Origin of the sequence: Paenibacillus sp. FSL W7-1287 (genome assembly GCF_038004245.1) — a bacterium.
Classification (GTDB): domain Bacteria; phylum Bacillota; class Bacilli; order Paenibacillales; family Paenibacillaceae; genus Pristimantibacillus; species Pristimantibacillus camelliae.
This window is the reverse complement of record NZ_JBBORD010000001.1, coordinates 1-115,343: the sequence shown is the minus strand read 5'-3', so window position 1 is coordinate 115,343 and position 115,343 is coordinate 1. Positions and strand designations below refer to the sequence as shown.

Genomic DNA, 115,343 nt, shown 5'->3' with positions numbered 1-115,343 from the left:
TTTTGCGAGGAGATAGTGCGGTGCAAAAGCTGTCACATCTTCGAGCAGATAAATTCAATACGCAGTATGGCTATCCGATTATCTCCTATAATCCAAAGGCGTATATCAAATCAGTGAAAAAGCTGCGAATGATGTCTCGTGGAGACTCGATGTGTTATTCCGCCTCGATGCTGGCGATGGAGGATGCTGGGCTGCCTAAAGGCTTCGTATCGGGCCAGCGCTTTGGTTTGTACGTTGGTGGAAGTAAAGAAGTGGATACACCGCCAGAGGATATGGTTGAAGCGATTATGGAGCCGAGTGTTGAGACGATTAGTGATTTCGTTATGAAGGTTAGAGATCATGTACATCCGCTGTTTTTCGTTAAAGGCTTGCCTGCCTCCTCGATGTTTTATATATCGGAGGAGCTTGATTTAAGAGGGCCTAATTGCTATTACATGGGAACCGCGAATGCCAGTGCCGTTGCGATCGGCAACGCAGCGCGGGCTGTAGCTATGGGCGAGGCAGATGCTGCGCTCGCAGGAGGCTTTTCCGATCCATTAACGTGGTGGAATTACTTGAAGGTTGATGGAATGGGCGTGCTGAACAGGGAAGAGGGAGAAGATCGGCGTTATTATCGTCCGTTCGATAGACAGCGCAAAGGTGCCTTGCTAGGAGAAGGCTCAACGATGCTCGTTGTTGAGGAGCTTGAGCATGCATTAGCGCGCGGCGCGAAGGTGTATGGGGAGATCGTTGGCTATGGCAACGGAATGGATTGCGACAATATCGTTAAGCCATCGGATGAAGGAATTGGACTGCAGACAGCGATGAAAAAGGCACTGCGTCATAGCAATCTTTCACCAGCTGAGATCAAGTATGTATGTGCGCACGGCAGCGGCACAAAAAGTGGAGATGAATCAGAAGCACGAGCAATCGCCTCGATATTTGCTGCCCAGACAACCGCGGTCAGCTCGATCAAGCCGACGGTTGGTCATCAATTTTCCAATGCAGGGGCATTCAATGCCTATGCCTCGTTAATGGCCATTCAATCAGGCGTGCTGCCTCATACGCTTCATCTATCGCAAGCTGATCCATCGTGGAAGGTTGATTTTATCGCTGAGCAGCCTAGGGAAGTCTCGGTAACTGCAGTTATGTCGCTCGCACGGGGATTGAATGGAGAAAATACGGCGCTTATATTTAAGGCGCTCGCATAATTGGGAGGAGTAGCAGTGAGTAATCAAAAGCAAAAGGTTGTTGTGACAGGGATCGGAGCAATTACAGCGCTAGGCACCAATGCAGAAGAGCTATGGCATGCTGTCCTTCAAGGTACTCATGGCATACATAAGGTGGAATCTATTGCGATGGATGGCTATATGGCTAATATCGCAGGCGAGGTGAAGCAGCCGCTTGAAGAGCTTGAGGCTGCACAGAATCTTCATGCCACGGATCGCGCGGTATCCTTTGCATTACGAGCAGCAGAAGAGGCGCTTCAATCTGCAAAGCTTCAGCAGCTTCCAGAGGATGCGGGCTGCGTCATTGGAACATGCCTTGGAGGAGCAAAGAGCTGGGAGCGTTGGATCAAGCAAAGGCAAGCAGGCGAACAGGCGGAAGCCGAATTATGGCAGCAGGTTCGCTTTAACGGAATTGCGGAAACGGTCAGCTCCCATGCTGGAATCCATGGACCTGTCGTTACGATATCGACCGCTTGTGCAGCAGGTGGTAATGCGATCGGTCATGCAGCTGACCTTATTCGAAGCGGGAAAGCGTCCGTTGTACTAGCCGGTGGAGCAGATGCGCTCTCGATCCTTGCGGTATCTGGCTTCCATTCTCTGCAATCCCTGTCCACTGAGCCCTGCAAGCCATACTCTGGAGACCGTGATGGGCTATCACTAGGAGAAGGAGCGGGAATATTGGTGCTAGAAAGTGAGCAGCATGCCGCAGCACGGCAGGCGCGTATCTACGCCGAAGTGCTTGAATTCGGTCTTTCTGCAGATGGCTACCATCCAACTGCTCCGCATCCTGAAGGCGAAGGTGCTGCACGCGCGATTTCCATGGCTCTTGAGAAAAGCGGTGTCCACCCTGAAGACGTAGACTATATTAATGGACATGGAACAGGAACTCCTAAAAACGATAGTGCAGAAACGATGGCTATTAAGCGAGCGCTCGGCGAAGTGGCAGCGAGTCGTGCAAGGGTTAGCAGCACGAAGTCGATGATTGGACATTTACTAGGCGCAGCTGGAGCCGTTGAAGGCATTGTCACTGTGCTAGCCTTACACCATCACCATATCCCTCCAACAGCAAACTACACCAAGCCAGATCCCGAGTGTGATTTGGATTATACCCCTAATGAAGCGATTCAGCAGAAGCTCATCTACGCCATATCCAACAATTTTGCTTTTGGAGGCAACAATTGCTCCGTCGTATTTCGCGCCTATGAGCCATCAGCTGATTATAAGCAGGCAAAGGAAGCTAACTCCGCTGATGCAACAGCATCGTTCGAGCGTGAACGTGAGCGTGTTGTCATTACAGGCATTGCTCAAATTAGCGCCGCTGGCACGAAGCCATCCTCCTTATGGGATGCGATAACGAGTGCGGAAACGGATGCAGCACAGAGTCTATGGACAGAGATGCTCGATGCTGATCAAAACCGCACGTATGTGAGCAAGCTAACCGATTATAATTCCACAGATTATATTTCTCGAAAAGACGCAAGAAGAATGGATACGCTCGGAAAGCTAACGGTTTCCGTTGCAATGGATGCACTGAAGGATAGTGAGCTAGAGCTGACGGATTATAATTCCAATCAGGTTGGCGTCGTATTCGGTACGGCTAACGGAACGATGGAAAGCTTAGAGCAATTTTATTTTCCAGTGCTGAACGAAGGAGCGCCAGCTGCCAATCCAGCACATTTTCCGAATACTGTCTTCAATCAAGCTGCCGGTCAAGTAGCGATGCACACTCAGGCTAGAGGTGTTTCCTCTACTGTAGTGGATGGTCATGCGTCCTTCTCCTCAGCGCTTTGTATGGCTTATGAGCATATTCAAAGCAGAGATGCTGAGGCGATCGTCGCAATTGCTGCCGATGTGCTTACCCCATACGTCATTAGTGGCTACAAGGACGCAGGGTTGATAAGCTCGCATCCCGCTGAAGCAGCGGACTTTAACTCAGCCGATCAGTCAGGCTTTGTGCTCGGAGAAGGGGCAGTAGCCGTTGTAGTCGAGTCACTTACCCATGCACTAGCTCGTCATGCGACGATTTATGCTGAGGTTTCAGGATATGGGAGAACGTTCGAGCCTTCTCAAGTGAATCACAAGGGGGCAGTCACTCAAGCTATGTCGGCGAATCGTACGGAGACTGTTGCTCAGGCTGTATCGCTAGGTGACACGGAGCGTGGAGCACAACTTAGTTCAACAGGGCGCGGAGAAGCTGTATCGCTCGCAGAGCCTACGTATGATACAGCTGTTGCCGAGCTGGCTCGTCGCGGCGGTTTAGAGCGAGCAATGCAGAAAGCGTTGCAAAGTGTGCACGGTGAATCGATTGTGCCGGATGCAATTTTTATGGCACAGCCAGCTATGGATGCTGCTGCTTCAGCAGAGCGCCAGGCGATTGCTCGCTTATACTCGGATGCGCCGCTGCTTGCTTCCTGCAAGCATGTCATCGGTGAGGTACAAGGAGCGGCTAATGGCTTTCAACTGATTGTTGCCCTGTTATCGATGCAGCAAGGCTGCTTGCCACAAGTACGCGAGCATGCTACGACGCTAGCCAAGGATGTTTCATTGGAACATATTCTTGTCAATGGTGCTTCCTTAACAGGATCGTATACAAGCATTTTACTTAGCAAATATGAATAAAGGTGGGAATGGTGAATGAGTTTCGTCAATATTTTAAGTATTGCTTCCTATATGCCAGGTGAATCTATATCCAATGATAGATTAGCAAGTTTAATTGGGGAGCTGGATGAAGAATTAATGGCTCAGGTTGATGTGCAGGATCGCTATTGGACCATTAATGCAGAGACAGGTGAGCCTTCTGAGTCGAACAGTGATATTTCAGCAAAGTCAGCAAGGCTTGCCTTAGAGAAGGCAGGCGTATCGGCAGAGGATGTTGATCTTATCGTTATGTCGACCTGCAGCCCAGATTATCCGTTGCCAGCTACAGTAACCCAGGTGCAGGATAACTTAGGACTTAGACGTGCAGCGACAATCGAGGTTCGTTCTGGCTGCTGCGGTGCTGTTCAAGCGCTGGATATCGCGAAGCTGTATCTTAGCACAGGGCAATACCGCACGGCACTCGTCATCGGTACAGAGGTGATCTCACCGCTGCTCTACCAGATGTACGGACATAAGGATAAGGATGATCTGCGTTTACGGGATAAGCTGTGCATTTATTCGTTCGGTGACGGCTCCGCGGCAATGGTGCTGCAGGCGAGTGAGCAGGCGAACGGACATTTGATCGGCAAAAGTGCGTTTGCGTGTGCAGGCGGTGGGAAGAAGCCGGGCATGATCGTGCCGATTGGCGGAACAGCCATTCCGATTACCCATGAAGCGTTAGATAAAGGACTTTTTTCATTAAAGGTGGACTTTACAGGCTCTGCCAAATATACAGCAGATATTTTACATGAGGGCTTCCATGAAACATTGAGCAAAGCGGGCGTATCAGCCAAGGACATTCAAGGCTGTATTATTCCTGAAGGCAACACAGGTTACCTGCGCGACGACCTGCAGCGCTCAGGAAAGCTAAGCGAGGAATGGCTAGAGATCGAGAATCGTGTATATGACAATCTAAAATACGTTGGCAATACCGGCTCTCCCGCTGTTCTGCTTGCATTCGAGCATGCTGTGCGTACAGGCAAGGTTAATCAAGGAGACAACGTCATGTTCTTAGCTATCGAAACGAGTAAGTGGCTTTTCGCAGGCACGGTGTTTCAATGGAAGGGAGTTTAGTATGACGTCCTATGATGCGATCGTCGTTGGTTCTGGCTTAGGAGGTTTGACGACAGCGGCAATACTGGCGGAAGCGGGTAAAAGGGTGTTAGTGCTGGAGCAGCATTATATCGTAGGCGGATGTGCTAGCTCCTTTCGCAGAAAGGGCTTCATCTTCGATGCGGCTGTACATTTGATTGGGGGATGCGAGCCAGGGGGTGAGCTGCAGCGCATATTCGAGCGGCTTGGTGTAGAGCAGCATATCTCCTTCATTCCTGTTGATCCAATGTTCACGGTACAAATCGAGGATGCGCGTTATGATATTCCAGCTAATCTAGATGAGATGGCAGAACGTCTAGGCAGCTGGTTCCCTGAGGACAAAGCGGCTGTTGAAGCGGTAATCACCGAGATAAAACAGCTAGGAAGCTATATGCTGAATGACGGCTCCTATGGCAGCAATCAGGCGCTCAATGAGAGACTGCTGGACATTAACCGTCAATCGTTCGCACAGTATCTAGCCGATCGATTCCAAAACCCAAGAACAGCATTTTTGCTAAGCTCATTATGTCCTTATGCAGGGATATCGCCTGCACAGCTATCTACTACCTATATGATGAGCACGATGGTTTCGTATCATGGCGGAGCCTTCTATATTAAAGGCAGCTCACAGAAAATCGCCGATACGTTGAAGTTGGCCATACAATCACGTGGCGGCAAGGTGCAGATTCGGCGCCGAGTAGAGCGCATACTGATGGAGCAGGAACGGGTTCATGGGGTCATTGATCATAAAGGCAATGAATATTACGCCCCATTAATTATATCGAACGCAGATATGAAGCAGACATACACGCATTTGCTGGATGAATCAGACTTGCCAGCAGCCTATCAGCGAAGAATAAATTCACTTAAGCCTTCCTACTCTAGCGTCGTATTGTATGCGGCGATGCATAAGGATCATTGGCTGGAGCAGCTGCCGCATGAGCTGTTTTGGTTCCCGAATGACGGCATGGAAGATTCCTTGCGCTTGTATGATCCAACGAGGAACGACGAGCATCCTTGGCTGTCGATATGCAGTCCGACGCATACCGATGCTCAGCTAGCTCCCGAGGGCTACGGGATTGTTTCAGTGATGGCACTCTGTGAAGCAGAGCATATGGAACAGATTCGTGAGGAATATGGAAAGTCCTATATTGAGGAACAATTTATCGCTCTCATTGATTCGATTATGCCGGGCTTTAAGGAACGAATCCATTTCTTCGAGCTTGCGACACCTCGTACGATTGAACGCTATACGTTGAACCAAGCAGGCTCGATATATGGCTGGAGGAAAGGCCATAGTCAACGATGGGGATCGAATATGGGACCGAGAACGCCGGTTTCTGGCTTGTATCTTGCTGGACATTGGACCCGCAATGTACATGGTGTTTATGGTGTGATGAAGTCTGGCAGGATGACGGCGGATACGATTGTTAAGGTATAGATGAAGTGACTATATAGACTTACTTATCTAAATGGTTAAGGGCAAGAAAAAACGTGCGACTCTCTGCATAGATCTAGGAGGCTGTATGAATAAGTGGCGCAATGGCAAGATTATGACAATTTCATGTTTAGGTTTATTCATGGCTATGCTGGATACGTTGATTGTTGGAGTAGCATTACCACAGATTGAGCTATTGCTGCAGACAGATATGGTGCATTTGGAGTGGGTAATGAATGCCTATACCCTTATGTTTGCCGTTGGGATGATCCCATTTAGTCTGCTTGCAGAAAGGTATGGCAGAAGGAATGGCTTTGTACTCGGTCTCGCTTTATTTACTGCGGGCTCACTTCTTGCAGGTCTTAGTCAATCTATTCTCCTCTTAATTGTAGCAAGAGGCATTCAAGGCATCGGGGCGGCTGCCATTCTGCCGATTAGCTTAACGCTAATTTATACCGCCTTCCCAGAGGAAAAGCGTGCGCTCGCTGTTGGGATTTGGTCTGGAATATCCGGACTCGGGCTGACGATTGGACCGCTAATTGGCGGCATCATTCTCGACTATTTCACGTGGGAGATGATCTTTCTCGTTAATGTTCCTGTCGGCATCATTACCGTGCTGCTATGCTTCTTCTGGATCGAGGAATCGTACGGAATTAAGAAACGTTTCGATATCGTTGGTCTAGTTCTGCTTACTTCTGGCTTGTTCGGCATTGTATATGCACTGATCACAGGCAATCTATTAACGTGGAGTCACCTCTCGATTATGATTGGTTCAATTGGCGGCGCCATCTTGCTCATTGCTTTTCTAATATGGGAGTCTCGCTGCTCGTATTCGTTAATCACATTAAAGCTGTTCCGTTATCCATCGTTTTCGGTTACGAATTTCGTAGGGTTTTGGATGAGTGCAGGCATATTCGGCTCGATATTCGTTCTGACCTTGTTCTTGCAGCAGGTGCAAGGGTACAGTCCGCTGGAAGCGGGTGTGCGTGAAATGCTGTGGACGACGATGACGATGATCGCTGCGCCTTTGGCAGGAGTGTTTATGAACAAATATCGTGTCCGCTCTATATTAATGGTAGGCTTGCTGCTGCAGGTAATTGCGCTATGCAGCTTTGGGCTTGTTATTAACCAACTTGGACCGATCTTTTCATTTGGTTATTTAGCTCCAGGTATGATCGGTGCTGGCATCGGGATGGGGCTATGCTTTACTGGCATTCAACATGGTGTGCTCGAGGGTATTCCCGATGCCTATACAGGCGAAGGCTCCGGTGTGAGTAATGCGATAAGGGAGCTTGGTGGTGTATTTGGCATTGCGATAGCTGGTGTTGTGTTTCATCGCAATGGACTTGTTACGAGTGGGCATGCCTTTGCTGAAGCGCTTGTGCCTACCGTATATGTGTGTGCGGGCATGATCGGGCTGGCAAGTATTTCACTGCTATATCTCTATGTAAAGCCTTTGCCTAAGAAAGCTATTCATCACATAAGTGGGCAGTAGAAAACTACTACATGCTCCACTACTATATTGCGGGTTAGATTAGTAGTGCACTGCGATTTACAGTTTATTGAAATCATACAATAATTAAACATGAAAAGCTGCACCATGAAGCGATGAAAGAATGTAACACTAGCTTCTGCTGTAGCTTTTCTTATGAGGTCATAGCGATTAGATTAGATCATAGGAGGAGAGAAATTGATTGAGTTTATTCTGAGAAATCGTAAGGTTACTCTATTGTTTTTTATTATGGCAACCTTAATCGGAAGCTTAAGCTTCTTTACGATGCCCAAAAGAGAAAATCCAGAGGTATCGTTAACCGTAGCCGTAATTCAAACGATATTCCCCGGTGCATCTCCTGAAAAAGTAGAGCAGTATGTAACAACCCCGCTCGAAAACAGCATTAAAGATATCTCTCAAATTATTCGTGTTGATTCAACCTCTTCATTAAATGTGTCAACGATTATTGTAGAGGTTGAGCCTGGTACGGATGAAGATAACCGCAAGGTATGGGATGTATTGCGGCAGAAAATCCAATTAGCAGAAAATGATTTGCCAGAGGAAGCTTACAAGCCCGTCTTGCTTGATAATCTAAACAATATCGCCCAGCAAATTTATCAGTTTGCGGTGGAGTCTCCTGAACAGCTAGAGGAATTAAGAGCAGTTGCGGAGCAATGGAAGTTTGAATTAAGCCAGCTGTCTGGTGTTAGTAATGTTGAAATTGTAGGGCTGCCTGAGGAAGAGGTAGCGATCTATCTAGATACAGAAAAAATGAATGAGCTCGGTCTACCTTGGGGTGCAGTTGTACAGGCAATCTCAAATGCGTACCAGCGCGTGCCGCTCGGTGGCATTCAGGAGGGAGAGCAATACTCTTATCTGAAGCTTAGCGGTGAATGGGAATCTATTGATGACATTAAACAAGTCGTCGTTTTTCAAAATGAACAAGCAACGATCCGGATTGAGGATATTGCTAATGTTGAAAAAGCTGCTGTAAATGATAATGCCTTCGTACAGTACAACGATCTGTACGCGCTCACGTTAGTTGTCAATTCAGGTAGTGGTGTCGATGTTTATGCGCTGCAGGAGGATATTGATGGCGTAGTTGCTTCATTAGAGAAGGAGCTGCCAGCATATGTGCAGCTAGTATCTGAATTCTCACAGAAGGAAAGCGTCGATCATCTGTTTCTTGACCTAGGACGAGAGCTGCTTATCGGTATGATTATCGTCATTATTATATGCTCCTTCGGCCTTTCCTTCATTACATCGATCATTGTTGCGTTAGCGATACCGGTCTCCGCTGCGATTGGCTTTATACCCATTGAGAGCTTCGGTGTTGATCTTAATCAGATCTCGATTGTAGCGTTAATTATTGTGCTCGGGATACTTGTCGATGACGCAGTCGTAGTGAACGATAGTATTCAGCGCAGACTGTCGCTGGGCGATTCGCCGATGCAGGCATCTATTAAAGGAAGTAAGGATGTAGCGATCTCAATTACGACAGCTACTTTAGCAACGATTGCTTCCTTTGTCCCTTTATATTTTATGACGGGCAACGTCGGTAACTTTATTCATCCATTGCCTGTTGTTATTACGCTGACGATGCTGGCTTCCTTGCTTGTATCGATTACGGTCATCCCAATTTTTCGATTGTGGATTAGTGAAAGAGCCGTTCGTAAAGGTAAGCAGCACCGAATTAATAACGTAACACCTGGCTTATTAGGTAAGCCAATTCACAAATTAAGCCTATTCTATGAAAAGCAAATTGTACGCTTTATTAAGCGACCGGTATTAACTGCTATCGTCGCACTCGTCGTGGGTAGCAGTAGTCTCGCACTATTTCCGTTACTCGGCATGCAGTTTTTCCCGAAAGCAGAGCGAGAGGTGATGCTAATCGACTTCAGATTGCCGATCGGGAGCTCGATTGAGACGACGCGTCAGGTTATGAATGATGCCTCCGCTTGGTTACGCGAGCAAGAGGGAGTTAGCTCGGTTACAGCTTACACCGGTCGAGCAACACCGAAGTTCTACTATTCAGAGACAGGCAGTTACGGTGAAACGGTTGGGCAGTTATTTGTAAAGATTGATATGGAGCAGATTAAAACAAAGGATATGCTGCAGCCTTGGCGTGTCGGCCTACAGGAGAAATTCCCTGGAGTTGATATCGTTGCAAGAGAGCTGGAGCAGGGGCCTCCAGTTGGGGCACCAGTTGCTGTTAGCATTAAAGGTGACGATCTTGACGTATTGAAGGAGCTATCCTCGAAGGTGAAGGGTTATCTAGCGGAGATCGATGGTGCGATTAACATCTCTGATGATATGGGCTCGAATATGCCGATTGTTGAATTCAATATGGATCAACAACGATTACAGCAAGAAGGAATTGCAGAGAAGGATGTGTCGACTACGCTTCGCTTAATAAGTGAAGGGATAAAGGTAGCTGATCTATCCGACAATAACCAGCTGCTAGATGTGAAGGTGAGAGTTCTTCACGATAAAGGCAGCGATATCAGTGATGCCTTCAATCAGCTAGCCGTTCCTGCAAGAGGAGGAGAGCTTGTTAAGTTGGATGAGGTTGTGACGCTAGAGCGTGATGAGCAGGTGCACTCCATCCTTCATAAGGATTCACGAAGAGTTGTAACGATTCAAAGCTATAATGAAGGCAAATTGCCGAGTGAAATTACAGATGAATTGAATGAAAAGCTAAAGCAGCTTGAGCTACCAGATAACTATAGTGTATTAGTTGGCGGGGAGAACGAGCAGCGGGATGATGCATTCAACTCCATTACTAAGCTATGGATTGTCGTCGTATTGCTGATCTATATTTTAATGGTGATGCAGTTTAAATCGTTGCTGCTCCCTGTCATTATACTGATGTCTGTCTATCTTGCTTTCGGTGGAGCATTAATTGGATTATTCTTAACGAATTCACCACTAGGCTTTATGGCGTTTATGGGCGTTGTCAGCTTAACAGGTATCGTTGTCCGCAATGGTATCATTCTTATTGAATTTATTGAGCAGGAACGCCATGCTGGCAAGTCATTGTATGAGGCTGTAGCGAATGCGGGTAAGGTTAGACTGCGTCCAATTCTTATTACAACGTTTACAGCTGTCGGCGCATTAACGCCGATGGCGATTGATGGAAGCTCATTGTTTAAGCCGATGGCAGTAGCGATTATATCCGGCCTGTTATACTCTACATTGCTTACGCTTATCGTTGTGCCTGTCATGTATGTCATTGTGGCAAGAAGGCAGGAGAAGTCTGCAAGCAAGCTTCAGCAGCATACCGCTGAGCATTCATCGCTATAAGGGCTGAAGTATATCTACTTCATAGGAAGAATAGAATAACAACAGAAGCGATGAAATGCTAAAAACGTGGATATGCTTTTGCTTCGAACCTTGGAGTAAAAGCATATTCGCTTTGCTTGTATTCGCTCTAACAAGTCATTTATAAGAAATCATAAATTTTTTTGAAAAAATACTTGCAATCTGTTTTCGTTAGTGATATATTATTACTTGTCGCCGCGACAAAATGTTGCGAATGACGAACGTAATTAAGTTTTGCGGAAGTGGCTCAGCGGTAGAGCATCGCCTTGCCAAGGCGAGGGTCGCGGGTTCGATTCCCGTCTTCCGCTCCATATTTGCGGCCTTAGCTCAGCTGGATAGAGCGTTTGACTACGAATCAAAAGGTCAGGAGTTCGAATCTCTTAGGCCGCGCCACTTAATTACACTTCGGGATGTAGCTCAGCTTGGTAGAGCACCTGGTTTGGGACCAGGGGGTCGCATGTTCAAATCGTGTCATCCCGACCATTATATATGCGGGCGTAGTTCAATGGTAGAACTTTAGCCTTCCAAGCTAATAGCGTGGGTTCGATTCCCATCGCCCGCTCCATAACTAAGACATCGTAAAGCCTTGATCTTGATCAAGGCTTTTTTTGTTGTTCACGCAGCGCTCCAAGCCTCGTGCATGCTCCGACTCCCCTATATATAATTGAAGTGATTGATCCGCCTTCGTCTATGTGATGTAAGTCTATAGGTGCAGCTAGAGCTATGCTGTGTATATTAGGCTTCATAGCAGGCAATTCAGCGCATATATTCCTCGCTTTTATTTGTACTTTTCTTCTTTACCCATATATTACCCGAATATTCACTACGGCTTATAAATATGCCCCGCTATTTACATTATTCTGTCAGAGCTTCCGTCCCCTTGTTATACCCTTATATTGTAAAAACCTAGACCGCATTTAAATAAAGTTTATAGTATTACGATAATATTATTAGAGAGGGCACGCTATACATCAACGTTAATTAATTGGCAATACTAAGATTGTTCTCAATTATAGAAGAGTTTCCTATGAATCAAACACATTAAAGAATAGATAAAAAAGTTTGTACTTATTTACATGTATCACAATTTCCTGATTAAGCGCTTTCCATCTAAAAAAGAGGTCAAATTCAGCTATTTTTTAGATTAATTATGCTTGTAAGGCTTCTATGATGTTGTATTTTGTTGTATAATAAACGAAGTGATTTTTTTGCGAATAACTGAGAGTAATCTTACGAATATGGTTTATAGCTTGTATATTAAGCATGGTTTGTGAGTTTGCTGTACAGATCTGTGGGAGGAAGAGTATGTCGGATCAAAGCGTAACATCAACAGCGACTAATCGGACGCAATCTAACAATTTACTTAGACGCGATGTCCGTTACCTGGGCAATATACTCGGTGAAGTGCTCGTCCATCAAGGTGGACGTGAGCTTTTAGAATTAGTTGAACAAATCAGAGAGCAAAGCAAAGCGCTGCGCGCTGAATTTAGCCCTGAGTTGTTTGAAGACATGAAAAAAACAATTTCATCGCTTAGCTCAGAAAAGCGTCACCAAGTCATTCGTGCATTCGCGATTTATTTCCAGTTAGTCAACATTGCAGAACAAAACCATCGCATTAGAAGAAAACGTGATTACGAATTTTTAGCTGGTGAAGAGGTTCAGAATGGTTCGATTGAAAGTGCGATTAAAGCACTGAAGGATCGAAACATCTCGACTGAAGATATTGAAGATATGCTAGCGGGCATTTCATTAGAGCTTGTTATGACCGCACATCCAACGGAAGCTACGCGTCGTGCAGTATTGGATATTCATAAGCGCATTGCAGCAGATGTGATGGAGCTAGATAATCCTACACTAACCTATCGTGAGCGTGAGAAGCTGACTGAGAAGCTAATGAATGAAGTATTAATTCTATGGCAAACAGATGAGCTTCGTGATCGTAAGCCTACCGTTATAGATGAAGTTAAAAACGGCTTATATTATTTTGATGAAACATTATTTGATGCAATTCCAAGCGTATATGAAGAGCTTGAGCGTTGCTTAACTAAATATTATCCAGAGAAAAAATGGCATGTTCCTAGCTACTTGAGATTTGGCTCATGGATAGGAGGAGACCGTGACGGAAACCCTTCCGTAACGTCTGATGTCACTTGGCAGACCCTTACGCTGCATCGCCAATTAGCTGTTCAGAAATACGAGGAGCAGCTTCGTGAGATGATGAGTATGCTCAGCTTCAGCACCAATCTTGTTTCTGTAACAGATGAGCTGTTAGCTTCGATTGAGCAAGATCGTAGTGTTATCGATAATAAAACAACGGATCTATGGAGAAATCCAACGGAACCATATCGTGTTAAAATCGCTTTTATGATTGAAAAACTTTCAAATACAGTAGACCCAGAATCAGCAGAGGGTGCGCCTTATTATAGCAGCCCGGAAGAGCTAATGGTGGATCTTCGTATTATTGATCGTAGCTTACGCAATCACTATGCGGATTATTTTGCAGACACTTATTTGGCGAAGCTATTGCGTCAAGTGGAGCTATTCGGCTTCCATCTGATGACGCTAGATATTCGTCAGCATAGCCAAGAGCACGAAAATGCAATGACAGAAGTGCTTCACAAGCTAGGTATTGTGGATAACTATAGTGAATTGTCCGAAGATGAGAAAATTAAAGTGCTTGTCAAGCTGCTTGAGGATCAACGTCCACTTACATCTCATCATATTGAGTATTCTGCATCAACGCGTGAATGCTTGGATGTGTACGAGGTAGTAGCTAAAGCACAGAAAGAATTCGGTACAAACTGCATTACAAGCTATCTCATAAGTATGACGGAAGCAGTAAGCGATATGCTTGAGGTCATGGTATTCGCGAAGGAAGTTGGTTTGTTCCGCATAGATGAAGAAGGTAACGTCATCTGTACGATTCAAGCTGTACCTTTATTCGAGACGATCGAAGATCTACACGCTGCCCCAGCTATTATGAAGCAGCTGTTCGAAATTCCAATGTACCGCAAAGCGGTTGCTGCTCGTGGCAATATGCATGAAATTATGCTTGGCTATTCTGACAGCAACAAGGATGGCGGAGCCATTACTGCGAACTGGGAGCTTCGTATTGCTCTGAAGAGCATCACGAAGGCTGCAGGCGAGTATGATGTGAAACTGAAATTCTTCCATGGTCGTGGCGGTTCACTAGGTCGTGGCGGTATGTCGCTTAATCGTAGTATTCTTGCGCAGCCTCCACATACAGTGGGCGCGGGCATTAAAATTACGGAGCAGGGCGAGGTTCTATCTTCTCGTTATTCCTTGCAGGGTATTGCGTCTCGTTCGCTAGAGCAAGCAACGTGGGCACTCATTACGAATGCTTTCCTTGCAAAATATCCTGATCAAGCTCCTCAGGTGGAGAAGGAATGGGAAGAGATTTCTGCTGAGATCTCCGAAACAGCATTGAATAAATATCAGGATCTGATCTTCCGTGATCCAGATTTCCTAACATTCCTTAAGGAATCAACGCCGCTTCAAGAAGTGGGAGAGCTGAATATCGGTTCTCGTCCATCAAAACGTAAAAACAGTGATCGTTTTGAGGATCTACGTGCGATTCCATGGGTATTCTCTTGGACACAAAGCCGTTATCTGCTGCCTGCTTGGTATGCTGCAGGTACTGCGCTTCAGCAGTATGTGGGCGGCGATGAGAAGAAGCTAGCTACACTTCAGACGATGTATGAGAAATTCCCATTCTTCCATAGTCTGATCAACAATCTGCAAATGGCACTTGCGAAAGCAGATATGCAGATCGCGTCTCAGTACGCTACGATGATTAAGGATGACACAGTCCGTGAAAGAATCTTCACGCAGATTGAGAAGGAATTTAAGCTTACGTCTGAGCTTATTCTTAAAATTACGAATCAAAACGAAATTCTTGATAATGTTCCAGTTATTCAAGAGTCGATTAAATTGCGCAACCCGTATGTTGATCCGCTTAGCTACTTGCAGGTTCAACTGCTTCAAGAGCTGCGTGCGATTCGTGAAACGGGCAATGATGATCAAGAGCTGCTTCGTGAAGTGTTGCTTACGATTAATGGTATTGCAGCAGGCCTTCGAAATACGGGCTAATGCATGAATGTCTGATCCTGTATAGCATAATATATTGAATGAAAACCCTGTTCCGTCTGACGGAACAGGGTTTTCTGTTTAAAAGCTTGTAGTCTACTACTTTATTTGCTTCGCTTGAATTAACTCTACTGAACATTTAACTTTGGTTGCTACCTATGTGTTCAAGTTTTATGTTGCTTTATAGTTCCTTTAAGTTTGATTTAAGGTGCAGCCTTCAATATAGAAGTATCCAATAAAGCGCAGCTCTGATTAACAGAGTAGCACATAGATACACAGATGAAGGGAGCTATGCATCATGCAAAACAAACATCTTCATGACCATACAACATTACAAGCTAATCTACCTGCTGGTGAGGAACAGTTCGAAGCTTACTATCGTCAGCTGGAGAAATATTCACCATCGGGAGCAAAAAAACGGAAAAAGTCGAATCGATCTTATATCTCTTATATGTCAGCATTTTTAGCGGGTGCTTTGTTGATCGGAGGGCTAAGCTTTGCAGCGGATCGCTTGAATGTATTCACTGGTGGAACAGAGGCGGTCAGAGAAGCAGTAAGCTATAACTATAGTGGAGCAGGGCTGACAACAGCCTCGAATAAAACAGATGCGAAGACACCATCTGATGTATATGCAGAAGCTTCACCTGCGGTCGTCAAAATCCAAACCTATACCGCACCGCAGCGTTCAAGCATGTTCGATGATCCGCGAATGTGGCAATATTTCGGTATTATGCCGGAGCAGGATTCATCCCAGCATCAGCAGCAGGAGGGGAATGAGGACTCCAATCTGCAGCTAAGCGGCTCAGGGACAGGGTTTATTATAGATGAAGCAGGCTATATCGTTACGAATGCGCATGTAGTGTCAGAAGCTGAGAAGGTAGAGGTATTCGTTACAGGCTACGATGAGCCTATGGTGGCAACGGTTATGAACAGCGATACTGAGCTCGATATTGCACTGCTGAAGATTACGGCACCTGATCATCAATCGTTGCCGGCGCTAACGATCGCCAATTCAGATAATCTTGTCATTGGGGATTGGGTGATGGCAATTGGCAATCCATACGGCTATGATTATACGCTTACGATGGGCGTCATTAGTGCGAAGGAGCGACCGATTACCGTTCAAGATGAGAATGGCCAGCCTCAAACTATTGAGCATATGCTGCAAACGGATGCTGCGATTAACCCCGGGAACTCAGGAGGACCACTTCTTAACGAAACAGGAGAAGTGATTGGTATGAATACGGCGGTTAGCTCAGAGGCTCAAGGGATTGGCTTCGCTATTCCATCTAATATCATTGTCCAATATATAGAGGGGATTGCATCATCCGTAACGACACAATAAAATATTTCTGAAGATTCGAGACATAAGGCTCGAATCTTTTTCTATTATAGGATAAAATATATGAATAATGATCAGACGTACCATGAGACGTTTGGAGGAATAGTGGAGTGAATTTATTAGAGAGTCAGCTCGTAAAGCTGGCATTGAAAGGCGATCAGGCTGCTTTTGCAGAGCTTGTAGATCTGTATCAGGAAAAGCTTTATCACATGGCCTATCGGATGCTTAACAATCGTCAGGAGGCTGAGGATGTTGTACAGGATACGTTCCTGCGTGTCTATAACAACTTAGAGCGATATATCGATACGATGAAGTTTTCTACGTGGATTTATCGCATTGCTACGAATTTATGTATTGATCGGCTTCGAAAACGTAAGCCTATTTATTCTTTGGATGCAGAGTCGTCAGAATATGAAGGTCTGGACGGTTATTCCATGATCCCAAGCGACAATCGCACCCCAGAATCTGAGTTGTTACTATCTGAAACTCAGCGTATTATTCACCAGGCGATTGATTCTTTACCGCCCAAATACAAAACCGTTATGATATTACGTTATATTCATGAGCTATCGCTACAAGAGGTAGGAGATATATTGGACATGCCAGTAACAACGATTAAAACAAGAGTCCACCGCGGGCGTGAATTTTTACGCAAAAAGCTGGAGTATCGCTTATAAGCTGCATTCGAAAAATAATGCAGCATTCTTTTGAAACATATTCGAGAATATTTCGTATTGCTAATAAGGCTAAAAAGCATGACCATAAGACGGAAAGAGGGCTGGCTGCTATGAATTGTAAGGTAGCGGTTGAATTCATTCATCAATACCTAGACGGTGAGCTTGAAGGTAATCAGCATGAACAGTTAAAGTCGCATTTGAATCAATGCGATAGCTGTATGAAAACATACGAGCAATATGAACGGACAGATGCGCTTGCGAAGTATACACTGCAATCATCGATTGGAAGTGAGCGCAGCACTGCAGATGCTACGAAGCTAAGGCAATCGATTCTTGCGCAGTTGCCAACGAAGCATCAAACGAAATCCAAAGCGAGATTTGTTCGCTGGTTATATCGTTACCCTGGTCTAACGGCGGCTGCTGTATTTATTGCAGTCATGATTGTAAGCTTGTTTGCATCGTGGGATCAGGACTCAAAATTGATCATTTCTGCCTCCCAGGACGACCTTCAGCACGTAGTTATTCAAGGAAATACAATAATTGTGCCAGAAGGCATCGAGTTGACTGGCGATTTGGTTGTAGAAAATGGTATAGTTGAGGTGAAGGGTGCGGTTAGCGGTAATGTTACCGTTATCGATGGCAAGATGGTACTAGCCTCAACAGGACATATTGCAGGACAAAGCAAAGTCATCGATCAAGCATTGGATTGGTTCTGGTATAAGGTAACTTCATCTTTTAATGAAGTGATTCCACAGTAATCGACAAAGCTCCCCTTTTCTAGGGGAGTTTTTATTTTTTTTGCTAGATAAAGGATTTTACTTCGACAATATCGAAAGCAATAAGAGGCTTCGTGTTTAGCATTCGTCTTATTGGCAGTTGGGGGTTGAGCGATGAATTATTTTGCGGATTCCACATGGCAGGATTGGGTTAAAGATATCATTGATGTGGGGATCGTCGCTTTTATTATATATAAAATGATGCTGCTTGTACGTGGAACACGAGCAGTACAGCTGCTGAAAGGGATCTTTGTGCTCGTAGCGACGTGGGCAATCAGCACATGGTTTGATCTTTATACATTAAAATGGTTAATGAATCAGATGTTCACCTTCGGTATTGTTACGGTGCTCATCATTTTTCAGCCTGAATTACGAAGGGTATTGGAGCAGCTTGGACGAGGCAATCTGTTTTCGCGAAGCTCTACGCTCGATCGTACTGATCTAAATGAGCAGATTGATGAAATTATTAGAGCAGTTCGCTCTATGTCAAAGCGTAAAATCGGGGCACTCATCGTCTTCGAGCGAAAAACTGGGGTTACAGAAATGATTGAGTCAGGGATTGCCCTCGAATCAAAAATATCCTCAGAGCTGTTATTGAATATTTTCACGCCGAATTCTCCGTTGCATGATGGGGCAGTTATTATTCGAGCTAATCAGATTATGGCTGCTGGCTGTTATCTGCCGTTGTCTGAGAACCCGTTCATCAGCAAGGAGCTCGGAACGCGACATCGTGCCGCGATTGGAGTGAGTGAGGTCAGTGATGCGATCTCATTAATCGTTTCAGAGGAGACAGGACAAGTGTCGCTGTCGATCAACGGAATGATTGTCCGCGATATTAATGAAGAATCTTTAATTTCTAAGCTGTATGAGGAGCTGTCTCCAAGTAAAGAGTCAACCAAGAAGGAATTTAATTGGTTCAGACGCAAAAAGGAGGGTGAGCATGGATAAATTGTTAAATCATCCTACCTCATTGAAAGTCATTGCTGTATTAGTGGCTTTATTGATTTGGGTTGTTGTACATATCGACCCAGAAACTTCTCCGCAGTCCGTAACGTCTAATACAGATACAAAGGTTATTGAAGCAGCAGCTATCGTGCATGAAGGTCTGAATACGGATAAATATATACTTACCGCCATGGAGCCGACCGTAGCACGATTAGTCGTAGAAGGGCGGATCTCAAGCCTGCTGGCGGCTAATAACGATGATTACGTCGTTAAGCTTGATCTAACAGGGGTCGGCCCTGGTATTCAGGAGCTGCCGCTGACGGTCGATCTGCCATCAGGAATACGAGATATTGAAATTTCGCCTCGCGTAGTGATGGTCCAGATCGAGGAGCTCGAAACCCAGACGCATGAAGTGAAGGTGCTAACCGAAGGAACACCTGCAGAAGGCTACTTAATTGGTCAATCCTCGATTATTGGTGACACAGGTAATGTCGTTGAAGTGACGATGCCGAAGGATGATTATGCTCGACTCGGTATGGTTGCTGTGACGGTTGATGTAAGCGGCGCGGATGCTGCTGTAGTGAACAAGAAGGCGAAGGTGGTTGCCTATGACACACAAGGCAATCCGATTAATAATGTGACCATTGTTCCCGACACATTAACTGCAGAGACAAACATTACACTGCCATCTAAGGAAGTGCCTGTCCAGCTGCGTTATACAGGGACCTTGCCGGAGGGCTATAGCTTAGTATCGATCAGCACACCACAGCAATCGGTTACGATTAACGCCATGCAAGCAAAGCTCGACGAGGTGGCGATGTTCGATGGGTTTATCTTGGATCTTTCCAAAGTGAAGGAAACAGGGCAAATCATGGTGAAGGCAGAAAAAACAGATGGGATCGCTGCGGTTACTCCAGAAGAGATTCCTGTCAACATCGTCATTGAGGCGACAGAGCAACGAACGATGTCGAATATTCCAGTTACGCTGATTGGACTAGCTGATGACTTGAAGGCAAGCATAGACAACTCAAGCAATGGGCGCATCCCTGTGAATATAAAAGGGGCGACAACGCTGCTGCAAAGGCTGAGAGCGTCAGATATTAAGCTTTCACTCGATGTTACTGGACTTGCCGTCGGAACGCATGAGCTGACCGTTGATGCACAGCTGCCTGCATATTTGCAGATTGCAGAAACCGATGAATTTTCACTATCTGTCACCGTGAAAATTAGCAGCACAGAAGAGGTAGATGCATTAAATAACGACCCGAATCGAAATGACGGCACGCAGCAGGAGACAGATCAAAAGCAGCCAGACGGGGGTAGCGGCTCAACAGGCGCTACCTCCGGTAATGACGGTGTGAAGAAGCCTCAGGATGAGGAAGATAGCACAGAGAATGAGACTGCAGGTCCTAGTCCTAGCGACAAGCCAGATTCGAAGGACGAGAATGGCAGCACCGATGACGGAGAAGCTGAACCTAGTCCAACACCTTAAATTAGCAAAAACGATTATCGCAGAATAGATTAATAAATCGAAAAAAATAAACTCGTAATAAAAGGGAGAAGAACGATGGGGAAATACTTTGGAACAGATGGTGTACGTGGAGTAGCAAATACGGAGCTTACACCAGAATTGGCATATAAAATTGGTCGCTGTGGAGGTTATGTGCTCACACGTACAGCTGCTAAGCCGAAGGTAGTAATCGGTCGAGATACACGTATCTCTGGTCAAATGCTTGAAGCAGCACTTACATCTGGACTATTGTCCATTGGTGCGGATGTTATTCGCGTTGGCGTTGTATCCACACCAGCTGTAGCTTACTTAACGAAGGAATTAAAGGCGGATGCAGGGGTTATGATCTCAGCTTCGCATAATCCGGTACAGGATAACGGAATTAAGTTTTTCGCAGGCGATGGCTTCAAGCTATCTGATGAAACAGAGCTTGAGATCGAAGCTTTAATTGATGCAGAGGTTGATGAGCTGCCTCGCCCAATTGGCGGAGATGTTGGTTCGCGTATTGATGCACGCGAGCTTGCACAGAAGTATGTGGAGTACTTGAAAACTACAGTAGCAAGCACATTCGATGGATTGAAAATTGTGCTGGACTGCGCACATGGCTCTGCCTATGAGCTAGCTCCGCAAATTTTCAGAGAGCTCGGAGCCGACATCATTACGGTTGGGGCAGAGCCAGACGGCAAAAACATTAACGATGGCGTGGGATCAACACATCCAGAGTATTTGCGTGAGCAGGTATTAGCAAGTGGTGCAGACTTTGGCCTGTCCTTCGATGGTGATGCAGACCGCTTAATCGCAATTGATGAGAAGGGTGAAGAAGTCGATGGCGACTTTATTCTATGCATCATTGGCGATCGTATGAAGCGTGAAGGCAGACTCAAGAATGACACCGTCGTTACAACGGTTATGGCGAATATTGGCTTCTTCAAGGGTGCAGAGAGCATTGGTCTTAAGACAGCTCAAACTGCTGTTGGCGACCGTTATGTGATGGAGGAAATGCGTCGTGGCGGATATAACCTAGGCGGTGAGCAATCCGGACACGTCATATTCCTAGACTATATTACGACGGGTGACGGTATTCTTACGGCACTTCAGCTGGTTGACACGATAAAGCAATCAGGCAAAAAGCTGTCTGAGCTAAAAACACTGATGCGTAAATATCCGCAGCAGCTTGTTAACGTGCGTGTTGCAGACAAGAGCTTGTATCAAGGCAACGAAGCGATTCTAAAAGCAGTAGCCGAGGTTGAGGCTGAGCTTGGCGACAACGGTCGCGTACTCGTTCGTCCATCTGGTACAGAATCGTTAATTCGCGTCATGGCTGAAGGTCCTGACAAGGAGCTTGTCGATGCTTACGTTGATCGTATTGCGAAAGTCGTGAAGGAACAATTAGGTTAAATTTTTTTAACAACGAAAAAGTACAGAGCTGGAGAGCGATGGCGGGTGCTGTCCACTTCAGCTCTTGTCCATTTCATAATAAATTGTTGCATCCAAGCATGAAAATGAATATGATAGATATTATGATTCTAGAAGGAAAGCGAGGATAGAGGTTACAAAGCAACATAAGCGCCAGAGCTTAACGATCGGAGAACAGGACAGTGGGCCTGTAATGTTAAGCTGACGAGGTAAAGGTGTTCGAAACATTCGGCGGGGACCTTTCGGTAATCCAGACAACCGTAAGCTAGACTGCAAAGCGATTGGGCGACTGATCGTACAAACAGCTAGCTGTCTGCAATAGAGGAAGTTCAAAAAGTACAGCTTTGATCACGAAGTATAATTGAAAGTTGATCGACATCGAATCTTGAATTCAATGCTTCCGATGTATGTTTTCTGTGAAAACATTGTAGATGCTCACGTACCAATTATGAGCGGATGCTTCCGAAGTCGTTTTCTACGAAAACGTTCGGCTGCGCTCCTCAGCTCTTAAGCTGCATTCAATTACAGCGTTTTGAAAAAACGCACATCGAAAGCTTATGCTTCGGTGCTGAAAGCTGGTTTACTGTATGAAAATTAAAAACAAATGAATGTGATCGTTCGAATCTAGCTTCTGCTTACTAGGGAGAGTAGGTGGTTGCTGGGTTGGGGAACTGTATTAAGATTGCCCATTTCATAGAGTACCACCTACACAAGACAAGTGTTGGCATAACATCCCTTGAGCATAGAAGCTTAAGGGGCAGCACATCCTATAGCATAAGCAGCTAGATGATGTGAGCGATGCACAATACGGAGGATTACAATTATGTGTGGTATTGTAGGATATATTGGTAACGGTGAAACACAAGAAATTTTGCTATCTGGCTTGAAAAAGCTTGAATATCGTGGTTATGATTCTGCAGGTATTGCAGTGTTTACTGAGCAAGGCCTTGAGATTCAAAAAGCTAAGGGCCGCATTGCTAATTTGGAAGAAAAGCTTGATGGTGCACCATTACACGGTACAGCAGGTATTGGCCATACTCGCTGGGCAACGCACGGCAGACCTTCAGATGTCAACTCTCATCCGCATACAGACAACTCGCATCAATTTTCCGTTGTTCATAATGGTATTATTGAGAATTATCTAGATCTTAAAGAGGAATTGATCGCGAAGGGACATGTATTTGTATCTGAGACGGACACAGAGGTTGTATCTCATCTAATTGCAGATGAGTATGATGGCAATCTTGTTGAAGCAGTGCAACGTGCGACTAAGCGTATGAGAGGTGCATTTGCTCTTGGCGTACTTACGTCTCATGAGCCAGAAAAGCTTGTTGCTGTTCGTTATGCAAGTCCACTTATTATCGGAGTAGGGAAAGGCGAGAACTTTATCGGTTCCGACATTCCAGCTATTCTTGAATATACACGTGACGTTTATATTTTAGATGACGGTGAAATGGCTGTGCTTACAGCTAATGGTGTAGAGCTGCTTAACCTAAGTGGTGAAACAATCGCCAAAGATATTATGCATATCGATTGGGATCTTGTCACTGCGGAAAAAGCAGGCTTTGACCACTTCATGCTAAAAGAAATTTATGAGCAGCCAAAGGCTTATCGTGAAACGATGCTTGGCCGTGTTGCTGAAGATGGTAAGTCCGTTAACCTTAGCAAAGAGCTCGAAATGAACGACGACTATGTGAAGTCGATCAATAAGGTTCATATTGTTGCCTGCGGTACTGCATATCATGCAGGACTTGTCGGTAAAAGTGTTATTGAATCATTAGCGCGTATCCCAGTTGAGACCGATGTTGCATCTGAGTACCGCTATCGCAATCCAATTATTACACCAGATACGCTTGTGATCGTTGTAAGTCAATCTGGTGAAACAGCAGATACACTCGCAGCAATGCGTGAAGCACAACGTAACGGTGCGCGCGTGCTAGCGATTACGAACGTTGTTGGATCATCTGTCGCTCGTGAAGCGGATGATGTACTTGTTACTTGGGCTGGACCTGAGATCGCTGTTGCTTCTACAAAAGCATATTCTTCACAATTGATTGCATTCTACTTGTTTGGTCTTCATCTTGCCCGTGTACGTGGTACACAAACTTCAGAGCAAATGGCACATATCATTGAAGCTCTGACTGCTCTCCCGGAGCAAGTAGAAGAAATCTTGAAGCAATCTGCTGTATTGAAGCAAGTGGCGGAATCGATGTCCCATCATACAAGTTTGTTCTTTATCGGCCGTGGCGTGGACTATGCGGTTGCACAGGAAGGCTCCTTGAAGCTGAAGGAGATCTCCTATATTCACTCCGAAGCATATGCAGCAGGTGAATTAAAGCATGGTACACTAGCGCTTATCGAGGATGATATTCCAGTTATCGCGCTCATCTCACAAGAGGATCTGTACGAGAAGACGCTAAGCAATATTAAGGAAGTAAAAGCACGCGGTGCGCATGTGCTTGCGGTAACGAATCAAGGGTTTGAGGACGAGGTAGCGAAGTCTGTAGACGAAGTATTCTCTATTCCGAAAACATTGCCGGTGCTAACACCAGCGCTAGCTGTCGTGCCGTTGCAGCTGATCAGCTACTACGCATCCCTTGCACTAGGTCATGACGTGGATAAACCACGTAACCTTGCGAAGAGCGTGACTGTGGAGTAGGGTTGAGTGAGGGTTAATAATAAATTGTCCACATCCAACAAACTTTAACGCCCACCATATAAACTCTGCACAAAGCTTATAAAGTTTTACTGCAAGCTGAGTGATTTCAGGCATTTTCCCTGATTTCACTCGGCATTTTCTTTCCTCTCCGATTTCTTTTCCGATTCATTTCCCCGATAAATATCCCGCAGATTCCTTGCCAGTTCTGGCTTTCTCTCGATTTATTCCTTGTCCTGGTCCTTTTCCTTGTCGTGCCCTTGTCTCCCTAACCCCTGTGTTACGCCCTGTCATTCCGTCAAACTTTTACGGTCCGATTTATGATTTCCCCGATGCAATTGCCGATGATTTTCCCCGATTTTCAGTCAAACATGGCGTGCAGGTATTGAAGGAGAGGGGATTGGGTGAAAGGATGAGAAGCCTTGTGGGGAGCGGGATTTGAGGGATTGGAGGAGGAGAGATAGAGCTTCGAACTTTGTAATCTGTTAACATAAATGTTAGCTGTATAACAAAGTTTGATTATAATGGCTCCTAAGGGTATATTTATCCTCAGGAGCCATTGTTTGTTTTTTGGTTTTGGAAATGATGGTTCAAAATCTATTGAGTAAATGTGGTTTACGAATTGGGAACGTTAAATTTAGAAGTTGTTATTAAGTCATAGTCCTCTATCTTATATTTTAATTTTATCTCACACTAATATATATAATTACAAAATTAATTTTCAGAATAGTTCTACAAACTAATAATGATGATAGAGAATCATTAACTGGAGGCTGTATATCTCTGAAAATCAATCAAAAAGCATTAGAATTATATGAGATGAATAAGTATGAAGAAGCTTTACAAGCCTTTCAACTCGCAGTAAAGGAATCTAGAGATGTTCATTCGTTGACTAATCTTGCTTGGATGTACTATCACGAGGAGAGTAATAGTCAGATTGCAGAAGAACTTTTGATAGAAGTATTGCAAATGAATCCTCAATCTTATTTCCCTTATAACCTACTCGGTGAAATCTATGTTGACAGAAACGAATGGAAGAAAGCCGTTGAGACCTTATTAAAGGGTATTGCAATCACCTCGACCATTGAAGCTAATAATAACTTGGCGGTTGCTTATTATCACTTGGGAAATCTGGAATTAGCAGCTGAGTTTTTTATAAAAGGCTCAAAAACGAATTCTGACTATGCTTCAATGAGTCACATTTGGTGCCTAATTAAACTTGAAAAAAATGTGGAAGCAAAAAAAGCATTGGAGAAAGTTGATGAGGAAGATGATGAATTTGTAGGTAGTGTAGAGGTTGCAGAAGCGTATTTCGAATTAAAGGACTTTGCTACTGCTGAATTATGGTATGAGAAGGGTTGGAAAGATTACTATAAGCAACCGATCTGGGTTGATGGATATATCTATACATTGGTTAACAATAACCAATCAGATACTGCAGAACAACAAATACAATTAGCAATGGAAGAAAAACATGCAGAGATTGAAGATTCTGAACAAGATGAGTGTAATGATAGCTGGACTGAGAGTGATAAGGAAAGGAACATTCAAAGACTAACAGCTGAATTAAAACAGTATCAAACTTTATTAGAACGAATTCAATCAGGATATATTCCAAGTACGCAATTTTCAACGTCGCTAATTACAAGATGTTACTTATTTGGATGTACACGTCATCAATATTCCGAATATGGGAAGTAGTAATTGTAAAAATTCAAAAGTTGAAGGGTATATTTGTATGTCTAAGCTTAAAATCTATTCCACGGTTAATAAGTATAATACATAACCAATGTGTTTATATACTCCACACATGTGCAGTGTACAGTGTCACTAAATATGGAAGGTATAGCAATTAAGCCCCTCTTTTAATTGTTAATTTTATACTTAGGTAGTGAGATATTATAGTGAATACATTTTATAGTTTCATCGCTATCATTCTCAATTTTTGATATGCTGTCGTTGTTAATATCAAGCTTTGCGAAGCGGAAAATTTGATTCTTAAACTGTTCAATCTGTTCGTTTGTATCTGTTTTCTGTAGCAATAGTAATCCTAGTTCAGCTTGTCTAGTTTGAAGCAATTGTTGCTCTTCTTCAAGTATTTAGATCTCTACTCTAAATTGCTCAACGGAAATTTCTTCTCTTTTCTGACAGGATTAATTATTACTCACAATAAAGTCTACAACTATGAACTCAAAGTCTGTAACTCAGCACTTAAAGTTTGCACACAAGCCTAGCGATAATCAGGCATTTCCCCTGATTATCGCTAGGCTTTTTGTGCGCTTGGCAGCGCAATCGACTAACGAGTGAAAGTCTCCAGCACACCGCAGGTGGCGGAAGTGCATAGCTGACGCATAGTGCGTAGTTCGCGAGAATGCGTGCGGAGGATGCGAAGGCAAAACCCGGAATAGGCGGTTTAACCATGTTGGCTGACGGAGTCGGATAACTCTGCAAAAGAAGAGGAAGTCCTGTACCACCATAGACTCCGTAAGTTAAGAGGACTGGATTCGGGGGAAAGTCGGTTGACGTGACCCAAGGAGATCTCATCATTTCCATATCAAGTGGTAACCATTGCTCGAGATCGTGAGGATCAAGGCAATGTTAAGAGTGGTGAGAAGTCAGACGTAGGGATAGTAGTTACAAAGTTTGCCGGAAAGACCGCAAAGGCAAATGAATTGGCGCGATGTCGTCAATACAAGCTTCGACTCAAAAGGCGAAGACTTGTGTGAAGCCCGAAACCGTGGAAGAAGAGAGATGGAGAGAAGCCATGTGCCAGACAGAAGCCGGGGAGCTAGGATGTGCGTAGATCCGGGGAATGAACATAAGGAGAAGCCGTCTGGGGCGAGTACTATTTTGGAAATGAAGATTGCCGTAAGGCTACAAATCATGGAACGAAATCGGGAAGGAAAACGAACATGGAAGAACAAGGAACAACCAATCACTCTCGTGAAGGAGTAAATCAAAAGGAACGCAAATGGTACAGCCTCATCGACAAGATATGGGCGAAGCCAAACCTAGAGGAAGCCTTTAAAGAGGTCAAGCGAAACCGAGGTTCAGCAGGGATTGATCGAATGACCATCCAGGCATTCGAATCGCAGTTGGAACACCATCTAGAAGTGGTTCAGCAGACACTAAAGAACAAGACGTATCACCCAAAACCCGTACGTCGTGTCTACATCCCCAAAGCAGACGGAACGTCAAGGCCGCTGGGCATTCCTACCGTGGGAGACCGAGTGGTTCAAGCCGCAACGAGGCGCATATTGGAACCGATTTATGAATCAAAGTTTATGGATTGTAGCTATGGGTTTCGACCGGGAAGAAGTGCACACATGGCATTGAAGAAGATCCGTCAAGATCTAAACGATGGATATCGATATGTGATTGATGCAGACTTGAAGTCTTATTTCGACACCATTCCGCATGAGAAGCTCATCCGCATGGTGAAAGAAACCGTAGTCGATGGAAGTGTGTTAACTTTGTTGGAGAAATTCCTGAAGGCAGGTATCCTAGACGGTGGAAGCTTTCACCTAAATGAGCAGGGCACACCACAAGGGGGAGTCATCAGCCCTCTGCTAGCCAATATCTATCTACATCCGTTAGATCTGGCGATGACGGAACGCGGGCATCGACTGACACGCTATGCAGATGACTTTGTGATTTGTTGTCGTACGCAAAAAGGAGCAGAGCGGATTCTAAAATCGGTAACGAAGCTGCTAGAGAGAGAAATGGGACTTATCATTCATCCAGAAAAGACGAAAATCGTCAATAGCAAGAGGGAATCTTTCGAGTTTCTTGGGCATGAATTCAAACCAGGGAAATGGATGGTACCGTCAGATAAAGCGATGACAAAATTCAAGAAACGTGTGAAGGAAATCACAAGACGAAACCAAACGGTGGATGTGCAGCAATTGGTGAAGAAAAAATTGAATCCCTATCTCCGTGGGTGGGGCAACTATTTTGGAATGGCAGATGTACAGATGAGATTTCGGGATCTGGACAAATGGATAAGAAGAAGGCTTCGTTCTGTCCAGTTGCGAAGCTGGAGAAAGGTGCGGAAACTTCACCGAGAGATGCGTAGAAGAGGATGGAAAAGCCGTGACCTACCTGGGCTACGTATGACAGCATGGCGCAGTTCTCATTCCACTTATGCTCAATATGCGATGCCAAATCAATGGTTTGAAGAAATCGGTCTTTGCAGTCTATCTATGATTTACAAAGAACTTCATCCCCAGAGGGGATAGTCACTGGAGGAGCCGGATGCGATGACCCGCATGTCCGGATCTGTGAGAGGCCTATGCGCATGCGCATAGGCCTACTCGATTCTTGCTCTTTTTTATCAAGCTTCACTCAAGCCAATTCACTAATCCTTGGATTTGGGAAAAGAGTAAAGGAATCGAGATCGATAAAAGTACAAAAAAGTGTATACTTAGAGAAATACATACATTTTTGGGGGGTAAAAATGAACAAAATAAAGTTAATACCTTTTCTAATAGTGATGTTATTGTTAATCTCATGTTCAAGTGAAAGTCAACATACAGAATCGATTATCGTATTTAACTCCACGGATAGACCTGTTATAGATACTTATCAGATTAAAGACCCGGAAATAATAAATAGTATGAACGAAGTGATTAGAGGACTAATGTGGCAGGATAGGCAAATAGAAACTTCAGGTGATTCAGATTATTCATTTTGGTTACAACGCTCTAATGAAGAAATGAGAATTACTAATTATGAGATTTGGTTTAATGACGGTGATTCTTCAGCCGTTATTGTGGACTATATTCAAGCTAAGTTCGCTACTATAGATCGGATTCCATTAGAACAACTTATTCAACTTCTAGGTAACGAGAGAGCTAACTAATTTTACAGTTAGCTTTTTTTATTTATTAATGAAATGAGAAGAGTTGATACGAAACGAATTCTTCTAAAAAATATATGATATATGAACTTGACCTTGGAGTTACTCGAGGGTTTAATATGGTTGTTGTCAGAGGAGCATCCTTGAAGGGAGGGATTTTGTGTATACCATAGGCGAAATATCTAAAATCGTTAAAATATCAATCGATGCACTAAGGTATTACGACGAAATTAGCTTGCTAAAGCCCATACACGTTGAAGAGAGCAACCGTTACAGGTACTACTCAAAAGAGCAAGTTAGTCAATTATTATTAATAATTGAGCTTAAACAATATGGGTTCAGTTTAGATGCCATTCGGGAACTGCTACATACAGGGACGTATTTGGACAAACAAAGGTTAAAAATATCCTTAAGTTCAAGGCTTAAACAACTTGAGATTGATAAGAATAAGATTGAGAAGATAATCGCTTCTGTTCATCGAAGAATAAACGAGATAGAAAGTGATGAAAAGGGAATGAGTATGAAAAAGGTTTTGATAGTTGATGATGTGGCTTTTATGCGACAAATTCTGAGTGAAATCCTGGGGAAACATGGTTATCACGTTGTAGTGGCGGAGAACGGTCTACAGGCTGTAGAGAAGTTTTCAGATGAAAACCCAGATATTATTATCATGGATATTAATATGCCTGTAATGGATGGTATAACTGCAACGAAAAAAATAAAGGAGATCGACAAAGACGCAAAGATACTTGCTTTATCAGCTAAAGGCTTTCTCCCTGTAATCTGGAAGAAGGAGCGAGGGACTTTGTAGTAAAACCATTCCAAGAAGAAGCCATTCTTAATGCCTTAATTAAAATAGACGATGGTAATGTTACTTTTAACCAACAAACACTCAAAGCAATAAGAGAAGAATTCGGAGGAGACAATAAAAATAAAGAAGTAATGTCACAACAAATGATTTCAAAGATGCTTGAACTTTGTACTTGGGAGAATGACGAACGTACTCATGAAGAAATAATAGAGATTATGAGTATCGGTTCTAAAGATCCAGTCTAATACTATATTTTGCATGCACAATAAATGGATGACAACTGAAAGATTTTTTCGATCAATATCTCAGATTCCTCGACAGTTTCTAGCTTTCTCAAGGATTTTTGAAAGCCAAGTTGATTTCAGGACATTTTCCCCTGATTTCACTTGGCTTTTTCTTTTCTCTCTGATTTCATATCCGATGGTTTATCCGATTAATATTCTATCGATCCCTTGCGAGATAACAAAATGTTCTCGATCTGAAGGATTTATCAAACTTTTACGGTTCGTTTTTTGATTTTGGTAGCTCATTTTCTCGTTTGTCTTCCCCGAGTTTCCTTTAAACATGGCGTGCAGTATTGAAGAAGGGGGATGGGGCGTTAAACTATGTTATTCGATATTAAGATTACTTGTGGGACGCGGGATGAGATGGATTTGGGGAGAGATTGAGGCATTGCAAACTTATTGGCATGGGAACAAGATCTTAACTAAAATCGCCTTATCGAATTATCGATCAAGGAAATTAATGATAGCTTATTAAATATAATAATATTTGTTAATGGTTGACAACTAATAATACAAAATACAATTGAAAATGAAAAAAAGTCCAAATTGTTAAACTCTTTTAATACTAATGATATTTCTCCATCTGCTTTTTTTCCTGAGGAAGGTGACTTCCGAATTCATATAGTATATGATCCTTTGGAGGAAACCACCAAATTTGATTCAAGTACAAAAAATTATATGACTGCTTTTACAACAGAAACTTACAGAAGTCCACTACAACTAGCTACTGGCTTCATAGAGTCTCATCCAATTATTTCTTTTTTTACAGGTAACGTACTAGATGCATTAATTGATGGATTTAAAGGAAAAGGCGATGCCACTGGTTATGAAAGATTAGTATTCAAGTATGGTCAAGTTTATTATAAAGGCAAGTGGAAATCTTACTTCGAAACTTATCAAAGAGAAACATATTGGAAACACGAAATATTTAGTTATAATGCTAATGGATCATTAAAAGACGCTGAAACTAACTACTATTTACCTGCAACAAGCGGAACGAGTTATTGGCCTTTTATGTGGATACGTACAGGTAGCTTCTCAAAGGATAGTGAAATTGCAGAGATTGCTTTGTATCAATATGGTGTTGAGCCGCATCTTTCAACTCCGGTTCGTGATTATTATAGATTTGAAGGCGGATTAGAGAACTGGACTACAAAAGGTCAATTCCCATATTAAAAAAAGGAACCTAGGGTCCTTTTTATTTTGGTTCAATTAAGATATTATTGTGTAATATATTACCTTATCAGGAGGACTTATGAATATACGAAAGAAATATACATTATACTACATTATTATTGTTGTTGTGATCATTCTTTTAGGATATATATATCTTATGAAACAAATTAATTGCCCTGAAGCTCTCGTAAAGAAAACTATTGAACAATTTATTAAAGGTAACATTAATGATTTATCAATAAGTGAAAACGATAAAAAAACATTAAGTACTTTTTTAATAAAAGGAATGCGTCTTGATAATATTAATACCTCTATAAGGTTGATTAATAAAACTAATAAAGTAAGCGAATTTTTAGTTAACTTTGAAGAAATTAATTATACTGATAATAATGAACTATCCAATGTGACTTATGGATATCTATTAATTGATGTTGATCATTCATCCCTTTTTAATTGTAATATTGTTAATATAGAAATTATAAAAAAGATGGATGATATCTTACTTAAATAATTGTTGGTTTCACTTATAATGTTTCTTTTGGTTCCTAGAATCAGAAAAAGCTCAGCTCAACCTTGTTAGAATCGCTGTAAGCTAAACTTAAGGAAAACACTGGGTTACCTAATTTATCAACAACCACCAATTAAACCATGGAAAACTATTACTGTAGATATACAGCTATCTGTTCTGGAAACATCAATTCTATTGGCGACTTAATTGTCGAATTGAATAAACTAGCATAAGCTGTAGATTCACTAAAAAAGCAGGTCAATTCCCGCAAATATGCGAAAAATTGACCTGCTTTTTAATCTTCTATTGACTATGTAACAATTTCCGCAGCTCTGGCAGCTCCTCGAAATAACCATGCCGTTCAAGCTCTAAGAGTGCCTTGCGAATGCTGTTTTCGTCCTCGCCAGATTGATCGGAAAGGTCCAGAAGCTCTGCAATGGTAATGCTTGGATTCTCCTTACAGTAGGTAAGCAGCCCCTTAGCAGCCCAGGATAGGCGGTCATCCTGGAACTCCCCAATCATCTTACGGAACAATTTATGTGGAATAAGCTTCTCTTCTATCAGCGCCTGCATGGATTTGACCGCTTGCTTCGCCGACATGCGCCCTTTCTTCGCAATCTCTTCAATCGTCAGCGAAGCAGCATCAGACGTGCTGGAGCTAAGGACGATATAAGTCATTTGGGCATAAATATCAAGGTTCGGCTTGAAGAATATTTCAGTGGATACGGTAAAATTTCGAAGTTCGTTTGGTGATGTTTCTGTTGTCATGTTGTTATTCTCCTCTCCAGTTGTTCTTTATCATCATAAAGGTTCGTTTAAATTGTTTCAAATTAGTCTACATTAAAAATTTATAACTATATTCATTCAGATAGTATTTTCCTCATAGATCAGCGGTTTTTAGCATATTCTCCTGGTTATTGCTCGGTATGTTACGATAACGACCTAAGCTTGTTTACAGCGTAATATTATAGTATAACGAACGATAGATAAACTCATTAGAAGGTAGAGGGCCTCAATATGAAACATATCTATCTGATTGGCGGTACGATGGGCGTTGGTAAAACAACGACCTGCCAAATGCTAAAGAACAAATTGAACAACAGCGTGTTTCTTGACGGGGACTGGTGCTGGGATATGAATCCATTTCAAGTGACCGAAGAAACCAAAGAGATGGTTATGCAAAATATATGCTTTCTTTTGAATAACTTTATCAAGTGCTCGGCTTTTAACCATATTGTGTTTTGCTGGGTTATGCATGAGCAAGCTATTGTTGACGACATTATTTCACGTCTTGATACAGAAGACTGCAAGGTTCATCCCATAGCCTTAGTTTGTAGTAGGGATGCATTAACTAAGAGACTGATGAAGGATGTAGCTGCCGGACAACGTACGGAAGATAAAATATTAAGAAGCCTAATGCGCATTCCTCTATATGAAAAACTGAATACAACGAAAGTGGATGTGTCGAGCATCACAGTAGAGCAAGCAGCGGACGTTATTATTCAGCGATTTTCAACTTGATGTGTTCACGACTAAAACCATACTGAAGCCGAGCAGATGCAGGATGATATCCCGACGTTTGCTTGGCTTTCTGTTTTCAGTTCAAATGTTCCAACACATCTAAAAAAGCACTTGCACTTGACATAACGTCAAGTGATATCGTTCATACTGAAAGGGAGTGAACAGTAAATGACGATGGAGAAAAAATACTCTATTGGGGAATTTGCAAAGCTGACAGGAATCACGGAGCGCACATTACGTCACTATGATCAAATTGGGCTGTTGAAGCCTTCGGAGTACACGGAGCATGGGCATCGGAAGTATGACGATAGCTCCATTGCTGAGCTTCAAAAAATATTAGTTCTAAAATTTTTAGATGTGCCACTGCTGGAAATTTCCGAGCATCTTAAGCTGTCTCAGCAAGATCTATCGAGCACACTGGACATTCAGGCAAAGCTGCTGGAAGAAAAACGAAAACAGATTGACTCGGTGCTAGAAATCATTGCCCGCGTGCAAAGAACTGCAACGGGGCAGGAAGCGATCGACCATGACTCTCTGCTTGTGCTTATTCATGCCTTAAAAAATGAGGATGCACGTAATCGCTGGTTACGTGAGCATGAGGCAGATTCGGCATTGAATAAGATCCATGCAAGCACCGTGCAGCTTGAAGCCGATAAGGAAATGACCATATGGACGAGTACAATGAAGCGTTACATTCAAGAGGGAAAAGCACCGAGTGACCCTAAAGTGCTTGACCATGCCGAAGCGATGGTATCCACGATGAAGCCTATTGTTGAGCCGCTTTTGGAAGACGAAGAGATAAGAAGGCAGCTTGAGTATTATGAGGGCGAATTTGTAGAGCCTAACCCATACTTATTTCCTTCTGCCTTTAATAAGGAAGAAGAGAAATTTATGGAGCAGGTCATTGAGGAGCTAATTCAGCGTAAGATTACCCGTCATCAGCGTGAACAGAGGAATAGCTAAGTATGGCCATTGAGGTTATTGACTAACCTATAAGCTATATAAGTAGGCACAGCTAGCCGAGCCAAAGTTTCAGGTTAATCATTTCCTGAATTCGGCTCGGCTTTCATTGCTTAATGGACAAAATTAATGTTAAATATAGATTTCTTATCACATATACATTAAAAAAGTAAAATATATATTACATTTTTAATGTATATGTGATATTATGAAACGAAGAGGTGAAAGGGACATTGGTCGAGATAACGATTCGTAATCGAGTAAAATTAGTAAGAATTGAGCAAGGCAAATACAATCAGGGGGAATTAGCCAAACTTATTGGCGTAACAAGACAAACGATGAATTTGATAGAAGCACAGAACTATAATCCCTCAATAAAGGTGTGCTTGCTTATCTCTAAGTATCTCGAAGCCCCAGTGGATCATTTGTTTTGGATGGAGGAATAAGTGCATGAAGCTGCTTTATTATATACCTGCAGTTCTACTACTAGTAGTCATTGTATTTGTGAATACAGGCTGGATTAAAGCTACGTTAGGCTGTATTCTGGCATGCTGTGTTCTAATAGCTAAGTTTATGAGATATAAAAACAATGACGAGATCGAAGTAGATGAACGAGTGAAGACGAACATTCATTACTACTCATTTGGCTTCATTGTAGTCATGAATAGTTTATTAGCCTGCTACTTCTTTCTAATCTCCAATGATAATATGGACTCGTTTATGACGCCTGATTATTTACTGATTTACTTAGCAATATCCATTGTTGTGCCTTTATACATTATTCCAAGTATCGCCAAAAGATTATAAGGAGAGGAGGATATGAGATGGAGAATAATCTTTGGATTGTAGGTCTAGTATTTATTGTGCTGGGGCTGATTATAGGAGTAGGGAAGCAAACATGGCTATTAGCTGGCTTTAATGAAAAAAGAGTTAAAAATAAGACGTTACTAGCGAATTTAGTTGGAGGATATATCACAGTTATTGGAATTTTATTTTTTATTTCGAGCTTCTACACGTTCCTATCAGAACAGATACTGGTCGGTGCGCTTGTAATCGGTTTGTTTATTTTAATTATCTTCACAAATATTAAGCTTGTAGATAAGGAATAAAGTATGAACTTGCATGCTAGCATGATTGCTAGCATCTATAGAGGAGAGTGATGAATGTGAGAAACATGAAAAAATTGAGGAAATCTTTAGCGATTACGATGCTTACCAGTGTGCTTGTCGCATCTACTGTTCTAGGGAGTCCTTATTCCGTTCATGCTAAGGAAAAAAACGACTTAGTGCCATTGCGGTCAGTTGCTGAGGCGCTAGGGGCGAAGGTTTCTTGGGATCAAAAGAAGCAAGAGATAACGGTAGAACGAGGTAGTGATGTCATTGTTCTTACAGCTGGACAAGAACAGGCCATTGTTAATGGCATTAATCATAAGCTCGATGAAAAGCCTATTGTTCAATCGAACCGTTCTTATATTTCGCTTCATACGATAAATAAATTGTTATCTAATCAAGTGGAATGGGACGAAGAGACTGAAAGTATTTTATTTTCCAATCAAAATTACGAGATCAATGCCACTCAATTTGTACATAAGTTGTTTTCCGGCAATGCAAGTGGAATTACCAATATAATGAGTCAAGCACTTAAGAACACTATCCCTCAAGATGCCATGTGGTCCTCTATTGGGCAACAATATGCTTTACTTGCAGGAAAACCAGTGATGCTTAAAGACCTTTCTATGGAATATAATGATGTACACATTAATGCGATGATGAGCTATGAAACGACGAATGCTCCTTTGAATATTATCGTTCGTTTTGATCAAGATGGTTATGTTGACGATCTTTCCATAGATATTGCTGCTAGTGTATCTCCTTATACTAAGCCAGACTATGATACTGGTAATTATATAGAAGAAGAAGTGGTTATCGGTGAAGGTACGTTTGCTGTACCTGGTACGTTCACTGTTCCTAAAGGAGAAGGACCATTCCCTGTCGTTATATTAGTGCATGGTTCAGGTCCTCATGATCGTGATTCTACGATATCTGGTACGAAAGTATTTAAGGATTTGGCAGTGGGCTTAGCTTCGAGAAATATTGCGGTTCTTCGTTACGAAAAGGTTACGAAGGAGCACACCTTCAAGGTTTCTGGACAGCCACAATTTACATTGAAAAATGAATCCGTTGATGATGTTTATCATGCAATGGAATGGCTGCAGCAACGTGGGGAAGTAGATAAAGATAAGCTATACGTTGCAGGGCATAGCCAAGGTGGCTTTGTTATGCCAAAGATTATAGAGCAAGACAAGGGGAATGATATTACTGGTGCGATCCTAATATCGGCTCCTAGCAGTACATTTATCGATGCACTAGTTGAGCAGCAGAAAGTCGTTATCGATAAAATGAAAACGTTAGGTTTGCCACAAGAGGTCGTTTCATCTCAAGAGCAGAATGCAGTGATGATGGAGCAGATTAAAGCCATGCTATTAGACCCAGCGTATTCCAAGGATAATATGCCGGGTACGTTCCCAATGTCCCCAGCATATTGGTGGTATGAGCAGCGCGACTATGTGCCCGCGGAAGTAATGAAAGATATGAATAAACCTCTACTCGTGTTACAAGGAGAAAATGATTGGCAAGTTTCTATGGAGCAGTTTGAGGGATGGAAAACAGCGCTAGAGGACCACAGTGACACAACCTTCATCTCCTATCCAGCTATGAATCATTTACTAACAGACTATGAGGGTGTGTCCATCGGATTAGAGTATAGTACACCAGCTAACGTAAGTAAGAAGCTGATTACCGATATTGCTGATTGGATATTGAATAGATAAGGAAAATGATCGGTTGCTACACTAAGAAGTATTCAATATAAATGAAGCCGAGCGAATGTCAGGATATCATCCTCATATTCGCTCGGCTTTTCTATTGTAACTACTATTGCTTCACTAAGCTAAAAGTTGGTACAAGCCGTTTTACTTTGCAAATTTTTGATAGAGCCGCAGCAGCGTGACAATCGTTTGCTCGTGAGAGTATTTCCCTTTCGGATCAAACAAAGTATCGGACACGCCGCCCATAATGGACAGCTTAGCTGCTTGATTAACGGATGATATTGCCCAGCTAGCAACTTTTCCCTGATCTGCAAAAGCAGCTTGAGCAGCGGGCTGTAATTCTCCACCTAGATACTTATACACGTTAAGCAGAAGCGTTGCTGCTTGCTCACGCGTAATGACGTTATCAGGTGAGAATTTTCCTTGACCAGTTCCATTAATAATGCCTTGCTCGTATGCCCATATGATGCCAGAGTCTGTGCTGCGCACATCAGTAAATGGTGATTTTACATCATAATAATCATCAATATTCAGTTGTGGATTCAGCGCCTTAAGCATTCCGACAACATAATGCACAAATTCCTCTCGAGTTACTGGTGTCGTCAGATCTTGATAATAAGGACTATTATTTAGGATTCCGTGCTCATTTGCTTGGATAATACTTGAACTCGCCCATCCGCTAATCTTGCTATAGGTTGAATCATTTACGTTAACGGTAACCATACTATTCGCGGCAGGCAAATAATTATCTACCGTTATAAAGGCATACCCAGGCTTATGGGCTGTCACGATGCCACTGCGATCAACGGAGGCTATGCTTGGATCACTTGAAGTGAATCTCGTTGCATTTCCTTGTATAGGGAGCTTCAGCTGCTGTCCGCTCAGCGCATAGCGCGTAGCATTGTTTTTGAAGGAAGCCTGCAGCGAGAACATTTCTGTTGTATAAGAGAGTGAGGTTTTTTCACCGGATACAGTATATAAATTATGGATGGTAACCTCGAAAGCATCCCCATCTGTATATGCTCCAATATCCTTCGGACGGAAAATAATAGCGAAGTTAATGCCGTATCCGCCAGTATTAACCTGGAAGAAATCCCCCTGCTCGTTTTGATTGCTTGCATTCAGCGTCCATGTTTTGTTATCGCGTGCTCTATGGATGGTGACATATATTTCATCTGTTTTATTTGTACTGTATATGCTCGTATTCAATGAAACGGACCACGGATCAGCAGCAGTCAGCACATCAGTTGGAAACAGACCTGCTGATGGCCAAGCGATATATTGATAATCTACTTCATTCTTATCTCGTTCGCGGTCGAAAGCATACATCGTTGAATAAAATCTGTATCTCGATGAAGGATCATACGCCAAGCCGAACATTGTTTTCTTCATGTCAGGATTCAGTATCCAGCGTCTATGCCCGACAGAATAGAGATTGCTTCCTGAATTATCAGCCATATAGCCGTAAAAGACAGTGTTGTACAATGAGCTGCGTCCTGCTGATAGATTACTAGAAGAGGCGGACGTGCGACCGAGCTCAAAGAAATCATCAGCCATATCAGAAGGCTTAGTCGGATAATGGGTAATCGTGCCAAGCTCAGCCATTAGCACAGCGCCTGCTTGCTGCTGTTCAGCTAAGGAATAATCCAGTGTGACATCATCAGGCAACCCAGCCAGATAACGCGCAAAATTAGTTGCGTTTACTGCATCCTTAAGCACTTGTTGCTTTAATTGTCCGGCGCTGTAAGGAGCGGAGTACTTCGGCTCAACCTCAAATAAATGGTCACTATTGAATGCTTGCGGCAAATATTGTTGCCACTTTTTATAAATATCTTGCTCCGTTCGCGTGTTCACTTGATCATGTACACGATGTGTTGCGGCGAATGTGGTGTAAGAAAGGGATGCTAGTAAGCTAGCAGAAACGATGACTGCAGCTGCTAGCTTTGTTGCTTTCTTAATAGCTATAGGCCAATTCAATGCTATCACTCCAATGATATGTGTAATAAATATAGTTCGATTCTATCATAAATGGTAATATTATGTTGAAGAATGTAAGTATAAATCGTAATAAAAGCATGGTTGTTGCCTACCGCTAGAATGGAGCTTTACTTATGAATAGACAGCTATTAATTGTTGCAACATTCCTACTCTTCTTCTTATTACTTAGCGGCTGCAGTGCTAACGGATCGTTGATGAAAAAGACAACGTATGCTTCGGAAGGGATAGAATTAAGAGAGTATATAAACTCAGGTGAGTATGTTTATACTCCAGCAAACTATGCACTAACGAATACAGTAGAGATAGAAGAGGATGTCGATGCAACACGTATTAATTATGAGATATACCTATATGACCCGGCCGTTGAGATGAAAGACGTCATTATGTCCTTTCACCTTAACGAGAAAATGATGAACTACTTAGCTGCGAGTCATGTTCATACATCCAACGTGCTAAATGAGCATACCTTTGACATCATACCTAATGGAGAGCCTAAAGGGGCCTATCTTAGCAGATCGTTTGTTCTAGCGGAGGACAGCATTGACCGATATCTACTAAGCGTATATCAAGACATCTATATTAAGATCACATACACGCTGAATGGTAAACGAATGGAGGAGTTTTATCGGATGGAGGCTGCACCAACAAAAGAGACGATGCAATATATTGATAAGTTTATGCAATAAGAGAGAATGTCTTCACCTTCAGGCTGATTACGTCAAAACGCGCCCGGTTCACTACCGAGGCGCGTTTTGACATTCGATCTATGAAAGGCTTGCCAGATGTTCTTAATGCCAATCAACCTAATTGTTCATGATCTATCTGTATAAGTTTGGACAAGATAACCATAATACTACTGTAAATTCAATCCAAACGTACAGAGGAGTAGATACATAATGAAAAAAATGGTTGCGCTGCTGTTAGCCGTAGCGATTGTATTTAGCTTAAATCCTGCACTAGCTACAACAGAAGTGAAGGCAGCTGAGAAGCGGGAGGACATCTGTCTAAGTCCTGCATTCGTAAAGCTGAAAGGTGATATGGAGAAGGCATGGATTGATCATACGATATGGACAAGAAGCTATATTGTCAGTGCGATATCGGATCGACCAGATCAGCAATATGTGCTAGAGCGACTATTACGGAATCAACAGGATATAGGGAATATCATTAAGCCGTTTTACGGAGAAGCTGCTGGTAATAAGCTTGCTGAGCTTTTAACCGAACATATTGAGATTGCAGGCCACATCGTAGCTGCTGCCAAAGCAGGCAATCAGGCAGAGGTTAAGAAGCAACAGACCCAGTGGCATCGTAACGCAGATGATATAGCTAAATTTTTGAGCGATGCTAATCCAAACTGGCCGTTCAAGGAGATGCAGGACATGCTGTATACGCATCTTCAATTAATTACCGAAATCGTTCTTGCCTGTCTGAATGGAGACTGGCAGAGGGACATTGAAGCAACAGATCAAAACGAAATCCATATGCTCCATCTGGCGAATATTTTAGCAGAGGGCATCTACAAACAGTTTCCAGAGAAGTTCTAACGCATACTCACGACAATGTCATCGGCGCACTCTTATTTGTTAGCATCAGCTAGCATTAGGAGCTGCCGGTGACATTTTTTATTTTTTGCTTACTCAATAGGGGATAAAAGAAGGAAATACATGACATTCAAGCGAAAAGTAGAAGGCAGAGATTGAAAAAAATGGGGGAGAAACATGAAGGATCAATTGATTCAGATGGAGAAAGAAGAGCAAGAGCTTAGATTCAGCGCATTCACGAATGAAACGGCACTACAGGTTGGACTTGCAATAATCGACGAAGCAAGAAGTCTAGGTAAAAGCATTACTGTAGAAATTTATCGCCAAGGGCAACGGTTGTTTGCTCATGCGATGGCGGGAACTACAGTAGAAAATGAGGATTGGATTCGTCGTAAAAATAATGTGGTTCGGCATTATGGACAGAGCTCGTGGCGTGTTGCTTTACAAGCTCGTCAGGAAGGAACAACAATAGAGGAACGTGATGGATTGCCCCTTTCTGACTATGTCGGAGCGGGTGGCGGATTTCCGCTTCATGTGGAAGGTGAAGGAATGATCGGTACGATTACTGTATCTGGACTGCCTGATCAGGAGGACCATGATCTATTGATTTCCGCTTTAAGACGATATCTGAAGCTGTAATGTAACGAGCAGAATAATAAATTAAGCTGTAACAAGCCAACAAGCCGATGAATTATTCAAGTTTAACCTTGATCATTCATCGGCTTGTTTTATTCGTTGCGCTATAAGCGACGGCGCTCAACGAGGTTAATCCCTACTCCGAAGAAAATAACAGTCATCAACAGCAGCTTGGCAAGCGGCAAGTAGATGTCCGTCCAGCCCTGCTCATATATCGAGACGCCGATTAGAGCATCTAGCGCATGCTGAAGTGGCAAGAACTGGCCAATGAACAGCAGCACGTCGTTCGTAATCGTACCTGGCGGCATATAGGCACCGCTAATGAGCGGCATAATCGGTACGATAGAGGTGAATATTGCACCGAATTGCTCCGGTGTCCTTAATATTCCTGTAAATAGCATGCTCATAGCAACGATGGTCATCGTGTAAAGCACAACGATCATGGCTAGCATCCCGAAGCTATGCCCAAGACTAAAACCAAATAAGTACTTAGCGAGTAAGAAAACCATTGTGATTTGAACGATACCAATCAGCGTACTGTAGGTTAGATGGCCCAGATACATCTCTGTCTTCGTCAATGGAGACAGGATGACACGGTTCCAGATGCCGGATATTTTCTCGGCAGTCATAGCGTTAACTCTGAACCCCACAGTAAGCATAGCAAGGAACAGAGAAAAGCCAAATAGCAGCTGTAATCTCATATCGTAGCTTCGCAGCTCACTGCCTGAAGAGGTGGAAGACTGAAGCTTCAGAGGTGGTTGTTCCATATACGTTTTCATCGCTTCACGGAATTCCAGTTCATCTTCGGCGTGTGATGCTGCGGCCATGATTCGAAATTCCTCATGATAAACGGCTTGCATATGCTGCTGGACGAGCTCGACATTCGTGCTCTCCATTACAGCGATAATACGATAGTCGTCCTTCAATAATCTAACCGCCATATCCGAGCGCCCTTGGCGCACATCAGCCAAAGATTCTTCTTCGGCTCGCAAGCTAAAGATGAAGGCCCCGCTTTCATTAAGGCGATCAATCCAGCGCTCAGCCTCTTCTACAGTCACACCTTCTCCTCGAAAGGTATCAATTTTTAATTTGATATCCATATTGGATCCGAAGAGTAGAGCTGCGGCAATGCTGATGCTAATAAAGATGAGAACCATATAAGGGGAACGTTTCTCCTTCATCCATTGTGCTAGAAAAACTGGAACCATTTAGATTCGCCCCCTTTTTGGAAATGTCCATACGCTCAGTGCGATAATCGCTATAATGAACGCGGACAGACCTAGCATGCCATTGATCGCGGCCTCCCATGATTCCTGCTGAATCCATTGAATCATGGTCGATAACCAAAGGCCGTTTGGTGTCCATTCCCATAGCTGTTGAACCGCGTCGGGTAAAATATAGATAGGGGCAAAGTTCCCGCCGATAACGCCGATAATCAATAATAATGCTTGAATGATTGCATTGGCCGTATTCGCATTCATCCGGAACATCGCGGCAGTGAACAATCCCCCCAGCGCTGCGACAATCAGACACATCATCATCATTAATAGGGAAAAGCCAAGCCAGAACTCAAGTGAATATCCAGGAAACAAGTCGAGCACGAAATGACAGATGAGGATCACCAGTGTCAGCTGCAGCAAGGACATCATCAAGGTTGCAACAATTTTTCCTGCTAGATACGTTAGTGGGTGGCTGCCCGACAGTAATATACGCTGGAACACATGCTCTCTCTTCTCTGTAATCGCTTTGTTTGCTGAGTTAGCAGCTACATACATGGCAAACATAGCGCCAACCGCGAGCGTGAAATATTGGAATGAGGTTAGCACACGTACACCTTCAATCGTCTCCACGCCGCCTATAGAAGGTAGAACGGCCTCCTGATTTAACGTAACTGCAGAATGAGTGCCAGCATGTGCAATGGCCGAACTTGCATTGAATTGCTGCGTGAAGCCTTCAATGATGCCTTGAAGAACACCAACCTCGATGGAAGGATCGTCAGACGTCAGGCTTATTGCCGCACCGTTCCCCTCGTCAAGCAGTGTCTTATTCAAGATGTGCAGCGTGAAGTCTTCAGGTAAGGTTACGATGGCTTGAATCTCTCCGGATTGCAAACGGCGGAGCGCTGCTTCCTCATCCAGCTCAACCCACTCGACCATGCTGATAATCTGGTCACTTTTCAGCATATCGTTCAGCAAGCTGACAGGCGGTGAATGTGCTGCAAGCTCAAATAATACAGCGGCCTCTTCATCTGGTAGACCTCTGCTCTTAAGAGAGCTTTGGAATTGCTCAAGGCCTGCAGCTTCGTTGTCATGAACGACCATGGCCGCTTTTAATTGGAGTGTGCTTGTAGGATTCTCAATCCAGTTCGGTAATAAAAGCCCCAGCACGACAATTAGAATGAGGGGGATGACTAGTGAGAATATATTTTGCTTTCGATCACGCCAGTAAACGAGCACATCCTTTTTCAGAAAAGCTCTCATCGATATCCCACTCCTTTAATCGCGTAAGGTCCGACCGGTAAGATGGAGAAATACATCTTCAAGACTCGGTGTATGCACATGCATGTTGATCAATTGTACACTGTGACGTTCCGCGCTCTGAACGATAGAGCTGAGCACTCGACTCTGCTTAGCTATAATGAGCTTCAGTCCCTGATCCGTCCGCTCAACCTGTCTGACCGGATCTAATGAGCGTATCTCTTCAATAAAGGCATCATCATAAGCATCGAGCTGCAGCAGGATCGTATCTTCACTGGACAAGATGCGTCCGAGTTCTTCTTTCGTGCCGGAGGCAATGACCTTACCATGGTCCATGATATACATGCGCTTGCATAGCTGCTCAACCTCCTCCATGTAGTGGCTCGTGTACAAGACTGTCGTGCCCTTCTCAAGATTTAGATATCTAACTGTATCCAAAATATGATTCCGTGATTGAGGATCAATCCCAACGGTTGGTTCATCCATAATAACGATTTGCGGATTGTGTAGCAGAGCGGCAGCGATATTGATGCGGCGTTTCATGCCACCAGAGAAGGTTTTGATGAGCTCCTTCTGTCGTTCACGTAGGCCGACAATCTCCAGCACCTCCTGAATTTTGCTCTCTAGTGCTGTTTTTTTTAGCTTATAAATTCGTCCGAAAAATTGTAAATTTTCATATGCGCTAAGCTCCTCGTAAAGAGCGATTTCTTGCGGCACGACGCCTAGCACCCTACGTATATGCTGCGGATGCTTAATAACGCTCTTTCCACGCAGCAATACATCTCCATGCGTTGGGGCGAGCAAGGACGAAATCATAGAGATCGTCGTTGATTTACCTGCTCCGTTAGGTCCAAGCAAGCCAACCGATTCGCCTTGATCAAGATACAAGCTTACACCGTCTACCACCGTCTTACCCTTGAAGCTTTTACTCAGCTCGACCGTTTCCAGCATGCTTAATGCCTCCTTGTTGTTGGCGTTCTTCTTATTTCAAATCCTGTTCGATGTTTATGAGTTAAGTGTACAGACAAAAAGACAGTGCTCCCACTGTCCTCCGTCATTACTTTTATGTAGAACCATGACTCTGGTCACGGTCGATCAAACTAGATTGTGCCGGATAGCGTAGATCGCTAGCTGCGTTCGATCTCTGAGCTCCAGCTTTTCCATGACCTGGCTAACGTTATTCTTCACTGTTCCGATCGATAGCCCAAGCTGATCGGCAATTTCCCGGTTACTGCGTCCCTCTCCAATTAGACGAAGGATCGAAAGCTCACGCGGGGTGATGGACTTGTCGACCTCGTGCTCCTGCTCATCCTTGAGCAGCCGTGGAATAATTTTCGCAGCAACATCGTCCTGCAGCGCCATCCCGACCGATAAGCAGCTATGGATAGCGCGAATTAGTGCTGACGGCTCCGCGTCCTTAAGCATGTAGCCGCTCGCTCCGCTCTTGAGTGCCTCAAGCGCATATTCATCATCGTTGAAGGTGGTAAGAATGAGCACTTTGCTGCTCGGCCAGCGGGAGCGAATAATGCGTGTTGCCTCCAGTCCGTCCATCTCAGGCATACGAATATCCATCACGATAATATCGAAGGAATGGGATTCACACAGTGCTACCGCCTCTTTCCCATTGGAGGCTTCACCGGTTACACGCAGACCTTCATCTGTTTCAATCATCATTTTCAAGCCTTGCCTCACCATAGCTTGGTCTTCAACGAGCAATATTTTAATCATAACGTTTCACCACCTTCCTTCAGGATTGGCATAACGCCGCGTATTACGAAGGAATCTGGGTAAGCGACTACTTCTAGTGTTCCTCCGGCTTCCTCGATCCGCTCCCGCATGGAACGCAGACCGAAGCCTTCGCGCACAACCACTTTATTCTTTAGGCGATTCACGACCTCGAATCGAAAGATCCCGCCCCCAGGTGCTTCGAACGTAATAAAAGCTTCCTTTGACTCACTGTGCTTCATCAGATTAGTAAGCGCTTCTTGTACCGCTCGGTAGACAGCGAACGATTGCGAGGCCCTCAGCGGAGCGGAAAGGGCTCCGTGCTGAACAGTAAAGTGAACCCGCATGAACTGTTCGGCTTCCAGCTTGCGAATCATGTTAAGAATAGCGGTAAGACCGCCTGTTTCTGGCTGCTTTAAGGACTTCACGGCGCTCCTTGTTTCCTCAAGACTTTCTCTAGCCAGCTCTTTAAGTTCGGTGACTCGAGGGGCAAGCTGTTCATCCGCTTGCATACGCAGCACCTCAAGCTGCATCAGCAGCGCCGTCAGCTTATGCCCGACCGAATCATGTATATCTCTAGCAATCTGTGTCCGTTCTTCCTGACGTGCCGCTTTTTCATTGGTAACGATACGCCGTTTCATCGCGCGATATTCACTGAGCAGCACATCATTGCGTAGATCGGTCGCTTCCATATTAGTCTTAGCGTGGCTGTATACAGCCAGACCGGTGGCATGTATGGCCGCAAGCAGAATAGCAAACATAGGAGGAAAGGAAGGGTAACCGAACCAGCTAGGAGCAAGAAGATTACTAAGTAATGCAATTCCCACGATGACTGCGTGAATAGGGGGAAGGCGATAGATGGCCTTTCCCGCAAGCAAGGAATAGATTAGTAGTACATATAAAGAATGCTCACCCGTATACTCTAGCTGTAATGCGACCGTAGCCAGGATGGAAGCGCCGATTAATGTGGAGGTCAGCCATACTGGACGATTGCGCAGCAGCGGGGCGATGAAATATAGCATAAAAAATAGTGCGGCAACAACAAGTCGCCAAGGCTTCAACGCTTCCTCGACAGGCAAGCTTAGCCAGGCACATAGCCAGGCTGCTACCATGAACAAGAGCCAAATCCAGTATGAGCGCATGAGCCCGCCTCCTTCCGTACCGTACTTGCTTTAACTAGGTAAATTATAGTGTAACTTCCATTAGTGTGGCAATGCATGGCATTTACCTCAAATGAAAACATAGCAAACGATATCAAAAATCCAAACTACTCCTTTGTTAATGTAATAGTAAGAACACGTATTAAAGGAGTGTATATAGTAACTATGTCAAAATCCAAAAAAGAAGCCTATGGAATCATCGTAGGCGTAATCGTCGTAATCTCGGTCATGGCACTTAAGTTTTTGGCAGGCAACACCATCGTTGGCTTTGTTAAGGGTTTGTTCAACCTAGGATAATGGTTGGATGTTAGATAGATGCTTGGCTTCGATATAAGCCTTAAATAAGACTATGAAGTCATTACGATCGGCTACTGATTAATCTGATTTCTTTCCAGCAGCGTCCATAGCTCTTTAGCCAATTGCTGTGCGGGGACCGGCATGTGGTTAACAATCCACCATTCGATGATGCCTACAATGGCTGATGCCATGAATTGGACGAGAATATCCTTGTTCATCCCTGTATTGATATCACTCATATTGATCTGCTCATGTATGCCCTTCACCATGAGATCAAGCATTCGATCGCGAAAGGAAGGCATGCCTTTGTTGTTCAACATGCAAGAATAGAACATGAAATGCTCCTCAAAATATTGCGTAGTCGTTAGTATGGAATCGAATGTAGGGTAATGTGTCTGATCATGCTCCTTCGCAGCACAAACTCGCATTAACTCGGCGAATTGCTCCTCAACACACTTGTCTAACAGGTCAAACTTATCTAAGTAATGTAGATAGAATGTACCCCGATTGAGGTTAGCCCTTTCCGATATGAGATGAACGGTAATATCCTTGAAGTCTTTTTCAGCCATGAGCTCGAAGAAGGCTTTTTTTATCGCTTCCTGTGACTTTAATACTCGACGATCCACTGTCATCGTTACGGCCTCCCTATTAGATGAACATTTATATAGAATGTGTTGATTAATGAACATTTCGAGCAGTATTAACGATTGCTCTCTTCCAAATTAAGCCATACAATTTCATTGTAATAGACAGTTGTTGATTATTCAACAAATGATCATAAATTAAGGAGGCTATCCAAATGAGAGCGATAACGATACAAGAATACGGAAATCCAGATGTGCTGAGAGGTGAGCAAGTGGCTGTGCCAAGCTATAACGACAATCAGGTGCTTGTTGAACTGTATGCTACGTCCGTCAATCCGGTTGATTGCAATATTCGGGCAGGTGTTGTGCAGGAGGTATTTCCAGTGCATAGCTTTCCTCATATTCTAGGACTAGATCTTGCAGGCGTTGTGAAGGAGGTCGGTACTGCGGTAACGCAATTTAAGCAAGGAGATCGAGTATTCGGCTTAGGGAGTACGGGTACTTATGCGGAATATGCAGTTGCTGAGGAGGATCAATTAGCCAAGCTTTCCTCTACAATAACGTTTCAGGAAGCGGGGGCATTACCCGCTGTCGCGCTGACTGCCTGGCATTCATTATTCCATTATGGTGAGCTAAAGGAAGGTCAGCGTGTGCTGATCCATGGCGGAGCAGGTGGGGTAGGCCATGTTGCAATTCAAATGGCCAAGCGCGCAGGAGCCTATGTGATGACAACAGCAAGGGCAAGTAATCATAAATTTGTTCGCAGCTTAGGTGCGGATGAGGTTATTGATTACACGTCTGTTGATTTTTCAGAAGCAGCTCGTGACGTGGATATCGTTTTTGATTTTATTATGGGAATAGATCAACAGAAAAACAGCAACGTGCTGAAGCAAGGCGGCAGAATCGTATCGATTGTAACGCCATCTATTGAAGATATAGTCAAAGCCTATGGAGTAGAAGGTAAATTTGTCGTTGTGAATCCGAAGCGAGAAGAGCTGGAGCAGATCGAAGGGTGGCTGCAAGAGCAAAGCCTAAAAGCCTATATTAATGAAGCATATCCACTAGCTGAAGAAGCTCTGCGAATGGCTCATACGCGAATTGAAACAAAGCATACGAGAGGGAAGCTAGTGATACAAATTCGAGAATAAAATGGGTAGTAAGTAAGATGCAGAATAGAGGAAGAGACTAAAAAAGAAGAAGACACGTCATGTCTTCTTCTTCTTGGCTGCAAGATAAAGCGCATATTCAATAGGATATATGAAAGCTGCATAATTATAAGAGGGGTATGGATTTGGGAGGGTATTGACTTCAAATACCCAAGGATGACCGTGCTCATCGACACCGATGTCGATGCCCAAATCTCCCATATGATACCCTGCATGATCGAATGCACGGCAAATCATTAGCCCAACCTTTATAATGGATTCTTTCATATATGACTCATCTGCTTCACCTTGATGCTGCGGAAACCTATTATCCAGATAATCAATTTCAAGAGTCATATTAAGCTGATGACTAAGATGACTTTCATTCGTGGCGACGCGTAGCAGAATATCAGACACTACCCATTGTCCAGAACCGTCTCTATTCATATGCAACCGGATATCGGTTGCGTTATCTTCAACTTTCATCGTGGGAATAAACTGTTGAACGATATAGTCATCATCAGATCGTTTATCCAATAAAAACTTCCACAAGCTGTTATAAGAAGTGAAAATTTTCTTGTTCATTCCTTTAGAACTCCAATAATAGGCCTCGATCTGATTATCCTCCTCCAGCCGTACACGAATAATCCCTTTGCCACCGTAGGCGTACACTGCATTAATAGGTTTTAGAATAACATCTCGATAGCGATCTAGTGCTTTTTGCACGCTGGTTAAATCCTTCAATTTTCGTGTGTATGGAAGATAAGCTTGTAGCTCTGTATCGGCGAAGAGAAGCTTCGAGCATTGCCATTTGTCACATATGAAGTTGTTGAAGACCTTTCGGCCTATGGCCTTCTCCAGTTTTTTTAGCATACGTGGATGGACATATGTTTGTACATAAATAGCAGCAGGGAGTGGATAGACTCCCTTCACACGATGAATTTTTTTACCTTTCTTCTTCAAGTATTCTCCTTTTACTCTCTTACGCTTCAAGTCTAGGTCCTTCATTCGAAATGCAATCAGCTCAGCATTCCCCGAATATAATTTGAGCCGTTCTTTGACATAGGCTCTGAACTTTCGTTTCTCATTAGAAACACATACTCCGATTAACAAGGTGTGATCACCTCCAATACAATCACCTCACGTTTATTCTTGATGCTATTAATATATTCATCGTTTGTGAATCGGACAGGTACATATGGTAGTTAGTGGATCATTTTATTGGGAGTTTAATAGAATGGATTGGATTTGACAGGGGTTTTAATTGTAACTATAATTGTTACACATTATAAAAAAAGGTTAGTAACTTGATCAAAGCAGTTTATGTATATAGGGGAGGTATAACGATGGCGGATGAAAAGCAAAATGATGTCATAAAACCATCTAAAGATACTGTTTCTAAAGACAACGGTTCTACTATAAAAGCTAAAGATCTAAACCGTATTCAAGTATTAAAAAATATAGATGGAGCTGCAGGCTTCCTCTGTGATATTAATACTGGAATATGTGGCCCAATCACTCAAGGGAAAGAGGAAAAAGAATGAAAATTACGATATGGTCTGATTTTGTATGTCCATTCTGTTACATTGGAGAAGCACATTTAGCAAAGGCTTTAGAGAGCTTTGAACATGCCGAAAACGTTGAAATCGAATATAGAAGCTTTTTGCTATCACCAGATGCCGAGTACGTTCCAGGTGAGGCGTATTACGAATCATTTTCTAACCTTAAAGGCATTCCTGTTGAACAAACGAAGGCGATGCTACAGCAGGTTACGGATATGGCCAAAGCATCAGGCGTTGACATTAATTACGATATCGCAAAGTTTGCTAGCACGGCTGACGCACATCACGTATTCCAATATGCAAAAGAGCAGGGAAAAGGCAATGAGTTTTTTGATCGTTTATACGCTGCTCATTTTGCAGAGGGTGAGGTTTTAAGTGATCCAGAAGCCATTGTCCGCTTGGCTGAAGAGGTAGGACTTGCTGGAGAGAAAGTTCGCGGCATCATCGCAGGGAAAGAGTATGCTGAGAAGGTGAGTAAGGATATCGCCGAATCACGACAGATTGGTGTGCAAGGTGTGCCTTTCTTTGTGTTTAACGACAAGTATGCTGTTTCTGGCGCACAGCCGGTTCCATATTTTAGCCAGGTTTTGGATACGGTGTGGGAAGAAGAAAAGGCCGAGCAATAAGGCTGGAAACAACCGTAGACTGAAGCAATAAATAAAGTATATACGTATTATAGCCTCAGCGCTGCAGATTTTGAAACCTGCTTGCTGGGGCTTTTTCATATGCACAGCAGCCATGAAAAAGCACTTGGCATGATGACACAATAGGCCGTTGCTTCAACCCCGGTTCTTCATTCAGGCATATAAATACTATAGTCTGAGGCTGGGGGTGATGAAGATGCAAAGAAAAAAATGTAAGAAAAAATACTGCTTTAAATTAACAGGCTTTGTAGACAAAAAATCCCCTCCTCGTTGCAAAAGGAGACATAGACGAAGCAAGAGGAAATCCTCAAAAATTCGGTTTCGTCCCATGATCCAACGATACTTCTTTATTCCTTCCATAGATGTTACGTTATCCGAAGAATGGAGGTTATCTGCAGGCCAATTTACAGACGACAGTGGTAAGACGATTGAACGTTTTCAGAGCGTTGGGAAAAAAGGATATTATAATTTGTTTATTAATGGAGTTATTCAGGCTGGAGGCCTTTTCGACGTAAGTAAGGATGCGCTTTACATCAAACGAACTGGAACAACGATATTGGCAGGAACACCTATCATTATAGAATCGATCAAAATTAAAGCCTATATTGTATAACTTGATAGAATTTGAGGTTAAATCTACCCAAACAACGTAGCTTGTTTTGAATATGATGTAATTAACCTTTCTCAAACTCTATGAAGTGAAGGGAAATCGATAAGGAAGGAGGGCTTAATTATGGCATTACAAATAATGAAGCTACAGGTAGTTGTAAACACCACAACAACGGTAGGGCCTGATTCCGCTAAGTTTTTTTACGTCACCACCGTTGATACTGCGGCAGGCGCAACATTAACGATTAACACAGATGATTTTTTCGATGATACAGGTGCAGTCGCTACAGCACTGCCGGAGCTTGCGGTAGATAACAGTTACACTCAGGTTTTTATAAATGGAGTTCCACAAATGGACGGAATCAGCGTTTATACAGCTGGGGCGGCTGGCACTGGATCGCTGGCGATTACAGTTCCTGTAGATGGTGAAGCGATTCTAGCAGATTCGCCGATTGTCCTTAAAGTCGTTAACTACGTTCCGGTCTCTGAATCTACGGTTGAGACATAAATAGTAGAGTTATTGATCTTATGCCCAATTTTACTGTAAAGAAGTTACAGTTTTTGGGCTTTTTCTACTTAACCTCTTTGGTAAGCTGGTCCATGAAACCGAACAGGTCATACATGCGTACTCCTTTAATGAGGAGAGTGTAACCGATGAGCATAATCGTTACTTTACTGGTCATATATATCATCTCAATACTACTTATTTTTACGTTTATATATAGTAAGAATACACTAGAAGCTGAAGGAGAAAAAATAAGTAATAGGAAGGTTGTTTTTCTTTCGGCAGCATTTTCTCTTATTATCACTGCATTTATCGGACTCGTTGTCTTTGCTATTGTTGGTTCAACGAGTATTGTTAATATCATTTTTTCCTTAGAGATCAGCATGAATCAGCTAGTGATATTAGCCATCTCGTATTTGATTTATATAGTTACCCTTGATCATCTTGTTGAATTTACTTTGAAATATATCGTAGGTAGACAGCTGTATTATGAGATCGTGCTGTGTCTCATGCGAATAATGATTTACTATATCATTGGCTATATAGTTGGCCTCAATGAAACGGAAAGCATCATCATTGCAGTAGGTGTTTCGCTCATTGCAATCATAGTAAAAGTGTTATTCCATATGAGATCGAAAGCTAAACATGAAAAAATTATGGACTAGCAATGCTTCTTCCGCTGACAGACTTTCATCGAAGGAGTTTGAGGCAGTAGAATATAGCATAATAAAAACGCCCTTTTCAATACATGAAAAGAGCGTTTTTTACGACTATTTTATTCTGAATCGATAAGCTTTAATGTTATGCTTTATCGAATAGTTTTGAGTGCAGTTGACCATTTAACAAGCTGGTCAATCATTTCGTTTACCGTATTGGCATGCATGTCAGCAGGCTTGAAGTTTGAACCGTTCTCGAAGTCTGTGAACAAGGACAAAGCAGGATGTGTACGAACATCCGCCACAGCAAGCTCTCCCAAAATGCCACGTAGATGCTCAGCGGCACGAGCTCCACCTACAGAACCGTAGCTTACGATTCCCGCAGCTTTGTTGTTCCAAGCTTCACGAGCAAAGTCTAGTGCATTTTTTAGTGCACCTGTAATGCTGTGATTGTATTCCTGAACGATGAAGATAAAACCATCTAGGCTAGCAAGCTTTTGATTCCATGCTGCAATGCCAGGCTCAGTGCCATCTGTTGTTCCTAGAAACGGAAGGTTGAAATCAGCGATGTCAACAATTTCATAGTTAGCATCCCCGCGTTTGTTAGCAATTTCTTTTACCCAGTTACCTACCTGCGGACTTACACGTCCTTCACGTGTACTTCCCAAAATGATACCGATGTTTAATTTTTCTGCCATAACTTTTTCCTCCTTCGTTGTTCTACCAAATAGTTTATCTAAAAAACCCATCGTTTACACCTCCAGCTGTCATTCTTAAGTTGTTATGAGTGATGGATGAACTCACTTACTTGTTTGTTTCCTAACGATTGGTGCTACTTTTGTAGCTAGCAGCTCGATACCTTCCGCTACTTTATTAAACGGCAATCCACCGATATCGATTTGCGCCATGAAACGCTGATGTCCAAAAAGCTCGTGCTGCTGAACAATCTTCTCAGCAATTTGCTGCGGACTGCCAACGAATAAGGCAGTTTCAGGACGGGTCATCTGCTCAAACTCTGCTTCAGACATCCTGAACGTTAAGCCTCCACGCTGCTTGTTTACATGGTACCAATAGTTAGAATAGTAAGGATAAAACTGCTGCTTAGCCTCCTGAGTGGTGGCTGCTAGGAATCCATGTCCCGTTACGCCAACCTTTAGCTTCTCCTCACTATGGCCAGCCTCGATTCCAGCCTTGCGGTATAGATCGACGAGTGGCTTAAATCGTATAGGATCTCCGCCAAGTATAGCCAAAGCTATACCGGTTCCTAGTTTCCCTGCTCGAATAGCACTCTCTGGTGTTCCACCAACCCCAGTCCATATAGGAATCTCTTGTTGCAAGGGACGGGGAGCAATCTCTGCATCACGTAAGGATGGTCGGAATTGACCCTCCCAGGAAACCGTTGCATTCTTATTAAGCTTGAGCAATAAATCCATATGCTCTGAGAATAAAGCATCGTAGTTGTTAGTATTATAACCAAATAAAGGAAAAGATTCTATAAAAGCTCCTCGACCGGCAATGATTTCTGCACGACCATCAGAAAGCAAGTCTAATGTAGCAAAGTCCTCAAAAAGACGTACGGGGTCTACTGTGCTTAACACAGTAGTAGCACTTGTCAGTTTGATGCGTTTGGTGACCTGAGCGATGCTGGCTAAAACAACGGCAGGAGAAGATACGGCGTAATCTAGCCTGTGATGCTCACCAACTCCAAACACATCTAGTCCCGCCTCATCAGCAAGTTTAGCAGCTTCAACGATTTCCTTCATACGCTGACTTGCGCTGACCGCATTACCTGTATGCGGATCAGGACATATATCAGCGAGCGTGTATAGGCCAATCTCAATTCCTGTATCCTTCATATCTCCACCGCCTAACAACATCGTTTATTTATTCGATAGAAGGACTAGCAATGCGCTAATCCTTCAGCATATTAGTTATTTTCTTGTTTTTTGAACATTAGTGAGTCTAGAGAGAGGTAAATTTTTCTGGCCAAGATCAGATAGATAGACATCGCAAGCAGCGCTAGATCTATCTCATAGCCAGCCATACCATCTACTCCAAGCAGACCTAATGAAAGCTTTGCGGTAAAGATAGCTCCCACCATAATTAGAGCAGTTAGTATCGCAACGATTCTTGTACCAATGCCGAGGATTAATGCAATACCGCCAACTAATTCGATGATAGCGACAACATAAGCCATAAAACCTGGAATACCTAAGCTTTCAAAGTATTCAACAATGTAGTTGATTCCGCCTCTAAATTTGTCTACACCATGTATGAAAAAAATAAAACCAAGCATAACACGTAAGATCGCTTGACCTATTTCATTTTTTTTCATTCGTATGTCCCTCCTGTTGTGTTTTGTTAGTTACTTTCTGAAAGTAAGTATATTTAGTTAATGTAATTTTGTCAAGTAATTAAACATAAAAAAGTTGTTTAATATACTTTTGTAAGTAAAATACAGCAGATTAAACAGCAAAAAAGCCGAGATTCACATTGTTGTGAATTTCGGCTTTTTTGTTAGGCCACGATAAGGATATGGAATGAATCCGTTGAATCGATTTTGAACCTATGTACTTTCGGAAGGTGCTTTTTCGTTTATTTCTTGAGTCTCTGTATGCTGATTGTGTTGCTGCAATCGCTTGTTTTCATTAGCTTGACGCAGCAAGTCCTTTATTTCATTCAGCTGCTTCTCCGTCAGCTGTTGCGTGTGATGAATGGCATTTAGCTGCTCCTCAACCCTTTCAAGACGAAGCTGATTCTCTTTTTGCAAGTCTTCCGACTTTTTTTGCGTTTTCGTGTTGTCCAAAACAACTAAGATCGTAAGACCTGCACTAAAGATCGTGAGTCCTCTAGCGAGCTGATTCAAGTCCATCTGATTTAATGAAAATAAGCAGTCAGCAATTCCAGCTCCCATCAATGTACCGCCAAGCGTTAAAACGACATTCCATTTCCATTTATCTTGGATCAAGCTATATGGTTGTTTCATTCATCGAGCTCCTTCAGTAGTTGTTACAGTTGTTACTTCTATGGTAACACGAAGATACCCCTAACGTTAGTAGTTAGGGGTGTTGTATTTATTCGATCTTGAATCATTAAGCTAAATTTAATTATTGAGATTATGCCTTAGCATGCTCAGTCGAAAGTTAGAGTTAGTTACCAAGCGTAAGCTTTTGGCGCAGCTCCACCTGGACCAGGGAAGATTTCATCTAGCTGCTTAAGTACAGATTCCTCTAATACAATATCGACGACACGCAGCGCACCTTGCAGCTGCTCGAGTGTACGCGGACCGATAATTGGTGCCGTTAAGGCAGGGTGGGTCAACGTCCATGCCAATGCAACATTCGCTTCGCTTTCACCAATTTCCTTGCATAGACGCTCGAATGCTTCAAGCTGCTGGCGATGCTTTTCTACACGATCAGGATTGTTGGCACGCGTCGATCCTTCAATCGGTTTAAGAGCATGTCCACTTAGCAGACCGCCATCTAATGGACTCCAAGCAATAACGCCAATACCTTGCTCCTGTGCAGCTGGTAGCAGCTCTAATTCAGGAAGTCGGCACAATAAGCTGTATTTATGCTGCTCACTGACTAAGCCTAGCATATTGTGAGATTTTGCTTCATATTGCGCTTTCACAAGGTCGAAGCCCGCTAAATTACTCGAGCCAACGTATCCGATTTTCCCTTGATTGATCGCTACGCGGAACCCTTCCCACAGCTCATCCCAAGAGACGTTGCGATCCACGTGGTGCATCTGATATAGCTCGATATGATCGGTCTGCAGACGCTTTAATGAGCCTTCCAAATGACGACGAAGCTTATACGCTGAAAGTCCGCCATCATCATTCGGACCATCATGCTCATCATGCATTTTACCGAAGAATTTCGTAGCCAATACAACCTTTTCACGACGTCCACCGCCCTGTGCGAACCATCGACCTATAATCTCCTCGGTTCTGCCTGCATTCTCACCCCAGCCGTAAACGTTGGCTGTATCGAAGAAATTAATGCCAGCGTCAACCGCAGCATCCATAATGCGAAAAGCTTCCTTTTCGTCTGTGCTTACTCCAAAATTCATCGTGCCTAGGCAAAGCTTGCTCACCTTTAATCCAGAACGACCTAGATATGTATATTGCATGCGTCACACCCCTTATGAATTTGTACCTCTCTATTATACGGGATAAATGGTATTTTTTTCACCTTTCTTCTTATATGCGTTCATAGATGTCCTAATCATCTAGAATAATCATTTTTGGAGGCAATAAGCATTATGTTGTTAATTCATAAAAATAACGTATCATTCGTCCGTCTTATCCGTAAGAGCAAAAGCCTGTTTACATGATTATTGAGGTACTGCAATCCTTCGCTATAGTATAGTCTGGACAGCAGGTTTAGGCTGAAAAGATGATAATCTCATTGCGATACACTCAATGTGTGTTTAGAGAAAGTGAGGTGAAAGACGACAAGGAGGGAAAGGTGCACGAGGAGGCTGTGTAGATTAAGGTCTAGGTTCTTAGGATTGGACTAAAGAGGATTAAAGTGCATGTACAAGGATGAAAGAGAGTTAAAGAGGATGCAAAGGAACTAAATAGGGTTAGTGTAATTTAAGAAATAACGATTTGCAAGCGGTTTCAATAATCAGGCAAGGAAATTCAAGCAAGGAGATGAAAACTATCGGATGAAAAGTAAATGGATAGGTAAAACATTGACTTCATTACTTGCAATGATGCTGTTATTGCCCGCCAATATTGGCGTATTAGCAGAAGAGAGTGCGAGCGAGCCGCCTCAAGAGCCGGCCATCGCGCAGCTTCAGCCTAATTCCAGCTGGCAAGCCTCCGTATTCGGTGATGTCGGGGGACAAGATAAAATTACTGCTGCTAATTTTAGTATGGTCGAGGATGAGCAGGGAAGCGTTCATATGAAAAGCATGAACGATCGCGGCAAGATATCCTCTACGACAGATGGGATTGCTTATGTCTATCAGTCCGTGCCGCAGGATCAAGATTTTGAATTTTCAGCTACTGCTACCATTCATAGTATTGCAGACAATAATCAAGCTTCCTTTGGTGTGATGCTAAGAAATACAGTGTACAACAATGTTCACGGGAGCGATTATGCGAAGGATGATTATTTGGCAGTAGGAGCCTTAGATAAAAAGCTGAAGCTGTTTAGCAGAGTAAATACCGAACAGGCAAAACGTGACTTGGATGAGCAATTGTCAGCGCCAGCAGCGAATAACAGCTATCAGCTTAACGTTAAAAAGACCTCGGGTCTTATCGTTGTAACGGTAAATGGTTATAGCTATGTCGTTGATAATTACGTATCAGACATTAGCTATGTTGGGCTATTCACTGCTCGCAATGCAGATATAACCTATGACAATATCGAGCTTACCGTTGCATCTGACGAGCCGACAGTGCCAGAGCTTGGCGAGCTGAAATTTTATGCCTTCGGCAGCAATACTTCAGAGGAAAAAAATCCAGAGCCCATGCTGCAAGATCCTGGTGCATACACGTTAGAGGCTTCGGGTGGAAAGATAGCTTCTGGCGATGAGGGCTTATCGCTATTAGCCTACGAGGTTCCCGCTCAAGCAAGCTTTACACTGCAGGCAACTGCTAAGGTTGAAGCGTTCAACAGGAATACATCGATCTCCACGCCTAACCAAAAATCATTCGGATTGATGCTGCGCGATACGGTCGGTGAAGGCTCTGCAACGATTACCTCTAACTACGTTGCTGTTGGTGCACTCGATACGGTGATGAAGGGCTATTACAAATTTGGAGTCGAAGGTGGCAGTGGAGGAACACAAACGAAGCTTGACGCTTTTTCATTAGCCAATCCTCCAGCAGCTGATGAGCAATATGAGCTCAAAATAGAAAAAAATCAAGATAGCTATACATTATCCGTCAATGGTGAAAGTCAGGTTATAAGCGCAGAACAGTTATTTTCAGAGCAGTTGTATGCCGGTGTATATGTTGCGCGTGATGCACAGGTGACGTTTTCTAATATCCAGCTGTCCATTGATACAGCAGCAGTACATGCGATTGAGCTGAACACAACAGCGATGAAAACAACATATCGCCTTCATGAGGAGCTGGATCTGACGGGGCTCACGGTGACAGCAGTGATGAGTGACGGAAGTCGGAGCGTGCTTTCAGAGGATGAGTACCTGGTAACAGGCTTTGACAGCTCTGAGCTTGGCAATAAGCACTTAACGGTTCATTATAAAGGGCAGACTGCACTGCTAGCCTATGAGGTGGTGGCTTTACAGGTGACCTCGCTTGAGATCGTATACGAACCAGCTGTTACAAGCTACTATGTTGGGGAGGAGCTTCAGCTTCACGGCTTAACGGTTGAAGCTAATTATGAAGATGGCTATATGTATCGTGAGCTTACACCCGATCTGTATTCCATCATAATAGAGGGTCAACGCTATGATGGCTTTGGCAATAATGATAAAGGAGACAAGCATCGCTTTACGACCGCAGGCAGCTATACCGTCAGTGTTGTAGCAACGGAAGGTACTGATGTAGCTACTGAATTTACCGTTAATGTTGTAGATGCTAGCTTAACGAGTCTGGAGATTACACAGCAGCCAATAAAGACAACATATTTTATTGGCGAAGAGCTAGAGCTCGATGGATTGATGGTGTACGGACAATATAGTGACGGCACAAGAAAACGAATCGAGAAAGAGGCTTTGACGATTTCCGGATTCAGTACTGCTAGTGCTGGTGAGAAGCAACTGGTCATTACCTATCGCGAACAGTCGGTCACGCTGCCGTTAACCGTGAAGGAGAAGGAAGCTGTAGCTTTAGTTATTACTAAGTATCCTAAAACAACCTATAAGCTCGGGGAAAGCTTGGATGTAGCTCAGCTAGAGCTGGCAATTGCTTATGATAACGGTGAATTGGAAGCGATTACAGATAATGACTACAGCTTGGATTCCTCTAGCTTTAACGCGGAGGCAGCGGGCGAATACAAGCTAATGATTACATCCAACAATGAGCAGCTGCCAGCATTAGAGCTGATCGTACATGTCCGCGACGATGCACCAGTGGAGTGGAAGAGCATTCGGTTTGGCCAGTCTACCTCGGCAAGCAATAACACGATTGAGGTCGATGAGCAGGGAGTGGTTACGCTAAAAGCAATCGGTGGCTCTGCGGGAAAAGTGACAGGTGATCATGACGGAATTAGCTTCTATTATGTCGAGCTGGATGCGTTAGAGGATAACTTCGAGCTATCTGCAGACATTAAAGTTATCGAATATGCTAAGTCACCTGATCATGATGGTCAGGAGTCCTTCGGCATTATGGCCAGGGATGCAATAGGTGCGGCTAATGATTCGTCAGTATTCGCCTCGAATATTGCTGCAGTTGGAGGTTATAGCGGTGGAACACGTAATCCCAATGGAACTCAGCTATTTGTTCGGACTGGCATTGAGTCGCCGGATGGCAGCGGAAGTCAAGGCATCCAATCCGTTATGCTTCAAGCGGATCGACCAGCGCCAAGCAATACTTATCCTGCACAGTCCTATCGATTGACATTAGCTAAAACAAACAGCGGATTTACAGCTCAGCTGAATGACAGCGAGCCTGTCATCCTCTATACGCCACATATTTTAAGTGTGCAGGACAATAAGATGTATGTAGGGTTTTATGTAGCGCGATTAGCAACGATTGAGGTTCATAATATTGAGCTTAACGTGACTGCTGTTGCATCCGATCCGCCTCGAGTCGAGCCACCTGCTGCTCCGCTTGAACCTGCGATCGCATGGATATCTCCATTAAACACTTCAACGACGGAGCAATATGAGATCAAGCTGAAGTCGAATACGTCGGGTCTAGTAACGATTAAGCAGGGTAATACAATCATTGCTAGTGATGTGTCGATAGAAGCGAATCAAGTCCTCACTCAAGCAACGAATATCGAGCGTGGACATAATCGATTTACAATTAGCTTTAATCCTAGTGACAGTGAGCTTCTAACAAGCCATGAGACGATTATTCTTAACCGGACTGTAACCGCAAAGCAGTATGAAGGTGATATTTATGTCGCTCCTGATGGAAGCGCTGAGGCAGCTGGTACATTAGAGGACCCGCTTGATCTTGATACAGCTATCCAGTATGTGGCGCCAGGGCAAACAATTATAGTCCAAGATGGTCACTATGTGCGAGATCACAGGCTGAATATTCAAAAGTATAATGATGGAACGGATGCTGCGATGAAGACATTAAAGGCAGCGGATGGCGCAAGACCCGTCATCGACTTTAATAAGAAATCAGAGGGCGTCGTGTTAAGCGGGAACTACTGGCATATCATCGGAATAGATTTTGCTCGTTCAGCAGGCAATACGAAAGGCTTTACGATTGGCGGAAGCCACAACATTGTTGAGCTTAGCCGTTTCTATGAGCACGGGGATACCGGCCTGCAAATTAGCAGGACGGATGATTCGACAAATATCGAAGATTGGCCGTCGTATAACTTGATTCTAAACAGTGACTCATTTGCCAATCGAGATCCTTCCGACAACAATGCAGACGGTTTTGCAGCGAAGCTAACCTCTGGTGTAGGCAATGTGTTCCGCGGTGCGATTGCCTACAATAACGTAGATGATGGCTGGGATTTGTATACGAAGGCTGGCTCGGGCGCAATTGGAGCAGTAACGATTGAAAACAGCATTGCGTATAACAACGGCTATCCGATAGGGAGCTCGGAGCTAAAGGGTGACGGCAACGGCTTCAAGCTAGGTGGTGAAGGCATCCATGTGCAACATGTTATTCGCAACAGTATTGCTTTTAACAATGGAACAGTGGGCTTTACAAGCAATAGTAATCCTGGGGTAATCGCACGCAATAATATAGGCTTCAACAATGCGAAGGGGAATATTGTTTTTACGACCTATCCGCATATTACCCCTGACTTTACAGTTGACAGCTTCGTTTCCTTTGCAACAGAAAGCATCGCTAAAGACCAGGTGCCTGATGCTGTTCGATCGTTAACCAACTATCTCTATGATGGAGCGCGGTTTGCCAATCGCGCTGGAACCGAGATTACAGAAAGCAATTTCAAAAGTCTAGAGTTACCAGAACATATTGCGCGTGACGAAGCGGGTAATATTGTGCTTGGAGATTTCTTAAGCTTTATTGCTCCGATAACGAATAACAATCCACACACACCAAGCCAACCTATTATCGAGCCTAGTCCTGCTCCTACAACGTCAATTGTGATGCAGGGCTCAGTCGCTAATGGCGTCGTAGCTGGAGAGCTAACAGCTGCTCAAGCGAAGGCGGCATTGGATGGTTTAGATCAGCTATCCAAGCGCAGCATTACCATTACTCTAGCTGATCAAAGTGCTCAGGTGCAGAAAAACTATCGGTTAAAGCTGCCTGCTCATTTGTTTGACGCAAGTATTGAAGCGTATAACATCGAGCTTGTAACCGATGCTGGCAGCATCGTCATCCCTAGTCAAGCATTTAGTGGCCGAACGATGGGTGAGCAAGATACGCTGCTAGTGAGCATTCGAGATATAGAGGAAGCGTCCAATGCTTCGCCATCGGCTAATGATGAGCGCGTAAACTCAGCCATTGCATTTGAGCTGTATTGGAATGATCAGCCGCTGGACGGTCTAGATCTAGACTCCGCATTGCAGCTATTCGTACCGTATGAACCAGCTGTTGAAAACAACAACGAGCTCTCGATGCTCACAATATGGCATATGGCTAAGGGCGGTACGAGTACGCCGATTCCCAATGCGTACTATGATGCTAAGGCGAAGGGTATGAGATGGAAGGCCAATCATCTCGGTGAGTTTGCTGTAGGCATAGGCAGTAAATCATTCGTTGATGTGCCAAGTACGCATTGGGCATATAATGCTATTCGTACGCTGGCAGCTAAAGGAGTCATTAATGGGGTTAATGAATCTAGCTTCGCCCCGAATGAAACCATAACGCGAGCTGATTTCATAGTTATGCTTATGCGTGCTTTGGGCTTAACTGCTAGGACAGATCAAGCAGCAGCATTTACCGATGTTGATCGTGATGCTTATTACTATGATGCCATCGTTAAGGCACAGCAGCTTGGCATTGTTAACGGCTACCCTACTGGTGAGTTTAAGCCGAATCAACAGATCGAGCGTCAAGAAATGTTTGTGATGGCATATAAAGCGATCCAGAGGGTGGAGGAGCTGCGGCTCAGCCTGGCTCACGATGATGCAGCTTTAGCACGATTTACAGATGCATCAACCGTAGCTGGCTATGCTAAAGAGATTATCGGTGCGCTAGTTGAACATGGCATCATTGAAGGCTATAGCGATAAGATTGCAGCCCAAGGCATAACGACAAGAGCCGAGGCAGCGGTGTTTATCGAGCGGTTAGTATTTCTGCGCTATTAGCTCCCGTTAGATTACAAAGTTGTCAATGTTATCAATGTTATTTAATTAATATGGTTAATAGACAGTTATGCTTTAAGCCCCAGTGGTTAGAATCCTTTCTAAACATTGGGGCTTTATTTAATTAATAATGCTGAAAAAACGTTGTTGACATTAAAGTTACTTTAAGGTGTATAGTGAAAATATATTAAATATTGTAAACAAATGGAGGTTTTATATGAAAACGGCAACGAAAGTAGAGTTCGATGGCGGATTTATTATGGTGCCTGCTGAAAGCTTTGATGAAGGTGTGGATTGGTATCGAAAGCATATGGATTGGGAGTTGATCGATTCTGTGCTTAGCCCCGTAGGCAGAAAAGCATTCTTTCGACTGCCAGGAGGTGGACAAGTTAACTTAAAATCATTCGAGCTGGAGCATGAGCACTTTACTCCGAATGGTTATGAGGAAGGTCATATGCGCTTTTGCTTTGTTACGGCTAACCTAGAAAATGCGATGGCTTATTATAGTGAGCAAGGGATAACGTTCTCAGAGTCATTTGTTATGCCTGATGGTACGCGTGGAATGGATATCAATGCCTTTGGTAATGTAAGACTTACGTTGTGCGAAGATAAGCGACTGCAGGATGAGTTTCCTAACGCGAAATTTATTCGTTATGCTGACAAGCCACTATGGCTAGGTGTGCGTAGCTTGAAGTCCGCCGTTACTTGGTATGAATCGGTTTTAGGACTTAAGGTTTTTGCGACAGATTATAGTGATCAAGGCTTCGCTCTACTAGGAGAGGAAGTAGAAGGAGAGGGCAAGTGGGAGTATATATGGCTGGAGGAGCTGCCAGATTCAACTCCTTATACAAAGGCCAATCCAGGGGCAAGAATGTACTTTGTTGTGTGGGAGAGAGAACAATTTCTTGAGCTGGAGCAGCGTTTAAGAGAACAAGGGATAGAGACATCGACACCTGTCGGCGAGCGTTGGATGGGATTTCATTTCTACGATCCTGACGGCAATCGCATCAATGTTTGGAACTATTACTAATATACAGGGTGAGGTGCATGCATGGTGACGGATGCGGCGATGACGATACAGATGTTTTCAACACGAACGGGTCTGCCTGCAAGCACGCTGCGTTATTACGAGAAGGAACGTTTAATTGTTCCGAAATATCGTGGGGACAATGGCTACCGGATGTATGGTGAGGAACAAATTCCAGATGCGATTAAAATTCATTCCCTGCGGTTAGCCGATATTAACCTAAGTGATATACGTGCCTATCTTCGTGCTTCGAAGGATGAGAAGGTTGAATGGATTATGAAGTGGCGCGGTGAAATAGACGGTAAGCTATCAGCCTTGCAGGTGGCAAGACAATATTTACAGGGAATTGAATCTAACGATCAGCATTTACAATTAACTAAATGGGATGTTAGCGTACCTATATTATGGTTTCCACTTCGGGTAAAGAAGCAGTTAAATCCTTATGCAGCGGCAATCGAAGAGAAGGTTGGCCATCTTCTGAAGAAATACCATTTGCGCTGTGATGAAGCATTCATTCAGCCAGATACGGTAGACGGTGAATGGTTAATCGGTCGAATAGGCTTTCGATTGTCTGTTGCAATTACGGAGATGCTAGAAGGGCAGCAATGGCTGGAGTTGGAGCAGGCTAACTTGGAATGGCATAATCCCGCACTGTTCGTAACGTTGGAATGCGGAGCAGGGGATGCATTTGCGTGCTTTAATCTAATGCTCCTGCTGCAATCGTTTGGCTTTGAGCCTGTAGGCAGAAAGCTGGAACGTTATAGCTTGCGTGATCTATCCACCTATCAATGGATGATTCCAGTCCACCATGCACAAAAGGGAGATAGAATGCGGTAAATTCATCTGAGTGATCGTAATGGATGTGCGCCTATTATACTTACATATTTTTGTTATAATGGTAAGTGTATACAAAAACTTTCCGTGACAGTTGGAGGTATAAGACGAAGTTTTCCCTGATCGAGATGCTTTAATTGAGTTTTATGATGAGAGCACTAAAACTGAGAAGTAAATATAGTTAAAGAAGAACTAAACGTTTCCTTCTAACCTGAAAAGGGGTGAAAAATTGAAAAAGATGAAAGTAGTTGTAATTGCTGCTGTAATGACTACGTTAATAGTGGTTGTAGGAATTACACTATCGGCAAGAGACTTAGGAAACCACTCTGACTTTAAACCGATGAGCCCGACTGAGATTCAGGAATCCAAGAATGCTAAAAAAATAGGGAATGCTGTACCAACTCAACAACCTGTTGTTGTGCCTTAAAAAAAGAATTCCAACCCCGACTGTTTCTAATATCTTAAATGACTTTGATCAATAGAATTGTTTCACATATGCCTTGACGTTCTAATTCAACACCCTCAGATAACTTTATATTCCTTTGACAATTTTGTTTAATGTAATGAGAAAGCCCCGTGCATGTGAACTGTACCTCCAATGGTTAAGTGTTAACCTTAAGGGGGGCATCAATGGAACGGGGCTTTTTAGCTATAAGGTTATTTGCACATTAGGTGTGGAGGTAATACTAATGCTCCGCCGGATAATATGCTGTGCTGTGGGTGGCAAGGTTCATCGAGCCTACGTTATTTCTTCTCTGTAACTGCAAAGTAATTGTCCTCATCATCGGAAAAGTTGAACACTCTCGCATTATTAGGAAGCGAAACGATCTCACCGACCTTAACATTTTTGTTCGTCAAATCGGTATGTAATTGATTGAGATCCTGTGTGAAGAACATCAATGAAGGTGTGCCGAGATTCATGTCTGGCTCCATCTTAGCAACAAACTCCTTGTTATGCAGTACGATACTTGTAGCTACACCATCAGGAGCGACTTCTATCCAGCGGAAGCCTTGACCATTATCCTCCTCGGCAATCACACGGAATCCAAGCTTTTCCGTCCAGAAGTTTACGGCCTCATCCTGATTGTTTACATATAGCATAATTTGTCCGACATTTGTAATCATTGTTCTCGCTCCTTCATCATTGGATATAGAAAAATTTTACATAATCTTGGACAAGAAATCTATCAATATTTTATTAAACTCAATAGGATTTTCAATAAAGGGAAGGTGCCTGCAGTTTTCCATTATCCGCTTGGTTGAATGCTTAATCTTAGTATGTAAAAGATGAGCTGTCTTTATGTTGTACGGATGGTCTTGATCAGAAATAACGATGAGTGTCGGGGCTTGTAGCTCATCTAATCGACCTATGGCAGAGGGCTTCGAAGCCATTAATAATTGTGGAGAGAATCTACAGAAGCTGTCCGCATTTCTGATGTGATGCAGCACCTTAGCAAGCGCTTCTTGTTTGTCGATAGAAGGAAAATAATATTGCCAGAAAGGATTGCTGATGAAGGACTCGATCGCGCGCTCCTTCCCATGACGATGAACGTTGTAAAAGTTTTTTATCCCATGCCAGGTCATGCGTAAAGGTAACGGATGACCATTAATTGAAGGGCAGACGAAAACAAGACGCCGTACGAGATGAGGGAAGGCTAGCGTAAAATCTATTGCAGCGCCTCCTCCTGAAGAGGATCCGACAAGCGTAACCTTATCCAGCTTTAACCAATCAATAAGTGCCTTTAGATCATCTACGTTAGAGAAGGGAGACGTAGGTGTACTGGATTGACCATAGCCACGCCAATCAAGCCGGATCACTTGATAAGCCGTAGATAACGCTTCAACTTGTTCATCCCATATCGAATGATCATTAAAATTACCGTGCAGCAAAATGACCGGTTGTCCAGCTCCGGAAACTGTATAAAATATACGACCTTCGCTTAATTCCAAATACATGAATCGACCTCCAATCCATTACTTATAATAGATCTGCATTGTGGAGATGATCTTCAATGATTGCTCTTAGAACCTCGGAGACGGAGTAATCTCCTCTTTGGCAATAACGATCAATCTCTTCCCAGCATTGCTGAGGCAAGGTCAATGATAGCTTTCGAGTTACGCCAATTGGCTTTCGTCCTGCTCCTTTACGTGCTCCGCCCATTTTACTAGCGAGGCTTTCGCTTTCAATAAGCTTCTTTTCATAATTTTCCATTGTATTCATCACCCATACCTATCATTTCATAGGCTGTGGTCAAAATCAATTATTGCTACCTTATTCAAAGGCTGACATACATTACATAGGTTTAGTTACCTCAAATGCCTCCGTCACCTGCTCTACGCCATTGATGATGATGGACAGCTGATGCATGCCAGCATAATGCTTTCGTGTCGTAAGGTCCTTGAACGAATGTGTACGTGTATAGGTCCGATCGGTATGATCAAACTCATTTTCCGTAATCTTAAACAGCTTGCGCGACGTTTTACCGTTCGCTTTCACAAAATAGATGGCGTATTCTACTCGTAGCAGCTGTGGAGAGGACGAATTGGAGCGCACAGAAAAAGAAAACGGGAGTCCATCACCAATAGCAACCTGCTTTTCTGATAGCTGGAATTGACTAATCGTTACATCAGGTGTAGTGCTTAGTCCGAATAATGCTAAAACCTCGGGATCTGCCTTGCGCAGCAGGGTACGGCAGCCGTGCTTCACAATCCAATCCGTGCGTGGATCATGACCGAGCCACTGGCGTGCCACTTGCTTCAGTAGATCAGGGTGACTTTTGCCGATATCATTTAAGTTGTTGGCGACGCTTTTTCTCACATATTCTGATTCATCAGCCTTAAGCTGCTGCAAAATTGGCAGAATTGGCGTCGGATCGTTGATAAACATACGAAGCGGGGCAGCCCAAGGAAGCTTAGGTCTACAGCCCTCACTAGCCAGTCGTCGCACATGATGATTAGAATGATGGGCCCATTCAAGCATTTGCTGCAGCATTCGGGTTGGATCCTGCTCTATAAATGGACGCACCGCAAATTCTGAGCTAGATGATGAAGTAAAATGAGCTAGTGCCTGCATCGATGTCTCCCAATGCGGCAATCCGTATAGCTCTACAAAATCAGGCAAAAATAAATATTCAAAGCCTGAGCATTGCGGGCTAATGGCAGACAATATCTCAATCGCAGCGTCATAATCCGCTGGCAGCGTCTGCCCGAGCGAAGTACTAATGTGCCGAATACGCTGCTTAAGCTGTTTATCCGTCCAATGTTCATCGAAGACGAGCTGTATAAACTGCTCCGAATTAAAGCCTGGATGGGCTTGTTTAACGATGCGTGAAAAATCATGTAGAAGCTGCTTAGAAAATCTATCTGCTAATATGTCTGCCATAATCTACTCAACCCTTTCAATTGTTCGCTGACCAGTTACTTGATCCTGGTGTCGACCCTCAGCAATATGTTGTTCATTATATCATTTATGTCATCAATGATTTAGTCCGTTAAAGAGTCCGTCAAATGAGTAAGTAAAATTCAAAGGAAAAAGCCACACGCATGTTCATTAATTATGCTGTGGCTTCTGGCTTGGTATATATGTAAAGTCAAGTATACAACGGATTGCCTAGTCATACTAAATCAACTGAATGAGAATAAAAATAATCCGAGAGGGTTAACTCTCGGCATAATAAGGGATAACGACAGGTATTAGAATCGAGTGAAATCTCGATTATTTATTGGTGCTGTGCTGCTTATTAGGCAATTTGTGTCCAGCATGAGATTTGCTTTGTCGCTTTTGGTTCTGCTCATGCTTTTGCTGCTTTTGATTAAAGTCCTCTACAAATTGTTCTGTGCTGTCCATACGGGTGTCATCCTCCTTTTTCGAAGCTATGCTTAGTCTAACCATAACGTCATGAATTATGTGCACAGATCAGAGCACAGTTCATTTTGATTAGCGAACAACCGTGCTCTTAGTGTATTGTTTTTGCGACCGAGCATAGCCAAGCTGCAAGCTGCTACAGCTGCTTTGGAGAGTGGACAGACTTAATATGATGCATATTTAGAATGAATCGTTCCCCTTTTCCGATAACTAATTCGACATAATGATCCTCGATGCTGCTTAGCAATCCGATCTTGTTAGGGTTAACTCCTAGATCAAATACAATGATCTCACCAATCAGCTTATCCAGCTGCTCCTCGAACGTTCGAGCAAGAGGCACGATAGAGGGACTCACCGGAAGTCGTTCGCGATCGATCGAGAATGGTGTTTGCTCTGTAGGATACGGAATTAACCATTTCAAGTGATACATCGGGATATAGATTGTTTTGTATACAGGAGAATAAAACACAAAGTAATTGTTCATAATCGCTGTAACGTAGCCATGTAAGGACAGCTGTCCTGAAATATAAACTTCTAGAAACTGGCCACGCGCATTCAGCAATACTTTTCGATAGGAAAGGTTGGGCTCGCTCTCATATTGTGTATCGGAAGGGCTAGTAATTTCCTCCTCAGGCTTATCATTAGCTCTAATATTCTGGATATGATGAGTAGGAAAGTAAATGAAATTCATACCGTTATAGACAACAAGCATATCTCGGCCATAATCAATCAATATTCCGGTATGCCGCTTTTCACCCGAAATTTCAATATTAACTACTTTATTAAGCAACGAATGTATCATGGACAACTATACTCACCTCAAATTAATAAAATAATTCAAGCCAATAATATAAGCTAGTGAAGCTAATGAGTAAGGAAATTGGGATGACGACTAACGTTGTTTTTATATACTTCCGCCACGTAAAATGAATGTTATGTTCCCTCAAAATATGCATCCATAGAAGTGATGCGAGTGTACCCATCGGAAGAATGAGGGCACCAATATCTGCACCAATTATGCTAGCGAAATACCCAGCATGTAAGATGGAAGGCTCTAAATGCATTTCTGTTAATGAGAGGGTTCCGATCATGACAGAAGGCAGGTTGTTGAATAGGTTAGACATAAAGCTCAGCAGGAGGCCGATAATAAAGATCGCATTAAACCGATTGTCAGCTACATATTCACCTAATTGACTAATAATAATTTCGATTAAGCCAGCATTATAGAGGCCGTAGACGATCACATACATGCCTAATGCAAAAAGAAGAATGTGCCAAGGCGTTTTTGAAGCGATGTCTGTTGGAGCGATTCCTTTTCTCAACCAACGCACTGCAATAAGCAATAAAGCACCAACGATGGCAGGCCATTCTGTCGAGATACCTAGAGGCTGCAATACAAAAAAACTGATTCTAGTTAAAATTACGATGATGATGCATATGACAAACATTCGCCAGTCTATGCTTGAGGATGGAGGATTAGCAGCAGTAGTAGGCATGAGTGGGTGGATTCTTCTCATATTGGACGAACGATTCGTTGATTGTTGAAACCATTCAGCTGTGTCACGATGAATAACAGGGATATGCACGGGAATTTCTTTTCTGAAGTGGAAGAACAGTAAGAAGGAAATGGACAGCAAGCCGATCATGGACGGAATAAGCATCATCGTTGCATAGGCATTGAGATCGAGGCCCACGATTTTTAATGATATTAAATTCGCGAGATTACTTACCCCGATTGGAGCGCTTGCTCCTGTAGCGATTAGAGCACCTGACAGCAGGTAAGGAATTTTTTGTCTTGTTTTCAGGTTCAGTACATTTAGCGTTTGAATAATGATTGGAGTGGTAATGAGTATGCTTCCATCGTTATTAAAGAACATCGTCATAAGGAAGCAGATGACATTGATATACCAGAACAGCGCTCTTCCCGAGCCTTGCGATCTGATAGCTAAATTAAAAGCAGCCCATCTAAAAAAGCCAATACTCTCCAGAACGATCGACATGACAATGGTCGATAATATCGTTATTGCTGCTCCATTTACGATCCCAATAATAGAGATAACATCCTGAAAGCTTACAATTCCGAATATATAAATAGCTATCGCACCAATGGTGACGGGAATAGCTTCGTTCATTCGATATGGACGTAAGATGAGTAGGGCAACGGTTATTATGAAAATGCTGCCAGCCGTTAATAGAAATGATTCAACCATTTCGCTTCGCCTCGCTATAGGATGCTGTAGATTTTATGTCAAGCGACTGTTCACTGGAAGAGATGGTATGGCTTTTGCCTATAGCTCTCGGCTTAAGAAATATATAAAGCAATAGACCGAGTATGACTAACAGTGCTATGAGTAACAACATGTACTAACCTCCTTCCTTTTATTGCTGTGTGTGAGTAGATGAAGAGTATTCGCCTAGTAGGGTGAATGTTATGGATAGTTAATACTGTATATATACGACTCATGCCTTTTCTTTGTAATAATGAGATAGCCCTCTGTATAAAAATTCAATATTCGCCCTCGTGTCGTTACGTAAAGCTCAACAAGCGCTCAATAGAAAAAGCTAAACCAGAGACACTCAGTCTAGTTTAGCTTTTCGCAGGAAGCTTATCTTTTATTTCGCACTTTCAATGAATTCACGGTTCTAAGCGGAGGGGTAAAGCTTTTAATATGATGGGTAAAAATAATGACCGTCTCATGATCCGCAATGAGTTTAATATAATGCGGGTGCACCTCTGTTAATACGCCGGTTACGCTATCAGGCCCGCCTCTGTTAACCTTTATTAATCGATGCTTATTGGCCCGTAGCGCTTCGATAAAGGTGCGAGGTGTTCTATGGTTCAAGCTATGGAAATCATGTCTTCCATGGTGATTAAGGAGAGTAATGCTTTTTATGTGCTCCAGATTATAAAAGATAAATCCGTCCTTTTTAATAAAGAGAACAATATAATCATGCTTTACTGCTACTAATACACCATCACTCGATTCTGGTCCGCCTCTATTAACGCGGACGAATTTTCCAATAAGATTAGACAAACGATTATTCGCCATTGTATACCCACCTCTGATTGTAGTGATAAATATATTGCATGTATACGTGTACGGCATGGACAATGACATAATGAATGAGCCTGCTTTTTGAAAATCCGCAGGAATCTATATAAGCAGTATAGGAGAAAGATGTGTAGTGATTGGGCTTAAAATTTGCTATATTGGTATTGTGAAAGCTCTTTCTTTTTAAGAGAACTGATGATTAATCGGGTTAATAGAATTATTGCACAGCTGCACATACAAACTTGGGGAGTGATCCGATGGAATGGCAATTGTTATCCAACGAACAGATGAAGCATTACTGTAACAAGATCTTAATGCCTGAAGGGGCGACCGCTATATTACTGGAGATTGGTGACCTTCTTGAACAAGATGAGAAACTGCTTCACATTCATAAACAATTTTATACAAGTTATATTGAGAGCGGTTATTGGACAACGGTGTGGGAGCCGCTAAAGATTGATCCGTATGCTGAAGAGGTGCTTGGCAACCATGCCTCCTTGTTATACTTGCATGCTGCGCTGCAGCGATTGCCGCTAACAGAAAAGCGATATAAGGAGCTAGGTTTAAGTGAAGACTTCTTTGTTGAGACAGTGCGGGATATTTCAACATGGGTACAGAACGCCTATAATCTAGTAGGCTATTATGCGATTCGTAATTTTAGCTGGATTTGGCGCCATCTCGAAGCTCGAATGTTTCGAATAGGCAGCATTCAGTATTTGACGATTCCATTCTCTGGTGATGTGAAGGGCTTCTACCATGCCGAAAATAAAACCCTTATGCTCTTATGCAGAGAAGGGATCGAGCTAAGAGCCAGTGGCGATATGCAGGGCGTATGTAAAAAGGAAAAAACAGAGGATGGCTTTGTGACAACCTACGAGGAAACCGACGATTACTATATCGGATATCCCGTGACTCCTGAAGGAAAAGGAATGCCAAGTCCGGTGAAGCTGTCTCGTCTAGAATGGGAGAAGGTTTTAGATAAGGACGATGTAGTGTTCGATATTCATATTCCGAGAGATGCTGCATTCGATATGGATAGCGTGAAGGAATCATACAAGCAAGCAAAGCAGTTTTTCGCAAAGCATTTCCCAGAGGTGAAGCCTAAAGGGATGTACTGTCATACGTGGCTGTTCACACCTCAGCTGCGTGACATGCTGCCTCCGACCAGCAATATCGTTAAATTCCAGGAGCAATTCTACTTATATCCAACAGCTGGCTCTATTAGCTTCCTATGGAATTTTGTATTTAATGAGATGCTGGACGTGAAGGATGCGAAGCCAGATACTTCACTGCGAAGAAAGGTACTAGAGTACGTCGAGCAAGAGAAAGAGATCTTCGATATGAGAGGGATATTCCTTGATCTATGCGGCGAATTTGGAGAGGTATCCTACGATACATTGAAGCTCTAGCTGTAAGGCTGCTAGGTAATATAGCAATCTATGACATAGCCTAGTACAATGTAGTTTTAATAGATCGTAGTAATACTAGTCGTAGTAATACTAGCTTGGTTTAGCACTAACGGTAATGCTAGTTAAATATGAATAGATGTATACGCTGCGGCGTGCCGGAAGGATCAACTTCTAGCACGCTGCTTTTTATAACGTTAAGTATAATGGAGTGGCGGTTATATGTTGCAAGTATAGCAGCTCTAGCTTTTATAGTAGCTGCGAATGACGATATCCTGATCATAGTTTCCGAAGCCTTTGCCGTATAGTGTTAATCCGCCGCGCCCCTTTTTCAGCTCCTCAGCACTAATGCGCAGCGTCCAATATTGAGCATCCACCATTAGGCTGCTTAGCGTGACCTCAGATATTTTCTTACCATCGATATAGGTGCCGGATTCATTAATACGCAGCACCTTCAGCATGCCGTACTGATTAACATCGGACAGCCACCATACAGGAGTTAGGCGACCTCTATGCTCTCCAAAATCCCCCGGGCTTGTCCATGTGCCAAGCATCCGATTGTTAACATAAAAGGAGATGTCGCTTGGCCAATGCTCGTTCACCTGAGGGGCTTCTGAGCCAATTTCCATGGAAATCTCAAGCTCGACTAGCTGTTGATCCTTGTGTACATAATTCGGAATCTTGTATTCGACAAACCCTCTTGCGAACCAGAGAATGGAGGCATGAACGTGCTCGGGATCTAGAAAATAGACAGGATCATCATAGTGGCCAATCATCTTCTCGGTTGTTGCGAGACCACAGGTTGGCTGTGCCTCGTGATTCGAATATTGTCCAACCGGTATTGACACTTCCTCATAGCTACGTTGATGCTGAATAGGGGAGAGCTTGATCTGCATATGCTCGGTGTTGATATAGCACATCTTGTACGTTCCCCCATTGATCCGCTTCATCTTGCTTCCTACAATTCCCGCCTTCTCCAGCTTAGCAACATGGCTGCTAACGATCGCATTGCTCAGATAAAGCTCGGCAGCCAGCTCTTTAATATTCATTTCCTTCTCAAACAGCCGGTCAATAATCTTTAAGCGAATGTCGCTCGCCAATGCTTCATATACAAGCAGCGATGTTTGATTGGTCGTTAGTAGCATATTGCTCACCCCAACTATAGGATATGGTTTTATGTTAATTGTAAACGTAAACATTGCAAGAATACCCTTATTATGATACAAATTTAGTAGGAAATCAATGATATGAATTCGTAATTTCATAAATTCTAAAGTGAGATCAAGGAGGCTCTTCATGACAATTCAATCAAAGGTTATGGTAGATAAGAACTTTGTAGTAGCAGACGTGGATCAGCGTATATACGGATCTTTTATTGAGCACTTAGGTCGTGCCGTATATGGTGGAATCTATGAGCCTGGTCATCCATCTGCAGATGAGCAAGGGTTTCGCCGGGATGTCATTGAAGCAGTTAAAGCGTTGCAGGTGCCCATTATTCGCTATCCAGGCGGGAATTTTGTATCCGGTTACAACTGGGAGGATGGCGTCGGCCCGAAGGATCAGCGTAAACGTCTACTGGAGCTTGCGTGGTGGACAACTGAGACGAATGAGGTCGGAACGAATGAATTTGCAGATTGGGCAAAGCTAGTTGGCAGCGATGTGATGATGGCTGTCAATCTTGGTACTCGCGGAGCTGATGCAGCACGTAACCTCGTTGATTATTGCAATCATCCTTCTGGCTCATATTGGAGCGATCTGCGTATTGCACACGGCTACAAGGAGCCGCATCGCTTTAAAACCTGGTGCTTAGGCAATGAAATGGATGGACCTTGGCAGATCTGTGCCAAAACCGCAGAGGAATACGGTCGACTTGCGAATGAAACGGCAAAAGTGATGAGATGGGTAGATCCTTCGATTGAGCTAGTGGCATGTGGAAGCTCAAGCAGCGGCATGCAAACATTCGGTTATTGGGAATCGACAGTTCTTGATCTGTGCTACGATCAGGTCGATTATTTATCCTTGCATACATACTACAACAATAACTATAATGACACGGCTAACTTTCTAGCAACCTCCCTTGATCTAGATCACTTTATTAATAGTGTCGCTTCGATCTGTGATGCGACACAAGCTAAAAAACGCAGCAAGAAGAAGCTGATGCTATCTCTTGATGAGTGGAATGTATGGAAAACGATCGGCAGCAGTCGAGCAGAGCAGCGCTGGCAGATTGCGCCTCCAGAGTTTGAAGATGTGTACAATATGGAGGATGCACTTGCTGTAGGATGCTACTTAATTACGATACTGAAGCACGCAGACCGCGTGAAGATGGCTTGTCTTGCTCAGCTAGTAAATGTTATCGCACCGATTACGACGACGGCAGATGGCGGCTTGCTGCTGCAAACGACTTATTATCCTTTCCTTCATGCGTCTAGCTACGGAAGAGGAAAGGTGCTGCAATCGATAGTATCTAGTCCGGTATACGATTCGAAGGACTTTACTGATGTACCGTACCTGGAATCGGTCGTTGTCTATGAGGAAGAGCAGGGTGTAATTACGATTTTTGCAGTCAATCGTCATCTCAGCGAAAGCATGGCGCTTGATGTTGATCTCCGCAGCTTTGGAGAGATGAGTTTGCTTGAGCATATTGTGCTTGAGCACGATGACCTGAAGGCGGTCAATTCAACGGCTTCACCACAGCAGGTTGTGCCGCACGCAGGAGGATCAACGGTTGTTGATCAGTCGAGTGCAAAGTCCATGCTATCCAAAGCTTCTTGGAACGTTATTCGCTTTAGCGTTAAGTAAGCATAAGCTTATCAATATTAAGTGACTCATATCTTTATATCAATATGTATCACTCGTCATATCGAATAGGAACAGCAGATAAAACCTCTGTACCTGAAGGAAAGCCTCCGTACCCAAAGGAAAACCTTCGGTGCGGAGGTTTTGTGCTATTTAGCGTTGTTTATTCAATAATGGTTTTCTGTATAGTTGTTTACTGTATTGTCTGAAGGCTTCACGGATTAACGATATCAATGCTCCTAGTCCATGAGATAAGTCGTGATAAACGTAGAGCTCTACTCTTATCGGCAAGATAAGCCTATCAGGGCAAAAATGTTCTATTGTCTAACGAAGGCTGGATTGGCTTGAAACCCTTATTAACGCAAAAATTTAGAATAGACGGTACTAGTCCTCTCATTTTAAGGTAAGTGTGCAGATGATTTGCTGCGGAAAGCGAGGTGTCACTCTTCTGCTTCCTAGAGACGCTTAAGCTAAAAAAAGAATGAGGGAGTGTTCCAAAAAGATGAATCGAGCTTCTAAAAGGATCGTATCTTTATTCCTTGTTTTTGCTTTAATGGTTTCTAATGCAGCCTACATGTCTGCGAATGAAGGAGCGTCAACTGAGGACGATACGCTCATTGTTCAGGAGCAGCATACATTCGAGGAGGATATGGGTGGTTTTATTTCTGGCACTGCGGAGGCTAGTATTGCAGCGCAGGAAGGCAATCATGTACTGAAGATTGCAGGCGCTGGATCTGGTAATCGTTCGGCAAGCAAGCCTTTTGCCGCAGTAACCAATGCCCAGGAGCTGCGCTATACGTTTGATTGGCTGCCTGAGGATGTAAGTACTGCAGCGAATTCCAGTGAAATATTGTGGCAGGATGCCAATAATAAGCCAGTCTTTCGCATCGTTAAAAAGGGCGGAGCACAGGGCGGCATTTATTACGGTGTCGGTTCAACCGGAGTTGATCTCAGTCAATTAGCGGAGGGACTAGCCAGTCATGATCCTGCAGTGTGGCTGAAGGTTGAGGTTTATTACGATTTTGCTGAGGAGCAGGTGTCACTTAAGGTGTGGGACAAAGCGACAGACCAAGAGCTAATCAACAGTGGTCCCATTAGCTTAATGTCTGTAGATTATACGAACATGCTGTCAGGCATCCAGCTAATCGGTAATCGTGCGAGTGGACAGACGCTTGGCTTCACGATGTATGTCGATAATTACATAGCTGAAGCCTCAGAGGCAGCAGCTCCAGAGCAGCAGCCGCGCAGCATTGCTGCTGTGACTACCCCTTATGAAGCAGTGTATTCCGTTCCGCCTCATCAGTCACTCGCAGATATTATATCGATATTGCCGCAGCGTGTAGATATTCAGCTAAGCAATCTGGCGACACGCAGCAATATTCCTGTTAACTGGTCGAGCTCGGATTATGATACGGCAGAAGCAGGAGAATATGAGTTTATCGGTGAACTGGATCTAACAGGAGTGTCCGGTGTTATTAATTCCGATGACATCAAGCTGAGTGTAACGATCAAGGTCATTGCAGTCGATAACGCGCCAGAGCCTCCTGCAGGCTATGAGGCGGTGCTCTATACAGACTTTGGTGATTCAGCTGATCTTGTTCCTGCATATTGGGGCTTTACGACAGCGAATGCAACGCTTGCCCTTCATACCGAAGAGCTTGCTGGCAACAGCTCCTCCAAGCTGCATTTCAATATTACGGATCAGTCCGGTGGAAGAGTAGCTACAAAAGACTTTGCACAGGCCTACATGGGACAGTCGCTTCGCCTGGAGTTTGATTGGTATCCTGGGAAGGTCAATGATAAGGGCTCGAATCCAAGTGAAAACGGTGGCGAGCTAAGAATAATGAATGGAAGCAATCAGACGATACTGACACTTAACCATACGAATCAATCACCGATTTCTTATTATATCGGCAATGGCATACAGCGAGGAGCAACAACGATTACCGAGCCAGAAGCTTGGTACAGAACGACGATAGACATTGATTATATTAAGAACGAAATCGTGCTTAACATGGTTAATGAATCACTAGAAGTTAATGAAACGTATCGAATCTCGATGGATGAGCTGGAGATCGATACGAAGGTAGGCGGCATTCGTCTAGGAGGTATGCGTACCTCTGGCAACAATCTGACATGGGACACTTATCTCGATAATGTTGCACTGTACTTGCTGCCACTTAGTGATCATACGATTACCTTTGTAGATGTGCTGCCATATCACCGCATCTATGTTGGCGATGCTACGGATGATGTGGCTACGATTGGCTTGCCGAGCACCGTACCCGTTACGCTCTCTGATGGATCTACTGCTGAGGCTGCGGTTGCATCATGGGAAGAGGTAACGCCATGGGATGCTAGTAAGTCTGGCGTATACACGTTCAGAGGTGTGCTGGATGAAGAGGGTGAATATGACAATCCATTGGATAAAACAGCACTGCAGTATGTTTATCATCGCTTGCCAGCGCCAGAGATGGCAAGAAATACAGAGTGGCTTGACCGAGGTGTCATTGCACTCCAATCAGAAGATGGAATATTCGTGAGCTGGCGACTGCTTGCAGATGAATATGAGGCAGGAGTTACCTTTAATCTGTATCGCGATGGGGTGAAGCTGAATGCTGCACCATTATCGGTAACGAATTTTGTGGATGAAGCCGGTGAAGCGGGAGATCGCTATGAGGTAGAGCGCATTCGTAGCGGGAATTACAAGAAGGATGGTGACACCATCGCGCTTGATCAGTCTTATGTAGCTATTCCGATGCAGAAGCCTGAGGGTGGAACGACAGCAACAGGTGAGTACACGTATAGTGTCAATGATGCTAGTGTGGGTGACCTAGACGGTGATGGCGAATATGAGATCATCGTGAAGTGGTACCCATCGAACGCAATTGATAGCTCGCAGACGGGGATGACAGGTCCAACGATATTTGATGCCTACAAGCTGGACGGTACACTGCTATGGCGGATGAATATGGGACTTAATCTAACCTCAGGCGCTCACTATCATCAGTTTATCGTTGCAGATCTGGATGGTGATGGACGAAGTGAGATGCTGATTAAAACAGCAGATGCGACGACAGTCTACGGCACTACCGATGGAATCTATGATTCTAGTAAGGTAATTAGCGTAATCGGCAATGCAGAGGATAATGGACGATGGGTGAATGACTCAGGCAAGGTGTTTGATGGTCCGGAATACATTACCGTATTCGAGGGGCAGACAGGTAAAGTCATCGATACAATTGACTATGAATTTGCACTCGGTGATGTTACATCCTGGGGAGACAGCTTCCATAATCGCTCCGATCGCTACTTAGCAGGACTCGCTTATTTGGATGGGAAAAAGCCAAGTGTCGTATACGGTCGCGGCTATTATGAGCGTACAACGTTTGTTGCCTACTCGCTTGTTGACGGTCAAATTGTTACGGAGTGGACGTTCGATTCAGCGGTAGAGGGCCGTGGCGGAGGGCTAGGCTATCATAGTCTTGCTACAGGCGATGTAGATAATGACGGCTATGATGAGATTATCGCAGGTTCTCTCGTGCTTGATGAGGATGGAAAAATTCTATACATGATGGATGGCAATATGGGCCGAGAAAGAGGGTCGCATGGTGACGCGATGCATGTCGGTGCGTTTGACCCGGATCGAGAGGGGCTGCACTTTATCGGCGTGCATGAGGACCCAGCAGTTGCTTCACTTGAGTATCATGATGGAGCGACGGGTGAGACGATTATGTCATTCTATGGCTCTGTTGATGCAGGCCGCGGCTTAGCCGCAAATATTACCTCTAAGCCTGGCTATGAATTCTGGGGTACAGCTCCAGATCGTGTGGAGCAAGGCGGAGGCATATATAATGTGAAGAATGAAGTGATCGCAGACAGTCATCGAGCTGCACGGTTATCAATCAACTTTGCCCTGTATTGGGACGGAGATCTGCTGCATGAGCTGCTGGATAACACCTCCATTACGAAATTCAACGAAGCTACGCTGCAGGCAGAGCTGCTTGAGGAGTTTGAAGGTGTAGTAAGCAATAATGGCACAAAAGCAACGCCAACACTGCAGGCGGATATACTCGGAGATTGGCGCGAGGAAGTACTTCTGCCGGCAGAGGATAGCTCAGAGCTTAGAGTATACAGCACGACGATTCCAACGGATTATCGCCTGTACACACTGATGCATGATACGGTGTATCGAATGGGTATTGCTTGGCAGAACGTAGCCTATAATCAGCCGCCGCATCTTGGCTATTACTTAGGTGAGGATATTCGGGATACTGTGTTGAATGGAGCGCTTAAGGTACCAAACATTAATTATACGAATGAGCCTTCAACCTCTAATCCAAATCCTACGAATCCAAATCCATCGATACCGGTCGTGCCAGCACCTCAGCCTGGTGACTCTGGATCGGATCAGACAGCTTATCGCATCGACGGTGTTCGTGATGCATCAAGTAATACGATACAGGCAGAGATAACGAAGGAACAGTGGGAGAATGTGCTGAAGCAGTTTTCATCTAAACAGCGCATCACCATTTCTATCTTACCTCAGGCTGATTCCTACGCATTAACGCTGCCAGTTACCAAGCTTCACGAGGGCAGTAAGGAAATCGTTATTCAGACGGGAGCGGGAACAATTACGGTACCAGTATCGGCTTGGGAAGCGCTCGGAATAGCTGCCGATGATAAGATTACGTTACATGTGACGCAGCAGAAGCAAGGAGATACACGTAAAGTAGAGCTTTCCTTCTCTGTTAATGCAGCGGCTGTTAGCTGGAGTAATGCCAATATTCCCGTACAGGTTACGATTCCATATGAGCTACCTCAATCGTCTGATTATGAGCTAATTACGGTAACGCATGAGGCTGAGAACGGAGCGCGTTCCTTAATTAGCAATGGTAAGTATGATGCGAAGCAGAAGGCAATCGTGTTCCTAGCTGCCCATTCCGGAGTATTCGTCATTGAGCAACAGCTGAAAAGCTTTGCAGACATTACTGACCTAGCGTGGGCTAAGCGAGAAATTGAAGTGCTCGCAACTAAGGGCATTATTCGCGGCGTAACGGACGCTGAGTTTAATCCAAACGCTTCGATTACTCGTGCGGACTTCACCGTGCTGCTCGTTAGAACATTAGGTCTACAAGCTGAAGTTAAAGCGACGTTCACCGATGTCGCAGAGGGCGCTTATTACTACAACGCAATCGCTATTGCACAGCAGCTCGGACTCGTTCAAGGAGATGGTCATGCTTTTGAGCCACATGCAACGATAACAAGGCAGGATATGATGGTTATCATCGCGAGAGCGTTACATGTCTTGCATAAGCTGGAGGCTAAGGATGAGATAGATTTGCTTGATGCATTCGAGGATACGGATCATATCGCTGACTACGCTAAAGACTACATTGCTCAGCTCACTGCAGCAAAGCTTGTCAAAGGCTCATATGGCATGCTGAATCCATTAGCGGAACTAACGAGAGCAGAAGCGGCAGTGCTGCTGTACCGGATATATAATTTGGATTAGAGCTCTTGCAGTAATGCAATGCAGAGCCTTCACATGACGATATAGTAGTAATCAATCTTGTTAAGACAACGAGCAAGCTTGGAGAGAGGTATGTTATCTCACCAGGCTTGCTTAGCATTAAATGCTTCAATAACCTTTACCAACCCAACAACAGTGCTAGTGCGAATATGACTAGATAGCAGGTTTCTTTATAGCTCCAAAGCAACTCCAAATTAGCTCCAAAGCAATGAGCCCATTTTTTGTGGTACGTGTACCCCAATACTAGGCAAGAACATAGGATGAAGGGAACATATAATAGAGGAGGCTTGAATATGTTTTCCCCTTATGAGCGTGATAGGTACTGCCCTCCAATACAGTGGTATTGGAATGGGAGTCATTGGAGTTGTGTTAGTTATCCTGTCGACAGTTGGAGATATTCAGATTGGAGCGATGCAGTAGAGCAGGCTGAGCAAACGTATCGAGATGTGGTGATAAAGGATTATGGACCGAATCCATTAGTGATTAATATCGAGGATGCATCGGAACAAAATACGTATTTTCGGAATACATTATGGACGGGGAATCATTTGCAGCTTGTGTTAATGAGCCTTCGCCCAGGTGAAGAGATTGGATTGGAAAAGCATGATCATACCGATCAATTTTTACGATTAGAGGAAGGACAAGGGCTCGTTAAAATGGGGAACAGCCCAAATGATCTAAGCATTCAAAGGTATGTGCGCGAGGATGATTCGATCGTTGTACCTGCGGGAACCTGGCACAATCTAATTAATACTGGCAACAAAACGCTTAAGCTATATACGCTCTATGCACCGCCGGAGCACCCTTTCGGCACCGTACAGCAAACAAGACCAGCTGCTACAGCTTCTGCCTCAATGCGCAAAGCTAATAAGCGATAGGTTAGCTATTTGATCGTGATATCGCTAACGACGAAAAAAATACTTGACAAAAAGTTAAAATATGCTATAATTTACAGTTATTGATTTAAGTTGTATAATGAGATTCTCCTGGCCAGGGGAATCTTTTTTTATGTCAAGGAGAGGTTGCAATGAAAGCTAATGAATCGAGTATCACCTCTTTAGTGTCTGCCTTTGCTCGTGCGTATCATAGTCGCTATGACGAGCCTAAAATTTTTGATGATAAGCTAGCGACGAAGCTTATCACTTCATCCGAGTTTTCAGCGATTAGCAGCAGCATGATTAACGGGATATCTTTCTTTAATGCTGAGCTTGCTAGGACGCACAAGGATCATCCAGATGAACTTTTGCGTTGGATTACACAGGTCCAGCTGTCTTCTACACCATTATCTCGTGCAGCTTTTTGTGAAGATGTACTAATGAATGAGCTCAGGCTAGGCATAGAGCAGTATGTCATTCTTGGAGCAGGGATGGATACCTTTTGTTTTAGACATCCCGAGCTGGAGGGGACATTAGCGATCTATGAGATTGATCATCCTTCAACACAGCTATTTAAACAGAAGCGATTAGAGGAGGCGGGCTTCGTCATTCCAAGTCATCTTCATTTTGTTCCGATGGACTTTAGTCAGCAGCTGAGACTTGATGACCTATACCGTGCAGGATTTTCTCATAGAAAAACATTCTGCAGCTTACTCGGTGTTTCATATTATATAACAAAGCATGAGCTTGCAAGCCTGCTGCAGTTGCTGTTCTCTCAGCTTCCATCAGGCAGCTCTATCGTTTTAGATCTGGCAGATGAACATCTATTTACCGAAAAAGGACGTCATAATCGCGTTGACAATATGTTGAAAATGGCCGCTGCCGGCGGGGAAGCGATGAAATCCTGTTACACGTATGCTGAGATTGAGGCATTGTTAGAGGAAGCGGGCTTACTTATATACGAGCATCTTACACCTTCAATGATTCAAGAACGATACTTTGGCTCTCGAGCAGATGATCTATCAGCATTTGAAACGATCCATTACATTCATGCTATAAAGCGATAGCTGATTTCCACTGATCACTTTGATTGAATGATATCAACTGAATAGGCTAGGCTTCATAAAGCAAAGCGTCCTCCTGCCATGGATATTATCTGGCTGAAGGACGCTTCTTTTTTATTATATAATTTGCTTTTTGGTTACGATGGAGGGAGCATAGCCCTTTGTCTTCTTAAACACTTTACTAAAGTAGTATATATCTTGAAAGCCGCACTGTCCGGCGACCTCGGACACACTATGGTTGCCGTTAGAAAGCAGCTGCTCGGCACGGTTGATACGGACTCGATTGATGTATTCTTTAATCGTGAAGCCGGTATTCGACTTAAACAGCTTCCCTAGGTACACGGCGTGAAGATTAGTCATATGTGCGAGCTTATCGATTTCAATACATTCTGCATAATGCAATTCGATATAATCGGTGACTCTTTTTATTCTCGGATCAATATTGTTTTGAGTCTTATAATAATGTATTTGAAACAATTGATTTAGCAGCAGCATGAATAACGCCCGTTCTTTAAATGTACAAAAGGTTGTTTTGTTGGTTTGCAAATGATGAAGCTCTTTCAAATAAGAAAGGATGTCCGTATTCATTTTATTTTTTGAGACGATATCGAACGGTAAATGTACATGATTGTCGTTAAGCCAATGAAAATTAATAGCAAAGCTGTGCATCGGGTTTCCCTTAAAGGTATATGCCTCGCGGATACTGCCCCCGGGGATATAGACGATGTCATTGGCTCCAGCGATAAATGCCTGATTGTTTACGTGAAAGGCTGACTTTCCGCCAATAATGAAATAAAGCTCGTGAAAGTGATTTTGCCGGATTGGAATTTTCCAATCTGGGGAGTCCTTTCTCTCTACAAAATAAAATAAATTAGGGTTTAAATATTCGAATTTTTCAAAGTCCATCATCGATACCTCCTTCACTTGTAGAAGTTCACGATCTATTGAACATGTGAGCAAGTAAGCAGGTGAGTTGTAAACTATTGTACTATGCTCAAACTATATTACAACCTGTGAGAACATTGTTTAGTTAGTAAATGCCGTGCTGAAGAAAACGATATTGAAATAATACAAATATTGTTGAAATTCTCTATGGTTACTAGGAGGGTGCATTTATATAATTTGTATGTGATTGCTAAGTGGGCAGTAAACAACATCGTCTCCCGTGATCGTTAGTTTTTTGCGATACGTGGAATAGTTCAAGTAATGAACGTATGCAATCATGAAAGCGCTGCCTTAGCGACTGAAGAGAAGGGGGACTAAAAATGAGCTTACGAAAATTAATGGTAGTATTGTGCAGTTTAATGTTAGTTTTTATGGTAGCCTGCAGCAGTAATGGAGGAGAAAGCACATCAGGCAACAATGATGTCGTACAAAATACGGAGAATCCAACGCCAGAGCCTAGCGAAGCGACGGATGAAGTGGATGCTGATGAGCCTGAGGCTACGGTTAATCCAAATATAACACCTGAGATGGACTTTGACATGGGTGGTAGAACATTAAAGCTTGTGTCCTGGTATGATGAGTCGATTCAGGAAACTAGCCCTGATTCGATCCAAATGAAGCAAAATCTAGATGCATTAATGGAAAAGCATAACTTCAACGTGGAATACGTTGTTGTTGACTACGGTGAGTATCAGGATAAGGTAAAGGCATCTTTAATGGCTGGAGAGCCGCTAGGTGATATTATTAGGCTTGCAAGACCGTGGATGATTCCTACACTCGTTAAGCAGGATTTATTCTGGCCGCTCGATGACTATGTAATTAATGACAATGCATTTGTTGTTCAATATACGAAGGAGCTATCTGAATATGACGGGAAGGGCTATGGCTTCCGTATCGGAGTAGCTGGAGCAAGTCAAGGCGTATTCTATAACCGTACGCTAATGAATCAGCTTGGCATTAAGGACTTACAGGAATATGTCGATGAAGATAACTGGAATTGGGATACATTTATTGAAGTAGCGAAGCAAGGTAACAAGGACACCAACAACGATGGAAAAATCGATACTTGGGGTCTAGCAACGGACTCTATTCTTATTCAAGCATTATCTTCTAATGAGACAAATATGGTCGTTAATGGTCAGCAAAACTTAGAGGATCCTAAGACGTTGGAGGCTTTGAATTTTATCTCTCGTATGGCAACGGAAGCCGTTGCAAGACCAACCGAGGGAGGCGACTGGACGGAGCCGAAGCAATTCTTCATTCAAGGGAATACATTGATGTTTGCTGCTGCGGATTATGAGATGGATTCCTTTAACACAGATATGGCGGAATATGATATCGGCTTCCTGCCATTCCCTAAAGGACCTAACAGCTCGCAATATCATTCCTTCAACACGATTCCTAACTATTACACCATCCCTAAAGCAGTCGAGAACCCAGATCAAATTGTTTACCTATGGGAGAAAATTTACGATATTGAATCGATTTATGATTATCCACGTCAAGCTGATCTAGAGAAATGGTTCCAAAATGAAGCGGATGTGGCAAACGCTCAATTGGCTGGAGAAAGCTTCCGTATTATAGAAGGAATTGATGCGTATCCTTCGATGCCTTATTATGCATTTGTTGATGAACTGAGACAAGGTGTATCTGTTTCTACGGTAGTGGAGACGTACAAGGAGCCGTTCCAAGCAGCTGTTGATGAGGTGTGGCAGAACTAGTCAAGCGCAAAAGATGATGAAGTGTTCGGAGCCTGTCACCTATATTCTATGTACGATAGCAGCATAGAGCAAATAAACAGGAGGCGCCTTATAGGTCACATGTTGACCTGTGAGGCGCCTCCTGTATTTACGTAGAGATACAAGCGTCATATATGGTGGTAAATGGAAAGCTCGTCGCTGACAAGCAGCATATGAGCCAAAGAAGCCGTTCCTTATACTAGGTGCATGGGCACCTCATAAGGAACGGCTTCTATTGTTTACGCTGTGATGATACGGCTGCTAACGATTACAGCTTCCAGATGCGGTGTAGAATAACGGCTGCTTCTGCACGAGTCAGTGAATCCTGCGGAGCAATTTTTCCATTTTTACCGTTAATGATGCCTGCATCTACAAGTGCAGCTGCCTGAGCTTGTGCATAGGCTGCTACATCGTCAGAATCAGAGAACTGAGCTAATGAGCCATCTGCATTCAAGTCTATTCCGGCAGCGGCAAGCGCACGTACCGTTAATACCATCATATCTTGACGAGAAATCTCTTCTCCTGGCTTGAAGCTGTTATCGCTATAACCAGAAGCGATGCCTAACGCTCTAGCGATAGCAAGCTCATTGTAATAATAAGCAGATTGCTCTACGTCGCTAAATGCTGACTCGTCGCTAACCTCGGCATTCAGATTAAGAGCTCTAACTAGTAACGTAATAAAGTCAGCACGGTTAATAGATTGCTGAGGCGCATAGCTGCTAGGAGATACGCCATTAATAATTTCGCGTGCCGCCATAGCATCGATAGCTTGCTTAGCCCATGGTACAGCTGCAGTATCTTCGAAGCTATTGGATGCATAAGCAACAGCGAAGCTACCTGGCTCGTTTGTTTCGAATACAACAGTTCCTGAGGCAGCATCATAGCGGCCATTAGTAACGACTGTAGTGTTACCCATGCTATCCATACGCAGCACAACAAGGTTATCGGTGTTGCTGTTTTCTTCATTGCTTGGTGTGTACGGAATAGCAATAGTTAATCCATTCAACGATTCAACAGCTTCGTTATTGTTTGCCAACAGACTTACTTGAACCGCTGGGCGGTCGCCAACCTTTTCGCGTGCTGTTTCATTCAAGCCATCAGCAGAAGCAGGAGTAATACGAATCGTTAATTGATCAGCATCACCAGCTGCTTTAAGCAATGCTTCACCTGAAAGCGTAATTGTTCCAAACTCTGTTGTAATGGTGAACACAGCTTGTTGGTCCTGCAAGCCTTGAACCGGCAGTTGAACATCATAACCTGTTGCATTGGCTTGCTTAGAAAGCTCGATGTTAAGCTGTTTTACACCATTTGCATCAGCGGTTGCTTTCGCTAATGTGTTTTTCAGCTGATCTGCAGTAATTTTACCAACTACGCGATTGTTTACTGTCGAAACTTCAGGAACGACAGCGTTCGGGTCGGTGTTATCTGCAGGTGGTGTAGTCACTGTTCCTGGCGAAGGATTAGGATTAGGATTGCTGCCAGGTTCATCAAGCGTAGTAACAAGCGTCAAATTACCAAATACAGATGTGCTTTGGAAGCCTTGACCTGTTAAATCGTTCCATGTCGCAATACTTTGACGTGCTCCGTTTTGACCATCGTTGATCTGAAGGTCAAATCCGATCTCTGTATTGTGTTGCGCAGTAATGGTTTTGAAAGGAATTTTTACTTCTACTGTATATCCAGCTTCGCTCGTACTTACAGCAGATTCAAAGCCCTCATCAATGTTGCTAGGATTAAATGATGCTACGTTCTTAAAGTTTACGCGATATTGACCATCATCTTCTTGGAAGAAGGTTGTTTTTTCATTGTTTTCATCTACAAACACTTCTACTGAGTCTTGCTCCCAAGGATCTGCACTAGAATCATCTAGGTTGGAATCGCTCACTTGGAACAATACATATAGATGATCTTCATCCCATAGCGCTTTAGCGATACCGTTTGCACCTTGCCAAGCCATCTGATAACGATTGATTTGTAATGCTGGAGCGTTGTTCCATGCTGCATCGATTTCACCATCGATCGTTGGTGTGCCGAATAGTGCTTTGCCTTGATTCGCTTCGACATCTTCGCCGCCATCATACTCCTCAATGAACTTCTCAGGGTTAAGAACCGCATAATATGCAGGCTTAGCCTTCATGTCTCTATCGAATAATAACGGACTTTGTGCTGCTCTCCAGCTTGTCGCATCATTTAAGCCCCATAGTGTGACGCGAGAGATATGCTCAGCCTTTTCTTTATACAGCTTAAACAGCTGTGCATAGAGATACGCTTGCTGCTGTGCTTGCTGCTCAGTCAGGACATTGTCGCTGCCTGCTGTAATATCAAGCTCAGTAATACCGACTTCAACGCCTAGGGAAATGAATTTCTCCATAGAAAGTCTAACGTTTTCTGGATTCGTATTTAGGTTGTAATGTGCCTGCATACCGATTCCGTCAATGAGTAGCTCTCCATCGTTTTCCTCAGCATATTTTTCATTAATTTCTTTCACCATTTGATAGATGGCTTCTGCTTTACGCTGATTATCATCATTGTAGTCGTTGTAGTAAAGCTTAATATCCCAGCCGTTTTCATCAATGACTTCCTTGGCGAAACGGTAAGCAAGCTCTAGATAGTCATCGCCAATTGCTTGTAACCAGCCAGATTGTCGTAATGAATCTCTCCAGTCTGACGGATTAGGAGGGTTATCATTCATTGCTTCATTAACGACATCCCATGAAATAACCTTATCACCGAAATGCTCAACGACTGTTTTAACATGTGTTTCTAAGTTTTTGATTGCCTCTTCACGTGGTAATGGTTTGCCATCCTCACCTGTGTGCAGAGCTTCGCGTGATTGCTGATGCCATACGAGCACATGACCGTGAATCTTAAAGCCTTCATCCAACGCTTTTTGTACGAGCTGATCCTCAGCAGTGAAATCGAATTCTCCTTGTTCATCATAGGCATAGCTCGGTTTCATCGCATTTTCAGCGGAAATAAGATTATGATGCAGTTTTAGCAGCTCAAGTCTTGTTCCATCGAACTCGCCGAGAGATACTGCGTTACCAATTAGGAAATCGTCTTTGTATACATCCTTCAGTGGAGTTAAATCACGCTCAATATCAACAACTCCAGTGCCTGTAGGCTCGAAGGTTACATCATCAATATAGAATGAAGCCGTGCTGTTGTTAGAGCTTTCCACATAAATCGATAAGTACTCATTACCTACACTGCTGTAACGGTATGTTCCTTCTAGCTGAACCCAGCCATCGTCTACACTTACCGTTTTGCCTTGCAGGTTGTTGTAGCTAGCACCGTCACCGTTTCCTACTTGTGTAGACAATTGGAGCTGTGCTGTTGCTGGAGAAATCAGCTTAACCCACGCTGAAACCTTATACTCATGTCCTCTGTTAACGTACTCCTCTACGCGCAAGGAAGGTCCGTGCCAATTTTCATTGCGATTTTCAACCTTCAGCGCAAATTTTCCATCCTCAGTATGGTTCGCTTCATCTGTAATCGTTAAGATTTCATCACCGTGTCTTCCAACAAATCCGCCGAACTGCTCGTCGTCAAATGTGATTGGAGTAAACTCTTTAGCAGGTGGACGATCATCTTCTGGTTCTTCTTCCGAAGCAGCCATCGTTGTAATAACAATGTCACCGACGTAGAAAGGTACATTAGCGCCTGCATCGTTAGACTGAATGCGGAACGCACGATCGAACGTACCATCCTCAGTTGGCGTAGTGTCTACTGTATGAGTGCCTGTTGCTGTGAAGGATTTTCCAGCCTCCATATTTGCTTGCAGATATAAGCCCTGATATTTATCTACATTTTGTACGAGTACCTGTGCCCCTGCTGGGACAGTAACATCGTCAGCGATATAGCCTTTTACTGTAATGGTGTAGGTTTTTCCGTTTTCCATATTGACCTTATCAAATGGAATATCAGCACCATGCCAGTTTGCTGAGCGATCAGTAATATGAATGGCATGACCATTCTCATTGCCTTCAAACACAACATCTGAAACCGCTGTCAAATTTGAGCCGGCTTGCGTTGCAACACCAGCACCGTCCTTAAAGGTTTCATGATAAACGACAATCTCTTGTGGCTCTTCCACTTCTTTTGGCTGTTGTGTAATAAGGATGTCGCCAATGTAGAAAGGAACCGGAGCTCCAACTGCATTAGATTGTACGCGAAGCGCGGAATCATTTTCCGTATCTACAGTTAGGTTAGCCTGTAACGTAATTGCATTGCCTGCCGTATAATTCACACCCGCCAACCAACTGTAGCTGGATACGGTTTGTAGGAAAGCTTGAGCGCCCTCTGGTACTTCAACGCCCTCATCTACATACACGGATACAGTTACTTGGTATGTTTCTCCGTTCTTTAATCCAAGCTTATCGAATGGGAAATCAGCCGCATCCCAGTCATTTGTTCTGTTTTCGACATATAACGCAGCATCATCGCTGTTGCCGTCAAAAGTCTTTTCTACAACGGATAGCTTAGCGTCACCTGACTGCGTAGCAGCGCCTTGACCATTCTCAAAGGTTTCGTGGTACACGACAACAGGATCCTGTTCCACAGGAGCTTCAGGTGAAGGGGCTGGTCCGCCAATCCAACCTGCAAGTTCAGACAGCGTAGTGTTCATCATTACATAATGACGTCCCATTGCATAGTTACCGCTGTTCGGGTAGCCTACCTTGAACGCATAGTGAATGCCGTTTTCCTCAGCTGCCGCTTGAACTGCTGGGTTAAAGTCGCCGTAAGGGAAAGCAAATAACAATGGATCCTTGCCAGTTACTGCTTTAAGATCAGCATTTGCTTTGGCAATGGCCGCAGATGCATCTGCTTGGTTTACGTTTTTCCAATACCCGTCACTTTCGTGATTCACAGTATGGTTCTCAATACTTACGTTTGGATGATCATCAGCGAGCTTCTGAAGCTGCTCGCTGGACATGCTGTAGCCACCGTCAATCCAATCGGTAACGACGAATAGTACAGCATTCATATCCAGCTCTTCCAGTATTGGAAGCGCATTTGTTACAAAGTCTGGTGTTGCATCATCAAAGGTTAGCAGTATAGGCTTCTCTGGTATAGTTGTAGCCTCTCCACTTAAAATCTCCACATACTGCTGTGAAGTCAATGTTGTATAGTCATGATCATGGAGGTATTGCATCATGCTTTTAAACTTATCGATACTAGTGTCTGTCCATTCATTCGATGGTGTCTGGACAATACGATGATACAGAATGACAGGAATATCCTGTGACTCAGCTTTTGCAACTGATGGCACAAGCCATCCTGATGGAATCAGCAGTGCCGCGATCATTAGCACAGAGACCCATCTAGTAAGTTTACCTTTCATCTGATTCATTCCCCCTAGATAAAATATGGAAATATTAAGCGCTTCCATTGTTAAGGATGCTAAACATTTCCTAACCATTATTATATCTAGATAGATTTCTGGTTTTAACGGAATAACTTTACAATTTACTTCATTTTTTAAAGTTAATTTAAGATCTATGATATATTTCTATCTTAAATAGACTTATTAGAGGACTATCTCTAAAAAAATTATATATATAGTGAATTAGATTGAGCATCTAAAAGAAAGATAAACAATCTAACTAAAAACATGTAGTGTTGTCAAAGCCAGCAGCCTTCGAGCGTATCGCTCGAGGGCTGCTGGCATTTTGGTGCAATGTATGAAAAGAGATGTTCCCTAGTTCGCGCGGAGTTTTCACTTAGCCGCTTCGATGGCTTGCTCGATCTGCTCGAACAGCTGCTTCGTCACCTCAGGATCGATGTCATTGTAGAATACATACTGATCACTTAGCTTCAGCCGGATATAAGGGGGGTTATTTTTGAACACATACAGTCTCGTTTTACCGAGCTCACTTAAGCGGAAGTGACCACGGGCATATTTATTCGTAGCCTCGCCATTAGCCTTCGCTCCAGAAGGAATAGAAGTAACGAGCTCGACTTCCTCAATCTCCTCCATATCAAACGTAAAGGAATACATCGGATAATCAATCGCAATGTCATGCTCGGCAGTAATCGTAAGGGATGGTGACGTCAGCTCAGAACGAATCAGCATGAATGAAACACCGCCGATCACTGCAACAAGCAACACCACTACGCCACCCATAATGATCTTTCCAGCAGTTGTACCGGTATTGATGGTTTCCCCTATACCGACTCGCTTCGGAACCATAATGCTTTTATCGTATGGGTTATGGTATGTAAAGCCATTAGCCCAATACTCATCGTCGTCACTATATACGGTTTGACCATCCAGCTCCAGCATATCACGCTGCACCGTTTGGATGCTGCGGTATACACCTGCAATAAGCAGTATCGGCAGAATTGAGAATGAGATGGTGACAGCCAGCCATAGCTGAGACATTGCCTCCTGCTCATTTAGAAGAAGCATCGCAATGAGATAAAAGTGCAGGTTTTCTATTAGTGCAAGGAAGAAAAACAAATAGGATAATGATCTGCGCTTGGATTGATTCAAGGCGATATTAATATCAGAGTTTTCACTGTAAACGGTAGATTTGCTGCGGCGTATAAGCTGCATAATGACAAGGAACAGCAAGGTAATGCCAATCGCTCCGAACCCTAGGCTGTACAGCTGAGTATCCTGTGTTCCTATCCACCAGGTTAACAGCGCACCTAGTGCCAGCGGCAGTATAAAGAGGCCAAGCGGTGCCGTTCGTTTGTTTTTCAGCTGTGCTGCACGCAGGTCAGCTTGAATCGTATGCTTTTTCCCGACAAACCAGTCCTGCTGTCTCTTAAGCTCGAGCGTCGCTCGGAATGCTCTACGAAAAGGAAAGACAACGACGATAACAAAAGTACATGTCCATAGTAGAAAGTAAATGATTTGAAAAGCAGTCCAATTGTACATCGCAAAGAAGGGGATATAAGCAATCAGCATCGAGAGCCAGACACGCTTATATTGCTGCTTATATTGTGACTGGACTTGCTGCAGCTCTGGATGCTCCATTGCTTCGGGCGGTAATGTAACGGCGAACAGCATACCATTTTTATAGGTAGCGACTGAACGGTAAGTTAAGACGATAACGAGGAATAGGATGATGGTTGGGATAGTAAAAATAATGCTCATCAGCATAGAATCACCTCTTGTCTAAGATTGGATATTCATCTGTGAAAATGTGTTTTCGCATAGCTTCTGAAATTGCTCATGCGTCATGCCATGTACGACAGCCTCAGCGATCATCAGCTCGAGATTTTTCTCAAGCGCTGCTTCGTATTCTGCATGAATAGGATGAGCGAGTTGACCGCTAACCTTAGCTCCATGACGTCGATCGATGACAATATAGCCCTCTTGCTTTAATAAGGCATATGCCTTATTCACGGTCATCGTGTTAATGCCTAGATCCTCAGCAAGCTGACGAACGGTGGGCAGCTTCTCACCAATTGGAAGCTTACCCTTAGCAATACCAAGCACAATTTCATTGCGAAGCTGCTCATAAAGTGGGACTGCGCTATCCAGCTGCAAGGAAATGAGCATGACAATCTACGCTCCTTTTGCATTTAAGTATTATATATATTAATACAAACAATACTTAAAGGCAAGGGTGCTCAAGCACATCTCGGAAGGTTTTGGCAATAAAACACAAATATTATCATTTACGAAACGGAATAGAGAGGATGCATATATGTATAAAGCGGAGTATCTACTTTCTAAAATGTCCGTGATATAATGGGATATAGGTAGAAAATCCTCAATTATAATGATGCGATAAGAGCATCAATTCCTCTGTACTACACATCTGAGCAGGCTGTTACGACAGCCCTTCATCAAGAACGTACTCAATTCGATACCAATACTTACAGAGACGATAACTGCTTCAATATGAGCTGGAGCTAAACTTTATATTAAGTGCTTAAATAATGGTTATGTATATATTCGGCAGCAGGATTGGTCCAATAGTGAAATGTATGACCTAAGTTGGTTGGAGCTTGATCCTATTCATGATGCAATAAGATTTGAAATGGAATAATAATAGATTGGTTTACAGGTGGGGATAAAAGGATGAAGGAACATTCGATACACCAGAGTCTAGCCGTAAAGTGCTACGCAATGTATGGAGGTATTGGTTTTATCGTTGTAGCAGGCATGCTGTTTTCTAATGAATTTGTGAGCTATGGGTCAACTGAACAATTTCAACGTACGTTGTTCGGAGTAGGTATTGGTTACGTGCTGCTGCTTAGTTTTCTCATATTATATACGCATATCCGTCTAACACGAGCAGCTAAATTAGCTAAAAAGGATACAGCTGAAATGGAGGCTAATGACGTGTGGCTGCACTTCACGTCATTGCCTAGTGAAGTATTTTGGGTCTACGCGTTGGCAGGGCTTACTATCGCACAAACGTATCGTTTGTACACTGCGGGATTGCCGCCTTGGCCAGAGAAAGAGCTGATGCAGTTTTGGAAAGGGCTCTTCTTGGATATGTCTACCTTTGTAGCTTTTGCAATCATTCACGCCATCATGCTAAAATGGATTCTGCTGCAAGAGGTAAAGCGGCTTCATTTCGTTCAAATGCTGCAGCCTCGTATATACAATGTGGTCAATCGAATCAAGTTTATCGTTATCGGCATTTTGCTGTTCATGCTAATCAGTGTGTTCTGGTATAACTACGAAGGGATTGAACAAGGGGTTGCGCCGAACTGGCCCGTACTTATCGCTAGTTCTTCTATTATTATAACGATGGCGATTGCTGCGGTTTACGTGGCATCCTCTTATCTTATGGGAGATCTTAATCGGATGAGAGTGAATTTGAATCGATTAGATATAAAGATCGCCGATACACTCTCGCCGTGTCCTATCGTATCCCCTTATGAAGCTGGACAACAGACCGTAACCTTTAATCATTTACAGGAGCAGCAGTTATTTCCTGATAAGCAGCTGAGCTTTGACGGTTGGACTATTAAAGGGCAGAGCCATGAGCTACAAGGTGGAACTACATTCTTCCATATATATGATGAGCAGGCTAGACGTATCGTTATGCTTGGAGGCAGTCTATCAGGCAATAAGCTTCCTGCCGCAATTGTTATGTCAGCCATACTCAAGATGTTTCGAGCGTATGCCGAGGAATATTATGCTTCAGACGCGATATTGTATCGACTGAAGCAGCAGCTTGCAGGTGCATTAAAGGACGATATGCTGCTTCATGTGGGAGTAATCTCTATCGATCTTGATCAAGCTGAGCTTGAATGGGGGCTTTTGGGACAGGTTCGGTGTATGGTTGTAGATGATGAAGGAAGCACCTCCTATGCAGCTGGTTCTAATCCAATTGGCTCGAGTATTATGTCATCCTTCAGCTATGGTTGCCAGCCATTACATGCTGTTCAGCAGCTCCAGCTGCAGGTTGATGTCAGGGAAAGCCAAGACAATTTCTCCACTTATACCAAAGACAACGTGATTACGTGGTTGCCCTTATTAACAGTTTGTCGTATGGAAGAGGAAGCATAAGAGGTAGGCGTTATCTTAATGCGCGGACAATTGTTTGTTTTCCGTGGTTACAGTGCAAATTACATAGGAAGAGGAAGCACCATTTTTTGACTAGCTTGTATCGACGTATCATACAAGCAGCAAGGAATGGTGTTTTATTTTGCCTAAAGTGTGATGAATGGTTGTAATTTATATCTTTTTTTACTAAATTTTATATAGTGGTAGGAAGTTTTCCTAGAACAACTAGATTAGTAGATCATTTATGAGATGAGGAATAGCGATGTGGCAGTGGGCAAAGCTTAATACGTTCCGTAAGCAAATGTTTGTTGTATATACAAGTATGATGCTAGTGATTCTATTAACGGTAGGAATTTATATCAATGTCCAAGTAAGTGAGCTGCTGCAGACAAATGCGGAGAAGCATATGAACAATACGGCGGTGCAGTCGATTGCCAATGTTGAGCTGCTTATGCAGCAAATTGATACATTCTCCTCGCAGGTAGCGACGAATGCGCTTGTCCAGACAATGATGCAGGACGACTACAGTGGCATAGAAGCAAGCTTCGACCAGTTGCAGCTGCTGCAGCAGGAGGTGCGCAAGCTTGAGGCCTATCAGGTCGGAATCAGGGCGATAGAGATCTATACGCTAGACCATGAGAGCTACTTGCCGATTAGCAATGAGCGGCTGAATGAACGGTATTCCCAGTCATTGATTACGCTATCGAATTTGGCACAGGGGAAGCTTGTATGGACGAATTACAGTGAGCGATTCGGTAACAGTATTGTGACCATACGCAATATTCGCTTGATGAATCAGTCGTTCCAGCATGTTGGCTATCTCGTCGTTCATGTCGACCCCTCGTTGTTCGATTTATCCTCTGTTGCAGATATGGAGCAGAGTGAGAATCAAGACTTTTTGTGGCTGACTGACCAGCTGGGCAACGTTATTTTCACCAATGCAAGCGCAGCTGTTACCTTGCCTGAAGCGACGGGGGATATGGATGTCGTTGAGATTAACGAACGCAGCTACTTTAACGTTAAGCGTAGTATCGCGATGGCGGACTGGGAGCTTAGCATTATGACACCTGTGACGAAAGCAACCGAAGGACTGGCACTGCTTCGTTCCACGATCATCATCTCACTCATCGTCAGCAGCATATTGTTTTTAATATTAAGCTTTTTCATTGCCGATCGAATTAGCCGACCTATTCTAAAGCTAATACGGGCGATGCGCGGAGCAAGACTCGGCGGTGGAGGGCTTAAGCATATTGATGAAACTAGCAACTCTATTGAAATTAATGAGCTTAATAATACATACAATCAAATGGTGGATTCCTTGCAGGCACTCATCCAAGTCGTCTATGAAAAAGAAATATTGCAAAGTCAAACGGAGCTTAAAGCATTACAGGCCCAGATCAATCCGCATTTTTTGTTCAATACATTAGAGGCTTTTTACTGGGAGCTGGAGGAGAATGGTCAATCTGAGCTTGCTGAGGTAATCGTGGCAATGAGTGGTGTATTTCGTTATGTCATTACGAAGCAGGACAGCGATCAATGGGTGACGATTGGAGCCGAGCTGGAGCATGCGGAGCGCTACCTGCTCATTATGAAGATGCGGCTTATGGATCGTTTCGAATGGGAAATTGATTGTGCAGATGAGTACAAAACCATTCCGATTCCTAAGCTGATGATACAGCCCATTATTGAAAATGCGATTGAGCATGGCATTGAGCGAAGTCTGCAGCGCGGCAAGCTGAGCATCCATGTTAGCAGCAACTCCGCTCAGCAGCTTGTGATTACGGTAAAGGACAATGGACCTGGCTTCTCCAGCGAGCAGCTGCATCGCGTCACGCATGAGCTAACCCAAGGCTCGCTACAGGTGGGAGCTACGCAAGACAAGCATCTTGGTGTTGGACTGAAAAATACGCATCAACGACTTAAGCTGTCATTTGGAGAGAAAACCGAAGGCTTGTCGATTAAAAGCTCACAGCAGGGGACAGAAGTGAGCTTCCACATACCAGTTCAATCTAGGGGGATGAATTGATGTTACAGCTACTCATTGCTGATGATGAGCCGCGTACGCGAGAAGGGATTAAACGAGTAATGGAAGGCTGGCTAACCGAGGATTATGAGATAAGGCTAGCCGAGAATGGACTTCAAGCATTAGAGCTGCTTGAGACATATGAGATCGATGTACTGATTTCCGATATTCGAATGCCTGGATTGTCAGGTCTGGAGCTGGTAGAACGGCTGAATGAGATGAGCAGGAAGCCGATGTGCATCTTCATATCGGGCTACTCGGACTTCTCATATGCGCAAAAAGCGATTCAATTCGATGCCGTGGATTACTTGCTGAAGCCGATTGAGAAAACCGTCATTATTGAAGCTGTTCAGCGTGCATTATTACGAAGAGAAGAGAGAATAGAGCAGAAGAGAATGAACTAGATCGTTAAACTCGAATGGGATCATAATGGATTTATTCAACCAGTACAAACTTGCAGAAGGTAGAAGTTTATTGCGCGGTATTGATGCAGTATATAGTGTACACGATTTCAGTTAAAGGGGAGATCAAGATGAAAACACAAAAGCTGATGCTTCTGCTTGTCCTATGCCTAACTGTTGTGTTTGCTGGTTGTGGTACCAGTAGCGGGAAAAAAGAAGGCAGCCATGCAGCAAGCAATCGTCAAGGTGAAAACGCCTCAGGTGATAAGGTCACGCTAAGCTTTATGCATTTATGGCCAGACGGTGTTTCCACAGCACAGAACAATGTGGTCAATGACATCATTGGTCAATATGAAGCTGACAATCCGAACGTAAAGATAAAGGTCGAAGTGCTTGATAATGAGCAATACAAAAACAAGCTAAAAATATTATCGACCTCGAACTCCTTGCCTGATGTAGGCGTAACCTGGGCAGCAGGCTTTTTACAGCCGTATGTAGAGGGGGGACTGTTCGCATCGCTTGACGACCTGCTTGGCAATGGTCTAGGCGAGCAATTCGTGTCAGGAACGACCGATGCCTTCCAAGTAGACGGCAAAACATACGGTGTGCCATTAGAGTTTAATATTGCTCCGATTTATTACAATAAAGAGATTTTTGCTAACCACAACCTTGAAGTGCCGACAACCTATGCGGAGTTTAAGCAAGTCGTTGAGACGCTTACAGCTAATGGTATCGCACCGATTGCACTCGGTAATAAGGATCGCTGGACAGGTTCGCTATGGTATATGTATCTTGCAGATCGTATTGCTGGGCAAGAGGTGTTCTCGAGTGCATTAGCGGGCAAGGACACGTATATGCAGGATAGCTTGCTGCAAGCGGCAAGTGAGGTTCAACAGCTTGTAGACCTGAAGGCGTTCAATAAAGGCTTTAACGGACTTTCCAACGACGAGGGGAAAGCTGATTTTTATAATGAAACCGCAGCGATGTATTTGATGGGGACATGGGAGCTTGCGAACTTTACTGCTAACGAAGACGTTCCACAGGAGTTTAAGGCTAAAGTAGGCTTCTTCAAATTCCCTGTCGTTGAAGGTGGTGCTGGTGACGCGGATAGCTGGGTAGGCGGTCCTGGAGTAGGGCTGTTCGTAGCTGAGAATTCTCCAGTGAAGGATGCAGCGAAGGACTTTGTCGCTTACTTTGTTGAGAAGTGGGGCGAAATAGCCGTAACTGATGCAGGTGTTATTCCGGCAACGAAGGTCGATACCGGCAGTGTGGAGCTGCCAGCTCTATATGTCGAGCTATTTAACGAGATGAACAATGCAAGCAGCATTACGTTATATGCCGATGTACAGCTAGAAGCGGATACAGCAGAGGTGCACTTGAATCAGATCCAGGCGCTGTTCGGCAAGGCTGCAACGCCAGAGCAGTTTTCCGAAGCACATGAGCAGGCGATTAATCAATAAAACTAGACGGTATGCTAGCTTTTCCTTCCAGCCCATTCGTACTACAATGAGGTGAGAGGCTAGGACGAAACGCTTTCCAGGGAGGAATGAATGGCAATGAAGCCTAATACAGTTATTTTATTTCAAGGGGACTCGATTACGGATGGCAATCGGGATCGAGGCAATGACTTGAATCATATTCTCGGACACGGCTACGCATATATAATTGCGGGCAAGCTGGGCAGTGAGCATGCGGAAAGCAATCCACATTTTGTGAATCGCGGAGTGAGTGGAGATCGAGTATCGGATCTATATGCACGCTGGAATGAGGATGCGATTAGCATTAAGCCGAATATTCTAAGTATACTGGTTGGGGTCAATGATGCTTGGCGCATTGTTCACAACGATGCGGGCGGTGTGACGGATCGCTTTGAGCGCGTGTATCGTCATCTGCTGGAGGAGACGATGGAAGTGCTGCCGAATACGCAGCTCGTGCTATGTGAGCCATTCATACTTAAGACAAAAGCTACTGAGCAGCAGTTTGCCATGTGGCACGAATTAATTTCGGACTATCAAGGGAAGGTTCGTCAGCTTGCTGAGCAATTTGATGCGGTACACGTACCGCTGCAGGACGTGTTTGACGAGGCGGTAAAGCGGAAGGAAGCGGAGGCTTGGCTATGGGATGGTATTCATCCAACAGTTGCCGGACATTACTTGCTTGCTGAGCGCTGGCTTGAGGTTGTTGGGCGGAGCGGCTGTCTGAATAGCTGAACCTGAAGTATAACAGCAACGTGGTATCGGAGTTAGCAACAAACCAGCAAGTCAACGAGAAACAGGCTAGTAAAGCTAAAAAGCTAATAAGCTAATAAGCTAACGAGTAACAAGCTACAAAGCTAACAAGCTACAAAGCTAACAAGCGTAAAGAATTGCTTCTAGCTGGCTCAGATAGAGGAGATTAGCCTCGGAAGTTTAGCCGCATATATATTTAGCTGCTTGAATAGTTAGCAGCCTATATATTCAGTGTGATTAATGAAACAGCTGATGGCTGGTTTATTAAATGAGTTTATTACTGAAGCATTTAAGTGGATGGATACATACAGGAGGCAGTCGTCTATTTAAGTCTAAGAAAGTACATACGACTCTGCATAATTTAGAAAATCCATTCGAGAGCAGACAAAGTAACGGGATAGGCACATTGCCTATCCCGTTTTGAGTTCATTTCTTGTCACACTTTCAGCTTTTATCAGCTCTAGTTACTTCATCCTGCCATAAGTCGTCGCGTCAGCAAGAACCGATCACTCTCCACACATCCCACTCGCCGGATAGATCTGGGCGCTCACCTTGCGTCCACCATTGCGCCTCATAGATGATTCCATTGTAGACCACTTGGTTGCCACTGGTATAAATTTGACTAGCATTCCACTCGGCTACCGGACAAGCTGGTGTAGCTGCTTCGTCTGTCGTAACGCTTAGAGGAGCGCTCGCGTCCGAGAGATTGCCGGCCGCATCGCGCGCTTTTACTGTAAATACATAAGTAGTATTGCTCGTTAAATTATTGATCGTGGTGCTAGTACCCGCTAGGCTTGACACAAGCGTGCCATCTCTGAATACCTGATAGCCGGTTACTCCGTTGTTATCCGTTGATGCTGTCCAGCTTAGTGATATCGAGGTTGCCGTTTTCCCTGTAACGGTTAGACCCGTCGGAGCAGTAGGAGGCGTGGTGTCAGGATCTCCTGTGCCAGGACCACCAGGGTCTGGACCTTCGCCGTTATTCAATTGCTCAGCCAACACGTCCAGCAGCTTCGTGCCGCTGCAGTTATATTGCGGACTAACGTGGCAGTCTGATGACAGCTCCCAGAACATACCGCCGCCGAGGCCTCTTGATTTAATGTAATTAACTTTATGCGTAAAGGATTCAGAATCGTCATAGCTAATAAACGTTTTGGAAGTGGCATTGTATAGATAAGGAACTTTCGCCTCGTCATTCCAGTAACGGACAAAGCCATTTTTATTGACATAATTGGCAACGAGATCGCCGTAATCAAATACGCCGCTTTCCCAAGTTCCCACAGGTATGCCCGTACATGGCTGGTATTGTCCATCACCATTGGCCCCAGGTGCACAGCCTGCCCAGCCGCGACCATAGAACGGAAGCCCAAGTACAATCTTTTCAGCTGGAACGCCTGCATTAAGATGACCTTGTACCCCACTGTCCGCGTTAAACGTGGCTGCATTTTCTACATTAGCCAGGGCGGCTGCACTATCAAGGTACAGTGGAGCGTTATGCGCGCTTTGATTACTCCAGCCACCGTTGAAATCATAAGTCATAATGTTAATCCAATCGACGATCTCAGCAATCTCATCCAGCTCATTGTTTTCAGCGTAACTCGGCGAAGCAGAGGAAGCGATCGTTAGCGTGTACGTTTTACCATCCTCAATTTCCGCAGCATCCAAATAATTACGTACTTCCTGTAGTAGGAGCGTATGGTTTTGCTTGTCCTCTGGACGGTAGCTATTGCCAGGCAAGCCACCGCTTACCGGGTACTCCCAATCGAGATCAACGCCGTCCATCTGGTATTTACGGATAAAGTCAACCGCTGATTGGGCAAAGGCCTTACGTGTCGCATCGGATGCCGCTACGTCTGAGAAACGATTCGACCACGACCAGCCGCCTACCGAAATAATCGTTTTCAAATGTGGATGCTGTTGCTTTAGTTTAATTAGCTCGTTCAGATTGCCGCGAATGGGCTGATCCCATGTGTCTCCTGGAAATGATTTTTGTGCGTCAATCCACGGATCACCTAACACAATTGTACCGTTTGGCACGTTGATGGTTTGACCAGCTTCATTTTGGCATGGCCAGGTTTGAGGGTTAGGGCCAGTTGGGTCAGGATTTCCATGTGTACCGTTCCAGCAAATATCAGCAAAAGCGTAGTTAATGTGTGTCAGCTTGGAGGCGTCAATATCCGCAGCGTTGAAATTGCGTCCATAGGCTCCCCAGGAAGGAAAGTAACCAACAATCTTGTAGCTGTTATCTTGCTGCGAGGTTGCAGTGGCCGCAAATGCCGTTGGGCCAAAAGCGCTTACAATTAGAAGTAATACGGACATGAGCATCATACGAGTAGACCATCTTTTACTACGGTTAACCAAATTCATTACAAACATCTCTCCCTTCGATTTGACAATGCATTTCTAAAGAGAACTCTACGATGTAGTGAATGGTTGAAAACGAAGACAATGACACAAAATGTATGTAACTGGTAACTTTGTATACATTTGTGTTTCTCGTCTGTAGTTCTATTGTGCTGTAGCTTTACTCGTATTGAATAGGGGGAATTTTCGCTTGTAAGGGTGAAATTTATTATATATGCAGCCGAGTATAAGCAGCTTGTTGGGGAGTAGCTTTTCATAATAAAGGGAGGCAGCCTCGATAGAGGCTGCCTCCCAGTTAGTTAAAAGCTAGAATTTAAGTCGCTGATGCTTTTCAGATGATCCAATAAGAGCTTAAATGCTTATGCGGACATTGTTGCCTGATCTTGCCCCGCAGCATCTTGCTTCATCGTTGGTTTTTTATGCTTAGCCTTCCACTTTTCCTGCAATCTGCCGAGTACGATGTCTGTTACTATGGCAAGCAGAGCCGCGGGAATGGCACCGGCATAAATTTTAAGACTGTTACGCATATTGAGTCCGGCATAAATCTCTCTTCCTAAGCCGTCACCACCGATTAACGGTGCTAGGGTAGCAACCCCGATGGCGATAACCGCAGCGACGCGGAAGCCAGCCATTAAAAATGGCAGGGCGAGCGGAAGCTGAACTTTAATAAGCAGCTGCCAGTTATTCATACCTAGGCCTTTACCTGCTTGATTGATATTCGGATCAATCTCCTTTAAGCCAACATACGTATTTCGAATGATTGGCAGTAAGGAATAGAAGAATAAGCCAACAACAATCGTCTTAAAGCCTAGCCCAAGAAACATCATCAGAATCGCAAGCAATGCTAAGCTTGGTATAACCTGAATGACATTTGCTGCTGCCAATATAACAGAGGCCAGCTTCTCGGAGCGAGTGCATAGGACGCCTAAAGGAATTCCGACTAATAATGCAAGAGCCAGGCCACATATGACCATGACAATATGCTCAAGTGTGAGTTGAAGCAGGTTGGATGCATTGTCACTCAAGTATTGCATGAATGAACCTATTCCATTTGCTTGTAGAATCATAACTCGATCACATCCTTAAGCTTCACTCTTTAATAGATTATTTTCTTTCAAAAACTCAACAGCCACTTCCTTCGGACTGCGTTTGTTAACATCAACCTCATAGTTCAATGAAGTCATCGTTGCCGCATCGATTTTGCCAACGAGTGTCATCACAATTTCCTCTAGCTCAGGGTGCTTCTCTAACGTATCCTTGCGAAGTACAGGTGACGCATCGAATGGAGGGAAGAACTGTAGGTCATCCTCTAACGTTTGCAGATTGAACTCCTTGATGCCTGGGTCTGTCGTATACGCAAGAACGACATCGACCTGCTCATCTGCTACTGCTTGATAGACGAGTGAAATTTCCATTGGAAATACGTCATTAAAGGTTATACCATAATGCTCCTGGAATGGGCGGTAGCCATCGTTATCTCTTTCAAGCCACGTCGTATCTACACCAAGCTTCATCGTATCTGCATAGTTTTTCAGATCAGAAACCTTCGTTAATTGATATTCATCTGCTAGCTCCTTGCGCACTGTAAAGGCATAAGTGTTTTCAAAGCCAAACCCATCGAACCATTTAAAATTATAATTTTCGTCAAAGCCTTGCTGTGCTTGCCGCAATACCTCCTGACGATCCTTCGTATCTTCGATTTCAAAATAGTTATTGAAGATTTCTCCAGAGTAGAGCGTTGCCATTTGAATATCGTTTTTATCCATGGATTGAATAACGATTGGACTTGCAGCTAGATCGGCTACAATATCAACCGTAATGTCTGTATTTTCCTCAATAAGTGCCTTGTACATTTCCGCAATAATTTTAGGCTCTGAATACGTCTGTGTACCAATCGTAATTTTTTGTGAGCCCCCATTGCTGCAGCCGGAAAGCACCACGGTTGCGAGCAAGGTAATAGCGGTTATAAGTTTAAGACCTTTCCTCTTCATATCAATAAACACCTCTTGTTTTAGTTTTGTAATAAAGATGATTGCATCGTATAAAGCTTTAGTTTGCCTTTACTTTTCGAAATACTCGTTTTTCAATAAAGCCAAGAATTTGATCCGTAAGCACGGTTAACAGAATAGCTGCAAGCGCACCTGCAAGCACAAGCTCCTGTTTGTTCACGCCAATGCCGGATACAATAAGCTGTCCTAAGCCACCAGCACCGACAAGTGCGGCAAGCGTCGTCCAGCTAATAATATATACAATCGTCATACGCAGTCCGGACATAATGTACGGAAATGCAAGTGGCAACTGTATAGAAAATAATCGCTGTGATGCACTATAGCCCATCCCTTTAGCTGCTTCGACGATAGATTGATCTACCGATTGAAAGCCTGCGTAAGTGTTACGCAGTATAGGCAATATCGCATATAGGAAAAGTGCGAATATAGCCGGCTTCATGCCTATGCCGAATAAAGGTAACAATATCGCTAGCAGCGCCAGGCTTGGAATGGTCTGAAAGAGATTGGCTATAGAGAATACAGCACTATGCAGCCATTTAATTTTGTTATTAGCCAAATACATTCCTACAGGTACTGCTATGAGCGTACTTAGCAGAATGGAGATGACGGAGATCGTTAAATGCTCGCGCGTTGCGACTAAAATGTCGGGGTAGCGCTCCTGTAGAAATTGAAGAAAGCTGCTTATCGTATTAGTGAACGGCATGGATCTCGCCTCCGATATGCTCTGGTGTATAGAGCTCTGTCATATGGCTGATGACGGAACCTCTTGTGATCAGACCAACAAATTGATGTTCTTGCTTCACGATCGGCATATTCGAAAGCTGATGTTCATTCATAAGGTTTAATGCGGCGGACAGCGAGGTTCCTGAAAGCACAACATGCGGGGCTGGCTTCATAACATCTGCAACAAGCTTTGTCTCATCCTTGTATTGATCGAGAATCTGATAGATAGAGACGCTGCCTAGCAGCTTATTATTTTTATCAATAACAAATAGTGAATCGACCTTGCGTGATTCCATTAGCTTCACTGCATAGGCAAGACCACGTGAAGGATGAATAACGGCAGGCTGATCGGCCATTACGTCGTCAACTGTAGGTTCCTGCATGGCTTGAACGGATTGCATACGCTTTGATCCGATAAAATGCTTAACGAAGTCATTGGCAGGGTGGCGCAATATTTGCTCGGGTGCTCCTGCTTGAACAATTTCTCCATCCTTCATTATGACGATGGTATCAGCAATCTTTATCGCTTCATCCATGTCATGGGTAACGAAAACGATCGTTGTTTTTATTTCCTGCTGCAAGCGAACTAATTCATCCTGCAGCTGCTCTCGACTAATGGGATCGAGTGCACTAAACGGCTCATCCATTAGAATCAGTACGGGATTGGCAGCGAGTGCTCGGATTACACCAACCCTTTGTTGCTGACCTCCACTTAACTCGGAAGGGTAACGATCTCGATAAATATTAGGATCTAAGCCTACAAGATTGAGCAGCTCGTCGACCTTAGCATTGATTTCTTTCTTATCCCATTTTAATAATCGAGGAACGACGGCAACGTTTTGTGCAATCGTCATATGAGGAAAGAGTCCGATGTTTTGAATAACATAGCCGATCTTTCTCCTCAGCTTAATTGGATCTAAATTTGCAATGTTTTCGTCTTGTAACAAAATCTCACCGGAAGATGGTGTGATAAGTCGATTGATAAGCTTCATCGTCGTTGTTTTACCACAGCCACTGGGTCCAATTAATACAGTAATTTCGCCTTGATTAATTGTAAGATTCAGATTTTTCAGAACTTGATGTCCATCATTGTACGTTTTGTTTATCGCTTTGAATTTAATCATAGCTGACCTCCTTCTATTCGTTGATGCTCATTCTTGAAAGTAGCAAGATGAAGTAGTAAGGCATGGCTTAAACCAGAAGATCGCTATGCTAGTATATGATTGGAAATTAATGTAAAAAAGTGCAAACGAACAATATACGCATAATGAGCTTCGGTTTTAAGCTAGTTAGTACTATAACACACATTTTTGTAACTAACAACCTATATGTTTAGTACAAGTTGTTAGTTATGGTTGAGATATATTATACAAAAATTAAAAAAAACGGTTAATTTCTTCGCTAAGAAATTAACCGTTTTTTTTACTCTATCATTTATATTCAATTAGTTGGTTGGCTCAGGTTAAGGTAGGTTTTTGTTCGCTCTTCAACTTGACCGTCACCGACAACTACGAGCACATCATCCGCCCATATAATGACATGTGGTCCTGGCGAAATGGATACTTCTGTGCCTCTACGAAGAGCAATAATTGTAGCACCTGTATGCTGCCAAAATTGTAAATCACCAATCGTTCTTCCGACAACATGTGACTGTTCAGCAACCTTGATCTCGACGGGATGATAGGGCTTAAGACTTTGTAGTCTGTCTGATGCTTGAATAATCTCTTTCAATGTTGATTCAAAGCGTTGGTCAAGGTCCTTTTTAAGCTTGAGCAGCTCCTGCAAATCCTGTTTTAGCGAATATGCAGATTTAAGGTAGTTGTGTTTAGTAATGTAGTTATACGCGTGTTGATCGGAGAGAACTAAAATTTCTTTGCCCTGTGAAACGAGCACGATCTGTTCATCTTTTAGAAGTCCGATGGCTTTACGAATCGTTTCTGGAGAGACATGATACTGACTCGCAAGCAAAGAACGACCAGAAAGCTTACTATTCACTTTAAATTCTCCACTTACAATTCGTTGAGCGATGTCTAGGGCAATCGATTTATACCCTGTAATCTCTTGCATGATGCTTTCCTCGTCTTTCCTTATATCCATAGTGTATTTTCACTGTATTATAGCACACAAACATGCGATGCAATACGAGCGAAGTGTTAAGCATGACGTTTACAAATCCTGAAAAATTTACAATCCATGTATTGATTGAAGCTTGCCTATTTCCTATGATGAAAGGAGCTTATAAAGCAGTCGAGTGAAGTTACGTTGTTTTAGTAGAAAATCGATAGATGGACGATGGAGGAACTTTCATGGAAGGCAATGAAGCAAGGATCGAACAGAGCTCTAAGCCGAAAAATAAAGCCGCAGCGCTGCTAGAGGTGTTGGCAGTTTCGTTCAAGCTTGGCTTAACCTCATTCGGAGGACCGGTCGCGCATTTAGGGTATTTCCATAACGAATATATTGAGCGAAGAAAATGGATGGATGAACGCAGCTATGCTGACCTCGTTGCGTTATGTCAGTTTTTGCCGGGACCAGCAAGCAGTCAGGTTGGAATCGGTATCGGCGTTATACGCTCGGGGCTGCTAGGCGGAATGATGGCGTGGCTAGGTTTTACACTGCCTTCCGTTATAGCGCTTGTCGTCTTTGCCTTAATTCTGCAAAGCAGTGGGCTAGGGGAGCTCGGCTGGATTCATGGGTTGAAGCTCGTTGCTGTTGCTATCGTTGCGCAAGCGGTATTAGGTATGGGACAAAAGCTGGCTAACAGCAGGTCCAAAGCGACCATAGCGATACTTGCTGCTTCGACGGTATTACTCTGGCAGTCGGCAGTAACCCAAGTGCTAGTCATTATCGTAGCTGGCAGTGTCGGCTTATTGCTATATCGCCATGCAGTGACTGCTAATGAGAAGCAGCTTGAGATTCCGATTCGAAAGGTCTTTGCTGCTAGCTGCTTATTGTTATTTTTCGTGCTGCTTATTCTGTTACCAGTGGCTACGCATTATGCCAATTGGGATTGGCTTGTAATCTTCGATAGCTTTTATCGAGCGGGCTCTCTTGTATTCGGTGGGGGGCATGTCGTGCTTCCGCTGCTAGAGCAGGAGGTTGTACCATCAGGACTTATCAGTGAAGGGGATTTTCTGGCAGGCTACGGTGCAGCACAGGCTGTACCTGGACCACTGTTTACGTTTGCGGCTTATTTAGGAGCGATGATGAATGGCATAGTTGGTGCGATCGTCGCCACTATCGCTATATTCCTGCCGGCATTTCTTTTGGTAATTGGAGCACTGCCGTTCTGGAATCAGCTGCGCCGCAGTGTTAAGATGCAGGGCGCTCTTCATGGCATGAATGCTGCAGTCGTAGGTATATTGCTAGCTGCGCTGTACGATCCGATATGGACAACAACGATTGCGACTACGACCGACTTTGTTGTTGCGGCACTATTGTTCGTTATGCTCGTCTTTTGGAAGTTACCGCCTTGGGTTGTCGTTGTAGCAGGCATGCTCGGCGGTGCAGTGATGACGATGCTGTAGCGGGCGATCTCGGCGGTGCAATGATGAGCGATGCGATGGCTGTTACGTTAGGAATGCATAGGCGAAGCATTAGTAATGGTTAGTGACTGCGCTGCTGTATCATGGCAACGTTCACGCACGGGGGATACAGAGTGCCCATCACGTAGCAATTGGCCAAGTGATTCCGTCAGTAGCGGCGAGCGAAACGGAAGAACGTCTAGTAACACCTTCAGTAATGTTATTATCGCTAGTAAAACATTTATTATCTTTACTTCTCCTTGGTATTACAGCAATATGTATTTTAGTGATTTTTCATCAGAAACCAAAATTTTCAAAGTTGTGGAATTCGAGACTATTAAATAGGCATTCTATAATATCCTATTTCTTAATTGTTTCTATCTGCGCACTAGTAATGTTTACTGGTCAAATGTTGGAGCAAGAATTTGATTCACTTAAGGTATTTATAATCGTTTTTAAGCAAATTATCTGTTCTGTCCTATTAGCAATATTGACAATAATTATAATTCAGAGACGATATACTGATTAATTTATACTATAAATTTTTGTTTGCAAAAAGCAGCACTATGTGTTATTCATAGTGGTGCTTTTTCTGTATACACAAGAAGTAAGTTAATTAACTATATTAGTAATTTACGTCATTATAAAATGAAACAATTTGTAATTATACCGTCATAATAACGGGTTATATTTCGTCTTATACATCGTAATTCAAATTGGAAGGAGATTTTTCTTATGAGAAGGACTTTAAGTTGTATTCTATCTATTGTAATGATTCTTATGTTTGCTTATCCTATTAATGCACAAGCAGCTTCATCCCACAAAACAGGAGCCTTAACAGGACCGCCACCAGAAATTATTCAACCTTTTACTTTATTTGATCCAGACTACTCTTACCTGGAAAGAGGAGGTAGTTACATATCGGAACTTTCGGATGAAAGAATAAACATATGGGGAGATACTTACGGAACTGTCCATATGGATGAAATAGGTGTTGAATTAACTCTACAAAGATGGAATGGTTCGTCTTGGGTTGATGTAATAAGTGGTTCTCCCTCTGTCGATACTGATTCGGCATATGCTTATCAATCACACATACTCGTTTCTGTAGCAAAAGGTTATTACTATAGAACAAAATCTTCTCATTGGATCATATATGGTGATACCTATGAAGCAGGGACTAGATACTCTGACTCAATATTGTTACCACTAACTAAATAAAAGGGGCTGTACAATGAGTCCCTAAAAAATATTAAAAGGCTGGGCGAGAAAATAAAATGTACCCAATAAGATGGACACTTGAAAAAGGTCATCTTATTGGGTCTTTTGTGCGCTTGGCAGCGCAATCGACTAACGAGTGAAAGTCTCCAGCACACCGCAGGTGGCGGAAGTGCATAGCTGACGCATAGTGCGTAGTTCGCGAGAATGCGTGCGGAGGATGCGAAGGCAAAACCCGGAATAGGCGGTTTAACCATGTTGGCTGACGGAGTCGGATAACTCTGCAAAAGAAGAGGAAGTCCTGTACCACCATAGACTCCGTAAGTTAAGAGGACTGGATTCGGGGGAAAGTCGGTTGACGTGACCCAAGGAGATCTCATCATTTCCATATCAAGTGGTAACCATTGCTCGAGATCGTGAGGATCAAGGCAATGTTAAGAGTGGTGAGAAGTCAGACGTAGGGATAGTAGTTACAAAGTTTGCCGGAAAGACCGCAAAGGCAAATGAATTGGCGCGATGTCGTCAATACAAGCTTCGACTCAAAAGGCGAAGACTTGTGTGAAGCCCGAAACCGTGGAAGAAGAGAGATGGAGAGAAGCCATGTGCCAGACAGAAGCCGGGGAGCTAGGATGTGCGTAGATCCGGGGAATGAACATAAGGAGAAGCCGTCTGGGGCGAGTACTATTTTGGAAATGAAGATTGCCGTAAGGCTACAAATCATGGAACGAAATCGGGAAGGAAAACGAACATGGAAGAACAAGGAACAACCAATCACTCTCGTGAAGGAGTAAATCAAAAGGAACGCAAATGGTACAGCCTCATCGACAAGATATGGGCGAAGCCAAACCTAGAGGAAGCCTTTAAAGAGGTCAAGCGAAACCGAGGTTCAGCAGGGATTGATCGAATGACCATCCAGGCATTCGAATCGCAGTTGGAACACCATCTAGAAGTGGTTCAGCAGACACTAAAGAACAAGACGTATCACCCAAAACCCGTACGTCGTGTCTACATCCCCAAAGCAGACGGAACGTCAAGGCCGCTGGGCATTCCTACCGTGGGAGACCGAGTGGTTCAAGCCGCAACGAGGCGCATATTGGAACCGATTTATGAATCAAAGTTTATGGATTGTAGCTATGGGTTTCGACCGGGAAGAAGTGCACACATGGCATTGAAGAAGATCCGTCAAGATCTAAACGATGGATATCGATATGTGATTGATGCAGACTTGAAGTCTTATTTCGACACCATTCCGCATGAGAAGCTCATCCGCATGGTGAAAGAAACCGTAGTCGATGGAAGTGTGTTAACTTTGTTGGAGAAATTCCTGAAGGCAGGTATCCTAGACGGTGGAAGCTTTCACCTAAATGAGCAGGGCACACCACAAGGGGGAGTCATCAGCCCTCTGCTAGCCAATATCTATCTACATCCGTTAGATCTGGCGATGACGGAACGCGGGCATCGACTGACACGCTATGCAGATGACTTTGTGATTTGTTGTCGTACGCAAAAAGGAGCAGAGCGGATTCTAAAATCGGTAACGAAGCTGCTAGAGAGAGAAATGGGACTTATCATTCATCCAGAAAAGACGAAAATCGTCAATAGCAAGAGGGAATCTTTCGAGTTTCTTGGGCATGAATTCAAACCAGGGAAATGGATGGTACCGTCAGATAAAGCGATGACAAAATTCAAGAAACGTGTGAAGGAAATCACAAGACGAAACCAAACGGTGGATGTGCAGCAATTGGTGAAGAAAAAATTGAATCCCTATCTCCGTGGGTGGGGCAACTATTTCGGAATGGCAGATGTACAGATGAGATTTCGGGATCTGGACAAATGGATAAGAAGAAGGCTTCGTTCTGTCCAGTTGCGAAGCTGGAGAAAGGTGCGGAAACTTCACCGAGAGATGCGTAGAAGAGGATGGAAAAGCCGTGACCTACCTGGGCTACGTATGACAGCATGGCGCAGTTCTCATTCCACTTATGCTCAATATGCGATGCCAAATCAATGGTTTGAAGAAATCGGTCTTTGCAGTCTATCTATGATTTACAAAGAACTTCATCCCCAGAGGGGATAGTCACTGGAGGAGCCGGATGCGATGACCCGCATGTCCGGATCTGTGAGAGGCCTATGCGCATGCGCATAGGCCTACTCGATTATGTGCCTGTTTTATCTTGTTAAATCGCGAGGATCTGAAAAGGATTGAGGTATTCCCCGGAGCAAAATAGTTCTATTAACTAAACAAGTTAGATGGATGTGAATGGGGGCTGTCCAAAAAAGCTCTTGAGGGTTACAGTGAAGTTTAAGGAATCTAGATGACGTTATCCAGTTTCCTTAGCTACTATCTCACTTTTCGGACAGCCCCGTTTATTTTAGGGTTGAAATGACTTCGCAAATTCTATTGCTTCAGTTTCGGATAATTGGCCAGATAATAACATTTTGACATCTTGGACGATCCATTCTATATATAGCGTACCATCAGGCATTTCTAAGACAATAGCTGGATATTGTTCATCAATCATAATATTCTTAACGCTTCCAGCTCCCTCTCGAATTTCTGTCATTATCGAGGAATTGTCAGAGATTAGGCGCTGATTGATTTTAATTAAATTATCTGCTGAATCAAAATACTCCAAGTAAGCTGCCCGATAATCTCCATCCATTTCCTTAAATATTCGAATTTCGTTCAGTTGCAATTGACTAGGTAAATCAATAGGAAGGAGGAGGTTAAACGAAAGTTTTTGTTTAGCTTCATCCAAACTAACTTTTTCCGGAGAACGTATCTCGCTATTTTGATCTTGAAAAGCTGGTGGGGGTAACGTTAAAGCTGAATCTGGATTATCTATAGGTTTCTTTAAGAAAATCTGGACCACATTATTGAAAAAATCAGATACATGTGCATATGCTCGTTGCGGAACATTTTCACCAAAATACAGAATACTTATTATTATCGATGCACAAACAACACCAGTAATAATTTTGATTTGATTACTTAATTTTTTTCTACGTTTTCTTCGATTCAGTCGTCCCTGTAAAGCATTCCAAGACGGTGTGCTGTCAGGAACTTCAATGTCCTGGTATAAATCCTCAATCAATTTCTCATATTTTCTATTCTCGATATTATTCATCTTCATCAACCCATTTTCTTGAGAATTGGCTTAATAATTTTTTCCTTGCGCGTACCAGACGTTGAGCAATAACTTGTTCACTAATCATTAATTCATCGGCAATTTCTTTATACGTTTTATCTTCCATATAGTATTTAAGCAGTAGAGAGCTATACTCAGGCTTTAGTTCCAGAATCGATTCATGAAGCATCTGGTTACGCAGGGAAGTTTCTACTTTAGATTCAATGCTAGCTGCTACCTCAATATTAAAGTGTTCTTTTTTACTATCTATATAGACGCTTTCCAAACTAGTCCAATGACGATGTTTCTTACTTTTTAATAAATCGAGCATTTGATTACGAATAATGCGTTTGACCCAGCTTTTACCTGAATCAAGTTTTTTAAGCTGATTACGTTTTGAGGTTGCTTTTAGAAATGATTCTTGAATTATATCATCTGCAAGTGAGTGGTCCCTAATAATAAATATAATTTCTTTGTATGCAAAGTGGTAAAAAGAATGATATAAGTAATATTGAAGTTCATAATCTAATGTGTCGAAATTTGTTCCAAATAATAGCCACCATTTTTCCTCCATTAGTACCCCCATTAATATTACTATAAATATACTAAGATTTACTTTCATATTATAACAATGGAAATAAAATGTAAAATCAATGAAATGCAAAAACCCCGACTATTAATTGAAGTGCACCCCTTATAGTAGACATTGTAAAAACACCTTGGTGTTTGAACCGATGTACAACTATAGGGGGTGCTTTTCGTTATGGCAAAGAAGGGGCAAAAGTTTGTGACATACAGTTTCGAGACAAAGAAGAAGGCAATTGAAATGCGACTTCAAGGAATGACAAAGGCTAAAGTGGCTGAGGAGCTTGGGATCGTGGATATTGACAGGCTAAAAGTATGGATGCGTCGCTATAACCAAATGGGAGAGTTTGGGTTAATGGATACCCGTGGACGTCGGAAGGAATATGTCGATGATAATCGCTACGTCAGACGCTTAGAAATGGAGAATGCTGTCCTAAAAAAGTGGTTGGAAATTACGAAGGCGGAGGTGTACCAGAGAAGCAGCGGCTCGTTGAAGAGCTCCGGGGAGATTATACCGTTACAGCCTTATGCAGGGAGGTCGGAATCTCCAGAAGTGGGTTCTACGCCTATTTGAAGCGTAAGAAAGTAGATAAAGATCAGATTACAAAAGAAATTATTCGCACGACTTTCGAACGTTACAATAAGGTCTATGGCTACCGCCAGATTCAACTGTTTCTGCTGCAAGATCACGGACTTTGCATAAACCACAAGAAAGTGCTTCGTTTGATGCAGGAGATGGGACTACGCGCTAGGATTAGGCGTAAATACCGAAATAATCGAGTATGGAATATTGGTGATCGAGTAGTGAAAAACGTATTAGAGCGAAAGTTTCTAGCGGAGAAACCCAACGAGAAGTGGGTAACGGATATCACACAATATCGAGTTGGAGAGGAATGGCTATACCTTTCCGCTATTAAAGACTTGTATAACAATGAGATCGTTGCTTATCACATGAGCCTGCGTAACGACAAGCAGCTTGTACTTCAGACGTTCGCTCAGGCGTTTGAAAAAGAGAAGGACGTGAATGGGCTGATCGTTCAC

Annotated in this window: 91 protein-coding genes, 4 tRNA genes and 3 pseudogenes (1 of these 98 running past the window's edge); 61 read left to right on the top strand and 37 right to left on the bottom strand. The window is 43.5% G+C overall.

From position 1 onward, the window contains the following. The 19 genes from NSQ99_RS00490 to NSQ99_RS00400 all read left to right on the top strand — a co-directional run. A protein-coding gene (locus tag NSQ99_RS00490; protein ID WP_251669580.1) for a beta-ketoacyl-[acyl-carrier-protein] synthase family protein crosses the window boundary here: on the top strand, nt 1-1,190 show its 3' portion. The gene continues 76 nt to the left of window position 1, outside the view; the window shows 1,190 of its 1,266 coding nt (coding positions 77-1,266); its start codon lies beyond the left edge, outside the window; its stop codon occupies nt 1,188-1,190. A 15-nt stretch (nt 1,191-1,205) separates the two neighbouring features. Next, on the top strand, nt 1,206-3,827 hold the full coding sequence (locus NSQ99_RS00485; RefSeq protein ID WP_340834269.1) for a beta-ketoacyl-[acyl-carrier-protein] synthase family protein: 2,622 nt from the start codon (nt 1,206-1,208) through the stop codon (nt 3,825-3,827). 15 nt (nt 3,828-3,842) lie between these two features. Next, on the top strand, nt 3,843-4,919 hold the full coding sequence (locus NSQ99_RS00480; protein ID WP_340834267.1) for a 3-oxoacyl-ACP synthase III family protein: 1,077 nt from the start codon (nt 3,843-3,845) through the stop codon (nt 4,917-4,919). Between the two features lies 1 nt (nt 4,920). Then, complete coding sequence (locus NSQ99_RS00475) at nt 4,921-6,378, top strand: phytoene desaturase family protein (RefSeq protein ID WP_340834264.1); 1,458 nt, start codon at nt 4,921-4,923, stop codon at nt 6,376-6,378. An 85-nt stretch (nt 6,379-6,463) separates the two neighbouring features. Next, the gene (locus NSQ99_RS00470; protein ID WP_340834260.1) at nt 6,464-7,870 is read left to right on the top strand and encodes a DHA2 family efflux MFS transporter permease subunit; all 1,407 of its coding nucleotides are present in this window, start codon (nt 6,464-6,466) and stop codon (nt 7,868-7,870) included. 195 nt (nt 7,871-8,065) lie between these two features. Continuing rightward, the gene (locus NSQ99_RS00465; RefSeq protein ID WP_340834257.1) at nt 8,066-11,170 is read left to right on the top strand and encodes an efflux RND transporter permease subunit; all 3,105 of its coding nucleotides are present in this window, start codon (nt 8,066-8,068) and stop codon (nt 11,168-11,170) included. A gap of 254 nt (nt 11,171-11,424) precedes the next feature. Continuing rightward, a tRNA-Gly gene (locus NSQ99_RS00460) sits at nt 11,425-11,499 on the top strand. 5 nt (nt 11,500-11,504) lie between these two features. Continuing rightward, nucleotides 11,505-11,581, top strand: a tRNA-Arg gene (locus tag NSQ99_RS00455). A 13-nt stretch (nt 11,582-11,594) separates the two neighbouring features. Beyond that, nucleotides 11,595-11,671 (top strand) — tRNA-Pro (locus NSQ99_RS00450). Between the two features lie 8 nt (nt 11,672-11,679). Continuing rightward, nucleotides 11,680-11,753: transfer RNA gene (locus NSQ99_RS00445), tRNA-Gly, on the top strand. Nucleotides 11,754-12,493: 740 nt separating this feature from the next. After that, complete coding sequence (gene ppc, locus NSQ99_RS00440) at nt 12,494-15,298, top strand: phosphoenolpyruvate carboxylase (RefSeq protein WP_251669573.1); 2,805 nt, start codon at nt 12,494-12,496, stop codon at nt 15,296-15,298. A gap of 295 nt (nt 15,299-15,593) precedes the next feature. Then, nucleotides 15,594-16,640 (top strand): S1C family serine protease, encoded by a 1,047-nt coding sequence (locus NSQ99_RS00435; protein WP_340834253.1) that lies wholly within the window; start codon nt 15,594-15,596, stop codon nt 16,638-16,640. 107 nt (nt 16,641-16,747) lie between these two features. Then, nucleotides 16,748-17,314, top strand: coding sequence for an RNA polymerase sigma factor SigW (gene sigW / locus NSQ99_RS00430; RefSeq protein ID WP_251669571.1), 567 nt, complete (start codon nt 16,748-16,750; stop codon nt 17,312-17,314). A gap of 110 nt (nt 17,315-17,424) precedes the next feature. Further along, nucleotides 17,425-18,072: a zf-HC2 domain-containing protein gene (locus NSQ99_RS00425; protein WP_340834249.1), complete on the top strand. Its 648-nt coding sequence runs from the start codon at nt 17,425-17,427 to the stop codon at nt 18,070-18,072. A 132-nt stretch (nt 18,073-18,204) separates the two neighbouring features. Next, nucleotides 18,205-19,038 carry a diadenylate cyclase CdaA gene (gene cdaA, locus NSQ99_RS00420; RefSeq protein WP_251669567.1) on the top strand — a complete coding sequence of 278 codons (834 nt, stop codon included), beginning with the start codon at nt 18,205-18,207 and terminating at the stop codon, nt 19,036-19,038. Then, the gene (locus tag NSQ99_RS00415) at nt 19,031-20,527 is read left to right on the top strand and encodes a CdaR family protein (protein ID WP_340834244.1); all 1,497 of its coding nucleotides are present in this window, start codon (nt 19,031-19,033) and stop codon (nt 20,525-20,527) included. The genes cdaA and NSQ99_RS00415 overlap by 8 nt, the downstream gene beginning before the upstream one ends. A 75-nt stretch (nt 20,528-20,602) precedes the next feature. After that, a complete protein-coding gene (glmM, locus tag NSQ99_RS00410; protein ID WP_340834242.1) occupies nt 20,603-21,943 on the top strand; it encodes a phosphoglucosamine mutase in 1,341 nt (446 codons plus the stop codon). 841 nt (nt 21,944-22,784) lie between these two features. Next, nucleotides 22,785-24,620, top strand: a complete 1,836-nt coding sequence (gene glmS / locus NSQ99_RS00405; RefSeq protein ID WP_340834239.1) for a glutamine--fructose-6-phosphate transaminase (isomerizing) — start codon at nt 22,785-22,787, stop codon at nt 24,618-24,620. An 816-nt stretch (nt 24,621-25,436) separates the two neighbouring features. Then, the gene (locus NSQ99_RS00400; RefSeq protein WP_340834236.1) at nt 25,437-26,318 is read left to right on the top strand and encodes a tetratricopeptide repeat protein; all 882 of its coding nucleotides are present in this window, start codon (nt 25,437-25,439) and stop codon (nt 26,316-26,318) included. 164 nt (nt 26,319-26,482) lie between these two features. On the opposite strand, the gene NSQ99_RS00395 is transcribed toward NSQ99_RS00400, so the two are convergent. Then, nucleotides 26,483-26,695, bottom strand: a complete 213-nt coding sequence (locus NSQ99_RS00395; protein WP_340834234.1) for a hypothetical protein — start codon at nt 26,693-26,695, stop codon at nt 26,483-26,485. 834 nt (nt 26,696-27,529) lie between these two features. Here NSQ99_RS00395 and ltrA (NSQ99_RS00390) point away from each other — a divergent pair. From ltrA (NSQ99_RS00390) to NSQ99_RS00365, 6 genes and pseudogenes are all read left to right on the top strand, one after another. Then, on the top strand, nt 27,530-28,855 hold the full coding sequence (ltrA, locus tag NSQ99_RS00390; RefSeq protein ID WP_251670020.1) for a group II intron reverse transcriptase/maturase: 1,326 nt from the start codon (nt 27,530-27,532) through the stop codon (nt 28,853-28,855). Nucleotides 28,856-29,073: 218 nt separating this feature from the next. Then, complete coding sequence (locus NSQ99_RS00385) at nt 29,074-29,478, top strand: hypothetical protein (RefSeq protein ID WP_340834232.1); 405 nt, start codon at nt 29,074-29,076, stop codon at nt 29,476-29,478. A gap of 157 nt (nt 29,479-29,635) precedes the next feature. Further along, nucleotides 29,636-29,830: pseudogene (locus NSQ99_RS00380) on the top strand (MerR family transcriptional regulator); the annotation flags it as partial. Nucleotides 29,831-29,995: 165 nt separating this feature from the next. Next, nucleotides 29,996-30,330, top strand: a pseudogene (locus tag NSQ99_RS00375) (response regulator); the annotation flags it as partial. An 876-nt stretch (nt 30,331-31,206) separates the two neighbouring features. Continuing rightward, entirely contained in the window at nt 31,207-31,746 is a 540-nt protein-coding gene (locus NSQ99_RS00370) for a hypothetical protein (RefSeq protein ID WP_340834230.1), read from the top strand. Between the two features lie 79 nt (nt 31,747-31,825). Next, the gene (locus NSQ99_RS00365; RefSeq protein ID WP_340834228.1) at nt 31,826-32,257 is read left to right on the top strand and encodes a hypothetical protein; all 432 of its coding nucleotides are present in this window, start codon (nt 31,826-31,828) and stop codon (nt 32,255-32,257) included. 300 nt (nt 32,258-32,557) lie between these two features. Here NSQ99_RS00365 and NSQ99_RS00360 read toward each other — a convergent pair whose 3' ends face one another. After that, complete coding sequence (locus tag NSQ99_RS00360) at nt 32,558-33,022, bottom strand: hypothetical protein (protein WP_340834226.1); 465 nt, start codon at nt 33,020-33,022, stop codon at nt 32,558-32,560. A gap of 249 nt (nt 33,023-33,271) precedes the next feature. Here NSQ99_RS00360 and NSQ99_RS00355 point away from each other — a divergent pair, with 249 nt between their 5' ends. From NSQ99_RS00355 to NSQ99_RS00330, 6 genes are all read left to right on the top strand, one after another. Further along, nucleotides 33,272-33,775, top strand: coding sequence for an AAA family ATPase (locus tag NSQ99_RS00355; protein ID WP_340834224.1), 504 nt, complete (start codon nt 33,272-33,274; stop codon nt 33,773-33,775). A 168-nt stretch (nt 33,776-33,943) separates the two neighbouring features. After that, nucleotides 33,944-34,738 (top strand): MerR family transcriptional regulator, encoded by a 795-nt coding sequence (locus NSQ99_RS00350; RefSeq protein ID WP_340834222.1) that lies wholly within the window; start codon nt 33,944-33,946, stop codon nt 34,736-34,738. Nucleotides 34,739-34,968: 230 nt separating this feature from the next. Further along, entirely contained in the window at nt 34,969-35,181 is a 213-nt protein-coding gene (locus NSQ99_RS00345) for a helix-turn-helix transcriptional regulator (protein WP_340834221.1), read from the top strand. A 4-nt stretch (nt 35,182-35,185) separates the two neighbouring features. Next, on the top strand, nt 35,186-35,542 hold the full coding sequence (locus tag NSQ99_RS00340) for a hypothetical protein (RefSeq protein ID WP_340834219.1): 357 nt from the start codon (nt 35,186-35,188) through the stop codon (nt 35,540-35,542). Nucleotides 35,543-35,559: 17 nt separating this feature from the next. Then, a complete protein-coding gene (locus NSQ99_RS00335) occupies nt 35,560-35,844 on the top strand; it encodes a DUF3784 domain-containing protein (RefSeq protein WP_340834216.1) in 285 nt (94 codons plus the stop codon). 74 nt (nt 35,845-35,918) lie between these two features. After that, on the top strand, nt 35,919-37,565 hold the full coding sequence (locus NSQ99_RS00330) for an alpha/beta hydrolase family protein (protein ID WP_340834214.1): 1,647 nt from the start codon (nt 35,919-35,921) through the stop codon (nt 37,563-37,565). Between the two features lie 141 nt (nt 37,566-37,706). On the opposite strand, the gene NSQ99_RS00325 is transcribed toward NSQ99_RS00330, so the two are convergent. After that, entirely contained in the window at nt 37,707-39,539 is a 1,833-nt protein-coding gene (locus tag NSQ99_RS00325) for an S-layer homology domain-containing protein (protein WP_340834213.1), read from the bottom strand. Between the two features lie 134 nt (nt 39,540-39,673). On the opposite strand from NSQ99_RS00325, the gene NSQ99_RS00320 reads away from it, so the two are divergent. From NSQ99_RS00320 to NSQ99_RS00310, 3 genes are all read left to right on the top strand, one after another. Further along, entirely contained in the window at nt 39,674-40,246 is a 573-nt protein-coding gene (locus tag NSQ99_RS00320; protein WP_340834210.1) for a hypothetical protein, read from the top strand. Between the two features lie 210 nt (nt 40,247-40,456). Beyond that, entirely contained in the window at nt 40,457-41,104 is a 648-nt protein-coding gene (locus tag NSQ99_RS00315; protein ID WP_340834208.1) for a glycosyltransferase, read from the top strand. 174 nt (nt 41,105-41,278) lie between these two features. Beyond that, nucleotides 41,279-41,740, top strand: coding sequence for a heme-degrading domain-containing protein (locus tag NSQ99_RS00310; protein ID WP_251669515.1), 462 nt, complete (start codon nt 41,279-41,281; stop codon nt 41,738-41,740). Between the two features lie 101 nt (nt 41,741-41,841). On the opposite strand, the gene NSQ99_RS00305 is transcribed toward NSQ99_RS00310, so the two are convergent. From NSQ99_RS00305 to NSQ99_RS00285, 5 genes are all read right to left on the bottom strand, one after another. Beyond that, complete coding sequence (locus NSQ99_RS00305; RefSeq protein ID WP_340834203.1) at nt 41,842-42,945, bottom strand: ABC transporter permease; 1,104 nt, start codon at nt 42,943-42,945, stop codon at nt 41,842-41,844. After that, nucleotides 42,946-44,217: an ABC transporter permease gene (locus NSQ99_RS00300; protein WP_340834202.1), complete on the bottom strand. Its 1,272-nt coding sequence runs from the start codon at nt 44,215-44,217 to the stop codon at nt 42,946-42,948. 15 nt (nt 44,218-44,232) lie between these two features. Further along, nucleotides 44,233-45,165 (bottom strand): ABC transporter ATP-binding protein, encoded by a 933-nt coding sequence (locus tag NSQ99_RS00295; protein ID WP_340834199.1) that lies wholly within the window; start codon nt 45,163-45,165, stop codon nt 44,233-44,235. A gap of 144 nt (nt 45,166-45,309) precedes the next feature. Beyond that, on the bottom strand, nt 45,310-45,942 hold the full coding sequence (locus NSQ99_RS00290) for a response regulator transcription factor (RefSeq protein ID WP_340834198.1): 633 nt from the start codon (nt 45,940-45,942) through the stop codon (nt 45,310-45,312). After that, nucleotides 45,939-47,081, bottom strand: coding sequence for a sensor histidine kinase (locus tag NSQ99_RS00285; RefSeq protein WP_340834196.1), 1,143 nt, complete (start codon nt 47,079-47,081; stop codon nt 45,939-45,941). The genes NSQ99_RS00290 and NSQ99_RS00285 overlap by 4 nt, the downstream gene beginning before the upstream one ends. 183 nt (nt 47,082-47,264) lie before the next feature. Between NSQ99_RS00285 and NSQ99_RS00280 the strand changes: the two genes are divergently transcribed. After that, on the top strand, nt 47,265-47,396 hold the full coding sequence (locus tag NSQ99_RS00280; RefSeq protein WP_340834194.1) for a hypothetical protein: 132 nt from the start codon (nt 47,265-47,267) through the stop codon (nt 47,394-47,396). Between the two features lie 71 nt (nt 47,397-47,467). Here the strand turns inward: NSQ99_RS00280 and NSQ99_RS00275 are convergent, their stop codons facing one another. Next, a complete protein-coding gene (locus NSQ99_RS00275; protein ID WP_340834192.1) occupies nt 47,468-48,028 on the bottom strand; it encodes a TetR/AcrR family transcriptional regulator in 561 nt (186 codons plus the stop codon). A gap of 167 nt (nt 48,029-48,195) precedes the next feature. On the opposite strand from NSQ99_RS00275, the gene NSQ99_RS00270 reads away from it, so the two are divergent. Next, nucleotides 48,196-49,128 carry an NADP-dependent oxidoreductase gene (locus NSQ99_RS00270; RefSeq protein WP_340834191.1) on the top strand — a complete coding sequence of 311 codons (933 nt, stop codon included), beginning with the start codon at nt 48,196-48,198 and terminating at the stop codon, nt 49,126-49,128. Between the two features lie 57 nt (nt 49,129-49,185). Here NSQ99_RS00270 and NSQ99_RS00265 read toward each other — a convergent pair whose 3' ends face one another. Next, entirely contained in the window at nt 49,186-50,133 is a 948-nt protein-coding gene (locus NSQ99_RS00265) for a YheC/YheD family protein (RefSeq protein WP_340834190.1), read from the bottom strand. A gap of 338 nt (nt 50,134-50,471) precedes the next feature. Here NSQ99_RS00265 and NSQ99_RS00260 point away from each other — a divergent pair, with 338 nt between their 5' ends. From NSQ99_RS00260 to NSQ99_RS00240, 5 genes are all read left to right on the top strand, one after another. Further along, on the top strand, nt 50,472-50,669 hold the full coding sequence (locus NSQ99_RS00260; protein WP_340834189.1) for a hypothetical protein: 198 nt from the start codon (nt 50,472-50,474) through the stop codon (nt 50,667-50,669). Continuing rightward, nucleotides 50,666-51,313, top strand: coding sequence for a DsbA family oxidoreductase (locus tag NSQ99_RS00255; RefSeq protein ID WP_340834187.1), 648 nt, complete (start codon nt 50,666-50,668; stop codon nt 51,311-51,313). The genes NSQ99_RS00260 and NSQ99_RS00255 overlap by 4 nt, the downstream gene beginning before the upstream one ends. A 346-nt stretch (nt 51,314-51,659) precedes the next feature. Next, nucleotides 51,660-51,944 (top strand): DUF4183 domain-containing protein, encoded by a 285-nt coding sequence (locus NSQ99_RS00250; protein WP_340834184.1) that lies wholly within the window; start codon nt 51,660-51,662, stop codon nt 51,942-51,944. Between the two features lie 120 nt (nt 51,945-52,064). Further along, complete coding sequence (locus NSQ99_RS00245; protein ID WP_251669491.1) at nt 52,065-52,448, top strand: DUF4183 domain-containing protein; 384 nt, start codon at nt 52,065-52,067, stop codon at nt 52,446-52,448. A 146-nt stretch (nt 52,449-52,594) separates the two neighbouring features. Next, nucleotides 52,595-53,110 carry a hypothetical protein gene (locus NSQ99_RS00240; RefSeq protein WP_340834180.1) on the top strand — a complete coding sequence of 172 codons (516 nt, stop codon included), beginning with the start codon at nt 52,595-52,597 and terminating at the stop codon, nt 53,108-53,110. A gap of 143 nt (nt 53,111-53,253) precedes the next feature. On the opposite strand, the gene NSQ99_RS00235 is transcribed toward NSQ99_RS00240, so the two are convergent. The 5 genes from NSQ99_RS00235 to NSQ99_RS00215 all read right to left on the bottom strand — a co-directional run bounded on the left by NSQ99_RS00235 (nt 53,254) and on the right by NSQ99_RS00215 (nt 57,235). Then, nucleotides 53,254-53,850: an NADPH-dependent FMN reductase gene (locus NSQ99_RS00235; RefSeq protein ID WP_340834179.1), complete on the bottom strand. Its 597-nt coding sequence runs from the start codon at nt 53,848-53,850 to the stop codon at nt 53,254-53,256. A 51-nt stretch (nt 53,851-53,901) separates the two neighbouring features. Beyond that, nucleotides 53,902-54,978 (bottom strand): LLM class flavin-dependent oxidoreductase, encoded by a 1,077-nt coding sequence (locus tag NSQ99_RS00230; RefSeq protein ID WP_340834176.1) that lies wholly within the window; start codon nt 54,976-54,978, stop codon nt 53,902-53,904. 50 nt (nt 54,979-55,028) lie between these two features. Next, nucleotides 55,029-55,436 (bottom strand): DoxX family protein, encoded by a 408-nt coding sequence (locus tag NSQ99_RS00225; protein ID WP_340834174.1) that lies wholly within the window; start codon nt 55,434-55,436, stop codon nt 55,029-55,031. 231 nt (nt 55,437-55,667) lie between these two features. Continuing rightward, the gene (locus NSQ99_RS00220) at nt 55,668-56,087 is read right to left on the bottom strand and encodes a hypothetical protein (protein WP_340834172.1); all 420 of its coding nucleotides are present in this window, start codon (nt 56,085-56,087) and stop codon (nt 55,668-55,670) included. A gap of 167 nt (nt 56,088-56,254) precedes the next feature. Then, entirely contained in the window at nt 56,255-57,235 is a 981-nt protein-coding gene (locus tag NSQ99_RS00215) for an aldo/keto reductase (protein ID WP_340834170.1), read from the bottom strand. A 540-nt stretch (nt 57,236-57,775) separates the two neighbouring features. On the opposite strand from NSQ99_RS00215, the gene NSQ99_RS00210 reads away from it, so the two are divergent. The 4 genes from NSQ99_RS00210 to NSQ99_RS00195 all read left to right on the top strand — a co-directional run bounded on the left by NSQ99_RS00210 (nt 57,776) and on the right by NSQ99_RS00195 (nt 65,775). Beyond that, on the top strand, nt 57,776-63,490 hold the full coding sequence (locus tag NSQ99_RS00210; RefSeq protein WP_340834168.1) for a bacterial Ig-like domain-containing protein: 5,715 nt from the start codon (nt 57,776-57,778) through the stop codon (nt 63,488-63,490). A 214-nt stretch (nt 63,491-63,704) separates the two neighbouring features. After that, nucleotides 63,705-64,517, top strand: coding sequence for a VOC family protein (locus NSQ99_RS00205; protein ID WP_340834166.1), 813 nt, complete (start codon nt 63,705-63,707; stop codon nt 64,515-64,517). A gap of 21 nt (nt 64,518-64,538) precedes the next feature. Beyond that, nucleotides 64,539-65,351, top strand: a complete 813-nt coding sequence (locus NSQ99_RS00200) for a helix-turn-helix domain-containing protein (RefSeq protein ID WP_340834164.1) — start codon at nt 64,539-64,541, stop codon at nt 65,349-65,351. A gap of 226 nt (nt 65,352-65,577) precedes the next feature. After that, nucleotides 65,578-65,775, top strand: coding sequence for a hypothetical protein (locus tag NSQ99_RS00195; protein ID WP_251669466.1), 198 nt, complete (start codon nt 65,578-65,580; stop codon nt 65,773-65,775). 317 nt (nt 65,776-66,092) lie between these two features. On the opposite strand, the gene NSQ99_RS00190 is transcribed toward NSQ99_RS00195, so the two are convergent. The 9 genes from NSQ99_RS00190 to NSQ99_RS00150 all read right to left on the bottom strand — a co-directional run bounded on the left by NSQ99_RS00190 (nt 66,093) and on the right by NSQ99_RS00150 (nt 72,263). Next, nucleotides 66,093-66,473 (bottom strand): VOC family protein, encoded by a 381-nt coding sequence (locus tag NSQ99_RS00190; RefSeq protein WP_340834160.1) that lies wholly within the window; start codon nt 66,471-66,473, stop codon nt 66,093-66,095. 36 nt (nt 66,474-66,509) lie between these two features. Then, nucleotides 66,510-67,304: an alpha/beta fold hydrolase gene (locus tag NSQ99_RS00185; RefSeq protein WP_340834158.1), complete on the bottom strand. Its 795-nt coding sequence runs from the start codon at nt 67,302-67,304 to the stop codon at nt 66,510-66,512. Nucleotides 67,305-67,326: 22 nt separating this feature from the next. Then, entirely contained in the window at nt 67,327-67,560 is a 234-nt protein-coding gene (locus tag NSQ99_RS00180; RefSeq protein ID WP_251669461.1) for a ribbon-helix-helix domain-containing protein, read from the bottom strand. Nucleotides 67,561-67,641: 81 nt separating this feature from the next. Beyond that, nucleotides 67,642-68,730: a DNA alkylation repair protein gene (locus NSQ99_RS00175; RefSeq protein WP_340834156.1), complete on the bottom strand. Its 1,089-nt coding sequence runs from the start codon at nt 68,728-68,730 to the stop codon at nt 67,642-67,644. A 333-nt stretch (nt 68,731-69,063) separates the two neighbouring features. Next, complete coding sequence (locus NSQ99_RS00170; protein ID WP_251669457.1) at nt 69,064-69,195, bottom strand: DUF4023 family protein; 132 nt, start codon at nt 69,193-69,195, stop codon at nt 69,064-69,066. 154 nt (nt 69,196-69,349) lie between these two features. After that, nucleotides 69,350-70,021 carry a DUF2642 domain-containing protein gene (locus NSQ99_RS00165; protein ID WP_251669455.1) on the bottom strand — a complete coding sequence of 224 codons (672 nt, stop codon included), beginning with the start codon at nt 70,019-70,021 and terminating at the stop codon, nt 69,350-69,352. A gap of 16 nt (nt 70,022-70,037) precedes the next feature. Beyond that, complete coding sequence (locus NSQ99_RS00160) at nt 70,038-71,423, bottom strand: arsenic transporter (RefSeq protein ID WP_340834152.1); 1,386 nt, start codon at nt 71,421-71,423, stop codon at nt 70,038-70,040. Further along, the gene (locus NSQ99_RS00155) at nt 71,416-71,574 is read right to left on the bottom strand and encodes a hypothetical protein (protein WP_340834150.1); all 159 of its coding nucleotides are present in this window, start codon (nt 71,572-71,574) and stop codon (nt 71,416-71,418) included. Before NSQ99_RS00155 ends, NSQ99_RS00160 begins: the two co-directional genes overlap by 8 nt. Nucleotides 71,575-71,819: 245 nt before the next feature. After that, on the bottom strand, nt 71,820-72,263 hold the full coding sequence (locus NSQ99_RS00150) for a spore coat protein (RefSeq protein WP_251669449.1): 444 nt from the start codon (nt 72,261-72,263) through the stop codon (nt 71,820-71,822). 260 nt (nt 72,264-72,523) lie between these two features. On the opposite strand from NSQ99_RS00150, the gene NSQ99_RS00145 reads away from it, so the two are divergent. Beyond that, the gene (locus NSQ99_RS00145) at nt 72,524-73,675 is read left to right on the top strand and encodes an acyltransferase domain-containing protein (protein ID WP_340834148.1); all 1,152 of its coding nucleotides are present in this window, start codon (nt 72,524-72,526) and stop codon (nt 73,673-73,675) included. 239 nt (nt 73,676-73,914) lie between these two features. Here the strand turns inward: NSQ99_RS00145 and NSQ99_RS00140 are convergent, their stop codons facing one another. Next, complete coding sequence (locus tag NSQ99_RS00140) at nt 73,915-74,937, bottom strand: ArsR/SmtB family transcription factor (protein ID WP_340834146.1); 1,023 nt, start codon at nt 74,935-74,937, stop codon at nt 73,915-73,917. Between the two features lie 31 nt (nt 74,938-74,968). Between NSQ99_RS00140 and arfA the strand changes: the two genes are divergently transcribed. From arfA to NSQ99_RS00120, 4 genes are all read left to right on the top strand, one after another. Continuing rightward, nucleotides 74,969-76,474 (top strand): arabinosylfuranosidase ArfA, encoded by a 1,506-nt coding sequence (arfA, locus tag NSQ99_RS00135; protein WP_340834144.1) that lies wholly within the window; start codon nt 74,969-74,971, stop codon nt 76,472-76,474. Between the two features lie 499 nt (nt 76,475-76,973). Further along, nucleotides 76,974-81,986: a rhamnogalacturonan lyase family protein gene (locus NSQ99_RS00130; protein WP_340834142.1), complete on the top strand. Its 5,013-nt coding sequence runs from the start codon at nt 76,974-76,976 to the stop codon at nt 81,984-81,986. A 311-nt stretch (nt 81,987-82,297) separates the two neighbouring features. After that, nucleotides 82,298-82,882 (top strand): cupin domain-containing protein, encoded by a 585-nt coding sequence (locus tag NSQ99_RS00125; protein ID WP_340834138.1) that lies wholly within the window; start codon nt 82,298-82,300, stop codon nt 82,880-82,882. A 149-nt stretch (nt 82,883-83,031) separates the two neighbouring features. Further along, nucleotides 83,032-83,946, top strand: coding sequence for a class I SAM-dependent methyltransferase (locus tag NSQ99_RS00120; RefSeq protein ID WP_340834136.1), 915 nt, complete (start codon nt 83,032-83,034; stop codon nt 83,944-83,946). 114 nt (nt 83,947-84,060) lie between these two features. On the opposite strand, the gene NSQ99_RS00115 is transcribed toward NSQ99_RS00120, so the two are convergent. Beyond that, the gene (locus NSQ99_RS00115; RefSeq protein ID WP_340834134.1) at nt 84,061-84,852 is read right to left on the bottom strand and encodes a helix-turn-helix transcriptional regulator; all 792 of its coding nucleotides are present in this window, start codon (nt 84,850-84,852) and stop codon (nt 84,061-84,063) included. A gap of 356 nt (nt 84,853-85,208) precedes the next feature. On the opposite strand from NSQ99_RS00115, the gene NSQ99_RS00110 reads away from it, so the two are divergent. Then, nucleotides 85,209-86,609, top strand: a complete 1,401-nt coding sequence (locus NSQ99_RS00110) for an ABC transporter substrate-binding protein (RefSeq protein ID WP_340834131.1) — start codon at nt 85,209-85,211, stop codon at nt 86,607-86,609. Between the two features lie 286 nt (nt 86,610-86,895). Here NSQ99_RS00110 and NSQ99_RS00105 read toward each other — a convergent pair whose 3' ends face one another. The 3 genes from NSQ99_RS00105 to NSQ99_RS00095 form a co-directional block, all read right to left on the bottom strand. Then, on the bottom strand, nt 86,896-91,971 hold the full coding sequence (locus tag NSQ99_RS00105; protein ID WP_340834130.1) for an endo-1,4-beta-xylanase: 5,076 nt from the start codon (nt 91,969-91,971) through the stop codon (nt 86,896-86,898). Nucleotides 91,972-92,346: 375 nt separating this feature from the next. Next, nucleotides 92,347-93,738: a DUF5808 domain-containing protein gene (locus NSQ99_RS00100; protein WP_340834127.1), complete on the bottom strand. Its 1,392-nt coding sequence runs from the start codon at nt 93,736-93,738 to the stop codon at nt 92,347-92,349. 15 nt (nt 93,739-93,753) lie between these two features. Further along, on the bottom strand, nt 93,754-94,140 hold the full coding sequence (locus NSQ99_RS00095; protein ID WP_340834125.1) for a GntR family transcriptional regulator: 387 nt from the start codon (nt 94,138-94,140) through the stop codon (nt 93,754-93,756). A 525-nt stretch (nt 94,141-94,665) separates the two neighbouring features. Between NSQ99_RS00095 and NSQ99_RS00090 the strand changes: the two genes are divergently transcribed. From NSQ99_RS00090 to NSQ99_RS00070, 5 genes are all read left to right on the top strand, one after another. Then, the gene (locus tag NSQ99_RS00090) at nt 94,666-96,108 is read left to right on the top strand and encodes a SpoIIE family protein phosphatase (protein WP_340834123.1); all 1,443 of its coding nucleotides are present in this window, start codon (nt 94,666-94,668) and stop codon (nt 96,106-96,108) included. Nucleotides 96,109-96,367: 259 nt separating this feature from the next. Further along, the gene (locus NSQ99_RS00085) at nt 96,368-98,131 is read left to right on the top strand and encodes a sensor histidine kinase (RefSeq protein WP_340834122.1); all 1,764 of its coding nucleotides are present in this window, start codon (nt 96,368-96,370) and stop codon (nt 98,129-98,131) included. Beyond that, on the top strand, nt 98,131-98,532 hold the full coding sequence (locus NSQ99_RS00080; protein WP_251669422.1) for a response regulator: 402 nt from the start codon (nt 98,131-98,133) through the stop codon (nt 98,530-98,532). The genes NSQ99_RS00085 and NSQ99_RS00080 overlap by 1 nt, the downstream gene beginning before the upstream one ends. A 128-nt stretch (nt 98,533-98,660) precedes the next feature. Beyond that, nucleotides 98,661-99,989: an extracellular solute-binding protein gene (locus NSQ99_RS00075; protein WP_340834118.1), complete on the top strand. Its 1,329-nt coding sequence runs from the start codon at nt 98,661-98,663 to the stop codon at nt 99,987-99,989. Between the two features lie 90 nt (nt 99,990-100,079). Next, entirely contained in the window at nt 100,080-100,739 is a 660-nt protein-coding gene (locus tag NSQ99_RS00070; RefSeq protein ID WP_340834117.1) for an SGNH/GDSL hydrolase family protein, read from the top strand. Between the two features lie 510 nt (nt 100,740-101,249). On the opposite strand, the gene NSQ99_RS00065 is transcribed toward NSQ99_RS00070, so the two are convergent. From NSQ99_RS00065 to NSQ99_RS00040, 6 genes are all read right to left on the bottom strand, one after another. Further along, complete coding sequence (locus NSQ99_RS00065) at nt 101,250-103,124, bottom strand: glycosyl hydrolase family 18 protein (protein WP_340834115.1); 1,875 nt, start codon at nt 103,122-103,124, stop codon at nt 101,250-101,252. A 356-nt stretch (nt 103,125-103,480) separates the two neighbouring features. Continuing rightward, nucleotides 103,481-104,188 (bottom strand): ABC transporter permease, encoded by a 708-nt coding sequence (locus tag NSQ99_RS00060; protein WP_251669414.1) that lies wholly within the window; start codon nt 104,186-104,188, stop codon nt 103,481-103,483. 15 nt (nt 104,189-104,203) lie between these two features. Continuing rightward, a complete protein-coding gene (locus NSQ99_RS00055; protein ID WP_340834114.1) occupies nt 104,204-105,112 on the bottom strand; it encodes a glycine betaine ABC transporter substrate-binding protein in 909 nt (302 codons plus the stop codon). Between the two features lie 58 nt (nt 105,113-105,170). Next, entirely contained in the window at nt 105,171-105,833 is a 663-nt protein-coding gene (locus tag NSQ99_RS00050) for an ABC transporter permease (protein WP_251669409.1), read from the bottom strand. Beyond that, nucleotides 105,820-106,977 (bottom strand): ABC transporter ATP-binding protein, encoded by a 1,158-nt coding sequence (locus NSQ99_RS00045; RefSeq protein ID WP_340834112.1) that lies wholly within the window; start codon nt 106,975-106,977, stop codon nt 105,820-105,822. Before NSQ99_RS00045 ends, NSQ99_RS00050 begins: the two co-directional genes overlap by 14 nt. Nucleotides 106,978-107,293: 316 nt before the next feature. Continuing rightward, complete coding sequence (locus NSQ99_RS00040) at nt 107,294-107,920, bottom strand: TrkA C-terminal domain-containing protein (RefSeq protein WP_251669405.1); 627 nt, start codon at nt 107,918-107,920, stop codon at nt 107,294-107,296. 239 nt (nt 107,921-108,159) lie between these two features. On the opposite strand from NSQ99_RS00040, the gene NSQ99_RS00035 reads away from it, so the two are divergent. The 3 genes from NSQ99_RS00035 (at nt 108,160) to ltrA (NSQ99_RS00025) (ending at nt 112,666) form a co-directional block, all read left to right on the top strand. Beyond that, a complete protein-coding gene (locus NSQ99_RS00035) occupies nt 108,160-109,377 on the top strand; it encodes a chromate transporter (RefSeq protein ID WP_340834109.1) in 1,218 nt (405 codons plus the stop codon). A gap of 732 nt (nt 109,378-110,109) precedes the next feature. Next, on the top strand, nt 110,110-110,595 hold the full coding sequence (locus NSQ99_RS00030) for a hypothetical protein (RefSeq protein ID WP_340834107.1): 486 nt from the start codon (nt 110,110-110,112) through the stop codon (nt 110,593-110,595). A 745-nt stretch (nt 110,596-111,340) separates the two neighbouring features. Then, entirely contained in the window at nt 111,341-112,666 is a 1,326-nt protein-coding gene (gene ltrA, locus NSQ99_RS00025) for a group II intron reverse transcriptase/maturase (RefSeq protein ID WP_251670020.1), read from the top strand. A 295-nt stretch (nt 112,667-112,961) separates the two neighbouring features. On the opposite strand, the gene NSQ99_RS00020 is transcribed toward ltrA (NSQ99_RS00025), so the two are convergent. Both NSQ99_RS00020 and NSQ99_RS00015 read right to left on the bottom strand, forming a co-directional pair. Then, nucleotides 112,962-113,723: a DUF4367 domain-containing protein gene (locus tag NSQ99_RS00020; RefSeq protein WP_340834106.1), complete on the bottom strand. Its 762-nt coding sequence runs from the start codon at nt 113,721-113,723 to the stop codon at nt 112,962-112,964. Beyond that, nucleotides 113,710-114,291 carry an RNA polymerase sigma factor gene (locus tag NSQ99_RS00015; RefSeq protein WP_340834105.1) on the bottom strand — a complete coding sequence of 194 codons (582 nt, stop codon included), beginning with the start codon at nt 114,289-114,291 and terminating at the stop codon, nt 113,710-113,712. The genes NSQ99_RS00020 and NSQ99_RS00015 overlap by 14 nt, the downstream gene beginning before the upstream one ends. Nucleotides 114,292-114,480: 189 nt before the next feature. Here NSQ99_RS00015 and NSQ99_RS00010 point away from each other — a divergent pair, with 189 nt between their 5' ends. Beyond that, nucleotides 114,481-114,876, top strand: coding sequence for a helix-turn-helix domain-containing protein (locus tag NSQ99_RS00010; protein ID WP_340834104.1), 396 nt, complete (start codon nt 114,481-114,483; stop codon nt 114,874-114,876). Next, nucleotides 114,831-115,343 (top strand): annotated as a pseudogene (locus NSQ99_RS00005) (IS3 family transposase); the annotation flags it as partial. The gene NSQ99_RS00010 and the pseudogene NSQ99_RS00005, both read left to right, overlap by 46 nt.

Bases quoted from the DNA above. Each gene is read 5' to 3' on its own strand.
- arfA (WP_340834144.1), top strand. From the start codon at position 74,969: ATGACAATTCAATCAAAGGTTATGGTAGATAAGAACTTTGTAGTAGCA.
- NSQ99_RS00350 (WP_340834222.1), top strand. From the start codon at position 33,944: ATGACGATGGAGAAAAAATACTCTATTGGGGAATTTGCAAAGCTGACA.
- NSQ99_RS00470 (WP_340834260.1), top strand. From the start codon at position 6,464: ATGAATAAGTGGCGCAATGGCAAGATTATGACAATTTCATGTTTAGGT.
- NSQ99_RS00110 (WP_340834131.1), top strand. From the start codon at position 85,209: ATGAGCTTACGAAAATTAATGGTAGTATTGTGCAGTTTAATGTTAGTT.
- NSQ99_RS00060 (WP_251669414.1), bottom strand. From the start codon at position 104,188: ATGATTCTACAAGCAAATGGAATAGGTTCATTCATGCAATACTTGAGT.
- NSQ99_RS00305 (WP_340834203.1), bottom strand. From the start codon at position 42,945: ATGGTTCCAGTTTTTCTAGCACAATGGATGAAGGAGAAACGTTCCCCT.
- NSQ99_RS00355 (WP_340834224.1), top strand. From the start codon at position 33,272: ATGAAACATATCTATCTGATTGGCGGTACGATGGGCGTTGGTAAAACA.
- NSQ99_RS00295 (WP_340834199.1), bottom strand. From the start codon at position 45,165: ATGCTGGAAACGGTCGAGCTGAGTAAAAGCTTCAAGGGTAAGACGGTG.
- NSQ99_RS00100 (WP_340834127.1), bottom strand. From the start codon at position 93,738: ATGCTGATGAGCATTATTTTTACTATCCCAACCATCATCCTATTCCTC.
- NSQ99_RS00360 (WP_340834226.1), bottom strand. From the start codon at position 33,022: ATGACAACAGAAACATCACCAAACGAACTTCGAAATTTTACCGTATCC.
- NSQ99_RS00310 (WP_251669515.1), top strand. From the start codon at position 41,279: ATGAAGGATCAATTGATTCAGATGGAGAAAGAAGAGCAAGAGCTTAGA.
- NSQ99_RS00435 (WP_340834253.1), top strand. From the start codon at position 15,594: ATGCAAAACAAACATCTTCATGACCATACAACATTACAAGCTAATCTA.
- NSQ99_RS00235 (WP_340834179.1), bottom strand. From the start codon at position 53,850: ATGGGTTTTTTAGATAAACTATTTGGTAGAACAACGAAGGAGGAAAAA.
- ltrA (WP_251670020.1), top strand. From the start codon at position 111,341: ATGGAAGAACAAGGAACAACCAATCACTCTCGTGAAGGAGTAAATCAA.
- NSQ99_RS00230 (WP_340834176.1), bottom strand. From the start codon at position 54,978: ATGTTGTTAGGCGGTGGAGATATGAAGGATACAGGAATTGAGATTGGC.
- NSQ99_RS00220 (WP_340834172.1), bottom strand. From the start codon at position 56,087: ATGAAACAACCATATAGCTTGATCCAAGATAAATGGAAATGGAATGTC.
- NSQ99_RS00225 (WP_340834174.1), bottom strand. From the start codon at position 55,436: ATGAAAAAAAATGAAATAGGTCAAGCGATCTTACGTGTTATGCTTGGT.
- NSQ99_RS00285 (WP_340834196.1), bottom strand. From the start codon at position 47,081: ATGCGCTCATACTGGATTTGGCTCTTGTTCATGGTAGCAGCCTGGCTA.
- NSQ99_RS00095 (WP_340834125.1), bottom strand. From the start codon at position 94,140: ATGCTCATTTCCTTGCAGCTGGATAGCGCAGTCCCACTTTATGAGCAG.
- NSQ99_RS00155 (WP_340834150.1), bottom strand. From the start codon at position 71,574: ATGTTGTTACTCATAGCACTGTTAGTCATACTCGGTCTATTGCTTTAT.
- NSQ99_RS00045 (WP_340834112.1), bottom strand. From the start codon at position 106,977: ATGATTAAATTCAAAGCGATAAACAAAACGTACAATGATGGACATCAA.
- NSQ99_RS00150 (WP_251669449.1), bottom strand. From the start codon at position 72,263: ATGGCGAATAATCGTTTGTCTAATCTTATTGGAAAATTCGTCCGCGTT.
- NSQ99_RS00255 (WP_340834187.1), top strand. From the start codon at position 50,666: ATGAAAATTACGATATGGTCTGATTTTGTATGTCCATTCTGTTACATT.
- NSQ99_RS00210 (WP_340834168.1), top strand. From the start codon at position 57,776: ATGAAAAGTAAATGGATAGGTAAAACATTGACTTCATTACTTGCAATG.
- NSQ99_RS00175 (WP_340834156.1), bottom strand. From the start codon at position 68,730: ATGGCAGACATATTAGCAGATAGATTTTCTAAGCAGCTTCTACATGAT.
- NSQ99_RS00020 (WP_340834106.1), bottom strand. From the start codon at position 113,723: ATGAAGATGAATAATATCGAGAATAGAAAATATGAGAAATTGATTGAG.
- NSQ99_RS00290 (WP_340834198.1), bottom strand. From the start codon at position 45,942: ATGATTAAAATATTGCTCGTTGAAGACCAAGCTATGGTGAGGCAAGGC.
- NSQ99_RS00130 (WP_340834142.1), top strand. From the start codon at position 76,974: ATGAATCGAGCTTCTAAAAGGATCGTATCTTTATTCCTTGTTTTTGCT.
- NSQ99_RS00190 (WP_340834160.1), bottom strand. From the start codon at position 66,473: ATGATTACAAATGTCGGACAAATTATGCTATATGTAAACAATCAGGAT.
- NSQ99_RS00160 (WP_340834152.1), bottom strand. From the start codon at position 71,423: ATGGTTGAATCATTTCTATTAACGGCTGGCAGCATTTTCATAATAACC.
- NSQ99_RS00180 (WP_251669461.1), bottom strand. From the start codon at position 67,560: ATGGAAAATTATGAAAAGAAGCTTATTGAAAGCGAAAGCCTCGCTAGT.
- ppc (WP_251669573.1), top strand. From the start codon at position 12,494: ATGTCGGATCAAAGCGTAACATCAACAGCGACTAATCGGACGCAATCT.
- NSQ99_RS00010 (WP_340834104.1), top strand. From the start codon at position 114,481: ATGGCAAAGAAGGGGCAAAAGTTTGTGACATACAGTTTCGAGACAAAG.
- NSQ99_RS00400 (WP_340834236.1), top strand. From the start codon at position 25,437: ATGAATAAGTATGAAGAAGCTTTACAAGCCTTTCAACTCGCAGTAAAG.
- NSQ99_RS00275 (WP_340834192.1), bottom strand. From the start codon at position 48,028: ATGACAGTGGATCGTCGAGTATTAAAGTCACAGGAAGCGATAAAAAAA.
- NSQ99_RS00145 (WP_340834148.1), top strand. From the start codon at position 72,524: ATGGAATGGCAATTGTTATCCAACGAACAGATGAAGCATTACTGTAAC.
- NSQ99_RS00315 (WP_340834208.1), top strand. From the start codon at position 40,457: ATGAAAAAAATGGTTGCGCTGCTGTTAGCCGTAGCGATTGTATTTAGC.
- NSQ99_RS00205 (WP_340834166.1), top strand. From the start codon at position 63,705: ATGAAAACGGCAACGAAAGTAGAGTTCGATGGCGGATTTATTATGGTG.
- NSQ99_RS00050 (WP_251669409.1), bottom strand. From the start codon at position 105,833: ATGCCGTTCACTAATACGATAAGCAGCTTTCTTCAATTTCTACAGGAG.
- NSQ99_RS00120 (WP_340834136.1), top strand. From the start codon at position 83,032: ATGAAAGCTAATGAATCGAGTATCACCTCTTTAGTGTCTGCCTTTGCT.
- NSQ99_RS00075 (WP_340834118.1), top strand. From the start codon at position 98,661: ATGAAAACACAAAAGCTGATGCTTCTGCTTGTCCTATGCCTAACTGTT.
- NSQ99_RS00035 (WP_340834109.1), top strand. From the start codon at position 108,160: ATGGAAGGCAATGAAGCAAGGATCGAACAGAGCTCTAAGCCGAAAAAT.
- NSQ99_RS00300 (WP_340834202.1), bottom strand. From the start codon at position 44,217: ATGAGAGCTTTTCTGAAAAAGGATGTGCTCGTTTACTGGCGTGATCGA.
- NSQ99_RS00265 (WP_340834190.1), bottom strand. From the start codon at position 50,133: ATGAAGGACCTAGACTTGAAGCGTAAGAGAGTAAAAGGAGAATACTTG.
- NSQ99_RS00425 (WP_340834249.1), top strand. From the start codon at position 17,425: ATGAATTGTAAGGTAGCGGTTGAATTCATTCATCAATACCTAGACGGT.
- NSQ99_RS00245 (WP_251669491.1), top strand. From the start codon at position 52,065: ATGGCATTACAAATAATGAAGCTACAGGTAGTTGTAAACACCACAACA.
- NSQ99_RS00340 (WP_340834219.1), top strand. From the start codon at position 35,186: ATGAAGCTGCTTTATTATATACCTGCAGTTCTACTACTAGTAGTCATT.
- NSQ99_RS00125 (WP_340834138.1), top strand. From the start codon at position 82,298: ATGTTTTCCCCTTATGAGCGTGATAGGTACTGCCCTCCAATACAGTGG.
- NSQ99_RS00085 (WP_340834122.1), top strand. From the start codon at position 96,368: ATGTGGCAGTGGGCAAAGCTTAATACGTTCCGTAAGCAAATGTTTGTT.
- NSQ99_RS00335 (WP_340834216.1), top strand. From the start codon at position 35,560: ATGGAGAATAATCTTTGGATTGTAGGTCTAGTATTTATTGTGCTGGGG.
- cdaA (WP_251669567.1), top strand. From the start codon at position 18,205: ATGAATTATTTTGCGGATTCCACATGGCAGGATTGGGTTAAAGATATC.
- NSQ99_RS00080 (WP_251669422.1), top strand. From the start codon at position 98,131: ATGTTACAGCTACTCATTGCTGATGATGAGCCGCGTACGCGAGAAGGG.
- NSQ99_RS00215 (WP_340834170.1), bottom strand. From the start codon at position 57,235: ATGCAATATACATATCTAGGTCGTTCTGGATTAAAGGTGAGCAAGCTT.
- NSQ99_RS00070 (WP_340834117.1), top strand. From the start codon at position 100,080: ATGGCAATGAAGCCTAATACAGTTATTTTATTTCAAGGGGACTCGATT.
- glmS (WP_340834239.1), top strand. From the start codon at position 22,785: ATGTGTGGTATTGTAGGATATATTGGTAACGGTGAAACACAAGAAATT.
- glmM (WP_340834242.1), top strand. From the start codon at position 20,603: ATGGGGAAATACTTTGGAACAGATGGTGTACGTGGAGTAGCAAATACG.
- NSQ99_RS00475 (WP_340834264.1), top strand. From the start codon at position 4,921: ATGACGTCCTATGATGCGATCGTCGTTGGTTCTGGCTTAGGAGGTTTG.
- NSQ99_RS00185 (WP_340834158.1), bottom strand. From the start codon at position 67,304: ATGTATTTGGAATTAAGCGAAGGTCGTATATTTTATACAGTTTCCGGA.
- NSQ99_RS00015 (WP_340834105.1), bottom strand. From the start codon at position 114,291: ATGGAGGAAAAATGGTGGCTATTATTTGGAACAAATTTCGACACATTA.
- NSQ99_RS00040 (WP_251669405.1), bottom strand. From the start codon at position 107,920: ATGCAAGAGATTACAGGGTATAAATCGATTGCCCTAGACATCGCTCAA.
- NSQ99_RS00140 (WP_340834146.1), bottom strand. From the start codon at position 74,937: ATGAAATTACGAATTCATATCATTGATTTCCTACTAAATTTGTATCAT.
- NSQ99_RS00090 (WP_340834123.1), top strand. From the start codon at position 94,666: ATGAAGGAACATTCGATACACCAGAGTCTAGCCGTAAAGTGCTACGCA.
- NSQ99_RS00415 (WP_340834244.1), top strand. From the start codon at position 19,031: ATGGATAAATTGTTAAATCATCCTACCTCATTGAAAGTCATTGCTGTA.
- NSQ99_RS00200 (WP_340834164.1), top strand. From the start codon at position 64,539: ATGGTGACGGATGCGGCGATGACGATACAGATGTTTTCAACACGAACG.
- NSQ99_RS00280 (WP_340834194.1), top strand. From the start codon at position 47,265: ATGTCAAAATCCAAAAAAGAAGCCTATGGAATCATCGTAGGCGTAATC.
- NSQ99_RS00260 (WP_340834189.1), top strand. From the start codon at position 50,472: ATGGCGGATGAAAAGCAAAATGATGTCATAAAACCATCTAAAGATACT.
- NSQ99_RS00105 (WP_340834130.1), bottom strand. From the start codon at position 91,971: ATGAAAGGTAAACTTACTAGATGGGTCTCTGTGCTAATGATCGCGGCA.
- NSQ99_RS00115 (WP_340834134.1), bottom strand. From the start codon at position 84,852: ATGATGGACTTTGAAAAATTCGAATATTTAAACCCTAATTTATTTTAT.
- NSQ99_RS00385 (WP_340834232.1), top strand. From the start codon at position 29,074: ATGAACAAAATAAAGTTAATACCTTTTCTAATAGTGATGTTATTGTTA.
- ltrA (WP_251670020.1), top strand. From the start codon at position 27,530: ATGGAAGAACAAGGAACAACCAATCACTCTCGTGAAGGAGTAAATCAA.
- NSQ99_RS00170 (WP_251669457.1), bottom strand. From the start codon at position 69,195: ATGGACAGCACAGAACAATTTGTAGAGGACTTTAATCAAAAGCAGCAA.
- NSQ99_RS00055 (WP_340834114.1), bottom strand. From the start codon at position 105,112: ATGAAGAGGAAAGGTCTTAAACTTATAACCGCTATTACCTTGCTCGCA.
- NSQ99_RS00270 (WP_340834191.1), top strand. From the start codon at position 48,196: ATGAGAGCGATAACGATACAAGAATACGGAAATCCAGATGTGCTGAGA.
- NSQ99_RS00065 (WP_340834115.1), bottom strand. From the start codon at position 103,124: ATGAATTTGGTTAACCGTAGTAAAAGATGGTCTACTCGTATGATGCTC.
- NSQ99_RS00480 (WP_340834267.1), top strand. From the start codon at position 3,843: ATGAGTTTCGTCAATATTTTAAGTATTGCTTCCTATATGCCAGGTGAA.
- NSQ99_RS00250 (WP_340834184.1), top strand. From the start codon at position 51,660: ATGATCCAACGATACTTCTTTATTCCTTCCATAGATGTTACGTTATCC.
- NSQ99_RS00240 (WP_340834180.1), top strand. From the start codon at position 52,595: ATGAGCATAATCGTTACTTTACTGGTCATATATATCATCTCAATACTA.
- NSQ99_RS00030 (WP_340834107.1), top strand. From the start codon at position 110,110: ATGAGAAGGACTTTAAGTTGTATTCTATCTATTGTAATGATTCTTATG.
- NSQ99_RS00365 (WP_340834228.1), top strand. From the start codon at position 31,826: ATGAATATACGAAAGAAATATACATTATACTACATTATTATTGTTGTT.
- NSQ99_RS00320 (WP_340834210.1), top strand. From the start codon at position 39,674: ATGAATAGACAGCTATTAATTGTTGCAACATTCCTACTCTTCTTCTTA.